The organism is Variovorax sp. GW821-FHT09B05, assembly GCF_059418265.1.
In genome coordinates, this window is record NZ_JBWKPN010000024.1 from 1 (window position 1) to 110,206 (window position 110,206).

The 110,206-nt window shown below is 69.8% G+C and carries 102 protein-coding genes and 2 tRNA genes; 48 read left to right on the plus strand and 56 right to left on the minus strand.

Annotated elements, in window-relative coordinates; all coding sequences use genetic code 11:
* Positions 1-94 precede the first annotated feature (94 nt).
* From AC07RM_RS37745 to AC07RM_RS37790, 10 genes are all read right to left on the minus strand, one after another.
* Positions 95-1,756, minus strand: coding sequence for a Na/Pi cotransporter family protein (locus AC07RM_RS37745; protein ID WP_093355764.1), 1,662 nt, complete (start codon positions 1,754-1,756; stop codon positions 95-97).
* 93 nt (positions 1,757-1,849) lie between these two features.
* Positions 1,850-2,710, minus strand: a complete 861-nt coding sequence (locus tag AC07RM_RS37750) for a phosphodiesterase (RefSeq protein ID WP_495337741.1) — start codon at positions 2,708-2,710, stop codon at positions 1,850-1,852.
* The gene (locus AC07RM_RS37755; RefSeq protein WP_495337742.1) at positions 2,707-3,780 is read right to left on the minus strand and encodes an ABC transporter ATP-binding protein; all 1,074 of its coding nucleotides are present in this window, start codon (positions 3,778-3,780) and stop codon (positions 2,707-2,709) included. The genes AC07RM_RS37750 and AC07RM_RS37755 overlap by 4 nt, the downstream gene beginning before the upstream one ends.
* On the minus strand, positions 3,770-4,570 hold the full coding sequence (locus AC07RM_RS37760) for an ABC transporter permease (RefSeq protein WP_203204726.1): 801 nt from the start codon (positions 4,568-4,570) through the stop codon (positions 3,770-3,772). Before AC07RM_RS37760 ends, AC07RM_RS37755 begins: the two co-directional genes overlap by 11 nt.
* Before the next feature lie 7 nt (positions 4,571-4,577).
* Positions 4,578-5,429 (minus strand): ABC transporter permease, encoded by an 852-nt coding sequence (locus tag AC07RM_RS37765; RefSeq protein ID WP_398500335.1) that lies wholly within the window; start codon positions 5,427-5,429, stop codon positions 4,578-4,580.
* Between the two features lie 15 nt (positions 5,430-5,444).
* Positions 5,445-6,458 carry an ABC transporter substrate-binding protein gene (locus AC07RM_RS37770; RefSeq protein ID WP_398500338.1) on the minus strand — a complete coding sequence of 338 codons (1,014 nt, stop codon included), beginning with the start codon at positions 6,456-6,458 and terminating at the stop codon, positions 5,445-5,447.
* Positions 6,459-6,510: 52 nt separating this feature from the next.
* A complete protein-coding gene (locus AC07RM_RS37775) occupies positions 6,511-7,530 on the minus strand; it encodes a LacI family DNA-binding transcriptional regulator (protein ID WP_208509159.1) in 1,020 nt (339 codons plus the stop codon).
* Positions 7,531-7,684: 154 nt separating this feature from the next.
* Complete coding sequence (gene lspA, locus AC07RM_RS37780) at positions 7,685-8,197, minus strand: signal peptidase II (RefSeq protein ID WP_093355750.1); 513 nt, start codon at positions 8,195-8,197, stop codon at positions 7,685-7,687.
* The gene (gene ileS, locus AC07RM_RS37785; protein WP_495337743.1) at positions 8,197-11,049 is read right to left on the minus strand and encodes an isoleucine--tRNA ligase; all 2,853 of its coding nucleotides are present in this window, start codon (positions 11,047-11,049) and stop codon (positions 8,197-8,199) included. The genes lspA and ileS overlap by 1 nt, the downstream gene beginning before the upstream one ends.
* Positions 11,050-11,171: 122 nt before the next feature.
* On the minus strand, positions 11,172-12,209 hold the full coding sequence (locus AC07RM_RS37790; RefSeq protein WP_203204731.1) for a bifunctional riboflavin kinase/FAD synthetase: 1,038 nt from the start codon (positions 12,207-12,209) through the stop codon (positions 11,172-11,174).
* A gap of 168 nt (positions 12,210-12,377) precedes the next feature.
* On the opposite strand from AC07RM_RS37790, the gene AC07RM_RS37795 reads away from it, so the two are divergent.
* Complete coding sequence (locus AC07RM_RS37795) at positions 12,378-12,938, plus strand: HNH endonuclease (protein WP_057595044.1); 561 nt, start codon at positions 12,378-12,380, stop codon at positions 12,936-12,938.
* A 10-nt stretch (positions 12,939-12,948) separates the two neighbouring features.
* On the opposite strand, the gene AC07RM_RS37800 is transcribed toward AC07RM_RS37795, so the two are convergent.
* The 4 genes from AC07RM_RS37800 to AC07RM_RS37815 all read right to left on the minus strand — a co-directional run bounded on the left by AC07RM_RS37800 (position 12,949) and on the right by AC07RM_RS37815 (position 17,540).
* Positions 12,949-13,734 (minus strand): enoyl-CoA hydratase, encoded by a 786-nt coding sequence (locus AC07RM_RS37800; protein WP_495337744.1) that lies wholly within the window; start codon positions 13,732-13,734, stop codon positions 12,949-12,951.
* A 17-nt stretch (positions 13,735-13,751) separates the two neighbouring features.
* Complete coding sequence (locus AC07RM_RS37805; protein WP_495337745.1) at positions 13,752-15,131, minus strand: alpha/beta fold hydrolase; 1,380 nt, start codon at positions 15,129-15,131, stop codon at positions 13,752-13,754.
* 99 nt (positions 15,132-15,230) lie between these two features.
* Positions 15,231-16,346, minus strand: coding sequence for an acyl-CoA dehydrogenase family protein (locus AC07RM_RS37810; protein WP_208509155.1), 1,116 nt, complete (start codon positions 16,344-16,346; stop codon positions 15,231-15,233).
* 12 nt (positions 16,347-16,358) lie between these two features.
* Positions 16,359-17,540, minus strand: a complete 1,182-nt coding sequence (locus AC07RM_RS37815; RefSeq protein ID WP_208509154.1) for an acyl-CoA dehydrogenase family protein — start codon at positions 17,538-17,540, stop codon at positions 16,359-16,361.
* Positions 17,541-17,726: 186 nt separating this feature from the next.
* Between AC07RM_RS37815 and purN the strand changes: the two genes are divergently transcribed.
* Both purN and AC07RM_RS37825 read left to right on the plus strand, forming a co-directional pair.
* Entirely contained in the window at positions 17,727-18,323 is a 597-nt protein-coding gene (gene purN / locus AC07RM_RS37820) for a phosphoribosylglycinamide formyltransferase (RefSeq protein ID WP_495337746.1), read from the plus strand.
* 37 nt (positions 18,324-18,360) lie between these two features.
* Entirely contained in the window at positions 18,361-18,675 is a 315-nt protein-coding gene (locus AC07RM_RS37825; RefSeq protein WP_093355727.1) for an I78 family peptidase inhibitor, read from the plus strand.
* Between the two features lie 65 nt (positions 18,676-18,740).
* Here the strand turns inward: AC07RM_RS37825 and AC07RM_RS37830 are convergent, their stop codons facing one another.
* The gene (locus tag AC07RM_RS37830; RefSeq protein ID WP_495337747.1) at positions 18,741-18,980 is read right to left on the minus strand and encodes a DUF1653 domain-containing protein; all 240 of its coding nucleotides are present in this window, start codon (positions 18,978-18,980) and stop codon (positions 18,741-18,743) included.
* A 70-nt stretch (positions 18,981-19,050) separates the two neighbouring features.
* Here AC07RM_RS37830 and AC07RM_RS37835 point away from each other — a divergent pair, with 70 nt between their 5' ends.
* The 3 genes from AC07RM_RS37835 to AC07RM_RS37845 all read left to right on the plus strand — a co-directional run bounded on the left by AC07RM_RS37835 (position 19,051) and on the right by AC07RM_RS37845 (position 23,552).
* On the plus strand, positions 19,051-20,904 hold the full coding sequence (locus tag AC07RM_RS37835) for a M48 family metallopeptidase (protein WP_296777101.1): 1,854 nt from the start codon (positions 19,051-19,053) through the stop codon (positions 20,902-20,904).
* Positions 20,905-20,932: 28 nt separating this feature from the next.
* The gene (locus AC07RM_RS37840; protein ID WP_495337748.1) at positions 20,933-22,204 is read left to right on the plus strand and encodes an RsmB/NOP family class I SAM-dependent RNA methyltransferase; all 1,272 of its coding nucleotides are present in this window, start codon (positions 20,933-20,935) and stop codon (positions 22,202-22,204) included.
* A gap of 133 nt (positions 22,205-22,337) precedes the next feature.
* Positions 22,338-23,552 carry a DesA family fatty acid desaturase gene (locus AC07RM_RS37845; RefSeq protein WP_296798752.1) on the plus strand — a complete coding sequence of 405 codons (1,215 nt, stop codon included), beginning with the start codon at positions 22,338-22,340 and terminating at the stop codon, positions 23,550-23,552.
* A gap of 207 nt (positions 23,553-23,759) precedes the next feature.
* On the opposite strand, the gene rpmG is transcribed toward AC07RM_RS37845, so the two are convergent.
* The 3 genes from rpmG to trxB form a co-directional block, all read right to left on the minus strand.
* Positions 23,760-23,933 (minus strand): 50S ribosomal protein L33, encoded by a 174-nt coding sequence (gene rpmG / locus AC07RM_RS37850; RefSeq protein ID WP_007830291.1) that lies wholly within the window; start codon positions 23,931-23,933, stop codon positions 23,760-23,762.
* An 11-nt stretch (positions 23,934-23,944) separates the two neighbouring features.
* Positions 23,945-24,178, minus strand: coding sequence for a 50S ribosomal protein L28 (gene rpmB / locus AC07RM_RS37855; RefSeq protein WP_028251282.1), 234 nt, complete (start codon positions 24,176-24,178; stop codon positions 23,945-23,947).
* Positions 24,179-24,424: 246 nt separating this feature from the next.
* Positions 24,425-25,384, minus strand: a complete 960-nt coding sequence (trxB, locus tag AC07RM_RS37860) for a thioredoxin-disulfide reductase (protein ID WP_057595022.1) — start codon at positions 25,382-25,384, stop codon at positions 24,425-24,427.
* A 188-nt stretch (positions 25,385-25,572) separates the two neighbouring features.
* Here trxB and AC07RM_RS37865 point away from each other — a divergent pair, with 188 nt between their 5' ends.
* The 8 genes from AC07RM_RS37865 to AC07RM_RS37900 all read left to right on the plus strand — a co-directional run bounded on the left by AC07RM_RS37865 (position 25,573) and on the right by AC07RM_RS37900 (position 34,892).
* Positions 25,573-26,247 (plus strand): Crp/Fnr family transcriptional regulator, encoded by a 675-nt coding sequence (locus AC07RM_RS37865; protein WP_057595021.1) that lies wholly within the window; start codon positions 25,573-25,575, stop codon positions 26,245-26,247.
* A gap of 135 nt (positions 26,248-26,382) precedes the next feature.
* Complete coding sequence (locus tag AC07RM_RS37870; protein WP_208508906.1) at positions 26,383-28,812, plus strand: DNA translocase FtsK; 2,430 nt, start codon at positions 26,383-26,385, stop codon at positions 28,810-28,812.
* Positions 28,813-28,967: 155 nt separating this feature from the next.
* Entirely contained in the window at positions 28,968-29,606 is a 639-nt protein-coding gene (gene lolA, locus AC07RM_RS37875; protein ID WP_093355712.1) for an outer membrane lipoprotein periplasmic chaperone LolA, read from the plus strand.
* Positions 29,607-29,633: 27 nt separating this feature from the next.
* Positions 29,634-30,926: a replication-associated recombination protein A gene (locus tag AC07RM_RS37880; RefSeq protein ID WP_093355710.1), complete on the plus strand. Its 1,293-nt coding sequence runs from the start codon at positions 29,634-29,636 to the stop codon at positions 30,924-30,926.
* 241 nt (positions 30,927-31,167) lie between these two features.
* Positions 31,168-32,097 carry a branched-chain amino acid ABC transporter permease gene (locus AC07RM_RS37885; protein ID WP_093355708.1) on the plus strand — a complete coding sequence of 310 codons (930 nt, stop codon included), beginning with the start codon at positions 31,168-31,170 and terminating at the stop codon, positions 32,095-32,097.
* A 14-nt stretch (positions 32,098-32,111) separates the two neighbouring features.
* Positions 32,112-33,320 carry a branched-chain amino acid ABC transporter permease gene (locus tag AC07RM_RS37890; RefSeq protein ID WP_093355706.1) on the plus strand — a complete coding sequence of 403 codons (1,209 nt, stop codon included), beginning with the start codon at positions 32,112-32,114 and terminating at the stop codon, positions 33,318-33,320.
* A 17-nt stretch (positions 33,321-33,337) separates the two neighbouring features.
* On the plus strand, positions 33,338-34,114 hold the full coding sequence (locus AC07RM_RS37895) for an ABC transporter ATP-binding protein (RefSeq protein ID WP_093355770.1): 777 nt from the start codon (positions 33,338-33,340) through the stop codon (positions 34,112-34,114).
* A 1-nt stretch (position 34,115) separates the two neighbouring features.
* Positions 34,116-34,892, plus strand: a complete 777-nt coding sequence (locus AC07RM_RS37900) for an ABC transporter ATP-binding protein (protein ID WP_256223103.1) — start codon at positions 34,116-34,118, stop codon at positions 34,890-34,892.
* A gap of 82 nt (positions 34,893-34,974) precedes the next feature.
* Here AC07RM_RS37900 and AC07RM_RS37905 read toward each other — a convergent pair whose 3' ends face one another.
* Positions 34,975-35,958 (minus strand): Bug family tripartite tricarboxylate transporter substrate binding protein, encoded by a 984-nt coding sequence (locus AC07RM_RS37905; protein WP_398501299.1) that lies wholly within the window; start codon positions 35,956-35,958, stop codon positions 34,975-34,977.
* 73 nt (positions 35,959-36,031) lie between these two features.
* A complete protein-coding gene (locus AC07RM_RS37910) occupies positions 36,032-37,096 on the minus strand; it encodes a CDP-6-deoxy-delta-3,4-glucoseen reductase (RefSeq protein WP_495337749.1) in 1,065 nt (354 codons plus the stop codon).
* A gap of 63 nt (positions 37,097-37,159) precedes the next feature.
* Between AC07RM_RS37910 and AC07RM_RS37915 the strand changes: the two genes are divergently transcribed.
* A complete protein-coding gene (locus AC07RM_RS37915) occupies positions 37,160-38,095 on the plus strand; it encodes an SDR family oxidoreductase (protein ID WP_495337750.1) in 936 nt (311 codons plus the stop codon).
* On the opposite strand, the gene AC07RM_RS37920 is transcribed toward AC07RM_RS37915, so the two are convergent.
* The 4 genes from AC07RM_RS37920 to AC07RM_RS37935 form a co-directional block, all read right to left on the minus strand.
* The gene (locus AC07RM_RS37920) at positions 38,092-40,605 is read right to left on the minus strand and encodes a TonB-dependent siderophore receptor (RefSeq protein WP_495337751.1); all 2,514 of its coding nucleotides are present in this window, start codon (positions 40,603-40,605) and stop codon (positions 38,092-38,094) included. The genes AC07RM_RS37915 and AC07RM_RS37920 overlap by 4 nt on opposite strands.
* A 91-nt stretch (positions 40,606-40,696) precedes the next feature.
* Complete coding sequence (locus tag AC07RM_RS37925; protein WP_495337752.1) at positions 40,697-41,731, minus strand: FecR family protein; 1,035 nt, start codon at positions 41,729-41,731, stop codon at positions 40,697-40,699.
* On the minus strand, positions 41,728-42,258 hold the full coding sequence (locus AC07RM_RS37930) for an RNA polymerase sigma factor (RefSeq protein ID WP_495337753.1): 531 nt from the start codon (positions 42,256-42,258) through the stop codon (positions 41,728-41,730). The genes AC07RM_RS37925 and AC07RM_RS37930 overlap by 4 nt, the downstream gene beginning before the upstream one ends.
* 168 nt (positions 42,259-42,426) lie before the next feature.
* Positions 42,427-42,511: transfer RNA gene (locus AC07RM_RS37935), tRNA-Leu, on the minus strand.
* 129 nt (positions 42,512-42,640) lie between these two features.
* Here AC07RM_RS37935 and cysM point away from each other — a divergent pair.
* The 3 genes from cysM to AC07RM_RS37950 all read left to right on the plus strand — a co-directional run bounded on the left by cysM (position 42,641) and on the right by AC07RM_RS37950 (position 44,436).
* Positions 42,641-43,549 carry a cysteine synthase CysM gene (cysM, locus tag AC07RM_RS37940; RefSeq protein WP_093355690.1) on the plus strand — a complete coding sequence of 303 codons (909 nt, stop codon included), beginning with the start codon at positions 42,641-42,643 and terminating at the stop codon, positions 43,547-43,549.
* 75 nt (positions 43,550-43,624) lie between these two features.
* Positions 43,625-44,206 carry an NUDIX domain-containing protein gene (locus tag AC07RM_RS37945; RefSeq protein WP_495337754.1) on the plus strand — a complete coding sequence of 194 codons (582 nt, stop codon included), beginning with the start codon at positions 43,625-43,627 and terminating at the stop codon, positions 44,204-44,206.
* A gap of 2 nt (positions 44,207-44,208) precedes the next feature.
* Positions 44,209-44,436, plus strand: coding sequence for a sulfurtransferase TusA family protein (locus AC07RM_RS37950; protein ID WP_057592910.1), 228 nt, complete (start codon positions 44,209-44,211; stop codon positions 44,434-44,436).
* A 77-nt stretch (positions 44,437-44,513) separates the two neighbouring features.
* Here the strand turns inward: AC07RM_RS37950 and galU are convergent, their stop codons facing one another.
* Both galU and AC07RM_RS37960 read right to left on the minus strand, forming a co-directional pair.
* Complete coding sequence (gene galU, locus AC07RM_RS37955) at positions 44,514-45,404, minus strand: UTP--glucose-1-phosphate uridylyltransferase GalU (protein WP_093355683.1); 891 nt, start codon at positions 45,402-45,404, stop codon at positions 44,514-44,516.
* A gap of 146 nt (positions 45,405-45,550) precedes the next feature.
* Complete coding sequence (locus tag AC07RM_RS37960; protein WP_495337755.1) at positions 45,551-48,460, minus strand: valine--tRNA ligase; 2,910 nt, start codon at positions 48,458-48,460, stop codon at positions 45,551-45,553.
* Between the two features lie 129 nt (positions 48,461-48,589).
* Here AC07RM_RS37960 and yaaA point away from each other — a divergent pair, with 129 nt between their 5' ends.
* From yaaA to AC07RM_RS38005, 9 genes are all read left to right on the plus strand, one after another.
* Positions 48,590-49,375, plus strand: a complete 786-nt coding sequence (yaaA, locus tag AC07RM_RS37965; RefSeq protein ID WP_495337756.1) for a peroxide stress protein YaaA — start codon at positions 48,590-48,592, stop codon at positions 49,373-49,375.
* A 40-nt stretch (positions 49,376-49,415) separates the two neighbouring features.
* The gene (locus AC07RM_RS37970) at positions 49,416-50,261 is read left to right on the plus strand and encodes a 2OG-Fe(II) oxygenase (RefSeq protein WP_093355676.1); all 846 of its coding nucleotides are present in this window, start codon (positions 49,416-49,418) and stop codon (positions 50,259-50,261) included.
* A gap of 31 nt (positions 50,262-50,292) precedes the next feature.
* Positions 50,293-51,189, plus strand: a complete 897-nt coding sequence (locus tag AC07RM_RS37975; protein ID WP_495337757.1) for an alpha/beta fold hydrolase — start codon at positions 50,293-50,295, stop codon at positions 51,187-51,189.
* Positions 51,186-52,064, plus strand: a complete 879-nt coding sequence (queF, locus tag AC07RM_RS37980) for an NADPH-dependent 7-cyano-7-deazaguanine reductase QueF (protein WP_490876851.1) — start codon at positions 51,186-51,188, stop codon at positions 52,062-52,064. Before AC07RM_RS37975 ends, queF begins: the two co-directional genes overlap by 4 nt.
* Positions 52,065-52,150: 86 nt before the next feature.
* Positions 52,151-52,226: transfer RNA gene (locus tag AC07RM_RS37985), tRNA-Gly, on the plus strand.
* 143 nt (positions 52,227-52,369) lie between these two features.
* Positions 52,370-53,257, plus strand: coding sequence for a LysR family transcriptional regulator (locus AC07RM_RS37990; protein WP_495337758.1), 888 nt, complete (start codon positions 52,370-52,372; stop codon positions 53,255-53,257).
* Positions 53,258-53,358: 101 nt separating this feature from the next.
* Positions 53,359-54,513, plus strand: coding sequence for a mandelate racemase/muconate lactonizing enzyme family protein (locus AC07RM_RS37995; protein ID WP_495337759.1), 1,155 nt, complete (start codon positions 53,359-53,361; stop codon positions 54,511-54,513).
* Positions 54,514-54,516: 3 nt separating this feature from the next.
* Positions 54,517-55,521: a Bug family tripartite tricarboxylate transporter substrate binding protein gene (locus tag AC07RM_RS38000; RefSeq protein WP_495337760.1), complete on the plus strand. Its 1,005-nt coding sequence runs from the start codon at positions 54,517-54,519 to the stop codon at positions 55,519-55,521.
* Positions 55,522-55,820: 299 nt separating this feature from the next.
* Positions 55,821-56,528, plus strand: a complete 708-nt coding sequence (locus AC07RM_RS38005) for an arylmalonate decarboxylase (protein ID WP_495337761.1) — start codon at positions 55,821-55,823, stop codon at positions 56,526-56,528.
* Positions 56,529-56,551: 23 nt separating this feature from the next.
* Here AC07RM_RS38005 and AC07RM_RS38010 read toward each other — a convergent pair whose 3' ends face one another.
* The gene (locus tag AC07RM_RS38010) at positions 56,552-57,712 is read right to left on the minus strand and encodes an acyl-CoA dehydrogenase family protein (protein WP_495337762.1); all 1,161 of its coding nucleotides are present in this window, start codon (positions 57,710-57,712) and stop codon (positions 56,552-56,554) included.
* A gap of 214 nt (positions 57,713-57,926) precedes the next feature.
* Between AC07RM_RS38010 and AC07RM_RS38015 the strand changes: the two genes are divergently transcribed.
* Both AC07RM_RS38015 and AC07RM_RS38020 read left to right on the plus strand, forming a co-directional pair.
* Complete coding sequence (locus AC07RM_RS38015) at positions 57,927-58,106, plus strand: DUF3606 domain-containing protein (RefSeq protein ID WP_057592921.1); 180 nt, start codon at positions 57,927-57,929, stop codon at positions 58,104-58,106.
* A 189-nt stretch (positions 58,107-58,295) separates the two neighbouring features.
* A complete protein-coding gene (locus AC07RM_RS38020) occupies positions 58,296-58,973 on the plus strand; it encodes a hypothetical protein (protein ID WP_208507403.1) in 678 nt (225 codons plus the stop codon).
* Here AC07RM_RS38020 and AC07RM_RS38025 read toward each other — a convergent pair.
* A complete protein-coding gene (locus AC07RM_RS38025) occupies positions 58,919-60,220 on the minus strand; it encodes a DNA topoisomerase IB (protein ID WP_495337763.1) in 1,302 nt (433 codons plus the stop codon). The two genes, AC07RM_RS38020 and AC07RM_RS38025, sit on opposite strands and share 55 nt — an antisense overlap.
* Before the next feature lie 133 nt (positions 60,221-60,353).
* On the opposite strand from AC07RM_RS38025, the gene AC07RM_RS38030 reads away from it, so the two are divergent.
* Positions 60,354-61,406, plus strand: a complete 1,053-nt coding sequence (locus AC07RM_RS38030) for a purine-nucleoside phosphorylase (protein ID WP_495337764.1) — start codon at positions 60,354-60,356, stop codon at positions 61,404-61,406.
* Between the two features lie 15 nt (positions 61,407-61,421).
* Here AC07RM_RS38030 and AC07RM_RS38035 read toward each other — a convergent pair whose 3' ends face one another.
* Positions 61,422-62,108, minus strand: coding sequence for a TIGR02117 family protein (locus AC07RM_RS38035; RefSeq protein WP_495337765.1), 687 nt, complete (start codon positions 62,106-62,108; stop codon positions 61,422-61,424).
* A 4-nt stretch (positions 62,109-62,112) separates the two neighbouring features.
* Positions 62,113-63,303 carry a DNA polymerase IV gene (gene dinB, locus AC07RM_RS38040; protein WP_495337788.1) on the minus strand — a complete coding sequence of 397 codons (1,191 nt, stop codon included), beginning with the start codon at positions 63,301-63,303 and terminating at the stop codon, positions 62,113-62,115.
* Between the two features lie 173 nt (positions 63,304-63,476).
* Here dinB and AC07RM_RS38045 point away from each other — a divergent pair, with 173 nt between their 5' ends.
* Positions 63,477-64,325: an RNase A-like domain-containing protein gene (locus AC07RM_RS38045; RefSeq protein WP_093356128.1), complete on the plus strand. Its 849-nt coding sequence runs from the start codon at positions 63,477-63,479 to the stop codon at positions 64,323-64,325.
* 23 nt (positions 64,326-64,348) lie between these two features.
* Positions 64,349-64,627: a contact-dependent growth inhibition system immunity protein gene (locus tag AC07RM_RS38050; protein WP_093356126.1), complete on the plus strand. Its 279-nt coding sequence runs from the start codon at positions 64,349-64,351 to the stop codon at positions 64,625-64,627.
* 15 nt (positions 64,628-64,642) lie between these two features.
* Here AC07RM_RS38050 and AC07RM_RS38055 read toward each other — a convergent pair whose 3' ends face one another.
* Together AC07RM_RS38055 and AC07RM_RS38060 are read right to left on the minus strand one after the other, a co-directional pair.
* Complete coding sequence (locus AC07RM_RS38055; RefSeq protein ID WP_495337766.1) at positions 64,643-66,154, minus strand: TRAP transporter large permease subunit; 1,512 nt, start codon at positions 66,152-66,154, stop codon at positions 64,643-64,645.
* Positions 66,151-66,645: a C4-dicarboxylate ABC transporter substrate-binding protein gene (locus AC07RM_RS38060; protein WP_093356123.1), complete on the minus strand. Its 495-nt coding sequence runs from the start codon at positions 66,643-66,645 to the stop codon at positions 66,151-66,153. The genes AC07RM_RS38055 and AC07RM_RS38060 overlap by 4 nt, the downstream gene beginning before the upstream one ends.
* 93 nt (positions 66,646-66,738) lie before the next feature.
* On the opposite strand from AC07RM_RS38060, the gene AC07RM_RS38065 reads away from it, so the two are divergent.
* Positions 66,739-67,299, plus strand: a complete 561-nt coding sequence (locus AC07RM_RS38065) for a putative glycolipid-binding domain-containing protein (RefSeq protein WP_296794926.1) — start codon at positions 66,739-66,741, stop codon at positions 67,297-67,299.
* 27 nt (positions 67,300-67,326) lie between these two features.
* Here AC07RM_RS38065 and AC07RM_RS38070 read toward each other — a convergent pair whose 3' ends face one another.
* A complete protein-coding gene (locus AC07RM_RS38070) occupies positions 67,327-68,322 on the minus strand; it encodes a Bug family tripartite tricarboxylate transporter substrate binding protein (RefSeq protein ID WP_296794924.1) in 996 nt (331 codons plus the stop codon).
* Positions 68,319-69,251 (minus strand): LysR substrate-binding domain-containing protein, encoded by a 933-nt coding sequence (locus AC07RM_RS38075; protein WP_431511875.1) that lies wholly within the window; start codon positions 69,249-69,251, stop codon positions 68,319-68,321. Before AC07RM_RS38075 ends, AC07RM_RS38070 begins: the two co-directional genes overlap by 4 nt.
* Positions 69,252-69,427: 176 nt before the next feature.
* On the opposite strand from AC07RM_RS38075, the gene AC07RM_RS38080 reads away from it, so the two are divergent.
* From AC07RM_RS38080 to AC07RM_RS38090, 3 genes are read left to right on the plus strand one after another with little or no spacing between them, the layout of a single operon-like run.
* Positions 69,428-72,121 carry a tannase/feruloyl esterase family alpha/beta hydrolase gene (locus AC07RM_RS38080; RefSeq protein ID WP_495337789.1) on the plus strand — a complete coding sequence of 898 codons (2,694 nt, stop codon included), beginning with the start codon at positions 69,428-69,430 and terminating at the stop codon, positions 72,119-72,121.
* A gap of 2 nt (positions 72,122-72,123) precedes the next feature.
* Positions 72,124-73,494: an alpha/beta hydrolase family protein gene (locus AC07RM_RS38085; RefSeq protein ID WP_495337790.1), complete on the plus strand. Its 1,371-nt coding sequence runs from the start codon at positions 72,124-72,126 to the stop codon at positions 73,492-73,494.
* Positions 73,495-73,535: 41 nt separating this feature from the next.
* A complete protein-coding gene (locus AC07RM_RS38090) occupies positions 73,536-74,528 on the plus strand; it encodes a tripartite tricarboxylate transporter substrate-binding protein (protein WP_495337767.1) in 993 nt (330 codons plus the stop codon).
* A gap of 201 nt (positions 74,529-74,729) precedes the next feature.
* On the opposite strand, the gene AC07RM_RS38095 is transcribed toward AC07RM_RS38090, so the two are convergent.
* From AC07RM_RS38095 to AC07RM_RS38105, 3 genes are all read right to left on the minus strand, one after another.
* A complete protein-coding gene (locus AC07RM_RS38095; RefSeq protein ID WP_495337768.1) occupies positions 74,730-76,061 on the minus strand; it encodes an MFS family transporter in 1,332 nt (443 codons plus the stop codon).
* 158 nt (positions 76,062-76,219) lie between these two features.
* Positions 76,220-77,377: an alpha-hydroxy acid oxidase gene (locus AC07RM_RS38100; RefSeq protein ID WP_208513188.1), complete on the minus strand. Its 1,158-nt coding sequence runs from the start codon at positions 77,375-77,377 to the stop codon at positions 76,220-76,222.
* Between the two features lie 190 nt (positions 77,378-77,567).
* Entirely contained in the window at positions 77,568-78,452 is an 885-nt protein-coding gene (locus AC07RM_RS38105; protein ID WP_296784151.1) for a LysR substrate-binding domain-containing protein, read from the minus strand.
* A 262-nt stretch (positions 78,453-78,714) separates the two neighbouring features.
* Here AC07RM_RS38105 and AC07RM_RS38110 point away from each other — a divergent pair, with 262 nt between their 5' ends.
* Positions 78,715-80,376 carry an L-lactate permease gene (locus AC07RM_RS38110; protein ID WP_495337769.1) on the plus strand — a complete coding sequence of 554 codons (1,662 nt, stop codon included), beginning with the start codon at positions 78,715-78,717 and terminating at the stop codon, positions 80,374-80,376.
* Here AC07RM_RS38110 and AC07RM_RS38115 read toward each other — a convergent pair.
* Positions 80,354-80,962 carry a TetR/AcrR family transcriptional regulator gene (locus AC07RM_RS38115; protein ID WP_495337791.1) on the minus strand — a complete coding sequence of 203 codons (609 nt, stop codon included), beginning with the start codon at positions 80,960-80,962 and terminating at the stop codon, positions 80,354-80,356. The genes AC07RM_RS38110 and AC07RM_RS38115 overlap by 23 nt on opposite strands.
* Before the next feature lie 124 nt (positions 80,963-81,086).
* Here AC07RM_RS38115 and AC07RM_RS38120 point away from each other — a divergent pair, with 124 nt between their 5' ends.
* Complete coding sequence (locus AC07RM_RS38120; protein ID WP_495337770.1) at positions 81,087-81,518, plus strand: nuclear transport factor 2 family protein; 432 nt, start codon at positions 81,087-81,089, stop codon at positions 81,516-81,518.
* Positions 81,519-81,585: 67 nt separating this feature from the next.
* Positions 81,586-82,029, plus strand: coding sequence for a cyanase (cynS, locus tag AC07RM_RS38125; RefSeq protein WP_093348453.1), 444 nt, complete (start codon positions 81,586-81,588; stop codon positions 82,027-82,029).
* A 1-nt stretch (position 82,030) separates the two neighbouring features.
* Here the strand turns inward: cynS and AC07RM_RS38130 are convergent, their stop codons facing one another.
* Positions 82,031-82,813: an SDR family oxidoreductase gene (locus AC07RM_RS38130; protein WP_093348456.1), complete on the minus strand. Its 783-nt coding sequence runs from the start codon at positions 82,811-82,813 to the stop codon at positions 82,031-82,033.
* A gap of 368 nt (positions 82,814-83,181) precedes the next feature.
* On the opposite strand from AC07RM_RS38130, the gene AC07RM_RS38135 reads away from it, so the two are divergent.
* Entirely contained in the window at positions 83,182-83,877 is a 696-nt protein-coding gene (locus tag AC07RM_RS38135; protein WP_093348459.1) for a TetR/AcrR family transcriptional regulator, read from the plus strand.
* On the opposite strand, the gene AC07RM_RS38140 is transcribed toward AC07RM_RS38135, so the two are convergent.
* The 4 genes from AC07RM_RS38140 to AC07RM_RS38155 are packed head-to-tail and all read right to left on the minus strand — an operon-like array spanning position 83,878 to position 89,255.
* Positions 83,878-85,275 carry a coniferyl aldehyde dehydrogenase gene (locus AC07RM_RS38140; RefSeq protein WP_495337771.1) on the minus strand — a complete coding sequence of 466 codons (1,398 nt, stop codon included), beginning with the start codon at positions 85,273-85,275 and terminating at the stop codon, positions 83,878-83,880.
* A 52-nt stretch (positions 85,276-85,327) separates the two neighbouring features.
* Entirely contained in the window at positions 85,328-86,623 is a 1,296-nt protein-coding gene (locus tag AC07RM_RS38145; RefSeq protein WP_495337772.1) for a DSD1 family PLP-dependent enzyme, read from the minus strand.
* Positions 86,620-88,059 (minus strand): D-arabinono-1,4-lactone oxidase, encoded by a 1,440-nt coding sequence (locus AC07RM_RS38150; protein ID WP_495337773.1) that lies wholly within the window; start codon positions 88,057-88,059, stop codon positions 86,620-86,622. The genes AC07RM_RS38145 and AC07RM_RS38150 overlap by 4 nt, the downstream gene beginning before the upstream one ends.
* Positions 88,060-88,073: 14 nt before the next feature.
* Positions 88,074-89,255 carry a porin gene (locus AC07RM_RS38155; RefSeq protein ID WP_495337774.1) on the minus strand — a complete coding sequence of 394 codons (1,182 nt, stop codon included), beginning with the start codon at positions 89,253-89,255 and terminating at the stop codon, positions 88,074-88,076.
* 435 nt (positions 89,256-89,690) lie between these two features.
* Between AC07RM_RS38155 and AC07RM_RS38160 the strand changes: the two genes are divergently transcribed.
* The gene (locus tag AC07RM_RS38160; RefSeq protein WP_495337775.1) at positions 89,691-90,494 is read left to right on the plus strand and encodes a hypothetical protein; all 804 of its coding nucleotides are present in this window, start codon (positions 89,691-89,693) and stop codon (positions 90,492-90,494) included.
* A gap of 9 nt (positions 90,495-90,503) precedes the next feature.
* Here AC07RM_RS38160 and AC07RM_RS38165 read toward each other — a convergent pair whose 3' ends face one another.
* Positions 90,504-91,214, minus strand: coding sequence for a response regulator (locus tag AC07RM_RS38165; protein WP_431511882.1), 711 nt, complete (start codon positions 91,212-91,214; stop codon positions 90,504-90,506).
* A 7-nt stretch (positions 91,215-91,221) separates the two neighbouring features.
* Positions 91,222-92,799 (minus strand): ATP-binding protein, encoded by a 1,578-nt coding sequence (locus AC07RM_RS38170; RefSeq protein ID WP_495337776.1) that lies wholly within the window; start codon positions 92,797-92,799, stop codon positions 91,222-91,224.
* Between the two features lie 179 nt (positions 92,800-92,978).
* Between AC07RM_RS38170 and AC07RM_RS38175 the strand changes: the two genes are divergently transcribed.
* The 3 genes from AC07RM_RS38175 to AC07RM_RS38185 are packed head-to-tail and all read left to right on the plus strand — an operon-like array spanning position 92,979 to position 93,673.
* Positions 92,979-93,131, plus strand: coding sequence for a hypothetical protein (locus AC07RM_RS38175; protein WP_177239448.1), 153 nt, complete (start codon positions 92,979-92,981; stop codon positions 93,129-93,131).
* A complete protein-coding gene (locus AC07RM_RS38180; protein ID WP_495337777.1) occupies positions 93,128-93,343 on the plus strand; it encodes a hypothetical protein in 216 nt (71 codons plus the stop codon). Before AC07RM_RS38175 ends, AC07RM_RS38180 begins: the two co-directional genes overlap by 4 nt.
* Positions 93,344-93,346: 3 nt before the next feature.
* Positions 93,347-93,673, plus strand: a complete 327-nt coding sequence (locus AC07RM_RS38185) for a hypothetical protein (RefSeq protein ID WP_495337778.1) — start codon at positions 93,347-93,349, stop codon at positions 93,671-93,673.
* 3 nt (positions 93,674-93,676) lie between these two features.
* Here AC07RM_RS38185 and AC07RM_RS38190 read toward each other — a convergent pair whose 3' ends face one another.
* The 3 genes from AC07RM_RS38190 to AC07RM_RS38200 form a co-directional block, all read right to left on the minus strand.
* On the minus strand, positions 93,677-94,360 hold the full coding sequence (locus tag AC07RM_RS38190; RefSeq protein WP_093348480.1) for a response regulator: 684 nt from the start codon (positions 94,358-94,360) through the stop codon (positions 93,677-93,679).
* Positions 94,361-94,365: 5 nt separating this feature from the next.
* Positions 94,366-96,765 carry an outer membrane protein assembly factor BamA gene (gene bamA / locus AC07RM_RS38195; RefSeq protein WP_495337779.1) on the minus strand — a complete coding sequence of 800 codons (2,400 nt, stop codon included), beginning with the start codon at positions 96,763-96,765 and terminating at the stop codon, positions 94,366-94,368.
* Between the two features lie 65 nt (positions 96,766-96,830).
* Positions 96,831-97,502, minus strand: a complete 672-nt coding sequence (locus AC07RM_RS38200) for a nuclease-related domain-containing protein (RefSeq protein ID WP_495337780.1) — start codon at positions 97,500-97,502, stop codon at positions 96,831-96,833.
* 178 nt (positions 97,503-97,680) lie between these two features.
* Here AC07RM_RS38200 and AC07RM_RS38205 point away from each other — a divergent pair, with 178 nt between their 5' ends.
* The 3 genes from AC07RM_RS38205 (at position 97,681) to AC07RM_RS38215 (ending at position 99,757) form a co-directional block, all read left to right on the plus strand.
* Positions 97,681-98,838, plus strand: coding sequence for a porin (locus AC07RM_RS38205; RefSeq protein WP_495337781.1), 1,158 nt, complete (start codon positions 97,681-97,683; stop codon positions 98,836-98,838).
* A gap of 83 nt (positions 98,839-98,921) precedes the next feature.
* Complete coding sequence (locus AC07RM_RS38210) at positions 98,922-99,218, plus strand: hypothetical protein (RefSeq protein WP_495337782.1); 297 nt, start codon at positions 98,922-98,924, stop codon at positions 99,216-99,218.
* Between the two features lie 17 nt (positions 99,219-99,235).
* On the plus strand, positions 99,236-99,757 hold the full coding sequence (locus tag AC07RM_RS38215) for an ATP-binding protein (RefSeq protein WP_495337783.1): 522 nt from the start codon (positions 99,236-99,238) through the stop codon (positions 99,755-99,757).
* A 3-nt stretch (positions 99,758-99,760) separates the two neighbouring features.
* Here the strand turns inward: AC07RM_RS38215 and AC07RM_RS38220 are convergent, their stop codons facing one another.
* The 6 genes from AC07RM_RS38220 to pbpC all read right to left on the minus strand — a co-directional run bounded on the left by AC07RM_RS38220 (position 99,761) and on the right by pbpC (position 108,492).
* On the minus strand, positions 99,761-101,755 hold the full coding sequence (locus AC07RM_RS38220) for a putative bifunctional diguanylate cyclase/phosphodiesterase (RefSeq protein WP_495337784.1): 1,995 nt from the start codon (positions 101,753-101,755) through the stop codon (positions 99,761-99,763).
* Positions 101,756-101,882: 127 nt separating this feature from the next.
* Positions 101,883-102,275: a hypothetical protein gene (locus AC07RM_RS38225; RefSeq protein ID WP_093348498.1), complete on the minus strand. Its 393-nt coding sequence runs from the start codon at positions 102,273-102,275 to the stop codon at positions 101,883-101,885.
* Between the two features lie 195 nt (positions 102,276-102,470).
* Entirely contained in the window at positions 102,471-103,772 is a 1,302-nt protein-coding gene (locus tag AC07RM_RS38230; protein ID WP_495337785.1) for a CynX/NimT family MFS transporter, read from the minus strand.
* Positions 103,769-104,485 (minus strand): FadR/GntR family transcriptional regulator, encoded by a 717-nt coding sequence (locus AC07RM_RS38235; RefSeq protein WP_208512496.1) that lies wholly within the window; start codon positions 104,483-104,485, stop codon positions 103,769-103,771. The genes AC07RM_RS38230 and AC07RM_RS38235 overlap by 4 nt, the downstream gene beginning before the upstream one ends.
* A 237-nt stretch (positions 104,486-104,722) precedes the next feature.
* Complete coding sequence (locus AC07RM_RS38240; protein WP_495337786.1) at positions 104,723-106,189, minus strand: TPM domain-containing protein; 1,467 nt, start codon at positions 106,187-106,189, stop codon at positions 104,723-104,725.
* Positions 106,186-108,492 (minus strand): penicillin-binding protein 1C, encoded by a 2,307-nt coding sequence (gene pbpC, locus AC07RM_RS38245; protein WP_495337787.1) that lies wholly within the window; start codon positions 108,490-108,492, stop codon positions 106,186-106,188. The genes AC07RM_RS38240 and pbpC overlap by 4 nt, the downstream gene beginning before the upstream one ends.
* Positions 108,493-108,830: 338 nt before the next feature.
* Here pbpC and AC07RM_RS38250 point away from each other — a divergent pair, with 338 nt between their 5' ends.
* The gene (locus AC07RM_RS38250; RefSeq protein WP_093348507.1) at positions 108,831-109,046 is read left to right on the plus strand and encodes a hypothetical protein; all 216 of its coding nucleotides are present in this window, start codon (positions 108,831-108,833) and stop codon (positions 109,044-109,046) included.
* Positions 109,047-109,059: 13 nt separating this feature from the next.
* On the opposite strand, the gene AC07RM_RS38255 is transcribed toward AC07RM_RS38250, so the two are convergent.
* Both AC07RM_RS38255 and AC07RM_RS38260 read right to left on the minus strand, forming a co-directional pair.
* Entirely contained in the window at positions 109,060-109,686 is a 627-nt protein-coding gene (locus AC07RM_RS38255) for a LysE family translocator (protein ID WP_093348510.1), read from the minus strand.
* Between the two features lie 30 nt (positions 109,687-109,716).
* Positions 109,717-110,118, minus strand: a complete 402-nt coding sequence (locus tag AC07RM_RS38260; protein ID WP_093348512.1) for a GFA family protein — start codon at positions 110,116-110,118, stop codon at positions 109,717-109,719.
* Positions 110,119-110,206 lie beyond the last annotated feature (88 nt).

Below are 110,206 nucleotides of genomic sequence, written 5' to 3' on the forward strand. Positions count from 1 at the left end.
GGGGTCGCCTTTCTTTGCTTACTTTCTTTGGCGAGACAAAGAAAGTAAGTCGCCCGCCGGGGCGAGACCCGGCCTACGGCCTAAAAAAAGACCATCACCCCTCGATCTTCCCCAGACGAGACTCTTTCAACCGAGAAGGCGCCAACGCCCCAGCCGACTCCAAGATCGGATAAGCAATAGAACAGATATGCGAATTGATCCGCTTCAAATCGCTGATCAGATCGATATGCAATGAACTCGTCTCGATGCTCAACGTCGTCCGATCCGACAACCGATCCAGGTGCGTCGTCGCATAAGCCCGCTCCAGATCCCGAAACCGAGCCTTCTCCTCGAGCAGCTTCTGCGCATCCCGAACATTCCCGTTCAGGAACACGCTCATCGACAGCCGCAGATTCGCCACCAGCCGCCCATGCAGCTCGACGATCTCCGCCATCCCCGCTTCCGAGAAGTTGCGCTGCGGCTTGATCTTCTTGTCCTCCACGTCCTGGATCACCCGCTCGATGATGTCCCCGATCTGCTCCATGTTGATCGTGAAGCTGATGATGTCGGTCCAGCGCCGGCTCTCCTCCTCGCCGAGGGCCTCGCGCGAGATGCGCGTCATGTAGTACTTGATCGCCGAATAGAGCTCGTCCACCGTGTCGTCGAGCTGGCGCAGCTCCTGCGCGAGCTTGAGGTCGTTGCGGCGGATCACGTCGAGCACGCCGATCAGCATCGTCTCCACGATGTCGGCCTGGTGCAGCGCCTCGCGCGCGGCATTGGAGATCGCGAGCGTGGGTGTCGACAGCGCCGAGGGATCGAGGTGGTGCGGCCGCAGCGAGGCGGTCGAGGGCGCGGGCTCGGGCAGCATGCGCGTCACCAGGTTCGCGACCATCTGCGTGAGGCCGATGAAGCCGACGCTGATGACGATGTTGAAGGCCAGGTGGAACAGCACCACGCCGTGCGTGGGCGTGGGCAATTGCGGCTGCACGTGGCGAATCCACAGCCCGACGAAGGGCGCGACGATCGCCACGCCCAGGGCCTTGAACAGCAGGTTGCCGATGGTCACCTGCCGCACCGGAATCGCCGACTTGGCGGTGGTCAGCACCGCGAGCAGGCCGCTGCCGAGGTTGGCGCCGAGCACCAGGCCGAGCGCGACGTCCAGCGGCACCACGTTCGAATTGGCCATGGTCGCCACCAGCAGCACCACCGCGAGGCTCGAATAGGCCACGATGGCCAGCACGGCGCCGATGGTGATCTCGAGCAGCACGTCGCTGCTGATCGAGGCCAGCAGGGCGCGCACGGCGGCCGAGGAGAACAGCGGCTCGGTGGCTTCGACCACCAGCTGGAGGGCCAGGAGCATCAGGCCCAGGCCGATGAAGACGCGGCCCACGCGCCCGGCGACCGTGGCCGAGCGGGTGATGAACAGCACCACGCCCACGAAGATGAACATCGGCGAGAGCCAGGACAGGTCGGCCGAGAACAGCACCGAGATCAGTGCCGTGCCGACGTCGGCGCCGCGCATCACGGCCAGCGCCGCGGGCAGCGTGACCAGGCCCTGGCCGACGAAGGAGGAGGTCATCAGCGAGGTGGCGGTGCTCGATTGCACGAGGGCCGTGACGCCGATGCCCGAGAGGGCGGCCGTGAATCGGTTGCGCATGCTCTGCACGAGGATCTTGCGCAGGTTGGCGCCGAACACGCGAAGAACGCCGGTGCGCACGAGGTGCGTGCCCCACACCAGCAGGGCGACGGCCGCCAGCAGGTTCAGAAGATGCTTCATGGGTGTCGGGCTTGATCCTTTCTTTTCGTTCTGATTCGGTTTTGCGTCGACCCCCCATTCTCCACATGTGGCCGGTGCAGGCCAGCCTGGGTCTTAGTCGATCAACGCGCCGTTGTCGTGGAACGGGTACGGCCCCTCGAAACGACCCGAGGCCGCGAGGTGCGTGACCAGCCGGCCCGCCGTTGGCGACCAGGCATGCACGCGAAAGCCCGGGGGCTCGAGCGTCCAGGCCGAGGCCGCGTCGGGCGCGAGGTCCAGGCAGACCTGGTGCGCGGGCGCGGGCGCGGTCGAGGCGAGGGTGCCGCCGAAGCGCACGTCGATGGCGCGGTGCAGGTGGCCGCAGATCACGCGTTCCACATTGGAATGACGCGCGATCAGGGCCTCGAGTTCCGCCGCGCCCTCGAGCAGGCCGATCTCGTCCATGTGGCCGATCAGGGTCTGGAACGGCGGATGGTGCATCGCGACCACCACCGGCTCGCGCCGGCTCTCGCCGAGCCGGGCCTCGAGCCAGGCCAGCCGCTTCTCGCACAGCGCGCCATGGCTGGCGCCGGGCACCACGGTGTCGAGCGCGATCAGCCGCAGCGCGCCGACGCGCAGCGTGTACTGCACGAAGCCGTCGGTGTCGTTGCCGTCGCCGAGGTAGGCGTGGCCGGGGAAGCTGCGGCGCAGCTGGTCGCGGTCGTCGTGGTTGCCGGGCATCAGGTGGAAGGGGATGCCCCGCGCCTCGAGCGGTGCCAGCAGGCGCGCGAGGTGCTCGTACTCGGCGGCGCGGCCGAAGTCGGTGAGGTCGCCGGTGATCACCACCGCATCGGGCGCCTGCCGCAGCGCGAGCACCGACTGCACCGCGCGCTCGAGGTAGGGCGCGGTGTCGATGCGGCCATAGGCCAGCCGGCCCGGCTCGCGGATGTGCAGGTCGGTGAGCTGGACCAGGAAGGTGTCGTGGGTCGTCGTCATGCGCGGGTGTCCTGCGGGCTCATCAATCGGTCGGGGTGAATGCGAAGGGCGACGGCATCGCCGATGCCGTAGGGCGTGTCGCGCGCGGTGTCGGCCAGCAGCATCTGCGGCTGGTCGGCCACGCGCAGCTGCAGTTGCACGCGGTCGCCGAGGAAGGTGCGGCGCTCGACCGTGGCCGTGCCCCAGCCGGGGCGCGCGGGCTGCGCGGGGCCGACCTCGATGTCCTCGGGGCGCACCAGCAGCAGCGCGCGGTCGCGCCAGGCGCCGGGGCAGGGCAGGGCGCTGCCGCCGAGCCGCACGACATCGTCGCGCAGCGCCTCGGGCGTGCGCTGCAACCGGTTCACGCGGCCGAGGAATTCGGCCACGAAGGGATGGGCGGGCGCGCGGTAGAGGTCTTCTCCGCGGCCCACCTGCACGATGCGGCCGGCCTGCATCACGGCGAGCCGGTCGGCGATGGCCAGCGCCTCCTGCTGGTCGTGCGTGACGTGCACGGCGGTGATGTGCAGCCGCCGCAGCAGCTCGGCGAGCTCGTCGCGTAGCGACTCCTTGAGCTTGGCGTCGAGCGCGGCCAGCGGCTCGTCGAGCAGCAGCACGCGCGGGCGCACCGCCACGGCGCGCGCGAGCGCCACGCGCTGGCGCTGGCCGCCCGAGAGCTCGGCCGGGCGCTTGTTCTCGAGGCCGCCCAGGCGCACCAGGTCGACCAGTTCGCCGACGGCGCGCTTCTCCTCGTCCGGCGCCACGCCGCGGATGCGCAGGCCATAGCCGATGTTGGCCGCCACCGTCATCTGCGGGAACAGCGCGTAGCTCTGGAACACCATGCCCACGCCGCGCTGCTCGACCGGGCGCTGCGTCACGTCCTGGCCGCCGAAGGCGATGCGGCTGCCGGCATCGGGCGTTTCCAGGCCCGCGATCAGCCGCAGCAGCGTGGTCTTGCCGCAGCCCGAGGGGCCGAGCAGCGCCAGCACCTCGCCGGCCTCCACCTGGAGGTCGGTGGGCTGCAGGCCGCGCGTGCCGTCGGCATAGGTCTTGGCGCAGTGGGCGATGTCGATGGGGACGCGTTCAAGTTCCATGGCGTTTCTGGATCAGGTGTGCGAGGTACTGGAGGCCCCAGAGCACGGGGAGGATGACGGCGAAGAAGACCAGCGTGTAGGCCGAGCCGATCTCGATGCGCATCGAGGCATAGCTGTCGGCCAGGCCCACGGGCAGGGTGCGCGTGAGCGGGGTGTGCAGCATCCAGGTGAGGTTGAACTCGCCCACCGAGAGCGTGAACACCATCAGGCTGCCGGCCACGATGGCGGGGAACACGGCCGGCACCAGGATGCCCATGAAGCGCTGGCGGAAGCTCGCGCCCAGCGTGCGCGCGGCTTCCTCGAGCGCGAGCAGCTCGTGGCGCTGGAAGGCCGAGCTCACGGTGCGCACCATGAAGGGCAGCGTGAACACGACGTGGCCGACCAGGATGAAGGCGAAGCTCTGACGGAAGGCCGTGAGCTGGCCGTAGGCGAGGATCAGCGCGAGCGCGGTCGCCAGGCCCGGCACCGCGACCGGCAGGGTCAGCAGCTCCTCGAAGACATGGGCCGCGCGCGAGCGGCTGCGCGCCAGCGCATAGGCGCAGGGCACGCCGAGCAGCACGGTGCAGGCGACGCAGGCCGCGGCCAGCGCGAGCGACCAGCCGACGGTGCCGCCGTAGTTCTCCCACACCTCGCCGAGCCAGCGCAGGGTGAGGCCGCTCTTCAGGCCGGTGCTGTAGTTGTTGACCAGGCCGGCCATCACCGACAGCAGCATCGGCGCGATCATGAACAGGCTCACGACCAGCGTGATCGCGAGCAGGAAGGGGGCCTGGGGCCGGGTGTTGGTTCGCATGAAGGCCTCAGCGCGCGACGGGGTTCGCGCCGAAGCGGCGCGCGGCGAACAGCACCAGCCAGGTCACGAGGCCGAGCGCGATCGACAGCGAGGCCGCGAGCGCGAAGTTCGCGTAGTTGGTGAACTCGTTGTAGATGGTGATCGGGATCACCTCGAACTTGCTCGCGAGCGTGAAGGCGGTGCCGAAGGCGCCCATCGAGGTCGCGAACAGGATCGCGCCGCAGGCCAGGGTGGTGGGCGCGAGCTCGGGCATCCACACGTCGCGCGCCACGCGCAGCCGCGAGGCGCCGAGCGAGCGAGCGGCTTCCTCGAGCTGCAGGTTCATGGCCTCGGCCGCGGCCGCGTAGGTGGCGATGGCGCGCGGCAGCGAGAAATACAGGTAGGCCAGGAACAGCCCGAGCAGGCCGTAGGCGAAGGTGATGCGCTCGCCGATCAGCGCGTCGCTCAGGCTGGCCACCACGCCCTGGCGGCCGCCGAGCAGGATCACGAAGAAGCCGATGATCACGCCCGGGAAGGACAGCGGCAAGGTGAGCAGCGACAGCAGCACGCGCCGGCCCCAGAAGGCATGGCGCGCGAGGTAGATGCCCACGGCCGCGCCGAGCACCAGCGTGGCCAGCGTGACCGCCGCCGACAGCAGCACGGTGTTGGCCATGCTCTGCAGGTAGCGCGCGTCGGTCAGCACGGCGAAGTAGGTGGCCCAGCCCTTGTCGGCGGGCAGCGCGAGCAGCCGCACCACCGGCAGCAGCCAGAAGGCCGCGAAGAAGGCGGCCGCGGGCAGGGCGCAGGCCAGCAGCCGCCAGCGCGGGGTCCAGGCGCCGGAGGCGCCGTCCGAAGGCATCGTGGCGGTGGCCTGCGTCATCTCATGCGGTGCGGCTCAGCGCACTTCCTTCAGGTACTCGTCGGAGAAGGCGCGCTGCGCTGCGGCCATGCGGCCGTAGTCCACGCTCTTGGCGCGCGCGTAGTCGCTCGCGGGCAGGAACTGGGCCTCGATCTCCTTGGGCATCGCGCCGGCGCGCACCGGGCGCAGGTAGGCCTTGGCCCAGATCGCCTGGCCCTCGTCGGACAGCGTGAAGTCCAGCACCTTCTTCGCGTCGGCCGCGTGCGGCGCCTTGGCCACCAGGCTCATCACGTAGGGCACGGCCAGCGTGCCTTCGCTCGGGATCACGAAGGCGACGTTGGCCTTGTCCTTGTACTTCGCGCGGTAGGCGTTGAAGTCGTAGTCGAGCAGGATCGCGATCTCGCCCGAGAGCACGCGCGCGTACGAGGTCTGCTTGGGCACGATCGGCTCGTTCTTCTGCAGCGCCTTGAAGTAGTCGATGGCCGGCTTGAAGTTGTCGAGCGTGCCGCCGCGCGCCTCGTTGACCGCGACCGCGCCGACGTAGCCGACGAAGGCCGAGGCCGGGTCGAGGTAGCCGATCAGGCCCTTGTACTCGGGCTTGAGCAGGTCGGCCCACGACTTGGGGACCGGCTTGCCCTTGAGCGCGTCGACGTTGACCATGAAGCCCAGCGTGCCCGAGTGGATGGTGAACCAGTTGCCCGCGGGGTCCTTGAGGCCGTCGGGGATGTCCTTCCAGGCGGCCGGCTTGTAGGGCTCGACCAGGCCGTCCTTGGCGGCCTGCACCGCGAAGGTCACGCCGAGGTAGGTGACGTCGGCCACCGGGCTGGCCTTCTCGGCCGCCATCTGCGCGAGCGACTGGCCCGAGTTCTTGTTGTCGGGTGGCACGGTGATGCCGGTCCTGGCCTTGATGGCCTTCAGCTGGGTGCCCCAGTCGGCCCATTCGGTCGGGCAGTTGTAGCAGATGGCGGTCTGCGCGAAGGCGGCGCTGCCGCCGACGAGCGCGGCGGCGAGCAGGCCGAGGCGCGCGATGTGGCGCAAGGAAGAGGACATGGGAGAAGCTCCTGTGGCGGGGTGGGTTGAAGCAGTCGGGAGAAAAGGGGCGTCAGGCGATGTCGCCCGGGTCGCCGTCGGGCGCGGCGGCGCACGATTCGCCGTCGCGGAACACGTGGGGCAACAGCAGGCTGGCATCGGCGTCGAGCGCGCCGCCGCCGGCCATGGCCTGGATCAGCAGCTCGACGCCATGGCGGCCGATGTCGCTGTTGGGCTGCGCGATGGTGCTGAGCGCGGGCGTGAGGTCCTCGCCGAGCGCGATGCCGTCGAAGCCGATCACGCTGAGGTCGGCGGGCACGGCCAGGCCGCTGCGGTGCGCGGCGCGGATGCTGCGGATGGCCAGCAGGTCGTTCGAGCAGACCAGCGCGCTGGGCCGGTGGCGCAGCTGCAGCAACCGCGCGAGCCGGTCGACCGCGCTCTCGACGAAGGGCACCTCGACCAGCGGCTGCGGCTTGAGGCCCGCATCGGCCATGCCCTTCTGGTAGCCACGGTAGCGCTGCTGGGCGCGGTCGGAGGCCGCCAGCGTGCCGCTGACCATCGCGATGCGCCGGTGGCCCAGCAGCACCAGCCGCGCCACCGCATCGGCGACGGCGGCCTCGTTGTCGACCGTGACGCAGGGATGCGCGGGATGGCGGTTGTAGGCCAGCACGTAGGGCACGCGCTGGGCGCGCAGCCGCTCGAGCGCCTTCGAGGTCGAGGGGTTGGAGACCACGAGGATCAGGCCGTCGACATTGCCGGCCAGGAGCATGTGGACCGCGCGCTCCTCCTCGTCGAGCTTGTAGCCGGTGGTGACCGGGATGATCGCGTAGCCGCCGGCCACGGCCGCCTGCGCGATGCCCTGCAGGCATTCGGCGAAGGTGGGGTTGAGCAGCGTGGGCAGCACCACGCCGAGCACGCGGCTGCGCTGGGTGCGCAGGGTGCGGGCGCTGGCATTCGGCAGGTAGTTGAGCTCGCGCGCCGCGCGCTCGACCAGGTCGCGCGTGGCGCCGCTGACCTTGTCGGGGAAATTGAAGACGCGCGAGACGGTGGCGACGGACACGCCGGCCTTGGCCGCGACTGCTTGGATGCTCATCGGTGGGTGCTATGTAATCGATTACATTGGACCGCGGCAGTATGACCCCGCCATGACAGCGCGGGATCGATGAAAACCCGTGCGCCCGAATGCGCGAAGGGCGCGCCGGGAATCCCGGCGCGCCCTTCGAGCGAGCAAAAAAGACGGTGGGCCGCTACTTGCCGCGCCGCACCCTTCGGATCTCGTCGAGGATCAGGCAGATCGCGCCGAGCGTGATCGCGCTGTCGGCCGCGTTGAAGGCCGGGAAGTACCAGCCGCCCGCGTGGAAGCTCAGGAAGTCCACCACGTAGCCGTGCATCATCCGGTCGACCACGTTGCCGATGGCGCCGCCCAGGATGCAGGCCATGGAGAACGAGAACAGCTTCTGGCCCGCGTGCGACTTCAGCATCCAGACGATGAACACGGCCGCCGCCACGCCGATGCCCGTGAACAGCCAGCGCTGCCAGCCCGAATGGTCGGCCAGGAACGAGAAGGCCGCGCCCGTGTTGTGCGCGCGCACGACGTTGAAGAAGCTGGTGACGTAGGTGGCGTCGCCGAGCTTGTAGTAGCCGAGGATCAGCGTCTTGGTGAACTGGTCGATGATCACGATGATCAGTGCCAGCGCGAGCCAGGGCCAGATGCCGGCGCCGCGCGAGCGCGAGGCCGAGACGGTGCGGGTGGCGGCCATCAGGCGAAGCTCCTCGATTCGCCGGCGCCGAACAGGTTGCTGGTGCAGCGACCGCAGATCGTCGGATGGGCCGGATCGTGGCCCACGTCCTCGCGGTAATGCCAGCAACGCTCGCATTTCTGCGCCGTGCTCGGCACGACCGCCGTGGCCAGCGCCTCGCCCGCGGCCAGCTCGATCGCCGAGGCGATGAAGACGAACTTCAGGTCCTCGCCGAGCGAACCCAGCAGCGCGAAGTCCTCGGCCGGTGCCGTCACGCGCAGGTTGGCCTGCAGCGAGGAGCCGACCTTGCCGTCGGCGCGCACCGTCTCGATCTCCTTGTTCACCGCGTCGCGGATCTCGCGGATGCGGCTCCACTTGGCGAGCAGCGCTTCGTCGGGCGCATCGAAGCGGCTGTAGGTCTGGGTGAAGATCGAGTCGCCGGCCTGGCCGGTGCCGACGAACTTCCAGGCTTCCTCGGCCGTGAAGCTCAGGAACGGCGCCATCCAGCGCAGCATCGCCTGCGCGATGTGCCACAGCGCGGTCTGCGCGCTGCGGCGCGCGCGCGAGCCGGGTGCGGTCGTGTAGAGGCGGTCTTTGAGGATGTCGAGGTAGAAGCCGCCGAGGTCTTCCGAGCAGTAGATCTGCAGCTTGGCGACCACCGGGTGGAACTCGTACACCTTGTAGTGCGCGAGGATCTCGTCCTGGAACTGCGCGGCGCGCGCGAGCGCGTAGCGGTCGATCTCGAACAGCTCCGAAAGCGGCAGCGCGTCCTTCGCGACGTCGAAGTCGCTGGTGTTGGCCAGCAGGAAACGCAGCGTGTTGCGGATGCGGCGGTAGGCGTCGACCACGCGCGCGAGGATCTTGTCGTCGCCCGCGATGTCGCCCGAGTAGTCGCTCGCGGCCACCCACAGGCGGATGATCTCCGAGCCCAGCTTGTTGCTGATCTCCTGCGGATCGATGCCGTTCTTGAGCGACTTGCTCATCTTGATGCCCTTGGCATCGACGGTGAAGCCGTGCGTGAGCAGGCCCTTGTAGGGCGCGCGGTCTTCGAGCGCGCAGGCCAGCAGCAGCGACGAATGGAACCAGCCGCGATGCTGGTCGTGGCCTTCGAGGTAGAGGTCGGCCTCGGGGCCGGTCTCGTGGTGCACCGTGGGGTGCGTGCCGCGCAGCACGTGATAGAAGGTCGAGCCCGAGTCGAACCACACCTCGAGGATGTCGGTGCTCTTGGTGTAGTTCGGCGCGTCCTCGGCGCCGAGGATCTCTTCGACCGTCACGCGGCTCCAGGCCTCGATGCCGCCCTTCTCGACGATGTCGGCGGCCTGGTCGAGGATCTCCATCGTGCGCGGATGCAGCTCGCCCGAATCCTTGTGCAGGAAGAAGGGGATCGGCACGCCCCAGCTGCGCTGGCGGCTGATGCACCAGTCGGGCCGGCCGGCGATCATGTCGTGCAGGCGGGCCTTGCCGTTCTCCGGATAGAAGCTGGTCTCTTCGATGGCGTCGAGCGCGGTCTGGCGCAGCGTCTTGGGCGCCTTGTCCTTGGTGAACACGCCCTCGCCCTCGTCCATGCGGATGAACCACTGGGCCGCGGCCCGGTAGATCACCGGCGTCTTGTGGCGCCAGCAATGCGGGTAGCTGTGGCTGATGGTCTCGGTGGTCAGCAGGCGGTTGGCGTCGCGCAGCGCGGCGATGATCACCGGCACGGCCTTCCAGATGTTCTGGCCGCCGAACAGGGGGAAGTCGGGCGCGTAGCTGCCGTTGCCCTGCACCGGGTTCAGGATGTCGTCGTAGGCCACGCCATGGGCGACGCAGGAGTTGAAGTCGTCCAGGCCGTAGGCGGGCGAGGAGTGGACCAGGCCGGTGCCGTCGGTGGCGGTGGCGTAGTCGGCCAGGTAGATCGGCGACAGGCGGCGGTAGCCGGCGTCGACGTCGTACAGCGGATGCTCGAACTCGAGCCCGCCGAGCGCCTCGCCCTTGACGGTGGCGATCACCTTGCCGTCGAGCGCATAGCGCGTCATGCACATCTCGACCAGCGAGGCGGCCAGGATCAGCAGGCCGCGCTCGGTGTCCACCAGCGCGTACTCGAGCTCGGGGTTGAGGTTGATTGCCTGGTTGGCCGGGATGGTCCAGGCGGTGGTGGTCCAGATGACGGCGAAGACATCGCCCAGCGCATCGGGCCGGCCGAAGGCGGCGAGCACCTTCTCGCGCTCGTGCGCCTTGAAGGCCACGTCGATGGTCTGGCTCTTCTTGTCGGCGTATTCGATCTCGAACTCGGCGAGCGAGGAACCGCAGTCGAAGCACCAGTAGACCGGCTTCAGGCCGCGGTAGACGAAGCCGCGCTCGATCACGCGCTTGAACGCGCGCAACTCGCCGGCCTCGTTGGCGAAGTCCATGGTCTTGTAGGGATGGTCCCATTCGCCGAGCACGCCCAGGCGCTGGAAGTCGGCCATCTGCTGGGCGATCTGCTCGGTGGCGTAGGCGCGGCTCTTGGCCTGCATCTCGTCGCGGCTCAGGTTGCGGCCGTACTGCTTCTCGATGGCGTTCTCGATCGGCAGGCCGTGGCAGTCCCAGCCCGGCACGTAGAGCGCGTCGTAGCCTTCGAGCTGGCGCGCCTTGGTGATCATGTCCTTGAGGATCTTGTTCACCGCGTGGCCCATGTGGATCTGGCCGTTGGCGTAGGGCGGGCCGTCGTGCAGGATGAACTTGGGCGCGCCGCGGCGGGCCAGGCGCAGGCGGTGGTAGGTGCCGTGCTCGGCGTCGTTCCATTCCTTGACCCAGCCCGGTTCGCGCTTGGGCAGGTCGCCGCGCATCGGGAAGGGGGTGTCGGGCAGGTTCAGCGTGGAACGGTAATCGGTGGGGGCGGCAGCGTCAGACATGTTGGGGGTGCGAAACAGTGGGCTTCGACAGGCTCAGCCCGAACGGCACAAAGGGCGTCGGTGCGGAAGAAAAGCCGTTCGCCCTGAGCTTGTCGAAGGGCGGCAGCACGGAGCGTGCAGGGCTAAATTCGATCGCGCGTGGTCTGGCGGTGGGTTTCTGCGTGGGTGGATGCAAAGAAGGCACGCGCGTCGCGTCCATCCTTCGCGATGCCCGCGGTGAGGGCTTCGAGGCTGGTGTAGCGCAATTCGTCGTGCAATTTGTGCAGCAGTTCCACGCGCACGATTTTACCGTAGGCCCCTTCGGCGCCCAGGTGAGAGGGCCACTCGAGGCAGTGGGTCTCGAGCAGGACCCGGCCGGCATTGACGTCGTTCGGGTCGAGCGAGGGCCGCACGCCGAGGTTGGCGACGCCGGGCAGCGGCCGCTCGGACAGGCCATGCACCAGCACCACGAAGATGCCGCTGGCCGCCGGTTTCCAGTGCTTGAAGCGCAGGTTGAGGGTGCGGAAGCCGTCGTCCTGCCCCGGTGCCGAGGCGCCGAGCGCGCGGCCCAGCTTGCGCCCGTGCACCACGTGGCCCGAGATGGCGTAGGGCCGGCCCAGCAGGGTCTGGGCGTCGGCCATGCGGCCTTCGGCCAGCGCCTCGCGCACGGCCGAGCTCGACACGCGCAGGCCGTGCACCTCGTAGCTGTTCATGCGCGCGACATCGAAACCGCGGGCATCGCCGGCCGCGTCGAGCATCGCGTAGTCGCCCGCGCGCCTGGCGCCGAAGCGGAAGTCGTCGCCCACCAGCACGTAGCGCGCGCCCAGGCCGTCGACCAGCACGTTCTGGATGAATTCCTCGGGCGACTGCGAGGCGAGCCGGGCATCGAAGGGCAGCACGACGGTCTGCGCGACGCCGCAGGCGGCCAGCTCGCCGAGCTTGTCGCGCAGCGTGCCGATGCGCGCCGGGGCCAGCTCGGGCTTCTTCGCGAGCGCGGCGAAATAGTCGCGCGGATGGGGCTCGAAGGTCAGCACGCAGCTCGGCAGGCCGCGCTGCCGCGCCTCGGTCTGCAGGAGCGCCAGCATGGCCTGGTGGCCGCGGTGGACGCCGTCGAAATTGCCGATGGTCAAGGCGCAGGCCGGAGCCACGCCCGGGTGCCGGAAGCCGCGGAAAACCTGCATGGGTGAATATCTTTTTGATAGCGCCTGTCGCCCGCCGAATGGGCTCATCAGGCCGTTTTGTCACAAAGCCGGTATATTGTGACGCAGTGCGCCGATCCGCGAGGTCGCCGACGCGCTCCGTGTCCCGGGTCTCTCCGTGTTTCTTTCGTTCTGTCGAGGAGGCGTGTGGTGAAGGTCTTGAAGCTGTCGGCCCAAGGGCTGCCCCAGTCGTGGATTTCGCTCGAACAGGCGGTGATCCACTATGCAGCGGACGAAGTCCGCTGGGAGGCTGGCGGCCAGGTGGCCCTGTTCCGCGGCGGCCACAACGCGATGACGGGCGAGCAGTCGCAGATTGCCGTCAACAGCATCATCGGCACCAAGGGCGTGCCGCGCATCAACCCCTTCACCCAGCGTCCGGGCCTCACCAACAGCAAGCTGTTCGCGCGCGACCGCAACGTCTGCGCCTACTGCGGCGGCCACTTCCACGAGGACGAGCTGACCCGCGAGCACATCATTCCGTTCGCGCAGCGCGGCATCGACACCTGGATGAACGTGGTCACGGCCTGCAAGCCCTGCAACCACCGCAAGAGCAGCCGCACCCCCGAGCAGGCCAACATGCCGCTCTTGTACGCGCCCTACGTGCCCAGCCTCTGGGAGGACTTCATCCTGCGCAACCGCCGCATCCTGGCGGACCAGATGGAATTCCTGATGGCGCACCTGCCGCAGAGCTCGCGGCTGCACGACAGCTAGCTGGCCGGGTTCAGGCTTTCCAGGCCGGCGGGCGCTTCTCGATGAAGGCCTGCACGCCTTCGAGCGCACTCGCATCCATCATGTTGCAGGCCATGGTCTGGCTGGCGTCCGCCAGTGCCGGCGCGATGCCCGTTTCGAGCTGCCGGTAGAACAGCGCCTTGCCGAGCGCCAGCGCGGTGCGCGGCTTGGCGACGATGCTGGCCAGCAGCGCCTCGAGCGCGGCATCGAGCTCGGCCGGCGGCGCCACGCGGTTGACCAGGCCCTTCTCGCGCGCCTCCTCGGCGCCGATGAATTCGCCGGTGACGAGCATCTCGAAGGCCTCCTTGCGGCCCAGGTTGCGCGACAGCGTGACGCTCGGCGTGGCGCAGAACAGCCCGACGTTGACGCCGCTGACCGCGAAGCGCGCCTCGCTCGAGGCCACGGCGAGGTCACACACCGCCACCAGCTGGCAGCCCGCGGCGGTCGCGATGCCGTGCACGCGCGCGATGACGGGCACCGGCAGCCGCTGCAGCGACAGCATCATCTCGCCGCAGCGCGCGAACAGGCGCTGGTAGTAGTCGAGCGCGGGCGCGGCGCGCATTTCCTTCAGGTCGTGGCCGGCGCAGAAGGCCTTGCCGGCGCCCGCGATCACGACGGCACGCGCCGTGTCGTCGGCCGCGATGCCGGCGATGGCCGTTTCGAGGGCGCCCAGCATGCCCTCGGACAGCGCATTGAACGCGCCCGGGCGGTTGAGCGTGAGCGTGACCACGCCGCGGGCGTCGCGGGCCTCGAGCACGAAGGGGGAGCTGTCGTTCATCGCATGCCGCCTTTTCTTCAGTAGGTCAGTTCCAGCACCGTGACATGGCCCTTGACCGCGGGCCAGGTGAGCCCCGTGAGGCGCTCGCCATTGAACTCGCCCGTGACCGCGCGCTGCGGCTCGGAACCCGTCTCGCGCAAGCGCGAGCTCGACACGCCTGCCCCCTTGGGCGGCACGCCAGCGGGCGGGCTCTTGCCGTCGAAGCGCATGGTGTCGCGCTGCGCGTCGAAATAGCCGCGCGGCCGCGTGAAGACGGCGACCGCGTTGGCGCTGCCGTCGGCCGGCACGATCGGGTCGAGCCGCAGGTTCACGAGGCTGCTGCCGCGCGGGAACGGGCTGCGGTAGACGTGGGTGATGCTGGCCTGGGTATCGAGCACGAATTCGTAGGCCGCATCGGGGCGCGCGCTGAAGGGGCCCCAGCGGCCATCGGTGCCGATGGTCTTGCGGTGCACGGGCTCGCCGAGCCGCCGGCCGGTGGCCGGATCGACCGCGTACACCAGCACCTGCGCGCCGGCCAGCGACTGGTTCTCCGCGCCGATCGCGCGGCCGTCGAGCACCACGTTGGCCTCGCGCGCGATCTCCGGGTTGCGCGGCGCCTCGCCGGTGAGGAACTGCCAGGTCGCCGCGAACGCAGCGGGCGAGAACGAGGTCTCGCGGTGGTCCACGCGCGGCAGCACGGTGTTGGTCGCGCCCTTGAGCGCCGGGCCGTCGAAGCCGATGTTCGTCGGCTTGCCGGGCGACCCGACCCACAGGCCGTCCGGTTGGGCGTACTTGTCGTTGTTGTCCGAGCGCAGCGTCAGCCACTTCACGCCGGGCGTCACCTCGTCGCCGTTCGGGCCCTTGGGCGCGTTGAGCTGCCGCATGAAGGGCGACAGCCCCGAGAACTCGTTGTTCTCGCGCAGGCCCGGCACGGCCCAGATGCCGTGCGCCGGGTTGCCGCCGAGCACCACGTGGCTGGTGACGGCCGCGCCGCCGCCGTTCTGGACGTAGTTGCGGATGGTGTTGCCGCCGCGCGAGTTGCCGATCAGCACGACCTTGGGCGCGCCGGTGGTGCGCAGCACCTGCTCGACCCGTTCCTTGAGGAAGGCGGCCGATTCCGCCGTGGAACTGCGCCCGGCCTGGGCCACGCCGTCGTCGTCGCGCGCCAGCGGCAGGGGCTGGTCGAAGGCGAACAGCCGCTCGCGCGGCCAGCCGTTCGACTCGAAGCGCCAGAGCGTGGTCTGCCACAGCGCGGCCGAGTCGCCGTTGCCGTGCACGAAGACGATGGGCGGGCGGTCGGCGAGCGAGGGCATGGCGGTCGGCGCATTGGCGCAGGCGGTCAACAGGAGGGCGGGGGACGCGAGCAGCCCGGCGAGGACCGGCGGCGCGCCGAGGAGGAGGGTGCGGCGGGATGGCATGGTCGGTCTTCGTGGTTGCGTTGCGGCGGCCGTTCCGAATGAAAAAACGCCCGCCGGCGCGAAGGCGGGCGGGCGTTGGATGCTAAGAGAAAAGCACCGTCAGGCGAAGACGCCGGCCGTGTCCTGCATGCGCGCCGACACCTCGCCCAGGTGGTGGAAGCTGTCGCCGAAGCTCATCTCGAGCTGCGTGAGCTTGCGGAAGTAGTGGCTGCCGATGTATTCGTCGGTCACGCCGATGCCGCCGTGCAGCTGCACCGAGTTCTGGCCCACGAAGCGCATCGACACGCCGAGCTGGTACTTGGCGCGCGCCAGCGCCTGGCGCCGCTCGGCCGCGGGGGCGTTGAGCTTGAGCGTGGCGTAGTAGCTCATCGAGCGCGCGAGTTCGAGCTGCATCTTCATGTCGGCGACGCGGTGGCGCAGCGCCTGGAAGCTCGAGATGACCACGCCGAACTGCTTGCGCTGGTTCATGTAGTCGACCGTCACGTCCACCGTCTTGTCGAGCACGCCCACCGCTTCGGCGCAGGTGGCGGCGATGCCGACGTCGACCGCGTACTCGAGGGCCGCGAGGCCGTCGGCCGTGACCAGCGTGGCGTCGGCCTTGTCGAACACCACCTCGGCGGCGCGGCTGCCGTCCTGCGTGCCGTAGCCGCGCGCTTCCACGCCGCTGGCGCTGCGCTCGACCAGGAACAGGGCGATCTTGCCGTCGGCCTGGGCGGGCACGAGGTAGGCATCGGCCTGGTCGCCGATGGCCACCAGGCTCTTGGCGCCGGTCAGGCTCCAGCCCTCGCCGGCCTTCACGGCCTTGGCTTCGCAGACGTCGAGGCGATAGCGCGCCTTGCGTTCCTGGTAGGCCAGCACCACGATGGCTTCGCCGCCCGCGATGCGCGGCAGCCAGGCCTTCTTGAGCGCGTCGCCCGCGTAGCCGCCGAGCACGGCGCCGGCGATCAGCGTCTGCGCGAAGGGCTCGAGCACGATGCCGCGGCCCAGCTCTTCCATCACGACCATGCCGGCCACCGGGCCCATGCCCAGGCCGCCATCGTCCTCGGAAATGTAGAGGCCGCCGAGGCCGAGCTCGGCCAGTTCGTCCCAGGCCTCGCGCGAGAAACCGCCCTTGGCCTCGATGCCGCGGCGGCGCTCGAAGTCATAGCCCTTGTCGACCCATTTGCGGACGGCGTCGCGCAGTTGTTCCTGGTCGTCGGTGAAATTGAAATCCATGTCTTTGTCTCCTCAGCCCAGCACCGTCTGCGCGACGATGTTGCGTTGCACTTCGTTCGAGCCGCCGTAGATGGTGGTCTTGCGCATGTTGAAGAAGGTCGACGACAGCGGCGCGAGCGCCGGGTTGCCGCCCGGGAAGTTGCCCTGCCAGCCGGCGGCCATGGCTTCGCGGATCAGCGGCAGCGCATACGGGCCGCCCGCGAGCATCATCAGTTCGCTGTAGCGCTGCTGGATCTCGCTGCCGCGGATCTTGAGCAGGCCGGCCACGTCGAGCGAGTTCTTGCCCGAGGTGGCGGCCGACAGCACGCGCAGCACCATCATCTCGAGCGCGACGATGTCGACCTCGAGCTTGGCGATCTCGTCGCGGAAGCGCGCGTCGTCGTACACGCCCTCGGTCTTCGCGATGCGCTTGAGGCGCTCGAGCTCGCGCTTGGCGCGGTTGACGTCGGCGATGTTGGTGCGCTCGTGCGAGAGCAGGTGCTTGGCGTAGGTCCAGCCCTTGTTCTCCTCGCCGATCAGGTTCTCGGCCGGCACTTCGACGTTGTCGAAGAACACTTCGTTGACTTCATGGCCGCCGTCGAGCAGCTTGATCGGGCGCACGGTGACGCCGGGCGACTTCATGTCGAGCAGCAGGAAGCTGATGCCGGTCTGTGGCTTGCCCTCGCTGCTGGTGCGCACGAGGTTGAACATCCAGTCGCCGTACTGGCCGAGCGTGGTCCAGGTCTTCTGGCCGTTGACGATGTACTTGTCGCCCTGGCGTTCGGCCTTGGTCTTGAGCGAGGCGAGGTCGGAGCCCGAGCCCGGTTCGCTGTAGCCCTGGCTCCACCAGACCTCGCCGCTGGCGATGCCGGGCAGGAAGCGCTTCTGCTGCTCGGGGTTGCCGAAGGCCATGATGACCGGGGCCACCATCACCGGGCCGAAGGGCACGATGCGCGGCGCGCCGGCCAGCGCGGTTTCTTCCTCGAACAGGTGGCGCTGCACGGCGGTCCAGCCGGGACCGCCGAATTCCTTGGGCCAGCCGTAGCCCAGCCAGCCCTTCTTGCCGAGGATCTTGGCCCAGGTCTGCATATCGTCGCGCGTGAGTTCCAGCGCGTTGTGGACCTTGGTGGAGATTTCCTTGGGAAGGTTTTCTTTGACCCATGCGCGAATCTCTTCGCGGAACTGCTGTTCTTCGGGCGTGAAGCTCAAATCCATGCGTGCCTCGCTGTGTTGATCGTCGGTGCACCGCAGACGCGGCGTGTCTCCGGAGCCACGAGTTTTAGCACGGTCGTGCTGCAAATCGCTGTCCGCGCGGCGACAAGTCTGGGTGCGCGGACCTCGCGCTGCAAGGGGGAGGGCGGGAAAAGGGCGCTTTCACGGGCACGGATAATCCCGCCTCCCATGAAGAACATCGTGATCCTGATCTCCGGCGGCGGCTCCAACATGGAGGCCATCGTGCGCGCCGCGGCGCGCGACCGCTGGGCCGAGCGTTTCGGCGCCCGCGTCGCCGCCGTCGTCAGCAACAAGGCGGAGGCGGGCGGCCTGGCGCTGGCCCGGGCGCAGGGCATCGCGACCGCGGTGGTGCCGCACAAGGATTTCGCGAGCCGCGAAGTTTTCGACCAGGCGCTTGCCGTGGCGGTCGACGCGCATGCGCCGGCACTGGTGGTGCTCGCGGGCTTCATGCGCATCCTGACGCCCGGCTTCGTCGAGCGCTATGCCGGGCGGCTGGTGAACATCCATCCCTCGCTGCTGCCGGCCTTCCCGGGCCTGCACACCCACCAGCGCGCGATCGACGCGGGCTGCAAGGTGGCGGGCGTCACGGTGCACCAGGTCACGACCGAGCTCGACCATGGTCCGATCCTGGCGCAGGCCGTGGTGCCGGTGCTGCCCGACGACACGGCGGCGACGCTCGCCGGCCGGGTGCTCGCCCAGGAGCACCAGTTGTATCCACGCGCCATTGCCCAGTGGCTGATGGATACATCAGGACACAATCCTTAAAGAACTTGTTTATATTCGCGGGTTTTCGGGAGTCGCAGTGAAAACGCAATCGCTACTGTCCACGATCGCCGGTGCCGCCCTGATGGCAGGCTGCGCCGCTCCGGCCCCGCCGCCGCCCGCCGCACCGGCGCCGCCGCCCGCCCCGGTGTTCCAGTGCGGTGCCGACGGTGCCCGCTTCGCCGTGGGTCAGCAGCTCACGCCTCAACTAGAAGCCGCCGCCAGGGTGCGCGCGGGCGCCGGCACGGTGCGCGTGCTCAAGCCCGGCGATGCCGCGACCACCGAGCTCGATGGCGGGCGCCTGAATCTCGACGTCGATGCGCGCAACCGGGTGACGGACGTCCGCTGCGGCTGAGCGGTTCGGCCCGATTTCCCGAACGGACGGCGAACCGGCGACGCAGGATGAGCGCCGATGCCCGTTCAGCCTTCGATCCGCGCGAAGCGCGGTTGCCGCCGGCCGTCGATGTCCACGGTTTCCTCGAACATCGCGGCCGGGCGCACCCACAGGCCGCGGGCGCCGTAGAGCGCGCGGTAGAGCGTCATCGGTTCCAGGGTCTCGCTGTGGCGCACGGTGTCCAGCACCTCGTATTCCCCGCCCTTGTAGTGGCGGTAGCGGCCCGGCGGGGTCTGGATCAGGGGCGGCAGGTCGTCGTCGGTCACGGGGTCGTTTCTTTCTTTGTCAGGAGTCGGGGCCGCCGGCAGGCATGCCGGGGCAGGCGGAAGTACCGGAATGGATCGCGCTGATTTTGTCCATCTCGTCCGGCTGAGCGAGCATGCCAGTGCGGAGGACAGCGCGCGCTACCGCCGCGGCGTGGCGGCGTTCGCGGCGCTGGGCTATCTCTGGGTGCTGGCCTGCCTCGGGCTGGCGATGGGGCTGATCGTCTGGGTCGCCGTGTCGTTGGGCGACGGGCGCTTCAGCGTCTCGCGCGGCTGGCTGCTGCTGTTCGGCCTGGGCCTGCTGTGGGCCACGGTGCGCGCGCTGTGGGTGCGCTTCGACGAGCCGGACGGCCTGGAGCTCTCGCGCGAGGACGCGCCCCAGCTGTTCGAGGCGCTCGACCGCATCCGCAGCAAGATCAAGGGACCGCCGGTCCATCGCGTCTACCTCGACGACGATTTCAACGCCAGCATCCGCCAGGTGCCGCGCTTCGGGCTCTTCGGCGGCGCGGTCAATTCGCTGAGCATCGGGCTGCCGCTGCTGATGATGCTCGACCGGCGGCGGCTGCTGTCGGTGCTCGCGCACGAGTACGGCCACCTGCGCGGCAACCATGGCAAGCTCAGCGCCTGGATCTACCGCACGCGGCTGTCGTGGCTCAAGCTCGACGCCAACCTGCAGCGCAACGAAGGCGTGATGGCGATCGTCTCGCAGGCCTTCTTCCGCTGGTACTTCCCGCGCTTCGCGGCCAAGACCTTCGCGCTCGCGCGGCAGGACGAGTACGAGGCCGACCGCATCTCGGGCCGGCTGCTCGGCACTTCGGTGGCGGCCGCGGCGCTGACCGAGATCTCGATCAAGGCCAACTGGTACGCCAACGAGTTCTGGCCCTGGCACTGGGCCCGGGCCGAGCGCGAGCCGCTGCCGCCGGGGCCCTTCGCGGGGCTGCGCGAGTGCGCTGCGACGCCCCCGGGGCCCGAGTTCGCGCGCCAGGCGCTGCGCGAGGCGATGCGCCGCGTCAGTGACCTGGAAGACACCCATCCGGTGCTGCGCGACCGGCTCGAGGCACTGCGCCAGAAGGCGACGGTGCCGGCCTGGTCGAAGCGGCCGGCGCTCGAGATGCTGGTCGACGGCCCGCGCTGGATCGCGCACTTCGACGCCCAGTGGCGCCAGGCCCATGCCGCCGACTGGAAGCAGCATCACGCGCACCGCTCGCGCATCCGCGAGCGCATCGCGGTGCTGGCGGCGCGCGGCGAGCGCAACACGCCCGACGAGTGGGTCGAATGGGCCGATGCCGAACGCCGCCTCGACACCTCGGCGCCGGTGCGCGAGCGCTACGAGCGCGCGCTGCGGATCGCGCCCGAGCACCCGGGTGCCTTGCGCGGCCTGGCGCAGATGATCCCGTCGACCGAGCGCGAGACCCGGCTCGCGGTGCTGGAGCGCTTGCACGAGGCGGGCGCCGCGAGCCGCTGGTGGGCCGCCCGCAATGCGGTGGCGGTGCTCGAGAACCCCGATGCCGGTCCGCACGACGAGGCGGGCCTCAAGCACTGGCGCGGCCGCCTGAAGGAGGCCGAGGAGGCCGAAGCGCGCGCCTGGGAGGAACTGACCGAGACGCCGAGCTTCAGCCAGATCGGCCGGCACGACCTCAACGAGCACGAGCTCGACGAGTTGCGGGCCGACCTCGTGCGCAACCTGCCGGTGTCGCGCGCCTGGCTGGTGCGCAAGAACCTGCGCGAGTTTCCGTGGCGGCGCGCCTTCGTCGTCTTCGTCGAACTGCCGGGCCTGGACGACGAGGAGCGCTGGCAGCTGTGCCGCCAGCTCGAGCAGACCCTGAGCCTGCCCGGCGTGGCGCTGGTGCTGTGGGCCGGGCATTCGCCGACGCTGGAGGACATCGAGCGGCAGGCTTTCGGGGCGGTCTGGACGCGCGGAGCCTGAGGCGGGCGGCGGCTGAGACAATCGGGGCATGCACCCCAAAGCCCTGTTGGAGGCCACCGCCGATCTGGTCGGCCTGGTCCTGAAATTCGATCACCCCGCCGACCAGGTGGTTTCGCGCTTCTTTCGCGACCACCGCGAGTTCGGTCCGCGCGAGCGCGCCACCCTGGCCGAGACGGTCTACACCGTGCTGCGCAAGAAGCTGCTGTTCGATCACCTCTCGCCCTCGGGCAGCGGCCCGAAGGAACGCCGGATGGCGATCCTGGGCTTCCACGGCCCGCGCGACTTCCTCAAGAGCGCGCTCAACGACACCGAGAAGCGCTGGCTCGACAACTGCGACGCGGTCAGCGAGGCCGACCTGCTCGAGCGCCATCGCCACAACCTGCCCGAATGGCTGGTGGCGCCACTCAAGAGCCAGCTCGGCGACGGCTTCTGGCCGCTGGTCCAGAGCCTGCAGCAGCCGGCGCCGCTCGACCTGCGCGTCAATTCCCTGCATGACAAGCGGGCCGACGTGAAGGCGGAGCTTGCCAAAGCTGCTATCAAATCGGAAGCAACGCCGTATTCGCCCTGGGGCCTGCGCCTCGAAGGCAAGCCCGCGCTGACCAAGCTCGACGCCTTCGTGCGTGGCGCCATCGAAGTGCAGGACGAGGGCTCGCAGCTGCTGGCGCTGCTGCTGGACGCCAAGCGCGGCGAGATGGTGGTCGATTTCTGCGCGGGCGCCGGCGGCAAGACGCTGGCGATCGGCGCGGGCATGCGCAACACCGGGCGGCTGTACGCCTTCGACACCTCGGCGCACCGCCTCGACGCGCTCAAGCCCCGGCTGGCGCGCAGCAAGCTCTCGAACGTGCATCCGGCCGCCATCGCGCACGAGCGCGACGACCGGGTGAAGCGGCTGGCGGGCAAGATCGACCGGGTGCTGGTCGATGCGCCCTGCTCGGGGCTCGGGACGCTGCGGCGCAATCCGGACCTGAAATGGCGCCAATCGGCCAAGTCGGTGGAAGAACTGACCGCGAAGCAGGCGGCGATCCTGCAGAGCGCGGCCCGGCTCGTGAAGTCGGGCGGGCGGCTGGTCTACGCCACCTGCAGCGTGCTGCCCGAGGAGAACGAGGCCATCGCGGAGGCTTTCGGCGCCGCGAATCCCGATTTCGTGCCCGTGGACGCGGCGGAACTGCTGCAGGGCCTCAAGGTGGAGCAGGGCGACAGCCTGGTCGCGGGCGGCGCCGACGGACGGCGCTACCTGCGCCTGTGGCCCCATCTGCATGCCACCGACGGTTTCTTTGCTGCCGTGTGGAACCGCAAATAGGTATGGGGCTCCAAAGTTAGGGTAAATCTGCGCAAACCATGGGGTGAAAGGTGAGTGATTCCTGACCCCCGGCCCTAAAATTGCGAGTTACCTAGAAGCCGCACCTTCGTGCGGTTATGGAGTACCTGACTCAATGTTGCTTCCTGACTCCGCCATCCTGAGCGCGGCCATCGACTGGCTCGGAAACGGCCTGTGGGATCTCACCTGGTGGCAGATCGTGCTGTACACGCTCGTCACCACGCACATCACGATCGCCGCCGTGACGATCTTCCTGCACCGGACGCAAACGCACCGGGCGATGGACCTCGGTCCGATCCCGTCGCATTTCTTCCGCTTCTGGCTCTGGCTCGGCACCGGCATGGTGACGAAGGAGTGGGTCGCGATCCACCGCAAGCACCACGCCAAGTGCGAGAGCGAGGAAGATCCGCACAGCCCGCAGGTCAAGGGCATCGAGGAAGTGCTCTGGCGCGGCGCCGAGCTCTACCGTGCGGAGTCGAAGAACAAGGAAACGATGGAGCGCTACGGTCACGGCACGCCCGACGACTGGATCGAGCGCAACCTGTATTCGCGCTACAGCTGGCAGGGCGTGGGCCTGATGCTGGTGATCAACCTGGCGCTGTTCGGCACGCTCGGCATGGCCGTGTGGGCGGTCCAGATGCTGTGGATCCCGATCACCGCCGCCGGCATCATCAACGGCATCGGCCACTACTGGGGCTACCGCAACTTCGAGGCGCCTGACGCCAGCCGCAACATCATGCCCTGGGGCCTGATCATCGGCGGCGAAGAGCTGCACAACAACCACCACACCTACCCGACCTCGGCCAAGTTCTCGGTCAAGAAGTACGAGTTCGACATTGGCTGGATCTACATCCAGATGATGCAGAAGATCGGCTGGGCCAAGGTCAAGAAGGTGCCGCCGAAGATGCAGATGGGCGACATCCAGCCCGTGGCCAACGAGAAGACGCTCGAGGCCGTCATCGCCAACCGCTATGAAGTGATGGCTGGCTATGCGCGCGAAATGCGCCGTGCCACGCAAGAGGAAATCGCCGCGCTCAAGAGCAAGGGTGCCGACCTCTCGGTGCTGAAGGCCGCCAAGCGCTGGATGCACCGCGACGACGACAAGGTGCCCGCATCGGCCCGCTCGCACGTGGTGCAGGCCCGTGCCGCTCACCCGGTGCTCGACAAGATGGCGACCATGCGCGAAGAGTTGCGCCAGCTGTGGCTCAACACCTCGCATTCGCGCGAGCAACTGGCGGCCGATCTGGCGGCCTGGTGCCATCGCGCGGAAGCCAGCGGCATCGCAGGCCTGCGCGAGTTCTCGACGCGGCTGCGCTCGGCGCGCGCCTGATTCGATCCCTGCTGGGGCTTTGGCCCCTGTCAAAAAGCCGGCCCGATGGCCGGCTTTTTTGTGCCCGACGTTTCCCTGGAGAAGGAATGTGGAGGGCGCGTCAGATGGCTGGCTCGTCCCGGTAATTCGCTCCGCTGTCGAAATTCAGGGCAAATAAAAAAGCCCGCGGCTTGCGCTGCGGGCTTTTTAGAAAGAATTCAGACTGAATTACTTCAGCTTGATTTCCTTGTATTCGACGTGCTTGCGTGCCTTCGGGTCGAACTTCATGATCGACATCTTTTCAGGCATCGTCTTCTTGTTCTTGCTGGTCGTGTAGAAGTGGCCGGTACCCGCGGTGGATTCCAGCTTGATCTTTTCGCGTCCGCCTTTGCTCGTTGCCATGATTCAGCTCCTTAAGCTTGGCCGCGTGCGCGCAGGTCTGCGAGCACGGCGTCGATGCCGTTCTTGTCGATCAGGCGCAGGGCAGCGCTCGAAACCCGCAGGCGAACCCAGCGGTTTTCCGTTTCGACCCAGAAACGACGGTATTGCAGGTTCGGCAGGAACCGGCGCTTGGTTTTGTTGTTGGCGTGGGAAACGTTGTTTCCCACCATCGGGCCCTTGCCCGTGACTTCACATACGCGTGCCATGAGGACACTCTTTCTTGAACAGCTGGCACCGGCTCGACAGCAGTGGCCGAGGGTGTTTTGCAGCTTGACCTCGCCAGAAACGGGTGGCGGTACCCCGGATTGCCGCTGAGCCCACCCTTCATGGAAAGGAGGCGCGATTTCGGCAAAGCCTCGGATTATAGCCCTTTTGGCGGCCCGGCAGCAAAGCCGGGGGGGGGGCATGAAAAAGGCGGGCGCCAGGCCCGCCTCGTCGAGGAGCCTGGCGGCTCAGAGCGTGCCGTCCTGCTCCAGGAAGCGCTGCGCATCGAGCGCGGCCATGCAGCCCGTGCCGGCGCTGGTGATGGCCTGGCGATAGATGTGGTCCTGCACGTCGCCGGCGGCGAACACGCCCGGCACGCTGGTCATGGTGGCAAAGCCCTGCAGGCCCGAGCGCGTGACGATGTAGCCGTCCTTCATGTCGACCTGGCCCTGGAAGATGTCCGTGTTCGGGTGATGGCCGATCGCGATGAAGCAGCCCTTGAGGTCGATCTGCTCGGTCGCACCGGTCTGCGTGTTCTTGATGCGGATACCGGTCACGCCGGAATCGTCGCCCAGGACTTCATCGAGCGTATTGTGTACTTTCAGTTCGATTTTGCCTTCGGCTTCTTTTTCGTGAAGCTTGTCGATCAGGATTGGTTCCGCGCGGAATTTGTCGCGGCGATGCACCAGCGTTACTTTTTTCGCGATATTCGAAAGATAAAGCGCTTCTTCGACCGCGGTATTGCCGCCGCCGATCACGCAGACTTCCTGCTCACGATAGAAGAATCCATCGCAGGTGGCGCAACCCGAAACACCGCGGCCCATGAACTTCTGCTCGGATTCGAGGCCCAGGTACTTGGCCGACGCGCCGGTGGCGATCACAAGCGCATCGCAGGTGTAGGTGCCGCTGTCGCCGGTGAGCGTGAAGGGGCGCTTGCTCAGGTCGACCTTGTTGATGTGGTCGAACACGATCTGGGTCTTGAAGCGCTCGGCGTGCTCCAGAAAACGCTGCATGAGGTCGGGACCCTGCACGCCATGCACATCGGCCGGCCAATTGTCGACCTCGGTGGTCGTCATCAATTGCCCGCCTTGTGCCATGCCGGTAATCAGCAAAGGCTGAAGATTTGCACGCGCCGCATAAACGGCAGCCGTATAACCGGCGGGACCTGAGCCCAGAATTAAAACCTTGGCATGTTGGGAAGCGGACATGGTGCGTAAAAACCTAGGAATTGCGCTGATTCAGCGTGTACATTTTGAGGGTGGTAGCGATACATGGGGAGTATCGCCGCTCGGATCAACCACCGAGTGCACGGTGTTTTCAATGCGCGCGATTGTAGTAATCCATCGGCGCGCCGATGGCCCGACCGCAGGAGCGCGCGGTACCAGGGATTGAATGAATGTCGATGCTGTCCAACCTTGAATTGCTCCGGCGCGTTCCGCTGTTCGCGTCGCTGACTCCTTCGCAGTCCGCAAGCATTGCGGATGCGATCATCAAGAAGCGTTTCAAGCGCGCGGAGGTCGTGGTCGAGCAGGGCAAGAAGTCCGATGCGCTCTACATCATCCTGACGGGGCGGGCGCGCGTGACCAGCGCGGACAGCCGCGGCCGCGAGGTCATCCTGGCCACGCTGCATCCCGGCGACTATCTGGGCGAGATGAGCCTGATCGACGACGAGCCGCACTCGGCCACCGTGCGCACCGAGATCCAGTGCGACGTGCTGATGCTGGGCCGCGAAGCCTTCGCGCGCTGCCTGCCCGAGAACTCCTCGATGGCCTACAACATCATGCGCGGCCTGGTGCAGCGCCTGCGCCATGCCGACCGCAAGATCGAGTCGCTCGCGCTGATGGACGTCTACGGCCGCGTCGCGCGTTCGCTGCTCGAGTTCGCGGTCGACGATGGCGCCGGCAACCTCAAGGTGCGCGAGAAGATCTCGCGCCAGGACCTCGCGAAGATGGTCGGCGCCTCGCGCGAGATGGTGAGCCGCGTGATGAAGGACCTCGAGGAGCGCGGTTTCGTGCAGACCCTCGAGGACGGCTCGATGATCGTCAAGGAGCGCCTGCTGTCGCTGGCCTGAGCCGGCACGGGGCGTGAAAGAAGGTGTGAGCGAAACTGCCGCGGCCCGTGGACGCGGCAGAATAGCCGCGGCCCTTTTCGTTGTAGTGTTCGTGCCGCCAGACCCGCATGCTGCCGGTCTGGCCGCCAGTATTTCATGACCTATTCGCTCAATACGCTTCACTCTTCCACGGCCGGCGAAGGTGCGCCCGTGCGTGTGCGGGCCATGCGCTTCGCCCACGAGATCACCCTGATCGCCGGTTTCGCGGCGCTGTTGTTCTGGCTGCTCGCCATGCTGAGCTTCACGCCCTCCGATGCGGCCTGGTCGACCTCGGGCACTGGCGGCGAGATCAAGAACTGGGGCGGCCGCATCGGCGCCTGGGTGGCCGATGGCAGCTACTTCCTGGCCGGCTATTCGGTCTGGTGGTGCCTGGCGGCCGGGCTGCGCGCCTGGCTGTCCTCGCTCGCGAGCTGGATGCGCGGCGGCGAGACCGGTCCGCAGGGCGATCCGGCGCCGCGCGGCCGCTTCAACCGCAGCCGCCTGGCCTTCTGGTTCGGGCTCGTGCTGCTGCTGTGCGCGAGCACCATGCTCGAGTGGTCGCGCCTGTACCGGCTCGAATCGCACCTGCCCGGCTCGGGCGGCGGCGCCATCGGCCTGCTGGTCGGTCCCGCGAGCGTGCGCTGGATGGGCTTCACCGGTTCCGCGCTGGTGGCCATCGCCGGTGGCGTGATCGGTTCCGCGCTGGTGTTCCGTTTCTCCTGGAGCCAGATCGCCGAGCGCATCGGCGCGCGCGTGTATTCGCTGTTCGAATCGCGGCGCGAGAAGCGCGAGGTCGCCGCCGACATCGCGCTGGGCAAGAAGGCCGTGCGCGAGCGCCGCGCCGAGGTCGACGACGAACCCGCCTACGTGCCGCGCGGCGCCATCGAACCTTCGATCGACGGCGACCAACCCACCACCGCGCCCGACATGGACGACCTGCGCATCGAGCCGCGCGCCAAGCGCCGCCCCGCGTCGCCGCCGGTGCAGATCGAGCCCGCGATGACCGAGGTGCCCAAGAGCGACCGCGTCGCCAAGGAGCGCCAGAAGCCGCTGTTCAAGGAGTTGCCCGACAACAAGCTGCCGCAGGTCGACCTGCTCGATGCCGCCCAGAGCCGCCAGGAAACCGTCTCGGCCGACACGCTCGAGATGACCTCGCGCATGATCGAGAAGAAGCTCAAGGACTTCGGCGTCGAGGTGCGCGTCGTGCTCGCCTCGCCCGGCCCGGTCATCACGCGCTACGAGATCGAGCCCGCGACCGGCGTCAAGGGCTCGCAGATCGTCAACCTCGCGAAGGACCTCGCGCGCTCGCTCTCGCTGGTGTCGATCCGCGTGGTCGAGACCATCCCGGGCAAGAACTACATGGCACTCGAACTGCCGAACGCCAAGCGCCAGTCGATCAAGCTCAGCGAGATCCTTGGCTCGCAGGTCTACAACGAGGGCAAGTCGATGCTCACGATGGGCCTGGGCAAGGACATCATCGGCAATCCCGTGGTGGCCGACCTCGCGAAGATGCCGCACGTGCTGGTGGCCGGTACCACCGGTTCGGGCAAGTCGGTGGGCATCAACGCGATGATCCTGAGCCTGCTCTACAAGGCCGAGGCGCGCGACGTGCGCCTGCTCATGATCGACCCGAAGATGCTGGAAATGTCGGTCTACGAAGGCATTCCGCACCTGCTCGCGCCGGTGGTCACCGACATGCGCCAGGCCGCGCACGGCCTCAACTGGTGCGTGGCCGAGATGGAGCGCCGCTACAAGCTCATGAGCAAGCTCGGCGTGCGCAACCTCGCGGGCTACAACACCAAGATCGACGAGGCCAAGGCGCGCGAGGAGTTCATCTACAACCCCTTCAGCCTGACGCCCGACGACCCCGAGCCGCTGCGCCGCGAGCCGCACATCGTGGTCGTGATCGACGAGCTGGCCGACCTGATGATGGTGGTCGGCAAGAAGATCGAGGAGCTGATCGCCCGCCTCGCGCAGAAGGCGCGCGCGGCCGGCATCCACCTGATCCTGGCCACGCAGCGGCCCAGCGTCGACGTGATCACCGGCCTCATCAAGGCCAACATCCCGACCCGCATCGCGTTCCAGGTCTCGAGCAAGATCGACAGCCGCACCATCCTCGACCAGATGGGCGCCGAGGCGCTGCTCGGCATGGGCGACATGCTCTACATGCCCAGCGGCACCGGCCTGCCGATCCGCGTGCACGGCGCCTTCGTGAGCGACGAGGAAGTGCATCGCGTGGTGGCCTATCTCAAGAGCCAGGGCGAGCCCGACTACATCGAGGGCGTGCTCGAAGGCGGCACGGTCGATGGCGACGGTGATGGCGACCTGCTAGGCGGTGGCGATGCCGAGAAGGACCCGATGTACGACCAGGCGGTCGAGGTGGTGCTCAAGAACCGCAAGGCCAGCATCTCGCTGGTGCAGCGCCACCTGAAGATCGGCTACAACCGCGCGGCGCGGCTGGTCGAGGACATGGAGAAGGCCGGCCTCGTGAGCGCCATGAGCGGCAGCGGCCAGCGCGAGATCCTCGTGCCCGCGCGCGCTGAATAGGCGCTCCCACGCGATCCCGCGTCCATTCCGTTACGTGTTGAGATACGGCTTGCACAAGCTCGCTGCCCATTGCAAATCTTCATCAAGCCCTACAAGGGCGGCCATGGCCGCCGGGGTAAGGTCGATGCGGTGTTCAGCTTCGAAGGTTTGAAAAAATGAAGACTCGTCCCTGGCTGCTCGCCGGCCTTCTCCTCGCCTGTGGTGCCCATGCATGGGCCGGCGGCATGGAAAGCCTCGAGGCTTTCGTCAAGTCCGCCAAGTCCGGCCGCGCCGATTTCACCCAGACCGTGACCGCGCCGCCGCGCGACGGCCAGGCCGGCCGCGTGAAGACCTCGAGCGGCACCTTCGAATTCCAGCGGCCCGGCCGCTTCAAGTTCGACTACAAGAAGCCCTTCGCGCAGAGCATCGTGGCCGACGGCAAGACGCTGTGGCTCTACGACGCCGACCTCAACCAGGTCACGCAACGCGCGCAGGCGCAGGCCCTGGGCTCGACGCCCGCGGCCCTGATCGCCGCCGCGCCCGACCTGCGCGCGCTGCAGGCCGATTTCGCGCTCGAGGCAGGACCGGAGCGCGACGGCCTGCAATGGGTCAAGGCCACGCCGAAGAACAAGGACGGCCAGTTGCAGAACGTGCAGGTCGGCTTCCAGGGCGACGCGCTCGCGGCGCTCGAGATCCTCGACAGCTTCGGCCAGCGCTCGGTGCTCAAGTTCAGCAAGGTCGAGGTCAACCCCGCGCTGCCCGCCGCCACCTTCGACTTCAAGGTGCCCACCGGCGCGGACGTCGTCAAGCAGTAATCCACCCCTCACTCGCTCATCCCGCTCTTGGCCGTCAGCTCGCATCAACCCCTGGCCGAGCGCCTGCGTCCGCGCACGCTCGGTGAAGTCATCGGCCAGCAGCACCTGCTCGGGCCCGGCATGGCGCTGCGCATCGCCTTCGAGTCGGGCCAGCCGCATTCGTGCATCCTCTGGGGCCCGCCCGGCACCGGCAAGACCACCATCGCGCGCCTAATGGCCGATGCCTTCGATGCGCAGTTCCTGAGCATCAGCGCGGTGCTCGGTGGCGTGAAGGACATCCGCGAGGCGGTCGAGCGCGCGACCGCGGCGCGCGACGGGCTCGAGCAGCGGCGCACCATCGTCTTCGTCGACGAAGTGCATCGCTTCAACAAGAGCCAGCAGGACGCCTTCCTGCCGCACGTCGAGTCGGGCCTCTTCACCTTCATCGGCGCCACCACCGAGAACCCGTCGTTCGAGGTCAACTCGGCGCTGCTCTCGCGGGCCGCGGTCTACGTGCTGCAGTCGCTCGGCGAGGCCGACCTCAAGCAGATCGTCGCCAAGGCGCAGGCCATCAATGCATTGCCCGCCATCGAGGACGCAGCGCTCGATCGCCTGATCGCCTATGCCGACGGCGATGCGCGGCGGCTGCTCAACACGCTCGAGACGCTGGCCGTCGCGGCACGCGCCGAGAAGCTCGAGGCCATCGGCGACGAATGGCTGATGCGCGTGCTCGGCGAGCGCATGCGGCGCTACGACAAGGGCGGCGAGCAGTTCTACGACACCATCAGCGCGCTGCACAAATCCGTGCGCGGCAGCGACCCCGATGCCGCGCTCTACTGGTTCGTGCGCATGCTCGACGGCGGCGCCGACCCGCGCTACATGGCGCGCCGGCTGGTGCGCATGGCGAGCGAGGACATCGGCCTGGCCGACCCGCGCGCGCTGCGGCTCGCGCTCGACGCGGCCGAGGTCTACGAGCGCCTGGGCACGCCCGAGGGCGAACTCGCGCTGGCCCAGTGCGTGGTCTACCTCGCGATGGCGCCCAAGTCGAACGCGGTCTACACGGCCTACAACGCGGTGCGCGCGCTGGTCAAGAAGGACAGCACGCGGCCCGTGCCCATGCATCTGCGCAATGCCCCGACCAAGCTCATGAAGGAGCTCGACTACGGCAAGGGCTACCGCTACGCGCACGACGAGGAGGGCGGTTTCGCGGCCGGCGAGCAGTACCTGCCCGACGGCCTGCAGGGCCAGGTCTTCTACGAACCGGTCGATCGCGGACTCGAGATCCGCATCGGCGAGAAGCTGCGCGAACTGCGGCGCCGAAACGCTGAACAGGGCGACTGATACGCCCTTGCGGCATGCACGCAAGACGTGCATGGATACAAGCGCAAAGTGCATGACGTCAGCGGGTAAACCCCCGTCGATGCGCACCAAATAGGCGCTGGCCCGTGACTACAATCCCGCCCACTAAATCGGCGGCCACCACATGCTGGCTGGTTTTTTGCTTGTCAAGCCAAGGCGCCAAACCGGTGCCACGGTGGGTGAATGGCACCCCGCAACGGTGCAACACAGAGGAATCTTCTTTATGGACATTTTGCTGCAGCAGATCATCAACGGTCTGGTTCTCGGCAGCATGTATGCCTTGATAGCCTTGGGCTACACCATGGTGTACGGCATCATCAATCTGATCAATTTCGCGCACGGTGAAGTGCTCATGGTGGGGGCGCTCACGAGCTGGTCCATCATCGGGCTCATGCAGTCGTCGATGCCCGGCACGCCGGGCTGGCTGATATTGATCATCGCGCTGGTCATCGCGTGCGTCGTCGCCGCCACGCTGAACTTCGTGATCGAGAAGGTCGCCTACCGGCCGCTGCGCAACTCGCCCAAGCTCGCACCACTGATCACCGCCATCGGCATGTCGATCCTGCTGCAGACGCTGGCGATGATCATCTGGAAGCCCACCAACAAGGCCTACCCGACCCTGCTGCCTTCGGACCCCATCCACATCGCCGGCGCCGTCATCTCGCCGACGCAGGTGATGATCCTCGGCGTCACCGCGGTCTCGCTGGCCATCCTCATGTGGCTGGTCAATTACACGAAGCTCGGCCGCGCGATGCGCGCCACCGCCGAGAACCCGCGCGTGGCCGCGCTGATGGGCATCCGCCCCGACATGGTCATCTCGGCCACCTTCATCATCGGTGCCGTGCTCGCGGCCATCGCGGGCGTGATGTACGCCTCCAACTACGGCATCGCGCAACACGCGATGGGCTTCCTGCCCGGCCTCAAGGCCTTCACCGCGGCCGTGTTCGGCGGCATCGGCAACCTCGCGGGCGCGGTCGTCGGCGGCATCCTGCTGGGGCTCATCGAGGCCATCGGCTCGGGCTACATCGGCACCCTCACCGGTGGCGTGCTCGGCAGCAACTACAGCGACATCTTCGCGTTCATCGTGCTGATCGTGATGCTCACGCTGCGCCCTGCCGGCCTGCTCGGCGAACGCGTGGCCGATCGCGCCTGAAGGAGCTTGCCATCATGAAGAACAGCAAGAACCTCGCGCTCTACCTGGTCGGCGTCATCGCCGTGCTCGCGCTGCCGCTGCTGCTGCAAAGCCAGGGCAATGCCTGGGTGCGCATCGCCGACATCGCACTGCTCTACGTGCTGCTCGCACTGGGCCTGAACATCGTGGTCGGCTACGCCGGCCTGCTCGACCTGGGCTACGTCGCCTTCTTTGCGGTCGGTGCCTACCTCTACGCCCTCATGGGCTCGGGCCACCTGTCCGAGACCTTCGAGTGGTTCAAGGCCACCTTCCCGAACGGCCTGCACACCTCGCTGCTGATCGTGATACCGCTGGCCTTCGTGTTCGCGGCGCTGCTCGGCGTGCTGCTGGGCGCGCCCACGCTGAAGCTGCGCGGCGACTACCTCGCGATCGTCACGCTGGGCTTCGGCGAAATCATCCGCGTGTTCCTGAACAACCTCGACCAGCCGATCAACATCACGAACGGTCCCAAGGGCATCACCTCGATCGACTCGATCAAGTTCTGGGGCCTCGACCTGGGCAAGGCCTGGAAGTTCGACGGCTTCACCATCTCCTCGGTCACGCTGTACTACTACCTGTTCCTCGCGCTGGTGGTGGTCACCATCGTGATCTCGCACCGCCTGCAGGTCTCGCGCATCGGCCGCGCCTGGATGGCGATCCGCGAGGACGAGATCGCCGCCAAGGCCATGGGCATCAACACCCGCAACATGAAGCTGCTGGCCTTCGGCATGGGCGCGAGCTTCGGCGGCGTGTCGGGTTCCATGTTCGCGGCCTTCCAGGGCTTCGTCTCGCCCGAGTCGTTCAGCCTCATGGAGTCGGTGATGATCGTCGCCATGGTCGTGCTCGGCGGCATCGGCCACCTGCCCGGCGTGATCCTGGGTGCCGTGCTGCTGGCGGCCCTGCCCGAGGTGCTGCGCTACGTCGCCGGCCCGCTGCAGGCGCTGACCGATGGTCGCCTCGACGCCTCCATCCTGCGCCAGCTGTTCATCGCGCTGGCCATGATCGTCATCATGCTGGTGCGTCCGCGCGGCCTGTGGCCCTCGCCCGAGCATGGCAAGACGCTTCAGCGCAAGGGCGGCGTGCCGGTCGATCCGGCCCACGCCACCGTGGCGCCGGGCTCGCTGCAGACCCACGCACCGGGCGTCGACACCCCGGCCGACGAGCTGCCCGGTGCGGCCTCGCGTCCCATGTCGATCAATCCGTGAGCGAGGAGACGCATCCCATGAGCAAGGCAGACACCATCCTCGACGTTCGCGGCATCTCCAAGCGCTTCGGCGGCCTGCAGGCCCTGTCCGACGTCGGCATCACCATTCAGCGCGGCCAGGTCTATGGCCTGATCGGCCCCAACGGCGCCGGCAAGACCACTTTCTTCAACGTCATCACCGGGCTCTACACGCCCGACAGCGGCAGCTTCGAGCTCGCCGGCAAGCCCTACCAGCCCACGGCCGTGCACGAGGTGGCCAAGGCCGGCATCGCGCGCACCTTCCAGAACATCCGCCTGTTCGCCGAGATGACGGCGCTCGAGAACGTGATGGTCGGTCGCCACATCCGCACCCGTTCCGGCGTGGTCGGCGCGATGCTGCGCACCGGTTCCTTCAAGGCCGAGGAGAAGGCCATCGCCCAGCGCGCGCAGGAACTGCTCGACTACGTGGGCATCGGCAAGTTCGCCGACTACAAGGCGCGCACGCTGAGCTACGGCGACCAGCGCCGCCTCGAGATCGCGCGCGCCCTGGCCACCGACCCGCAGCTCATCGCGCTCGACGAGCCCGCGGCCGGCATGAACATGACCGAGAAGGTCCAGCTGCGCGAGCTGATCGACCGCATCCGCCGCGACGACCGCACGATCCTGATCATCGAGCACGATGTGAAGCTGATCATGGGCCTGTGCGATCGCGTCACGGTGCTCGACTACGGCAAGCAGATCGCCGAAGGCACGCCGGCGGACGTACAGAAGAACGAAAAGGTGATCGAGGCTTACCTCGGCACCGGAGGACATTGAGATGAGCGCAGCAGTGCAAACCCAAGAGGAAGTCGCGGCGGGCGCTTCGCAACGCAAGGCCGTCGGCAACGTGTTGCTCAAGGTCAGCGGCCTGAAGGTGGGCTACGGCGGCATCCAGGCCGTCAAGGGCGTGGACTTCGAGGTGCGCGAAGGCGAGCTGGTCTCGCTGATCGGCTCCAACGGCGCCGGCAAGACCACCACCATGAAGGCGATCACCGGCACGCTGCCCGCGGGTGCGGGCGACATCGAGTTCCTGGGTCGCAGCATCAAGGGCCGCGGCGCCTGGGACCTGGTGGGCGAAGGCCTGGTGATGGTGCCCGAGGGCCGCGGCGTGTTCACGCGCATGACGATCACCGAGAACCTGCAGATCGGCGCCTACATCCGCAAGGACAAGGCCGGCATCGCGAGCGACATGGAGCGCGTGTTCGTGACCTTCCCGCGGCTGCGCGAGCGCAAGGACCAGCTGGCCGGCACGATGTCGGGCGGCGAGCAGCAGATGCTGGCGATGGGCCGCGCGCTGATGGCACGCCCCAAGGTGCTGCTGCTCGACGAACCCACCATGGGCCTGTCGCCGATCATGTGCGACAAGATCTTCGAGGTGGTGCAGGCCGTGGCCGCGCAGGGCGTGACCATCCTGCTGGTCGAGCAGAACGCCAACCGCGCGCTGCAGCTGGCCGACCGCGGCTACGTGATGGAGTCGGGCCTGATCACCATGTCGGGCGATGCCAAGGGGTTGCTCAGCGATCCGAAGGTGCGCGCGGCGTACCTGGGCGAGTAGGCGGCACGGCGGCCTTTCGAGGCCACGCAAAAAAGGGCGGCGGTGCGAGGCACTGGCCGCCCTTTGTCTTGTTGGTGCGAGCTCAGTCGACCTTCGCGCCCGTGGCCTTCACCACCTGCTCGTACTTGCCGAGCTCGCTCTTCATGAAGGCGCCGAACTGCGCGGGCGTGCTGGCCACCGGCTCGGCCAGCAGCAGCGCGAAGCGCGACTTGGTCTCCGGCGCGTTCAGCGCGTCGACGAAGGCGTGGTTGAGCTTGGCGACCACCTCGGGCGGCGTATGGGCCGGCGCGACCAGGCCCCACCAGGTGTCGATCGAGAAGTCCTTGAGCGTGTCCGACACCGGCGGCACCTCGGGCAGGGCGCTGCTGCGCTGCAGGGTGGTCACGGCGATCGCCTTGAGCTTGCCCGAGCGGATGTTGGGCGCGGCGGTGGCGAGGTTGTCGAAGTTGAAGTCGACCTGGCCCGACACCAGCGCCAGCTGCGCCGGGTTGCCGCCGTTGTAGGGGATGTGCACCGCGAAGATGCCGGCCGCCTTCTTGAACATCTCGCCGGCCAGGTGGCCGGCGCTGCCGTTGCCGCCGCTGCCGTAGTTGAGCTTGCCGGGGTTGGCCTTGGCGTAGGCGATCAGGTCCTTGAGCGTGGCGATCTTCAGGCGCTGCGCGGTCTCGGCGTTCATCACCAGCACGTTGGGCACGCGGACCATCTGCGTGATCGGCGCGAAGTCGGTCGCCGCGTTGAAGGGCATCTTGCTGTAGAGCCAGGGGTTCACCGCGTTGGTGGCGGTGGCCGCGATGCCGATGGTCAGGCCGTCGGGCGCGGCCTTGGCGACGATGTCGGCACCGATGTTGCCGCCCGCGCCGGGTTTGTTGTCGATGATCACCGGGCCGCCGAGCGTGTCGCGCACGCGTTCGGCCAGCGCGCGCGCCGTCACGTCGATGGGGCCACCGGCCGCGTAGGGCACGACGAGGCGGATCGGGCGCTGCTGCTGGGCCAGGGCAGGGGCGCCGGTGGCCAGGGCGAGCGTGGAGAGGGCGAGGGTGGCGAGGAAGGTCTTGCGGGTTGTCATGCCCCGGATTGTCGGCGCGCCGCGCGGTGCTTGCAGCGTGGCTATCCCTAGCCGGCGCGCCGGGCCACCGGCTTCAGGGCAGTGCCTTGTCGGCCTCGGTGGTGAATGCGTCGGCGAAGAACTCTTCCTCGGGCAGGCTCGCGAGCGCCACGTAGTCGCGCTTGGCCGAATCGACCACGATCGGCGCGCCACAGGCATAGACCTGGTGGCCCGAGAGGTCGGCGAAGTCCTCCAGCACCGCGGCATGGACGAAGCCGGTGCGACCGGTCCAGTTGTCCTCCGGCGTGGCGTTGGAGATCACGGGCACGTAGCGCAGGTTCGGCATCTGCGCGAGCTGCTCGCGCACCCAGTCGTCCATGTAGAGGTCCTCGGGCCGGCGGCCGCCCCAGTAGAGCGTGGCGGGGCGGTCGATGGCCTTGAACTTCATGTGCTCGAGCAGCGCCTTGATCGGCGCGAAGCCCGTGCCCGAGGCCAGCAGGATCATCGGCTTGTCGGAATCCTCGCGCAGGAAGAAGCTGCCGTAGGGGCCCTCGATGCGCAGGATCTCCTTTTCCTTCATGGTGAGGAACACGTGGTCGGTGAACTTGCCGCCCGGCAGGTGGCGCAGGTGCAGTTCGATGCCCGTGCCGGGCTCGCCCAGCGTGTGCGGCGCATTGGCCATCGAGTAGCTGCGGCGCGCGCCGTCGCGCAGGATGAATTCCACGTACTGCCCCGCGTAGAACTGCAGCGGCTCCCCGGCCGGCAGTTGCAGGCGCACCTGCATCACGTCGTGCGACTTGCGCGCGAGCGCGAGCACCCGCACCGGCATCTTGCGGATCGGGTGGGCGCCGGCCTCGGTCACCTGGCGCGATTCGAGCACCACATCGCTGCGCGCGCGGGCGCAGCAGGTCAGCACGAAGCCCGCGAGCTGTTCCTCCGCGCTCAGGGCCTTGCTCTGGTGCGGGCCGAGCTCGACCTCGCCTGAGAGCTTGCGGCACTTGCACGAGCCGCAGGCGCCGTCCTTGCAGCCATAGGGCAGGCCGATGCCCTGGCGGATGCCGGCAGCGAGGATGGTTTCGTCGCCTTGCGCCGCGAAATGGCGGCCGCTGGGTTCGACGGTGATGGAAAAGCCCGCCTCATGCGGCGCTGCAACAGTCATCGGTATTCTTCGGCTTGGATCAGCCCGTTACATGGGGCTGAAAAAGAAAAGGGAACCCGAATTTTGCCTTCAATCCATAGCCCCTCCGGCGCGCTGCCGGCGCGCTTCCGCCGGACGCGTCTCCTGATCGTCGGCTGCGGCGACGTCGGCCAGCGCGTGGCGCGCGATCTGCGCGGGCGCGTGTCGCTGGTGGCGCTCACCTCCTCGGCCGAGCGCGTGGGCGCTTTGCGCGCCGCGGGCATCCGGCCGCTGATCGGCAATCTCGACGATCCCAAGACCCTGCGCCGCCTCTCGGCCCTGGGCACGCGCGTGCTGCACCTGGCGCCGCCGCCGCGCGACAGCGGCTCGGCCTGGTGGCGCGACCAGCGCACCGCCGCGCTGGTGCGTGCGCTGCGGCTGCGCGGCCTGCCCGATGCGCTGGTCTACGGCTCGACCAGCGGCGTCTATGGCGATTGCGGCGGCGCGCGCGTGAACGAGACCCGCACCGTGCGCCCCGACACGCCGCGCAGCCACCGGCGCGTCGATGCCGAGCGCGCCGTGCGCTGGTTCGGCCGCAGCACGGGCGTGCGCGCCAGCATCCTGCGCATCCCGGGCATCTACGCACCCGACCGCGAGGGCGGCACGCCGCGCCAGCGGCTGCAGCGCGGTACGCCGGTGCTGCGGCGCGAGGACGATGTCTACACCAGCCACATCCACGCCGACGACCTCGCGCGGGCCTGCATCGCGGCGCTGTTCCGCGGCCGACCGCAGCGCATCGTGCATGCCTCGGACGACACCGAGCTGCGCATGGGCGACTACATCGACCTCGCGGCCGACCTCTACGGCATGCCGCGCCCGCCGCGGGTGGCGCGCGAGGAGGCCGAGCGCCAGCTGCCGTTGCAACTGCTGAGCTTCATGGGCGAATCGCGCCGGCTCGACAACACGCGGCTCAAGCGCGAGCTGCGCGTGCGGCTCGCGCATCCGACGGTGCACACGGGGCTGCGCGAGAACGCCGGCTAGAACTTGTACTGCAGCTTCAGCCACGCATTGCGCGGCGTGCCCTCGGTGTAGCCGTTGTAGCCGCCGAGTCCCGCGTAGTAGCGCTTGCCGCCGAGGTTCTCGATGTTGAGGCTCGCACTCAGCTGCCGGCTGAACTCGTAGCGCGCCATCAGGCCGATCAGCGTCACGCTGCCCTGGGTGGCGCGGCCGAGGCCGTAGTTCTCGTCGAAGTAGATGCCGTTTTGGTAGCTCAGGCTGCCGCCCAAGGTGAGCCGGCTCCAGTCGCCGGGCAGGCGGTAACTGGTCGAGATGCGCAGCATGCGGCGCGGCAGGGAGGTGTTGAGCAGCGCGCCCTCGGCATCGCGCTTGGCGTTGTAGGTGTAGCCGCCCATGAGCTGCCAGCCCTTCGCGAGCTCGCCCGACACCGTGGCCTCGAAGCCCCGGGTGCGCGCGCCTTTCACGGCGCGCGTCGGAATCGTGCCGTCCGCCAGCGGCGGTGCGCCGGGGATCTCCACCGCCAGGTTGTCTTCCTCGGTGCGGAACACCGCGAAGCTGGTGTTGAGCCGGCCGTCGAGGTGCTCGCCCTTCAGGCCCAGCTCGATGTTGTGGCCGCGCTTCGGATCGAGCACGTTGTTGTTCGTGTCCTTGGACGTGTTGGGCTGGAAGATGTCGGTGTAGCTCGCATAGGCCGAGAACTCCCGGCTCAGGTCGTAGACCACGCCCACGTAAGGCGTGAACACGCCGTTCTCGCGCTGCGGCGGCGCGTCGGTGGTGCTCGGGATGCCATCGGCCCAGTTGGTCGAGTAGCCCCGGTTGCGGTACCAGGTGACCCGGCCACCCACGACCACGGCCAGCGCGTCGGTCGGCCGCAGCCGCACCGAACCGTAGAGTGCACGCTGCTGCGTCTGCTCGCCGAAGCGGAAATTCGGATAAACGAACGCTGCCTGCGGCGCGGCCGCGATGCCGTAGAGTGCGACCGGCACCTGGTCGGAGCCGTCGAGGGTCGAACTGCTGCCGAACACCGAGTAGCTGTAGCGGTTCACGTTGAGGCCAACGCTGGCCTGGTGCGTGCGGCCGAACAGCTCGAAGGGCCCGGTGGCATAGAGGTCGAACGACTTGTTGCGGCCCTCGGCCGGGTTGTAGCCGCGGTCGAGCACGCCTTCCTGGGTCAGCGGATCGAAGGCCGAGGGATAGAGCCAGAGGTCGCCGCCCGCGCGCTCGCGCTGGTTCTTCACGCTGGCCGCCTCGGCCTTCACGCGCCAGCCGTTGTCCAGCCGGTGCTCGAGGTTCAGGAACACGCGGTCGGTGGTCATGTTCCAGTAGCTCCAGGGCGCGCTGGAGTTGAAGGACACGGGCAGCCGCGTGCGCGAGCCGTCGGCATAGTAAAGCGGCGACTGCCCGAAGTTGGCCCCCGTGATCGCGTTCTTCTGGTGCTCGTAGCCCAGCGCCACCGTGGTGCGCGGCGCGAGGTCGGCCTCGACCACGCCGTAGAACAGGTCCTGCCGACGCTTCTTATAGTCGGTGAAGGTGTCGCCGTCGGTGCGCGAGGCCACCACGCGACCGCGCAGCGTGCCCGCCTCGTTGAGCTTGCCGCCGATGTCGGCCTCGGCCCCGTAGCGGTTCCACGAACCGAAGCCGCCCTGCACGTAGCCCGACAGCTCGGTGGTGGGCCGCTTGCGCACCAGGTTGATCGAGCCGCCCGGCGTGCCGACGCCGTTGAGCAGGCCGGCCGCGCCGCGCACAACCTCCACGCGGTCGTACATGGCGGTGCCGACCATGCTCGGCTCGCCGGCCACGCTGGTGAAGGCCAGCGTCGGGATGCCGTCGATCATCTGGCTCAGTTCGAAGCCGCGCGAGGTGAAGCTCACGCGCTCGTCGAGCCGGTCGGCGACGATGCCGGGCGTCTGGCGCAGCACGTCGTCGAGCGAGACCAGGTTCTGGTCCTCGATCTGCTGGCGCGTGACCACGCTGACCGATTGCGGCGTCTGGCGCAGCGTCAGGTCCATGCGCGTGCCGGCGCCGGTGATCCGGGCGGTGTAGGAGCCTGTGCCCTCGGTGGTGGCGCCGGCATCGGTCGGCGCGGTCACGGTGACGGGTGCGAGTTCGCGGGCGCCGGCGTCCTGCGCCGGCCGCTGCACGACGAAGCCGCCTTCGGAGCGGCGCGCGACCAGCCCACTGCCGGCCAGCACCCGCGTCAGCGCCTGTTCGACGCTGAGGGCTCCGCTGAGCGCGGGCGCGCTGCGGCCGGCCACCAGGGCCGGGCTGAACAGCACCTGCATGCGGGCCTGCTGGCCGATCTGCGTCAGGGCCTGGCCCAGCGTGCCGGCCTCGACCCGGAACGCGACCACGGGCGTGGCCTGGGCCTGCGCATGGACGGCGGCTGGGCCGGCGAACAGGGCCGCCAGCACGAGGGCCAGCGCCCCCTGGCGTGCGTATGGCGGCAACGAACCGAACGGCGGGCCGGGGCGGCGCGCCGAAGTGGCGCCCCCCATGGCGCGGGTGGCGCGGGTGGCAGTGCCACGGACTGTCATGCTTTCTCCTCCAGGTAAGACAAGGTGCTTACCTGTCTAGACGTGCGAGTCGCGCGCACCCGAATGTCGGGTCGGAAAAAAATTCAGGTGCTCAGGAGCGGCGTGCGGCGCCGATCGACACTGCGCCGTCCGGCTGCCAGTGCAGCTGCACGCCGGGGAGCAGGTCGGGCAGCGCGCGCAGGAAGGCGTCGGGGCGGCGCAGGTCGATGGTCCCGGACACCTGCAGGGTGCCAACCGCGCCGTCGAGCGTCACGGCACCCGTGCGGTAGCGCGCCAGCTTCTCGAGCACGCGCGCCAGCGGCTCGGCCTCGACGATCAGGATGCCGTCGCGCCAGCTGCCGACCGCGTCGGCGGCTCCCTGGACGACCACCGGCTCGGCCGCCGCGCCGGCCGCGAGGTCGATGCTCGCCGTGTCGCCGGCACCCAGTTCCCGTTCGACGCCAGGCCGCGCGGTGTCGGGCGTCAGGGCCACGCGCCCGTGCTTCACGCCCACCTGCAGCAGCGTGGGCAGCGCCAGCACGTTGAATTCGGTGCCGATGTCGCGGATGCGCGCCGTGCCCGAGACCACGGCGAAGGGGCGGCGGTCCTCGCCGATCTCGAAGAAGGCCTCGCCGCGCTCCAGCCGCACTTCGCGCCGGGCCAGGGTGTAGCGCACGGCCAGTCGGGTGCCGACATTGGCGCGGATGCGGGTGCCGTCGGCCAGCACGAGCTGCCTTACCTCGCGCGGGCCGTTGGCGAGGGCCTGCGACTCGACGGGAATGTGCTGGTAGCCGGCCCAGCCGGCCAGTGCGAGGACGGCGCAGGCGGCGAACGCGGCGGCACCCCAGTGCCAGACCGGGCGTGTCGTCGTGGAGCTCGCGCGGACCGGCGTGCGGACGAGGGCGGAGCTCGGTACCGGCTGGCGCGCGGCGGCCGGCAACTGCGCCATGTCGCGCCACACAGCCTGCAGCTGCGCGTACTCGCGCGCATGGTCGGGCGAGGCCGCGAGCCAGGCCTCGAACGCCGCCTGCTCGCGCGCCGGCAGCGCGTGGTGCTGCTGGCGGAAGAACCAGTCGAGCGCCTGGGCTTCCACGGCGGTGGGCGGCGCATCGTCATCCGGCGCTTGGGGGCGGGGCGGGCTGTTCATGCGTCGCGCGGCGGCGTGGGCTCGCCCTGCACCTGCCGCTTGCAATGCAGCAGCGCGAGCTGGAGATGGCGTTCGACCATGCGCACGGAGATGTTCATGCGGCGCGCGATCTCTTCATGCGGCAGCTCTTCGAAGCGGTAGAGCAGGAAGGCCTCGCGCTGCTTCTCTGGCAGGCCGTCGATGGCCCGCTGCAGCAGCGCCAGGCGCTGGCGCGCCTCGGCGCGTTCCTCGGGCTGCCAGGAGGAGGGCGCGGCCGGCTCGTCCGCGGGCCCGGCGTCGTCGTCCGGGCGAAGCGGAGCGGGGTCGGCACGTTCGGAGAACACCGCGTTGCGCACCTTCTCCGCGCGCCAGTGGTCGCGCAGGACGTTCTGCGCCACCTTGCGCAGGAAGGCGCGGGGCTGTTCGACGGGATGCTGGAGCGCCAACACGCGGGCATAGCTTTCCTGCAGTGCATCGGCGGCCACCTCGCGGTCGTTGACCGTGCGGAGGCAGAAGTTCAGCAGTTCTCTGTAATAGCGCGCGGGCACATCGATTCCAGCCAGGGAAATTGCAGGAATCCTTCTCGAATCGAGATGTGGCGGCGGCTAGATCTGAAGCGCGAGGCGGACGGATTGGGGCCGGATTATAGAAACGCACCGCGAGTGCGCGGTGGTTCGGCTGCGGATGCGCAAGCCGGCAAAGGTCGCTGCCGTGTGTGGTGCCCGGGGCCGGAATCGAACCGGCACGCCTTGCGGCGGGGGATTTTGAGTCCCCTGCGTCTACCAATTTCACCACCCGGGCACGGCAGGAAGGAAGCCCAAAATTATGGCACAGTGGAATGATGAACCGTCCAAAAGCTCCTTCTTTCGCATATCCGCTACCCTCCGGGGCGGAATCCAGCGCCTCCCGCGCGGCAGACCGGACGCAGTCATGACCCACAAGTACCCCACCATCGAAGACGCCATCGGCCGCACGCCGCTGGTCGCGCTGCAGCGCATCAACGCCGAGGAGAACGCCCGGCGCAACAACGTGATCCTCGGCAAGCTCGAGGGCAACAACCCCGCCGGCTCGGTCAAGGACCGCCCGGCGCTCTCGATGATCAAGCGCGCCGAGGAGCGCGGCGAGATCAAGCCCGGCGACACGCTGATCGAGGCCACCTCGGGCAACACCGGCATCGCGCTCGCGATGGCTGCGGCCATCAAGGGCTACCACATGGTCCTGATCATGCCGGAGGACCTCTCGATCGAACGCGCCCAGACCATGAAGGCCTTCGGCGCCGAGCTCGTGCTCACGCCCAAGAGCGGCGGCATGGAATACGCGCGCGACCTCGCCGAGCAGATGGTGGCGCAGGGCAAGGGCCGCGTGCTCGACCAGTTCGCCAACCCCGACAACCCGCGCATCCACTACGAGACCACGGGCCCCGAGATCTGGGCCGACACGCAGGGCAAGGTCACGCACTTCGTGAGTGCCATGGGCACCACCGGCACCATCACCGGCGTGTCGCGCTTCCTCAAGGAGAAGAACCCCGCGATCCGCATCGTGGGCGCGCAGCCGGCCGAAGGCTCGCGCATCCCCGGCATCCGCAAGTGGCCGGCCGAATACCTGCCGAAGATCTTCGACCCGAGCCGCGTCGACCAGGAGATCAACGTGAGCCAGGACGATGCCGAGGAGATGTGCCGGCGCCTCGCGCGCGAAGAGGGCATCTTCGGCGGCATCTCGGCCGCCGGCGCGCTGTGGGCGGCGCTGCAGGTCGCCAACACGGTCGAGAACGCCACGATCGTGTTCGTGGTCTGCGACCGCGGCGACCGCTACCTGTCGACCGGCGTCTTCCCCGCCTGATGCCAGCACCGCGGTGCGCCACGCGGCGCGCCGGCGGTTCCCCGGAACGAGACAAGAAAGAACAAGAGCTACCCCATGCCCCATCCCAAGTTCTGCCAGGTCTGCGCCACGCCGCTCGAATGGATCGCGCTGATGGAAGACGGCGGTCCCAAGGAGCGCCTGCGCTGCCCCAACTGCGGCCATACGCACTGGAACAACCCGACGCCGGTGCTCGCGGCCATCGTCGAGTACCGCGGCCAGGTGCTGCTGGCGCGCAATGCGGCCTGGCCCGGCAAGATGTTCGCGCTGATCACCGGCTTCATGGAGGCCGCCGAGACGCCCGAGGAAGGCATCGCGCGCGAGGTCAAGGAAGAGACCAACCTCGACGTGAGCGCCACCAAGATCGTCGGCGCCTACGACTTCCAGCGCATGAACCAGGTCATCATCGCCTACCACGTGGTGGCCGACGGCGAGGTCAAGCTCTCGCCCGAACTGGTCGACTACCGCCTCTACGACCTGCCCGACCTCAAGTGCTGGCCCGCCGGCACCGGCTATGCGCTGGCCGACTGGCTGCGCACGCGCGGCCACGAGCCGGTGTTCTTCATCGCGGCCGAGAACGAGGAGCGCCGCCGCGGCCTGAACCTGCCGCCCGAGCCGCCCGTCGGCAAGGGAGCCTGAGCATGGACGTCGACCGCGAAATCGACACCCGCGGGCTCAACTGCCCGCTGCCCATCCTCAAGGCCAAAAAGTCGCTCAACGACATGGCCAGCGGCCAGCTGCTGCGCGTGGTCTCGACCGACCCCGGCTCGGTGCGCGACTTCCAGGCCTTCGCGCGCCAGACCGGCAATGCGCTGATGGAGCAGCAGACCGTGGGCACCGACTTCATCCATGTGCTGAAGCGGCGCTGAGACCGCCGCGACACGGCATCGAAAAGCAAAAAGGCCGGGAATCGCTTCCCGGCCTTTTTGCTTTGGAGTGACCCCGTTCAGAGCTTCAGGCTCTTGAGGTAGTCGCGGAATTGGGCGCCCACCTCGGGATGCGCGAGCGCGAGTTCGACGCTGGCCTGCAGGAAGCCTTCCTTGCTGCCGCAGTCGTAGCGCACGCCCTTGTAGGAATAGGCGTAGACCGATTCCTTCTTCATCAGCGCGGCGATGCCGTCGGTGAGCTGGATCTCGCCGCCCGCGCCCTTGGGCTGCTCGCGGATCTCGGCGAACACGCCGGGCGTGAGGATGTAGCGGCCGGCCACGCCCAGGCGCGAGGGGGCGTCCTCGGGCTTCGGCTTCTCGACCATGCGGTTGACCTTCACCAGGCCGTCCTCGACGGCGTCGCCGGCCACGATGCCGTAGCGCTTCACGTGCTCGAGCGGCACTTCCTGCACCGCCAGCAGCGAGCCGCCGAGGCGCGCGAAGGCCGCGGTCATCTGGGCCAGCACAGGTTCGCCGCCCGTGGGACCGACCATCAGGTCGTCGGCCAGCAGCACGGCGAAGGGCTCGTTGCCCACCAGGTGCTCGGCACACAGCACCGCGTGGCCCAGGCCCAGCATGCGCGGCTGGCGCACGTAGGAGCAGGTCATATCGTCGGGCATCACCGAGCGCGCGATGTTCAGCAGCGCATCCTTGCCGCTGGCCTCGAGCTGGCTCTCGAGCTCGTAGGCGGTGTCGTAGTGGTCCTCGATCGCGCGCTTGTTGCGGCCGGTCACGAAGATCATGTCGCGGATGCCCGCGGCATAGGCTTCCTCGACGGCGTACTGGATCAGGGGCTTGTCGACCACCGGCAGCATTTCCTTGGGCTGGGCCTTGGTGGCCGGCAGGAAACGGGTGCCGAAGCCTGCAACGGGAAATACGGCCTTGCGGATGCGCGTCGGGGAGGTGGACATGGGCAATTCGGTGTCGGTTCGTTCAGGAAGAAGGAAGGAGTGAGGGCCGCGGGGGCCGTCCGGAACTGCGGCGGCGGAACCGGTCCGCCGCCTGGCCGATTCTGCATCGGCCACCCATCCTACCGGCCTGCGGACAAGCCCGTATGTCAGCCGAGGCGCACAAGCTGGTCGCGCAGGCGTTCCAGCGTGGCCGTGAAGTCGGCCAGGCGCTTGCGCTCCTGCTCGATCACGGCCGGCGGCGCCTTGGCCACGAAGGCCTCGTTGCCGAGCTTGCCATTGACCTTGGCGATCTCGCCCTCGATGCGGGCGATCTCCTTGCCGATGCGCACGCGCTCGGCCGCCTTGTCGATCTCCATGTGCAGGCACAGGCGGGCATTGCCGACCACGACCACCGGCGCGGCCTCGGCGGCCGCGGCCCAGGCGGCCTCGTCGTCGAACACTTTCACTTCCTTGAGCTTGGCGAGCGCCTGCAGCACCGGCGCGGCCTCGCGCAGGAAGGCCGCGCCCTCGGCGTCGTCGGCCACGGCATAGAGCGGCAGCCGCAGGGCGGGCGAGACGTTCATCTCGCCGCGCAGGGTGCGGCAGCCGTCCACCAGCGCCTTGAGCCGCGCCACGTGGGCCTCGGCCGCCTCGTCGATGCGCTCGGGCTGGCTCTGCGGATAGGCCGCCACCATCACCGATTCGCCCGTGCGGCCGGCCACCGGCGCGACCTTCTGCCACAGCTCTTCCGTGATGAACGGGATCACCGGATGCGCGAGGCGCAGCAGCGTTTCGAGCGTGCGGATCAGCGTGCGGCGGGTGGCGCGCTTCTGCGCGTCGTCGCCGGTCTGGATCTGCACCTTGGCGATCTCGAGGTACCAGTCGCAGAACTCGTCCCAGGCGAACTGGTAGATCGCGTTGGCGACGTTGTCGAGCCGGTACTCCTCGAAGCCCTTGGCGACCTCGGCCTCGACGCGCTGCAGCTGCGAGACGATCCAGTAGTCGGCGCGGCTGAACTTCAGGTAGCCGTGCGCGGGACCGCCGACCTTGCACTCCTCCTTCGTGTGCTCCTTGAGGCCGCAGTCCTGGCCCTCGCAGTTCATCAGCACGAAGCGGGTGGCGTTCCACAGCTTGTTGCAGAAGTTGCGGTAGCCCTCGCAGCGCTTGCTGTCGAAGTTGATGCTGCGGCCCAGCGAGGCCAGCGAGGCGAAGGTGAAGCGCAGCGCGTCGGCGCCGAAGGCCGGGATGCCCTCGGGGAATTCCTTCTGCGTGTTCTTGCGCACCGCGGGCGCGGTCTCGGGCTTGCGCAGGCCCTGGGTGCGCTTGTCGAGCAGCTCGGGCAGCTCGATGCCGTCGATCAGGTCGACCGGATCGAGCACGTTGCCCTCGGACTTGCTCATCTTCTTGCCCTGCGCGTCGCGCACCAGGCCGTGGATGTAGACGTCCTTGAAGGGCACGCGGCCCGTGAAGTGCTTGGTCATCATGATCATCCGGGCGACCCAGAAGAAGATGATGTCGTAGCCCGTGACCAGCACGCTCGAGGGCAGGTAGAGGTTGTAGTCGCTCGTGGGCTCGGTGCCCTGGTTGGGCCAGCCCAGCGTCGAGAAGGGGAACAGGGCCGCGGAGAACCAGGTGTCGAGCACGTCCTCCTCGCGGCGCAGCGTCTTGCCGGGCGCCTGCGCCTGGGCTTCCTCCTCGCTGCGCGCGACGTAGACATTGCCTTCGTCGTCGTACCAGGCCGGGATCTGGTGGCCCCACCAGAGCTGGCGCGAGATGGTCCAGTCCTGGATGTTCTCCATCCAGTGGTTGTAGGTGTTGATCCAGTTCTCGGGCACGAAGCGCACCTCGCCCGAGCGCACCACGTCGATCGCCTTCTGCGCGATCGACTGGCCGTCGGCGCCGGGCTTGGTCATGGCCACATACCACTGGTCGGTCAGCATCGGCTCGACGATGGCGCCGGTGCGCGCGCAGCGCGGCACCATCAGCTTGTGCTTCTTGGTCTCGACCAAGAGGCCCAGCGCGTCGAGGTCGGCCACCACGGCCTTGCGCGCCACGAAGCGGTCGAGGCCGCGGTACTTCTCGGGCGCGTTGTCGTTGACGGTCGCGTCGAGCGTGAGGATGCCGATGGTCTCGAGCTGGTGGCGCTGGCCCACTGCATAGTCGTTGTAGTCGTGCGCGGGCGTGACCTTCACCACGCCGGTGCCGAAGGCCTTGTCGACGTAGTCGTCGGCGATCACCGGGATCAGCCGGTCGACCAGCGGCAGGCGCACCTGCTTGCCGATCAGCGCCTTGTAGCGTTCGTCTTCCGGATGGACCATCACGGCCGTGTCGCCGAGCATGGTCTCGGGCCGGGTGGTGGCCACCGTGAGCGTGCCCGAGCCGTCTGCCAGCGGGTAGGCGATGTGCCAGAGCCAGCCGTCCTCTTCCTCGCTCTCGACCTCGAGGTCGCTCACGGCGGTCTTGAGCGTCGGGTCCCAGTTCACCAGGCGCTTGCCGCGGTAGATCAGGCCCTCTTCATAGAGCTTGACGAAGGTGTCCATCACCACGGGCGAGAGCTTCTCGTCCATGGTGAAGTATTCGCGGCTCCAGTCGACGGTGTCGCCCATGCGGCGCATCTGCTGGGTGATGGTGTTGCCGCTGCGTTCCTTCCACTCCCAGACCTTGGCGATGAAGTTCTTGCGCGCCTCCTGCGGCGTCGGGCCCATCTCGTGGCGGCTGATGTTCTGCGACTGCAACTGGCGCTCGACCACGATCTGGGTCGCGATGCCCGCGTGGTCGGTGCCCGGCAGCCACAGCGTGTTGTCGCCCTTCATGCGGTGGTAGCGCGTGAGGCTGTCCATGATCGTCTGGTTGAACGCATGGCCCATGTGCAGCGTGCCCGTCACGTTGGGCGGCGGCAGCTGGATCGAGAACGCGCCGGCGTCGGCCTTCGGCTTCCCGGTGCCGCGCCAGCCCGCGTGCGCGTAGCCGCGCTTTTCCCATTCGGGACCCCAGTGCGCCTCGAGGGCCGCGGGTTCGAACGATTTGGAAAGGCTCTCGAGGCCGGGTTGGGCGGTGGGTGTGGTGGGTTCGCTCATGGGGGCTTGGGGCAATGCGGCCATGGCGCCGGTACGCAGGTCGTACGGGCCGCGGGCCGCGCGGGGCAGGGAAGGCCGACGATTTTACCGGCGCGGCGAGGGGCGGTCGTGCCAACAGATAATTCCGCGATGCTGTTCCTGCTCTCTCCCGCCAAGTCGCTCGACTACGACACCCCGGTCCCCGCCGAAGTCCCCGCCACCCAACCCCATTTCGAGAGCCCGAAGGGCCCCTCGGTCGAACTGATCAAGCTGCTGCGCGAGAAGTCGCCGCAGCAGATCTCCGAGCTGATGCGCCTGTCGGACAAGCTCTCGGCCCTCAACGTGGCGCGCTATGCCGCCTGGCGTCCCAAGAGCACCGAGCTCAACGCCCGCCAGGCCGCCTTCGCCTTCGACGGCGACGTCTACGGCGGCCTCGACGCACGCTCGCTCACGCCCGCGCAACTGGACTGGGCGCAGGACCACGTCTGCATCCTCAGCGGCCTGTACGGCGTGCTGCGCCCGCTCGACCGGCTGCAGCCCTACCGGCTCGAGATGGGCACCGCGCTGGCCAACCGGCACGGCAAGGACCTCTATGCCTTCTGGGGCGCGCGCATCGCCGAGCACCTCAACGAGCGGCTGGCGGCCGACCTCACGCCGGTGGTGATCAACGCCGCCTCGCAGGAGTACTTCCGCGCCGTCGACACCAAGGCACTCAAGGCGCGTGTGGTCGAATGCGTGTTCGAGGAGTGGAAGGGCGACCGCTACAAGGTCATCAGCTTCTTCGCCAAGCGCGCGCGCGGCCTGCTGGCGCGCTGGGCCGTGCTGCACCGCGTGGCCACGCCCAAGGCGCTGGAAAAATTCGATCTCGAGGGTTATGGTTTCGACGCCCAGGTGTCCACGGCCGAACGGCTGGTCTTCAGGAGAAAACTCGTATGAATGATGTGAGGGAAGCAGGCGAGGCAACCGGAGCGCGCGCATGACGCAGGCCGTGAGTCCCGAACTGCGCGACTGGCTGGTGAGCCAGCTCGCGGCCGGCCATTCGGTGCCCGCGCTGCGCGCCTCGATGCGCGCGGCCGGCTGGCACGATGCCGCCACCGACATCGCGCTGGCCCAGCTCGAGGCCGGCTTTCCCGAGTCCAAGGCGGCGTCGGCGCTGCCGCCGCGCACCTCGATGCCGGGCCCCGACCTCGAGGGTTCGCCGCTGTACATCGACGTGGGCGACCGCCGCGTGCAGGTGCTGCAGACGATGAAGCATCCGCGCGTGATCGTGTTCGGCAACCTGCTGTCGGCCGAGGAGTGCGAGGCGCTGATCGCGGCCGCGCGCGTGCGGCTCGCGCGCTCGCTCACGGTCGAGACCAAGACCGGCGGCGAGGTGCTCAACGTCGACCGCACCAGCGAAGGCATGTTCTTCGAGCGCGGCGAGAACGAGACCGTGCGGCAACTCGAGCAGCGCCTGGCGCTGCTGCTGCGCTGGCCGCTCGAGTTCGGCGAGGGGCTGCAGATCCTGCGCTACGCGCCCGGCGCGCAGTACCGGCCGCACTACGACTACTTCGACCCCGGCGAGCCTGGCACGCCCACCATCCTCAAGCGCGGCGGCCAGCGCGTCGCCACGCTGGTGATGTACCTGCAGGAGCCCGAGAAGGGCGGCGCCACCACCTTCCCCGACGTCGGCCTCGAGGTCGCGCCGGTGCGCGGCACCGGCGTGTTCTTCAGCTACGACCATCCCGATCCCGCCACCCGCACGCTGCACGGCGGCGCGCCCGTGGTCGCGGGCGAGAAGTGGGTCGCCACCAAGTGGCTGCGCGAGCGCGAGTTCCGCTAGCCCGCAACGCTGGAAAGCTACGAAAGCCACGATGAAGGTCCAGGCCAACGGATTGCAGATCGAAGTCGACGACACCGGTGGCGAGGGCCGCCCGGTGATCCTGCTGATCATGGGCCTGGGCATGCAGCTCGTGGCCTGGCCGCGCGATTTCGTGCAGCTGCTGGTCGACGCCGGCTTTCGCGTGCTGCGCCACGACAACCGCGACATCGGCCTGAGCGAAGGCTTCGACCACAAGGGCGTGGGCAACATCGTCTGGGAAAGCATCCGGCTGCGCCTGGGCCTGCCGGTGCGCTCGGCCTACACGCTGCAGGACATGGCGGCCGATTCGCTCGGCGTGCTCGACGCGCTGGGCATCGCGCAGGCGCATGTGGTCGGCGCCTCGATGGGCGGCATGATCGCGCAGCGCATGGCGGCCACCGCGCCCTCTCGCGTGCAGAGCCTCGTGAGCATCATGAGCTCGAGCGGCGCGCGCGGCCTGCCCGGTCCGCGCCGCGAGGTGGCCGCGATGCTGCTGCGGCGCCCGCTGGGCCGCGGCGAGGACGAGCTGATCGCGCACAGCATCCGCCTGCTGCGCCTGATCCAGAGTCCGGCCTATCCGCAGACCGACGAGGCGCTGGCCGAGCGCCTGCGCTTTTCCATGCGCCGCGCCTACCATCCGGCCGGCATGTTCCGCCAGATGCTCGCCATCGGCGCCGACACCGAACGCCCCGAGCTGCTGGGCCGCATCCAGTGCCCGACCCTGGTGCTGCACGGCGAGCCCGACGCACTGGTGCCGATCGCCTGCGGCCAGGACACGGCGCGCCGCATCCCCGGCGCGCAGTTCGTGCCCATTCCCGGCATGGGCCACGACCTCCCGCCCGAGGTCTGCGCCATCCTTGCCAGACACATCGTCCCGTTCCTGAACGCGACGCCATCCCGTCATCCATGAGCCACGACGCCTCCCACACCCCCAACCCCAACACGCCCGAGCAGTCCCAGCTCGGCCGCGCCTCGGCCTACGCCGACCGCTACGACCCCACGCTGCTGTTCCCGATCGCACGCGCCACCCAGCGCGAGGCCATGGGCATCGCGGCCGGCGCCTTGCCCTTCTTCGGCGCCGACCTCTGGACCGCCTTCGAACTGAGCTGGCTCAACCCGCGCGGCAAGCCGCAGCTCGCGATCGCGCACTTCACCGTGCCCTGCGAGACGCCCAACATCATCGAGAGCAAGAGCTTCAAGCTCTACCTCAACAGCTTCAACAACACCGCCTTCGCCGACGCCGAGGCCGTGCGCGAACGCCTGCGCACCGACCTGGCCGAGGCGCTGTGGCGCGGCAGCGACCGCGCGGCGGGCATCGGCGTGAAGCTGGTCGCGCCCGAGCTGTTCGACCGTGAGCCGGTGCACGAGCTCGACGGCCTGGACCTGGACCGGCTCGACATCGAATGCACGCACTACCAGCCCGCGCCCGAACTGCTCTCGAGCGACGCCACGCAGGTGCCGGTGACCGAGACGCTGACCAGCCGGCTGCTCAAGAGCAACTGCCTGGTCACGGGCCAGCCCGACTGGGGCAGCGTGCAGGTCCGCTACAGCGGCCCGCCGATCGACCAGGCCGGGCTGCTCGCCTACATCGTGAGCTTTCGCAACCACAACGAATTCCACGAGCCCTGCGTGGAGCGCATGTTCACCGACATCTGGAAGCACTGCCACCCGACCAAGCTCACGGTGTACGCGCGCTACACCCGGCGCGGCGGGCTCGACATCAATCCGTTTCGCACCAGCTGGCCGCAGGCGCTGCCGGCCAACGTGCGTACGGCGCGCCAGTAGTCGAACCGGTGTCGCCGAAGTTTTTTGAAGATTTTTTTGGCCCGGATTCGAAAATGGCGTTTTTGGGGCATATAATCTGAGGCTTCGCGGGAATAGCTCAGTTGGTAGAGCGCAACCTTGCCAAGGTTGAGGTCGAGAGTTCGAGACTCTTTTCCCGCTCCAAATTTTTTGCTTCTTCGAGGGTCCGCAAGACCCGCCGCAGAACGCAAGCGAAGACGAAAGAAAAGGCCGCTGTCCCCAGCGGCCTTTTTCTTTTTCCGCGGCCGCTCGCGAGGGGCGCCCGGCCCGTGTGGCATCCTGCCCGCATGACCCCCGACACCCGTTCGCTGCGCCTGTTCGTGGCGGTGGCCGACCACGGCAGCATCAGCGAGGGCGCCAAGCGCTGCCACATTGCACTCGCGGCCGCGAGCAAGCGCATCTCCGACCTCGAGGCACGCGCGCGGCTGCCGCTGTTCGTGCGCCATGCGCGCGGCGTCACGCTCACGTCGGCCGGCCATGGGCTGCTGCTGCATGCGCGCGCCGTGCTCTCGGCCATGGACCGGCTCGGCGCCGAGCTCGACGACTTCCAGAACGGCGTGGCGGGCGTGGTGAGCATCACGGCCAATGCCTCGACCATCGCGCAGTTCCTGCCGGCGCAGATCGGCTCCTTCCTGCGGCTGCATCCGGTGCTCAAGATCGACCTGCAGGAGCGCGCGAGCACGGAAGTGGTGAAGGCGGTGCAGGCCGGCCTGGCCGACATCGGCGTGATCGAGGGCAACACGCCAGCCGATCCGCTCGAATGCCTGCCCTACCGCAGCGACGAGCTGGCCGTGGTGGTGGCGCGCGACCATCCGCTGGGCCGGCGCAAGCGCATCGGCGTGCACGAGGTGCTGCGCCACGAGCACATCGTGGTGCGCGAAGGCACGGCGCTGCACCGCGTGCTGCTGAGCGCCGCGCTCGAGGCGCAGGTGCCGCTCAAGGTGCGCATGCAGGTCGGCAGCTTCGACATGGTGTGCCGCATGGTGGAGCAGGGCGCGGGCATCGGCGTGCTGCCCTATGCGGCCATCCTGCCGCAGCTGCAGATCCTCAGGCTGCGCTGCCTCAAGCTCGACGCGCCCTGGGCCGTGCGCCGCCACCTGCTGTGCGTGCGCCGGCAGCAGGACCTGACGGTGGCCGCGCGCTCGGTGCTGGAACACCTGAGCCAGCCCGACTGAAGCACGAGGCTTCGCGCCGCGCGAAGCCTCGCTCCCGCCAAAAACGAATTGTTCTCCACCGGGGCGCGCGCAAAGATGCGCGCACAACGAAGGAGACAATTTTGAAGATCGTTCGCGTCAGCGCCACGCCGCTGAACATTCCCGTCGCCATCGACGTGCTGGGGCTCGACAAGAAGACCTCGCTCTCGCTGTGCCTGACCGAGATCGAGACCGACACCGGCCTCGTCGGCCACGGCATGACCGCCATCACCGAGGAGGAGATCATCGCCGCCGCGGTGCGCGAGGTGGCCGGCCCGGCGCTGATCGGCGAGGACCCGATGGCCACCGAGCGCCTGTGGGACAAGCTCTACTGGCTGCTGTCGCCGCGCGGCCAGACCGGCTACGCGAGCCATGCCATCGCCGCGCTCGACATCGCGCTGTGGGACCTGAAGGCGAGGGCGCTGGGCCAGCCGCTGTGGCGCCTGCTCGGCGGTGCGCGCGCCAGGGTGCCGGTGTATGCGACCTTCGGCTTCGGCTTCTTCGAGCGCGACCAGCTCGCGGCCGCCGCCAAGCTCTGGGTGGAACAGGGCTTTCGCAGGCTGAAGATGACCGTCGGCGGCCATGCGCTCGCGCGCCGTGACGAGCCGCGGCCGATCGACGAGGTGATCGCCGAGGACGTGCGCCGCGTCGCCGCGGTGCGCGAGGCGGTCGGCCCCGAGGTGAAGCTCTATGTCGACGCCAACTGCGGCCTCGACCTGTTCCATGCGAGCGAGCTCGCGCGCCGCATCGAACCCTACGGCATCAGCTTCTTCGAGGAGCCGCTGACGCAGAACGACGTGCGCCAGATGGCCCAGCTGCGCGCGCGCACGAGCATCCCGCTGGCCTGCGGGCAGAACGAGGGCCTGGCCTTCCGCTTCCGCGACCTGCTGGTGAACCAGGCGACCGACGTGCTGCAGCCCAACGTGACGATCTCGGGCGGCTACTCGCAGTGCCTGAAGATCGCGGGCATGGCGCAGGCCTTCAACGTGCCGATCGACAACGGCGGCGCCTGGCCCTTCCACAACATGCACCTGCATGCGGGCGTGTCGAACGGCGGGCTGGTCGAGTACCACTACGTGGCGGTGAAGATGCTGCAGCAGATCTTCGATGGCCTGCCCGTCCCCGAGCAGGGCTGGCTCACGCTGCCCGAGACGCCGGGCCTGGGTTTCGCGCCCAATGCCGAGCGCGTGCGCGAACTCGCGAAGCTGCCGACCTCGCGCGGCAAGGGCAAGGCCTGAACGATGAGAACAACACCCACGATCCTTCGCCGGCGCCGGCAGGCCTTGCGCGCGGCAACGGCCCTCGGCCTCGCGGGCCTGCTCGCGGCACCGATGGCCTGGGCCCAGAAGTACCCCGACAAGCCGATCCGCCTCATCGTCGGCTATTCGGCCGGCGGTGGCGTCGATGCCGTGGCGCGCCTGTTGAGCGCGCGCCTGCCCGCGGTGCTGGGCCAGCAGGTGCTGGTGGAGAACCGCACCGGCGCCACCGGTCTCATCGCGGCCGACTTCGTCGCCAAGGCGCCGCCCGATGGCTACACGCTGATGATGGGCGACAGCGCCTTGCTGATCGCCAAGCTGCTGCAGCCGAAGATCGCGATCGATCCGCTCACCAGCTTCAAGCCGGTGGCCGGTGCCTTCGTCTCGCCGCTGATGATCGTCACGGGCAACGACTTCCCCGCGAAGACACCGGCGGAATTCGTTGCCCAGCTCAAGGCGAACCCGGGCCGTTTCTCCTTCGCGACCTCGGGCGTGGGCACGGTGCAGCACCTGGGCTTCGAGATGCTCAAGCAGTCCACCGGCAGCTTCGTGGTGCATGTGCCGTACCGCGGCGCCGCGCAGATCGTGCCCGACGTGATCGGCGGCCAGGTGCCGATCGGCGTGGTCAGCGCGACGGCCGCGATGGCGCAGTCCAAGGCCGGCAAGCTGCGCGCGGTGGCGTTGATGAACAGCGCGAAGCTCGAAGGGGCCGAGAGCATTGCCCCACTGGCCGATGCGCTGCCGGGGTTCGATGTGGCGCCGCGCATCTTCGTGCTCGCACCTGCTGGAACGCCCAACGAGATCGTCGATCGGTTCTCAGCCGCCGTGAAGACGGTGCTCGATGCGCCTGATGCTGGAACTGCCGCGGCGGCGCAGGGGACCTTGCGGGCCTATGCAACGCCGGCGCAGCTTGGCAAGGACATGGCCGAGGAGACGGTGCGGTGGAAACGCATCATCACGGAGCAGCGGATCGTGGCGGATGGGGGGTGATTTTTTTGGGCGTTTGTTGTCCGGGGCGGGCTCACGCCGATGGGGTACTCCCCTCCGCGAATGTCCCCCGCCTTCGGCTCCTCCTTTATTTCGCTGCGGGGAGTACCCCATCGACGTGAGCCTGGACGCAACGGTTGTTGTGCCGCCGGCATCACCGCAGCGCCTCCCGTGCACAGGGTGTCGGGTGCTTCCCGCAGCGAAATAAAGGAGGAGGCCGAAGGCCGGGGGACATTCGCGGAGGGAAGTACCCGATGCCCTGTGCACGCGCCCCAGACCCCAAACTGAATGAAACAGAAGAGATGAACCAACAACACCTGGGCCTCATAGTCCCCCCGAAAGCAGGCGAAGTCCCCATCGACGGCCCGCTTCTCTACGGCACCCGCATCCGCTTCAGTGCACGCGGCCTGGGTCTCGGAGAAATCTCGACGCGCGGCTACACCGAAGTCATCGACTCGGTGATCGACAAGGCGCTGGAACTCAAGGAGGAGGGCGTCGGCGCCATCTCCCTCATGGGCACCTCGCTGAGCTTCTTTCGCGGCGCCGCCTTCAACCGGCAGCTCGAAGTCGAGATGTCACGCGCCACGGAGCTGCCGTGCACCACCATGAGCAACGCCATCGTCGAAGGACTGCGCGGCCTCGGCGTGAAGCGCGTCGCCGTGGCCACCGCCTACATCGACGAGGTCAACGTGCAGCTGCGGCGCTACCTCGAACAGAGCGACTTCGAGCCGCTGGCCATCGAAGGCCTGTCGATCTCCGATGTGCAGCAGGTCGGCCAGGTCGGCACGCAGGTGCTGGTGGACCTGGGCCGTCGGGTGTTCGAGGCACGGCCGGGGGCGGACGGCATCCTCATCTCCTGCGGCGGACTCGTCACGCTCGACGCCGTGCGCGAACTCGAGTCGATGCTGCGGGTGCCCGTGGTCTCGAGTTCGCCCGCGGGCTTTCGCGACCTGGTGCGCAAGGCCGGGCTCGATGCGCGCTCGCCCGGCAATGGCCGGCTGTTCGATTGAGAAGACGGCGGCGGACTTGTCGTTCAGAACGAACGCGGCAGGCCGAGCATGTGCTCGGCCACATAGCTGAGGATCAGGTTGGTCGAGATCGGCGCCACCTGGTAGAGCCGCGTCTCGCGGAACTTGCGCTCGATGTCGTATTCGCAGGCGAAGCCGAAGCCGCCGTGGAACTGCAGGCAGGCGTTCGCTGCTTCCCAGCTCGCCTTGGCCGCCAGGTACTTCGCCATGTTGGCCTGCGCGCCACAGGGCTCGCGTGCGTCGAACAGGCGGCAGGCCTCGTAGCGCATCAGGTTCGCGGCCTCGACCTCGATGAAGGCCTCGGCGATCGGGAACTGCACGCCCTGGTTCTGGCCGATCGGGCGGCCGAACACCACGCGCTCCTTGGCATAGGCCGTCACCTTGTCGATGAACCAGTAGCCGTCGCCGATGCATTCGGCCGCGATCAGCGTGCGCTCGGCATTGAGCCCGTCGAGGATGTACTTGAAGCCCTGGCCTTCCTCGCCGATCAGGTTCTCGGCCGGGATCTCGAGGTTCTCGAAGAACAGCTCGTTGGTCTCGTGGTTCACCATGTTGAGGATCGGCCGCACCGTCATGCCCTGGCCGATGGCCTCGCGCAGGTCGACGATGAAGATCGACATGCCCTCGGATTTCTTCTTCACCTCGGCCAGCGGCGTGGTGCGCGCCAGCAGGATCATCAGGTCGGAATGCTGGATGCGCGAGATCCACACCTTCTGGCCGTTGACGACGTAGCGGTCGCCCTTCTTCACCGCCGTCGTCTTGATCTTCGTGGTGTCGGTGCCCGTGGTGGGCTCGGTCACGCCCATCGACTGCAGCCGCAGTTCGCCGCTCGCGATCTTCGGCAGGTACCGCTGCTTCTGTACCTCGCTGCCATGGCGCAGCAGCGTGCCCATGTTGTACATCTGGCCATGGCAGGCGCCCGAGTTGCCGCCGCAGCGGTTGATCTCTTCCATGATCACCGAGGCCTCGGTCAGGCCCAGGCCCGAGCCGCCGTACGCCTGCGGGATCAGCGCGGCCATCCAGCCGGCCTGGGTGAGCGCGTCCACGAACTCGGCGGGATAGCCGCGCGCCTCGTCGATCTTGCGGAAGTATTCGTCGGGAAACTGCGCGCAGAGGTCGCGCACGGCGTCGCGGATGTCGGGAAAGCGGGTGTCGTTGCTGTGCATCGCCTGAATCTATCCGCGCGCGCGGCGCGCGTCTCTCGGATTTCGGAAGCCTCCCTTCGGCCAAGGCGGATGCCCGGTCGCGGCCGTCCATTGCGCGCGACTCGCCGCGCTTCGGACATGTCCTGCAACGGGACGCGCTGCGGTCTTTCCGGCGCCTTCATCGAACGGACGCAATCTGCTGCCCATTCCCTGAACCATCCTGGAGGACAGCACCATGGCAGACGACCTGAGCAAGCGCGGACAGCCCGACCGCTCGCGCATCAACGTGAACGAGGCGCACGAAATGCGCTACTGGACCCAGACCCTGGGCGTGACCGAGGCGCAACTGCGCTCGGCGGTCGCGGCCGCCGGCGTCGAGGTCAAGGACGTGCGGACCTACCTCGGCAAGCCCTGAGCGCCGGTGAACGGGAACCTGCGTAGGCAGGTTCCTACACCCGGGCGGCGAGGCGCGGCCGATACTCTGTCGCTTGCCTCGCACCGGGACATTTCCCTTGAACCTCCCCCCCTTCCTCGCTTCCTTCCCTGGCCCGACGCTCGGGCTTCGCCTCTTGCAAGCCGCCCTCGCGGCCGGAGCCGTGGCGCGATGAAGAGCTCTCCCGGAGCCCGCAGCTGGATCGCCGCCGGCGTGCGCCACGAATTGCTGACCCGCGCCTTGCCCGCGCTGCGCCACGACATGGCGGCGCCGGTGTCGGTGATCCGCATGGCGCTGCTGATGCTCAAGCGCCAGCTCGGCGCCGAGACCATCGACCGCGCCGTCAGCGAGGAGCGCATGGGCCTGGTCGACGGCCAGGTGTCCGAACTGGTCGAGGGCATCCGCTCGCTGCGCGACTGGGAACTGGCCACCACCGACGACGGCATCACGCGCGCCGCGCTGGTGGCGCGCTGCGTCGCGCTGATGCGCGCCGCCTTCGACCTGCATGGCGTGTCGCTCGAGGTGGACGATGCGCTCGCCGCCGGCGAGGACGAGAAGCGCTGGCCCGCGGCGGCCGCGCTGCGCTACTTGTTCCTCGGCGCGCTCGGCTACCTGCACGACGGCGCGCCCGAGGCCGGCGCGATCCGGATCGAGGCCGATGGCCCCGAAGGCCTGCGCTTCGCGGCACTGCCGCGCGAGGCCAGCGCCGTCAATCCCGTGCTCGATGCGCACCGCGCGCCGCGCGCGCTGGCCATCGACGCGGTCGCGCTGCAGAGCCTGGCCGAGGACCTCGGCTACCGCATCGCGCTCGAGCGCGACAGCGTGCGCTTCTCGCTCGGCGCGGGCTGAGCACGCGGCCGCGCCGGCGCGGCCTTGCGCACCGGCAGCGGTGCGTGCTTCGCTTCCTTCGAGGCCGTCGAACCCGATGCGGGCTTGGCGCTCTTGCGCTGCCGCGTCGCGGCCTGGGCTTCGCGCCGATGCGCCTGCAGAAAACCCAATAGCCGCCGCTCCGCCGCGTGCAGCCCGCGCGACGGCCGCGCGCTGCGGCGCCCCGCGATGCGTTCGAGCAGGGCCGACGCCGCATCGGCCTCGGTGCTCGCGAGCGCACTGCCCAGCGACAGCACCGCGGGATGCACATAGGCCTTCTTGCAGACCGCGGGCGTGTTGCCGAGCTGGCGCGCCACGGTCGCGAGGATGTCCTTCGCGGTGTAGCGGCTGCCGTCCGAGGCGACCCGGCCCGGCTCGCAGGCCAGCCGCGTGAGCTCCAAGGCCTGCACCGTGCCGTGCCAGGTGCGGAAGTCCTTCGCGGTGAAGCGCTCGCCGTCCAGGCCCTTCTGGCCCTCGACCACCTCGCCGAGGTAGTCGTTGACGTCGGTCGACGAGACGCTGTGCGGCTCGCCGTCCTCGCCCACGTACTGGAACAGCGCCTGCCCCGGCAGTTGCTGGCAGCCGCGCACGATCTTCGCCACGCGCGGGTCCTCGAGCGTGGCCTCGTGCATCACGCCGCTCTTGCCGCGAAAGCGCAGCCGCAGCGCCGCGCCCTTCACCGCCGCATGCCGGTTGCGCAGCGTGGTGAGGCCGTAGGAACCGTTGCTGCTCGCGTACTCCTCGTTGCCCACGCGCATCAGCGTGGTGTCGAGCAGCCGCACCAGCGCGGCCAGCACCTGGGGCCGGGCCGGCGCGCCCGTAACCTTGCCGGCCTGCAGGTCGCGCTGCACCCGCGCGCGGATGCGCGGCAGCGCGCGCGCGAAGGCCTCGAGCCGGTCGAACTTGGTCTCGTCTTTCAGAGCGCGCCAGTCGGCGTGGTAGCGGTACTGCTTGCGGCCGCGCGCATCGAGGCCGGTGGCCTGCAGGTGGCCGTTGGGCAGCGGGCAGATCCACACCTCGTCGTAGGCCGGCGGAATCGCCAGCATGCGGATGCGCGAGAGCTCGTCCACGTCGCGCACCCACTGGCCGCGCGCGTCGCGGTAGCGGAAGTTCGCGCCGTGCCGCAGGCGCCGGATGCCCGGCATGTCGGGGTTCACGTAGACCAGCCCGTTCGCGATCGGCGTGGGCTTGGACGGAGGCCGTCGCGCGGAGGATGCAGTGTCCGGCATGGTGGTTGCGTGGTGTAGACAGGCCCGTTGTGCCAGCGCCGACAATGCGCGGCTGTAGGACGCCGCGAGCGCCGCCGGTGCGATGGCCGCGCTTGCGTGTCCTGCCTTCATCCTCGAACCCACGGAGTCCCCCATGCCGTCTTCCTCCTCCCTGTGCTTCGCCCGCCTCTCGGCGCTGGCCGCCGCCGCGCTGCTGGCCGGTGCCGCCAGTGCCGCCACCATGCCGCCCGCGCCCGGCGCCGAGGCCCGCGCCGAACTGCCCGTGAAGGTGAAGGTGTTCGTCGCCGCCATGTTCGAGATCGGCCAGAACAGCGGCGACCGCGCGGGCGAGTTCCAGCACTGGTACGAGCGCTACTGGAAGGGCGCGAAGCCGATGGCCGTGCCCGGCGCGCTGCAGCCCGTCTACTGCAATGCCGACGGCGTCTGTGGCGCGGTGCTCGGCATGGGCAAGGTCAACTCCTCGGCCTCGATGCAGGCGATCCTCTTGAACCCGCAGTTCGATTTCTCGCAGGCCTACTACGTGATCTCGGGCGTGGCCGGCACGCCGCCCTCGCGCGGCACCATCGGCGAGGTGAGCTGGGCCACCTGGCTGGTCGACTACGACCTCGGCCACCGCTGGGCACCCGAGGAGAACAAGCCCGGCGAGCCCACCTTCATGCCGCGCAAGGGCTACGAGTCGTACCGCCGCTTCAAGCTCAACCCCGACCTCGTCGGCTGGGCCATGAAGCTCACGGCCGACACGCCGCTCAAGGATTCCGAATCGGCGCGCAACTACCGGCTGCGCTACCCCGATGCCGCGGCGCGGCGCGCGCCCTTCGTGGGCACCGGCACCCACATGACCGGCGACACCTTCTTCCACGGCCCCGGCATGTCGAACCAGGCGCAGTACATCGCGAAGCTCTACGGTGCCGACGACTACGTGATCACCGAGATGGAGGCCGCCGCGATCACGCTCGTGATCCAGCGCACCCACGGCACCGACCGCGTGATGAGCCTGCGCGGCGCGGTCAACTTCGACCAGGGCAATCCCAACGAGACCACCTTGCAGCATCTCGACCCCGCGCCCGGCGAAACGGCCGGCGGCTTCGCCGAAACGGTGGAGAACATCGCGCTGGTGGGCACGCGCGTGGTCGACCACATCGTGGCGAACTGGGGGCAGTGGCAGGGCGGCGTGCCGCGGCCTTGAGGCACGGGGCCGCGCTCAGGGCGCCGGCTGCAGATGCCAGGTCACGGTGAAGTCGAACGGCGTCCAGCGGCTGACCTTCACGCCCGCGCGGCGCAGGCCGCGGCCGGTCCAGGTGTTGCAGGTCTCGAACAGGTGGTAGGCGCCGTTGGCCTCGTAGAAGGCGTCCTGCGCGTTGTAGTGCGCGCCCGCGATGGCCGTCGCCTGGCCCGCGGGCAGGGTGCTGCGCACATGCTCGATCAGGCGAAGGTACTGCGGCATCGACAGCGGCAGCCGGAACGCGCCGGCGCCGAACTGGTCGCGCCGCAGATAACTCACGTGCAGCAGTGCGCGGTTGCGGCCCGACAGCGCGCCCAGCGCGCGCGCGGCCGTGAGGTCGGCCCAGGTCGGCGTGTGCAGGTAGAACTCGCGGTCGCCCCAGCCCAGCGCCACGTACTCGGCACCGGGCGGCACGGCCGGGAAGTCCGCGAGCGGGAACAACTTCTGCCAATCGATCAGCGCCGAGCGCACCGGGAACACGTAGTCGGTGTGCACGCCGTTGCTCAGCACCCAGGCCTCGACATAGGGCGCGGCCGGCGCGGTGGTCTTCGCATGACTGGGCCAGAACACCAGCGCGGAGGCGGTTCCCACGTAGAGCCCGATCAGCACCACGAGGCCGAGCAGCAGCAGCGAGAAGCGGCGCAGCCAGCGTGCGATGAAGGCCATGGCGTCAGAACAGCGAGGCGGTGGCCGACTCGGGCGCGGCGGCCGGGCGCTGCGCACCGCCGGCCGGTGCCAGCGCCTCGGGGCTGCCCGCGCGCGCCAGCGCGCCCACGCGCACGCCCAGGAGGCGCAGCGGGCGTTCGAGCGGCACGCGCTTCAGGCACAGGCCGCCCGTGCGGCGGATGGTCTTCGCGTCGTCGGTGAAACGGTCGATGGTCTGGTCGCGCGTGGCGATCTTGAAGTCGTCGTAGCGCAGCTTGATGCCGATGGTCTTGCCCACATAGCCCTTGCGCTGCAGGTCCTCGGCGAGCTTCTCGCACAGCCGCGTGAAGATCTCGCCGAGCTCCGCGCGGTCGCGCACCGCATGCAGGTCGCGCTCGAAAGTGGTCTCGCGGCTCATCGAGACCGGCTCGCTCTCGGTCACTACCGGGCGATCGTCGCGGCCCCACGCCACCTCGTGCATCCAGGCGCCGGTGGACTTGCCGAAGTTGTCGATCAGCCAGCCGCGCTCGCAGGCCGCGAGCTGGCCGATGGTCTCGATGCCCAGGCGCTTGAGCTTCTCGTCGGCCTTGGGCCCGATGCCGTTGACCTTGCGGCAGGGCAGCGGCCAGATGCGCGTCTTCACGTCGTCCTCGTAGACCACCGAGATGCCGTTGGGCTTGTTGAATTCGCTCGCCATCTTGGCGATCAGCTTGTTGGGCGCCACGCCGATCGAGCAGGTCAGGCCGGTGGCCTGGAAGATCGACTTCTGGATCAGCCGCGCCAGCGTGCGCCCGCCCTCGCGCTGGCCGCCGGGCACCTCGGTGAAGTCGATGTAGACCTCGTCCACGCCGCGGTCCTCCATCAGCGGCGCGATGTCGGTGATGATCGACTTGAAGCCGCGCGAGTACTTGCGGATCTCCTCGAAGTCCACGGGCAGCAGGATCGCGTCGGGGCACAGCTTGGCGGCCTTCATGAGCCCCATGGCCGAGCCCACGCCGAACTTGCGCGCCGGGTAGGTGGCGGTGGTGATCACGCCGCGGCCCACGTAGTCCTTGAGCCGTGCGAAGGCATCGACCGGAATGTCGGCCAGCGTGCCGCCGGGCGGCAGGTGGCGGATCGCTTCGTCGACGCTGCGCCGGCCGCCGCCGATCACCACCGGCAGGCCCTTGAGCTGCGGATAGCGCAGCAGCTCGACCGACGCGTAGAAGGCGTCCATGTCGAGGTGGGCGATGCGGCGGATCGGGGGCGTGGCGGCGGGCTTGGAACTCACGGTAACGATTGTCTCGCGCTGCGCCGATGTTCGCCCGGGCCGGCGCAGCGTGCAAGAATGCATCGGAATCTCAAGCCCTCACGAGGGGCCATGAACACGTTCTAGGAAAGGAATGCGCCATGGGTGACGACGAGGAAGGCGGCCTCTCGGTCGCGCTGACGCCGGTGCAGCTGGCGGCGGTGCTCGGTGGCGAGGACGTGCCCGAGTCGGCGAGCCTCAGCAACCGGCTCTGGGGCACCGCGGCGCTGGTCGGCGGCGTCATCGAGCTGGTCGGCGCGGGCGTGCTGTGCGTCGCGCCCGAACCCACCATGGCGAGCAAGGTCGGCTGCGTGGTGCTCGGTGCCCACGGCAGCGACGTCACCGCCACCGCCGCGCGCCAGATCTGGACCGGCCGCTCGCAGCGCACCGCCACCTCCATGACGGCCGATGCCGCCGCGCAGGCCATGGGCGCCTCGCCCGAGACCGGCGCGCAGGTGGGGCTCGCGGTCGACGTCGCGGTGCCGCTGTTCGTGGCCGGCGGCCTCGCCGCGTCGCGCGTCATCGCGGTGCGCGCGAGCCGCTTCAAGCTCGAGCCCGTGCGCCTCATCGAGCACGAAGGCGTGGCCGGCTCCAAGGCCGGCGGCCACACCATCCGCGAACACGTCGGCAAGTCGGCGCAGGACCTGTTCGACCGCTTCGCGAAGAAGCCCAGCCTGCAGAAGTCGTCGTCGTTCTTCGACCTCGCCACGGCCGAGTCGGCCATCAGCCAGACGGTGCGCGCCAATGCGCGCGCGATCCGCGCCTGGTCGCGCTCGGCGCAGGTGGGCTCCAAGCCGATGGCCTTCGAGCACGACATCGGCACCGTGGTCGGCATCGGCGTGCAGCGCGGCAGCACGGCCGTGAGCCAGCTCACCAAGGTGCGCGTGACGCTCAACATGAAGGCCTACAACGGCAAGCCCTTCTACATCCTCACCGCCCATCCGTTCTGACAGCCAGCACAAAAAATCCCACGATGCGATTCGAACTGATCGACCACTTGACCAAGGTCTATTTCGGCCAGGATGCCGACATCCTCTTCGGCGAGACCGGCGCCGAGATCATGGCCTCGTACCGCGAATCGAGCACCCCGGCCGAACTGGCCGCGCTGCGTGCCGAGATCGCCGACTACCGGGGTTCGCACGACGACGTCGAGGCTGCGTTCGCGCGCGACTTCGAGCGCGACTACCTGCCCGAGGATTTCGGCCGCACGGCGGCGGAGTTCTTCGACCGCGTGCTGGCGGCGGTGCAGTAGCACCCGCGGCTTCGTTCAGGGCGATTCGGTGGCGGGCGCACCGTCGGCCGGATCGGGCGGCGGGGCCATCTCGCGCATCAGGCGGTCGACCGTGTCGGCGTCCATCGGTGCCTGCGCGGCCGCCGCCTCGGGCGCATCGCGCAGCCAGCGCGTGCTGTCGGGCCAGGCCATCGTCGCGGCCATCACCAGCGCGAGCAGCACGAGGTAAGGGGCCAGCGCGAGCGCCACCGCGCGCAGCGGCGGGCGCGGCACGGTCTGCCCGCGCGCGAGCACCAGCGCATAGCCGAAGGGCGGCAGCAGGAAGCCGGCCTGCAGCACCAGCAGCGCGAGCGTCGCGATCCAGGCCGCGTCGGGGAGTTGCGCGAGCACGGGCGGCATCACGATCGGCACCACGAGGAAGATCAGCTCGAAGGCATCGAGCACGAAGGCGCAGGCCAGCAGGATGGCGAGCACGGCGCCCAGGCCGATCATTGGATGGCCCTGCAGCGCCAGCATCAGCCGCATGACCAGCGCATCGGTGCCGAAGCCGCGCAGCAGCAGCGAGAAGGTGGTGGCCGCGACCAGCAGCGCATAGAGCGCGCCGGTCAGCGCCATCGCGTCGTCGAGCACCTGGCGCAGCAGCCCCGCGCGCAGCAGCTGGCCCGAGACCAGGCCCCAGCCCAGCAGCAGCATGCAGGCGGTGGCGGCGCCTTCGACCGGCCGCACGCGGCCGAGCGCGATCAGCACCAGCAGCGTGCCGATCACGGGCGGCACGATCGAAAGGGTCCAGCGCTGCGCGCGCGTGAGCGGCTCGCGCGCGGCCGGTGTGGCCGACAGCACGGGCCGCTCGCGCCGCGCGCTCCAGGCGGCGATCGCGAGCCAGCCCGCGAGCAGGGCCGCGGCCGGCAGCAGCGCGGCCTGCAGAATGTCCTGCGTGTTGACGATGCGTTCGGCCGCGGCGCCCGGCAGGCCCAGGCTGCGCGCCATGTTCACGCCCTCGGTATGGGCGCGCAGCATCGCGTCGGCGAGCAGCAGCAGGACCAGCGAGGGCGGCACGATCACGCCGAGCGTGCCGGTCACCGCCACCAGCGCCGTGCGGCGCGAGGCCGGCAGGCCTTCGCGCGCCCAGCCCTCGCCCGCGGTGCGCGCCAGCGTGAGCAGGCTCGCGCCGACCGAGCCGTTCATCGGCGCCAGCAACAGGCCGAGCACCATGCCCGCGATTTCGGCGGCCGCGCGCGGCGCGATGCGCGCGAGCAGGCGGCGCAGGCCCTCGTACAGGTGCTGCGCGAGCGCGAGCCGGTTGAGCAGCGCACCCACCAGCGCATAGAGCGCGAGCGCCTGCAGCAGGTCGTGCTCGAGCAGGCCGACGATGCGCCATGGCAGGTTCTGCAGCAGCGCCATGTCGAAGGCGCCGAGCGCCAGGCCCGCCACCGCGCCGAGCGTGGACACGCCGAGCAGCACCGCGTAGGTCGGCCAGCCCGTGCTCATCATCAGCGCGAGGGCCACCGCGAGCAGCGCCAGGCCGAGCCAGCCGGTGGCGGCGCTCATCGCGTGCGCCGCCACGGCCAGGCCTGCCAGAGCTCGAGCGCCGCCTGCAGCGCGAGCAGCACGGCGAGCAGCAGCAGCGCGATCTTGACCATGAAGTAGCCCGCATTGAAGGTGTCGGGAAAGCGCTCGAGCGCGGCCACCGAGCCCAGCACCGGCCGTGCCGACACGGCCACCAGGAACAGCGCCCACGGCAGCACGCACAGCGCGGCACCGGCGCGGCGCCAGCGCGCGGGACTGCCCGCGGCGAGGTCGGGCCGCGCCACCAGGTGCGCGCCGCGGCGGCCCGCATGCCGCAGCGCCACCGCCACGTAGAGCGCGAACAGCCACTGCGCGAGGTCGTTGGCCTGCGTCGGCCCGAAGCCGGCCCCGGCGAGACCGCGCAGCGGCCACTGCAAGAACAGCAGCAGCGCGATCGCGAGCGCCAGCGGCATTGCCAGTCGGTCGAGGCGGTCGAGCAGGCGGGTGGCGAGGCAGGCGTCGGGCGGCGTCATGGCGAGCGACGCTAGTTCCCGAACCTGACCAGCACCTGCGGCGTGGCGGGGCAATGCTTGCGCCGCCCCACGGCCCGCGCCATCATCCGCCCCATGCAAACCGTCGCTTCCATCCTCTGGCGCAGGCTCGACGTCCCGGGCCACGATGCCTGCCGTCTCGAACGCAATGCCAGCGCCTGGCAGCTCGACGGCGCCTCGGCCTTCCGCGCCGAGGACGGCCGGGTGGCGCAGCTGCACTACCGCGTGCGCTGCGACCTGCACTGGCATGCGCAGTGGGGCACGGTGCGCGGCTGGCTCGGCGACAGCACGGTCGACCTCTCGATCACGCGCGACGCGCAGGGCCGCTGGAAGCTCAACGACGAACCGGTGCCCGATCTCTCGCACTGCGTCGACCTCGACCTGGGCTTCACGCCCGCGACCAACCTGCTGCAGCTGCGTCGCCTCAATCTCTCGAAGGGCGAGGGCGCCGATGCGCCCGCGGCCTGGATCGACCTCGATGGCGGCAGCCTCGGCGAGTTGATGCAGCGCTACGAGCGCAGCGGTGACAACGCGTACCGCTACGTGGCGAAGCGCTTCGATTACGAGGCGGTGCTGGGCGTCACGGCCGATGGCTTCGTGCACGACTATCCGGGGCTCTGGGTCGCCGAAACCTGAGCACTGTCCCGGCCGCGCGATGCGGCCTCAATCGAACTGCGACCGATCCCCCGCCACCAGCGCCCGGTTGCGCCGCCGATCGAGCGCGATCTCGCGCGCGAAATCCTCGCTGCTGCCGCCGGCCGGCAGGTTGTAGGCCTCGCGCAGCCGAAGCCGCAGCGTCTCGCCGCGCAGCAGGCGCTGGATCTCGGCGTTGAGCCGCTGCACCACGGGCTGCGGCGTGCGCGCCGGCGCGAACAGGCCGAACAGCGAATCGCGGTTGGCGCGCTCGTAGCCGAGCTCGGCGAGCGTGGGCACCTCGGGCAGGGCCTCGATGCGGCGCGGCGCGCCGACCGCGAGGGCCTGGAAGCGGCCGCTCTCGATGTACTGCAGCTGCTGCGCCGCGACGTTGGTCGACAGCACCTCGAACTGGCCGCTCAGCGCGTCGTTGAGCTGCGGGCCGCCGCCCTGGTAGGGGATGTGGGTGATGTCGGTGCGGCTCTGCACGCGCACCTGCGCGAGCACCAGGTGGCCGATGGTGGCCACGCCCGAGCTGGCCCAGCGCACCGCGCCGGGCTGGGCGCGCGCCTGCGCGATCAGGTCGCCGAAGCCGCGGCCGCTGAAGGCCTGGGTGCCGACCACCAGCACCGGCGTGCGCATCAGGCTGGCCACCGGCACGAAGGCGCGCAGCGGGTCGTAGGCCACGCGCGCGAGCAGCGGATGCAAGGTGAGCGGGCTGATGGCCGAGAAGGCCAGCGTGTGGCCGTCGGGCACGGCGCGCGCGAGCGCGTCCATGCCCACGCTGCCGCCGGCGCCGGGCCGGTTCTCGATCAGCACCGGCACGCCGAGCGACTGCGCCAGCGGCTCGGCCAGCACGCGCGCCATGCCGTCGCTGACGCCGCCCGGCGGGTAGACCACGATCAGCCGCACCGGCCGACTGGGCCAGGCCGGCGCGGTGCTGGCGCGCGACACGCCCAGCGTGGCGAGTCCGACGAAGGACGCGCCCGCGCCCAGCAGCACGCGGCGATGCAGCGCCCGCGTCATGGCCGGCCCTTCGCGTCGCCGGCCGCGAGGCCGCGCAGCAGAGCGGCGAAACGGCGCGCGGGCAGGTTGTCCTCGTCGGCGCGCGACACCAGCGTGAGCGGCGCGTCGAGCGCGCCGCCGTCGGCCAGCGGCGCATAGGCGATCGCGTGCGCATGCACGCCGGTCATCGAGGCCGGCACCACCGACAGCCCGACGCCCGCGGCCACGAGGTTGAGGTTGGTCATCATGCGTTCGACCTCGGCCACCACGCGCGGCCGCAGGCCCTTGGCATGGCACAGCGCGAGCAGCTCGGCATAGAGGCCGGGCGCGCCGGGGCGCCGCACCAGGATCAGGTCTTCCTCGCAGAGTTTTGCCAGCGGCAGCGGGCGGGAAGCCGTGCGCTGGCTGCGCGCGGTGGCGAAGCGGTGGTCGCTGGGCATCGCCACCAGCACCGGCTCGCGCAGCAGGGTCTCGAACGCCAGGCCCGCGGGGCGGTCGACCGGCACTCGCAGCAGGCCGCAATGCACGCGGCCCGCGGCCAGCGCCTCGGTGATCTCGGCGGCGTTGTTCTCGCTGAGCTGCAGCTCGACGTCGGGGTACTCGCGCCGGAACGCGCGCAGCGCCTCGGGCACGAAGCGGTGCGCGGCGGCCGAACTGGTGAAACCCACGGCCAGGCTGCCGGCCTGGCCGCTGGCCACGCGCGCCATGCGCTGCCGCATCGCGTCCATGTCCTGCAGCATGCGCAGCGCCTCGGCCTGGAACTGGCGGCCGGCGTCGGTCAGCGTCACGCCGCGCGGATGGCGCTTGAACAGCAGCACGCCGAGTTCGCGCTCCAGCGCCTTGATGGTCAGGCTCAGCGGCGGTTGCTGGATGCCCAGGCGCTCGGCGGCGCGCGTCATGTGGCCGGTCTCGGCGACGGCCACGAAGTAGCGCAACGGTCTTATCTCCATACTTTTTTCATATTGAAAGTGCCTTGTTATTTTATTTGACCCTAGGTCAGGCTGCTTCTATCGTCCGGCCGCCTATTCAATGAGCGGCCCCACGAGGCCGTGTTCCGGAGACAAAGACCATGCGCCCACCGCGCCCCTTGCCGACATCCGTGCCGACCCGACTCGGCCTTCCCTCCATGCTGCGCGCCGGTGCCACCGCACTGGGCCTCTCGCTGATCCTGGCCGCCTGCGGTGGGGGTGGAGGAGGGGGCGGCGGCTTTCCGTTCCTGCCCGTCAACCCGCCCGCGAATGGCGGCGACGGCGGCAACCCGCCCGTCGACCCGCCGCCGGCCCAGACCGCGAAGGCCTGCGCCGAGCTCGCCGGCATGACCCTGGCCGCCGCGCAGATCAGCCTGCCCACGCAGGGCGCCACCGTGACCAGCGCCACCGCGGTGGCCGCGGGCGATGCCGGCAACAACTACGGCGACTACTGCCGCGTGCGCGGCACCATCCAGCCGGTGGACCCGAACTCGCAGCTGATCAACTTCGCGCTGAACCTGCCCGAGAAGTGGAACCAGAAGACCATCCACTTCGGCGGCGGTGGTTTCGACGGCGTGCTGATCGACGGCACCGAGGTGATCCGCTTCGGCCCGCGCGAAAAGCCCGCGCCGCTCGCGCTCGGCTACGCCACCTACGGCGACGACTCGGGCCACCAGGCCAGCAGCATCACCGACGGCCGCTTCGCCGCCAACGACGAGCAGCTCGCCAACTACGGCGGCCAGTCGCTCAAGAAGACGCGCGACGTCGCGCAGGCGCTGGTGCTCGCGCGCTACGGCAGCAAGCCGAAGAAGGCCTACTTCCTCGGCACCTCGACCGGCGGGCGCGATGCGCTGAGCTACATCCAGCGCTGGCCGCTCGACTACGACGGCGTGATCGCCAACGAGCCCGCGCTCAATTACACGGGCACGCGGCTGTCGAACGTGGCCGTGGGCCGCGCGCTCTACAACAACGGCGGTGCGGGCTGGATGAACGTGGCCAAGACGCTGCTGGTGCAGCGGACCGTGCTGCAGGCCTGCGACAAGCTCGACGGCGCGGCCGACGGCATCGTGAGCAACGTCGAGAGCTGCCGCCAGCTCAACACGCAGATCCTCGCCTCGTTGCGCTGCACCGGCGGCACCGACACCGGCGACGGCTGCCTGTCCGACGCGCAGCTCGATACCGTGCGCACCATCGAGTCGCCGCTCGAGTTCACGAGCTACGCGCTGGGCAACGGCGTGAAGCGCGCGGGCGGCTACAACCTGCTCGAAGGCGCGCTGGTGGCGGGCCCGTACACCACGCGCGACCTCGGCACGCGCAAGGTGCCGGCCAACCCGGCGACCTCGGCCGACGCCAACATGTACGTCACCGGCGACCAGTGGGTGAAGTACTTCGTGACGCGCATCGAGGGCTTCGACACGCTGACCTTCGATCCGCTGAACCCCGGCGCCTACGCGGCGCGCGTGACCGAGGTGTCGAACCTCACCGACGCCACCAACCCGGACCTCGCGCCCTTCTTCGCGCACGGCGGCAAGCTGATCATGCTGCACGGCCTGGCCGACGAGGTGATCAGTCCGAACTCGACCATCGACTACTACAAGCAGCTGATCGCCACCGTGGGCCAAGCCTCGGTCGACCAGAACGTGCGCTTCTACACCGTGCCCGGCATGGGCCACGGCACCGGCGTGTTCATCCCCAACTGGGATTCGCTCGCGGCGCTCGAGGGCTGGGTCGAGGGCGGCCTCGCGCCCGCCACCGGCGTGGCGGTGGACGCGGTGGCCGGTACCTACGGCCGCACCCGCCCGCTGTGCCAGTTCCCGGCCTGGCCCAAGTACCGCGGCAGCGGCAGCCTCGATGCGGCCGTCAACTACAGCTGCGTGACCGAGGTCGGCGATCCGCTGGCCTGCCCGAACCTGCCCGCGGCCGTCGCCACCTACAAGGGCGGCGACAGCTTCGGCGAAGAGCTGCGCGTGCAGATCGACCCGGCCACCATGGCCTACACCGTCACCGTCGATGCCAGCCTGCAGCGCACCGCCGGCACCACGCGCAGCGGCACGCTGGTGTCGCAGGGCCAGTGCAGCTACACCAGCGGCGAGAGCGGCGCGGTGTTCGCGTTCGCGCCGGGCGGCGTGCTGCTGGGCGGCGTGAACGCGCCGAGCGGCGGCGGCTTCGCACCGCTGCTCGCGTTCCAGAACACCTTCGAGAACTCGGCCTCGCCCGCGGTGTTCAACCCGGTCGCGAACATCTTCAACACGGTCGGCGTGCAGCAGGGCAGCGGCAGCGCCGTGCCCTATGCCGGCGCGGTGCGGCTGCGCAACGCGGGCACCTTCCAATACTGCCGCAGCGCGGCGGGCAATGCCGGCAGCTTCATGGTCTACGACGCCAACTGCACCGAGACCGAGAAGGGCTACATCACCTGGAACGGCACGCGCAATGCCTTCGACCTGCGCACCACCGCGCCGACCGGCGGCGCCACCACCACCGGCGGCACGCTCACCGGCTCGATGGTGATCGGCCTGGTGAACGGCGCCGCGGTGCCGATGCACCTGGTGCGCGAGTCGGCCACCAGCTTCGGCCTGCGCCTGCACGCGACGCAGCTGAGCCTGACCGCGGGCGCGGCCGACGGCAGCTACGTGATGGCCAGCGTGAAGGGCGAGAACGCCGCGGCCACCGTGACCGGCACCGGCTTCAACCTCGCGGGCACGACCGCGACGCTGAGCTACGACAAGCCGGTGCCGGGCGTGGTGGAATCCAGCCTCGGTGCGCCGGACCACTTCCTCTTCAACAGCGGCGTGCTCGGCTTCGTGTCCGGCGCGGGCACGAGCGCGGCGCTGCAACTCGGAGTACGCCATTGACGATGCATCTTGAGCGGCGGGCGCGTCCCGCCTTCGCGGCGGCGCTGGCCGCGGCCACCGCCTGGTTCGCCACGCTGCCGGCGCAGGCCGCGCGCGTCGAAGGACCGCGCGCCGCCACCTGCCCGGCCCCGGTCCCCGAGGGCGCCCGCTGCTACACCGGCGCCGACGGCACCGGCGCGCTCTACTGGATCGCGATCCCCAAGGACTGGAACCGCGGCGTGCTCGTGATGCACGCGCACGGCGGCCCTGAAACCGGCCCCCCCAAGCTCGAGCGCAGCGAGGAGGACCTCAAGCGCTGGGCCGTGACCGTGAAGGCCGGCTATGCCTGGGCCGGCTCCACCTACCGGCGCGGCGGCTATGGCGTGACCATGGCGGCCGAAGACACCGAGCGCCTGCGCCAGCTCTTCGTGCGCCATTTCGGCGAGCCGCGCCGCACCCTGCTGCACGGCCAGAGCTATGGCGCGGGCGTGGCGGCGAAGGCGGCCGAGCTCTATGCGCCGGCCGGCGGTGCCAAGGGCCCCTACGACGGCCTGCTGCTGACCAGCGGCGTGCTCGGCGGCGGCAACAGCGCCTACGACTTCCGGCTCGACCTGCGCGTGGTCTACCAGTACGTCTGCCGCAACCATCCCAAGCCCGACGAGCCGCAGTACCCGCTGTGGCAGGGCCTGCCGCTCGATGCGAAGCTCACGCGCAAGGAACTGGCCGACCGCGTGCGCGACTGCACCGGCGTGGGCCTGCCCGCGGCGCAGCGCACGCCCGAGCAGGCCGCGCGGCTCAAGACCATTCTCACGGCCGTGAAGATCCCCGAGCGCTCGCTGGTCGGCCACCTGAACTGGGCCACCTGGCTGTTCCAGGACCTGACGCAGCTGCGGCTGCAGGGCCGCAATCCCTTCGGCAATGTCGGCGTGAGCTACGCCGCGGCGCCGGCCGAGGCGGCCGCGCTCAATGCCGGCGTGCTGCGCTACGCGGCCGATCCGCAGGCCAAGGGCGCGCTCGCGGCCGACAGCCAGCCCACGGGCCGCACCGCGCTGCCCACCGTGGGGCTGCATGCCATCGACGACCCGACCGCCTTCGTCGAGCTCGAGAACGCCTACCGCCGCATCCGCGACGCGGCCGGCACCGGCGAGCTGCTGGTGCAGAGCTTCAGCGACGAGCGCGAGCACAGCTACCTCAGCGATTCGGAATACCCGGCGCTGTTCGCGGCGCTGCTCGACTGGATCGACAAGGGCGAGAAGCCCACGCCCGCCGGCCTCGCGCAGCGCTGCGCCGCGCTGATGCCGCGCTACGACACCGACGGCAAGAACGGCTGCCACATCCAGCCGGCCTGGCAGCCGCCGCCGCTCGAGCAGCGCGTGCCGGCGCGCGCGCCCTGACCCTCTTTTCGCATTCGACCTTTTCAATACCCGGAGACTCCATGACCCAGCGTTCCGCTTTCGCCTTCGCCCTCGCCACGGTGGCCGCCGCCTGCGCCTTCACCGTGCAGGCGCAGGACTTCCCGGCGGGCAAGCCCGTCACCATCGTCGTGCCCTTCGCGGCCGGCGGCCCCACCGACCGCGTCGCGCGCGACCTCGCCGAGGCGCTGCGCAAGCCGCTCGGCGGCGCGAGCGTGATCATCGACAACGTGCCCGGCGCCGGCAGCTCGATCGGCGCGGCCAAGGTGGCGCGCGCGGCACCCGACGGCTACACGCTGCTGCTCAACCACATCGCCATGGCCACCGTGCCGACGCTGGTGCGCAACGTGCCGTTCAAGGTCGAGACCGATTTCGAATACCTGGGCATCGTCAACGACGTGCCGATGACCCTGATCGCCAAGCCCAGCCTGCCGGCCAACAACTACGCCGAGCTGTCCTCGTGGGTGACGGCCAACAAGGGCAAGATCAACATCGGCAATGCCGGCGTGGGTTCGGCCTCGCACCTGTGCGGCCTGCTCTACCAGAGCGCCACCAAGACCGAGATGACGCCCGTGCCCTACAAGGGCACCGCGCCGGCCATCACCGACCTGATCGGCGGCCAGATCGACCTGCTGTGCGACCAGACCACCAACACCTCGCCGCAGATCGAGGGCAAGAAGGTCAAGGCCTATGCCGTGACCTCGCCCAAGCGCCTGACCACGCCGCTGCTGAAGGACCTGCCGACCCTGCAGGAGGCCGGCCTCAAGGACTTCCAGGTCACGATCTGGCACGGCCTCTACGCGCCCAAGGGCACGCCGGCGGCCATCCAGAAGAAGCTCAACGAGGCGCTGAAGGCCGCCCTGAAGGACGCCGACTTCATCAAGCGCGAGGAAGCGCTGGGCGCCGTGGTCGCGACCGACGGGCGCATCGAGCCCGAGGGCCACAAGAAGTTCGTGGCGGCCGAGATCGCGAAGTGGAGCCCGATCATCAAGGCCGCGGGCGTGTACGCGGACTGAGCAGCGCGGGGTGCAGTCGGTGCGTCAGAGGTGCTGCGAGATCAGCACCGCGGCGCCCGCGAGCGAGATCGCGCCGCCGACGAGTTTTCTGAGGTTCCTGAGCGTCATGGTGGTTCTCCTGGCTGAGGCTCCATGGTGCCGCGCTTCACCCCGGCGCGGGTTTGGAAATCCTCATGCCGGGGATAGCCACGGCCATTCAGGTCAATGGTCGTGGTGCAGATAGCTGGCCTGCCGCGGCAGCCGCAGGCTCACGAGGAAGGCGATCACCATCATCGCGCTCACGTACCAGAAGAAGGCCGACTCGTGGCCCAGCGACTTCAGGCCCAGCGCCACGTACTCGGCCGAGCCGCCGAAGATCGCGTTGGCCACCGCGTAGGCCAGGCCCACGCCGAGCGCGCGCACCTCGGGCGGGAACATCTCGGCCTTCACGATGCCGCTGATCGAGGTGTAGAAGCTCACGATGGCCAGCGCCACGATGATCAGCACGAAGGCCAGCACCGGGCTGGTGGTGTGCTGCAGCGCGGTGAGGATCGGCACGGTGGCGATCGCGCCCAGGCCGCCGAACAGCAGCATGTTGTTGCGCCGGCCGATGCGGTCCGACAGCGCGCCGAACAGCGGCTGCATGCACATGTAGGCGAACAGGGCGCCGGTCATCACGTAGCTCGCGGTCTTGATCGGCAGGTGCACCGTGTTCACCAGGTACTTCTGCATGTAGGTGGTGAAGGTGTAGAAGATCAGCGAGCCGCCGGCCGTGTAGCCCAGCACGGTGAGGAAGGCCGGCGTGTGGTGCCTGAACAGGCCGCCGATGCTGCCGGCCTCCTTGTTCTTCTTGGCTTCGTCGCTCTGGGTCTCGTGCAGCGTGCGGCGCAGCAGCAGCGCGACCACCGCGGCGATGGCGCCGATCACGAACGGGATGCGCCAGCCCCAGGCCTTGAGCTCGGCCTCGCTGAGCAGCTGCTCGAGCACCACGATCACCAGCACCGCGAGCAGCTGGCCGCCGATCAGCGTGACGTACTGGAACGAGGAGAAGAAGCCGCGCTGGCCGCGCAGCGCGACCTCGCTCATGTAGGTGGCGGTGGTGCCGTATTCGCCGCCCACCGACAGGCCCTGGAACAGCCGGCACATCAGCAGCAGGAACGGCGCCCAGGCACCGATGGCCGCGTAGGTCGGCAGGCAGGCGATGACCAGCGAGCCGCCGCACATCATCGTGACCGAGATCAGCATCGAGGTCTTGCGCCCGAGCCGGTCGGCGATGCGGCCGAACAGCCAGCCGCCGATCGGCCGCATCAGGAAGCCGGCCGCGAACACGCCCGCGGTGTTGAGCAGCTGCGCGGTGGGATCGGACTTGGGGAAGAAGGCCGGCGCGAAGTAGAGCGCCGAGAACGCGTAGACGTAGAAGTCGAACCACTCGACCAGGTTGCCCGAGGAGGCCGCCATGATCGCGAACACGCGGTGGCGTTTTTCTTCCGCGGTGTAGTGGGGCGGGGATGCGGAAGCCGCCGGGCTTCCGGCGAGGGGCGTGGTCGCGCTCATGGTGCCTGTGGGCCACCGAACGGACCGGCGGCCGTGTTGTTGTTGCCGGACCATTCTGCGCCGCACGATGACCGGGTCGTGTCAGCCGGTGCCGCATCGGCCTATCGCCGATGGGGCCTTGCGCGCGGCCCGCCCCGGCACGGACCCGTGGCAGCCGGCTAGAACGTGCCCGGCAGCAGGATGCCCGAATCCACCGTGTTGATGTCGGTATGGCCGCAGAAGGCCATGGTCACGTCGAGTTCCTTGTGGATGATCTGCAGCGCGCGCGTCACGCCGGCCTGGCCGTAGGCGCCGAGGCCGTAGAGGAAGCTGCGGCCGATCATCGTGCCGCGGGCGCCGAGGGCGCGTGCCTTGAGCACGTCCTGTCCGCTGCGGATGCCGCCGTCCATCCAGACCTCGATGTCGCGGCCCACGGCATCGGCGATGGCCGGCAGCGCGCTGATCGAGGAGGGCGCGCCGTCGAGCTGGCGCCCGCCGTGGTTCGACACGATCAGCGCGTCGGCGCCGCTGTTCGCGGCCAGCCGCGCGTCTTCCGCGTCGAGGATGCCCTTGAGGATCAGCTTGCCGCCCCAGCGCTTCTTGATCCACTCGATGTCGCCCCAGTTCAGCGCCGGGTCGAACTGCTCGGCGGTCCACGAGGACAGCGAGGACAGGTCCTTCACGCCCTTGGCATGGCCCGCGATGTTGCGGAAGGTGCGGCGCTTGGTGCCCAGCATGCCGAGGCACCAGTGCGGCTTGGTCGCGAGGTTCAGCAGGTTCTTGATCGTGGGCTTGGGCGGCGTGGTCAGGCCGTTCTTGATGTCCTTGTGGCGCTGGCCGAGGATCTGCAGGTCGAGCGTGAGCTGCAGCGCCGACACGTTGGCCGCGCGCGCGCGGTCGATCAGGCGCTCGATGAAGTCGCGGTCCTTCATCACGTAGAGCTGGAACCAGAACGGATGGCGGTCGGTGTTCTCGGCGATGTCCTCGAGCGAGCAGATGCTCATGGTCGAGAGCGTGAACGGGATGCCGAAGGCCTTGGCCGCGAGCGCGCCCAGGATCTCGCCGTCGGCGTGCTGCATGCCCGTGAGGCCCGTGGGCGCGATCGCCACCGGCATCGCCACGTCCTGCCCGATCATGGTGGTGCGGGTGGAGCGGCCCTCCATGTTGACCGCCACGCGCTGGCGCAGCTTGATCTTCTGGAAGTCGCTCTCGTTGGCGCGGTAGGTGCCCTCGGTCCATGCGCCGGAGTCGGCGTAGTCGTAGAACATCTTCGGCACGCGCCGCTTGGCGACCACCCGCAGGTCTTCGATGCAGGTGATCTTGGAAAGGTCGGGCACGGGGAGTCTCCTGTGGAACGGGTTGTTGTCGTGGGCGGGCCTGGGGGCCGGGCCGCCGCCATTATTGGGCAGCAGCCCCTCCCGCAGCGCAACGCGCGGCGCCGTGAGTGTGGCCGCGGCGCGGCCCGGCGGGGCTGAAAAACGCTGCGCGGCGATCTGAAAAAAATTCAGGCGGCCGCTTCACGCCTCGTCAGCCCTCGAGCGACTGCCGGGCCCAGGCCACGAAGGCCGCGCATTCGGGGCGCTCGAGCGCCCCCGGCCGCCAGCACAGGAAGTAGTGGTTGGGCGAGGGCACGCTGACCGGCGACAGCCGCACCAGCCGGCCGCCGTCGATCCAGGCGCGGCCCAGGTGCAGCCGCATCAGCGCCACGCCCAGGCCCTCGGCGGCCGCCTCGAGCAGCAGGCCCAGGTCGGTGAACTGGGCGCCACTGGCGGGCTCGGGCAGGCCGATGCCATGGGCCGCGAACCAGATGCGCCAGTTCTCGAGCGGGGTGCGCAGCAGCTGGGCGCGCTCCACCTCGGCCCGGGTGGCGAAACCCTCGAACGGGCCGTGGCGCTTCAGGTAGGCCGGGCTGCACACGGGCGTGAGCGCATCGGCCGGGAACTGCAGGAACTCGCGCTGGCGGAACGGCCCGGCGCCGAAACGCAACTCGATGTCGGCCTCGTCGAGCGCGTTCTCGCGCATCGGCGCCGTCACCTGCATCACCAGCTCGACCTCGGGATGGGCCTCGCAGAAGCGCGCGAGCTGCGGCATCAGGATCTGGCGCGAGAACGTGGGCGTGACGGCCACGCGCAGCCGGCGCGTGTGGGGCGCGGCCTCGCGGCCCGGCACCTGCTCGAGCGCGAAGATGGCCTCGCGCACCCGCGCCAGGTAGACGATGCCGTCGGCGCTGAGGCTGAAGTCGCTGCCCGCGAAGAAGCGCAGGCCGAGCTGCGACTCGAGCTGGCGGATGCGGTGGCTCACGGCGCTGGGCGTCACGCTGAGCTCCTCGGCCGCCAGGTTCACGCTGCGCAGGCGCGCGACGGCCTCGAAGGCGAGCAGGCCCTGGGTGGACGGGAGGCGCGTGGAAGCCATGAAGGTGTGGAGGGCAGTGCGTGGAAGAAGGTTGTACCCGAGGGCGCGGGGCGGCCCACGGTTGTCCGCAGGTGCTGCGCCGCGGGGCCCGCGGGCGTACGATGGTATCGAAGCGCCGCGGGCCCGACCGCCCCGGCGCTTCGTTTCGCCGCGCCGCAATGCAGTGCAGAGGGGACAGGTGGAAAGGAACAGGGGGTCTGAGCGATCGCAGTGTGTTGCAGCGCATCCGTCACATCGAATACAACAGTACGGAGACAGACACATGGTTTGGCAACAGGTTTACAACCCGTTCGGGAACATGGTGGTATCGACGGCGCTCGCCGCGATACCGGTGGTGGTGATGCTGGTGTGCCTCGGCCTCCTGCACGTCAAGGCCCACTTCGCGGCCGGGCTCGGCCTCCTCAGCGCGCTGGCGATCGCGGTCTTCGCCTTCGGCATGCCGGCCGACATGGCGGGCAAGGCCGCCTTCCTCGGCGGCATCACCGGGCTGCTGCCGATCGGCTGGATCGTGCTCAACATCATCTTCCTGCAGCAGCTCACGCAGCAGAACGGCAGCTTCCAGGTGCTGCAGGATTCCATCGCCGGCATCACCGAGGACCGGCGGCTGCAGCTGCTTTTGATCGCCTTCGCCTTCGGCGCCTTCTTCGAGGGCGCGGCCGGCTTCGGCACGCCGGTGGCGGTCACGGCCGCCATCCTGATCGGGCTGGGCTTCTCGCCGCTCGCGGCCTCGGGGCTCTCGCTGATCGCCAACACCGCGCCGGTGGCCTTCGGCGCGCTCGGCACGCCGGTGCTCACGCTGGCCAAGGTGCACGGCTACGACCTGATGGCCGTCACCGCGATGATCGGCCGGCAGCTGCCCTTCTTCTCGGTGCTGGTGCCGTTCTGGCTGATCTGGGCCTTCGCGGGCCGCAAGGGCATGTGGGAGGTCTGGCCGGCGATCCTGGTCACCGGCGTCTCGTTCGCGATCCCGCAGTACCTGGTGTCAAACTTCATCGGCCCCGAGCTGGTGGACATCATCGCGGCCATCGTCTCGATGATCTGCCTGGTGCTGTTCCTGCGCGTGTGGAAGCCCGCCAAGGCGTGGACCTCGGTCTCGCTCAAGGGCCACGAGGCCGACGGCGGCGAGGCCGCGCCGGTGGGCGCGCCCGCCAAGCACCCCACCGCCGCGGTGGTGCGGGCCTGGACCCCGTGGCTGATCCTCACGGTGTTCGTGTTCATCTGGGGCCTGCCCTCGGTCAAGACCTGGCTCAACGGCATCTTCGCGCCCAACTTCCCGATCGAGGGACTGCACAACATGATCGAGAAGGTGGCACCGGTGGTGCCCAAGCCGACCAAGGAAGGCGCGGTCTACCAGCTGCTGCTGCTCTCGGCCACCGGCACGGGCATCCTGGTGTCGGCCCTCGTGGGCGGGCTGGTCATGAAGTACAACCCGGTCCAGCTCGTGGCCGCCTATGGCCGCACGCTGTGGCTGGTGAAGTTCTCGCTGCTCACCATCGTGCTGATGCTCGCGCTGGGCACGCTCACGCGCTACTCGGGGCTCGACACCACGCTGGGCCTGGCTTTCGCCAACACCGGCGTGTTCTATCCCTTCTTCGGCACCCTGATGGGCTGGCTGGGGGTGGCGCTCACGGGGTCCGACACGGCCTCGAACGTGCTGTTCGGCGGCATGCAGAAGGTGGCGGCCGACCAGCTCGGGCTGAGCCCGAACCTCATGGGCGCGGCCAACAGCTCGGGCGGCGTGATGGGCAAGATGATCGATGCGCAGTCGATCGTGGTGGCCTCGACCGCCACGCGCTGGTTCAACCACGAGGGCGAGATCCTGCGCTACGTGTTCTTCCACTCGATCGCGCTGGCCTGCCTGGTCGGCATCCTCGTGACCCTGCAGGCCTATGTGTGGCCGTTCACCGCGATGGTGGTGAAGTAGGCGCCGCGGCGTCGGCCAGCGCGCGCAGCAGCCGGCGCAGGTCCTCGACCGCCTCGCGCACCAGCTCGGCGCCGCCCATCTGCGCCTTGACGATCGCGCCGTCGATCCCGATGGCCGCGGCCTGCGCGAGCGCCATGCGCTGCGGCAGCGTGGTGGGCAGCAGATCGGCGATCACCTCGACCATCTCGCGCTTGTGATCGCGCGCGCGCTCGGCCGCGCCCTCGACGCTGCCGCCGACCTCGGCCACGGCGTTGATGAAGGCACAGCCGCGGAACACCGGGTCGGTGAACCATTCGGCCATCACGTCGGCCAGCAGCAGCAGGGCCTGCGCGTCGCCGCCGCGCTCGTGCGCGCCGCGCCGGCCCAGCGCATCGACGAACCAGGCCATCCAGCGCGCATGCCGGTGGTCGAGGAAGGCGCGCACCAGGTCGTCCTTCGAGGGGAAGTGGCGGTAGAAGGTGACCTTGGTCACGGCCGAGGCCGCGATCACGCGGTCGATGCCGGTGGCGCGGATGCCGTCGGCATAGAAGAGGTCGTGCGCCGTGAGCAGGATGCGCTCGCGCGCGGGCAGGGCGGAAAGGTCCAGGTCCATGGCGCGATTGTAGGCACTCCCGCCGCCATGTAGACAGGTCTGTCTACATGTGGCACATTGCGGCCGGGCTACACCGCCTTTTCCCTTCCAACGTTCCCCTCTTCACCGAAAGACCGCCATGGAATCCGAATCCCGCCCGCCGCTGCCCCCGTTCACGCTCGAGACCGCGCTCAAGAAGGTCCAGGCCGCCGAAGACGCCTGGAACACGCGCGACCCGGTGCGCGTGAGCCTGGCCTACACGCCCGACACCGAATGGCGCAACCGCGCCGACTTCGTCAATGGCCGCGAGCAGGTGGTGCAGTTCCTGCAGCGCAAGTGGGTGCGCGAGCTCGACTACCGCCTGAAGAAGACGCTCTGGGCCTTCATGGACAACCGCATCGCGGTGCGCTTCGAGTACGAATGGCACGACGACTCGGGCCACTGGTTCCGCAGCCACGGCAACGAGAACTGGGAGTTCGCGCCCAACGGCCTGATGCAGCGGCGCTACGCGAGCATCAACGACCAGCCCATCGCGGAGTCGGAGCGCAAGTTCCGCTGGGAACGCGGCTGATGGCGCCGGGCCGGGCGGCGGCACGCCTGTTGCTTGCCCGTGTCCGGCACTCAAGGAGCACCTGAACATGAACCGCAACGACGTCACCGAGAAGATCATCGCCACCAAGGTGGCCAAGGGCCTGCAGTGGGCCGATGTCGCGAAGAAGCTCGGCCTCTCGAAGGAATGGACCACCGCCGCCTGCCTCGGCCAGATGACGCTCGACGAGAAGCAGGCCAAGATCGTCGGGCGCATCTTCGGCCTCAGCGCCGAGGAGCAGAAGTGGCTGCAGGTGGTGCCGTACAAGGGCTCGCTGCCCTCGGCGGTGCCGACCGATCCGCTGATCTACCGCTGGTACGAGATCGTCAGCGTCTACGGCACCACCATCAAGGAGCTGATCCACGAGGAGTTCGGCGACGGCATCATGAGCGCCATCGACTTCAGCATGGACATCCAGCGCCAGCCCGATCCCAAGGGCGACCGCGTGAACGTGGTGCTCTCGGGCAAGTTCCTGCCCTACAAGACTTATTGAATCAGAAGGCGTAGTCGGCCGGCTCCTCGGGCGCGCTGTCCGAGCGGCCGCCCGGCGAGCGCAGCAGCGCGGGCACGGGGTGCGCCGCGTAGTAGCCGCCCTCGATCGCGCCGACGATCGAACGCGCCACCGCGTCGGCCGGTGCCAGCAGGCGCCGGCGCGTCGACATGCGCTCGCCGGCCAGGCCCGCGGCGATGCGCTCGAGGCGCGGGTCGCCCGGCGGTGCCAGCTCGGGATGGAGCACGCTCACGCGCACGCGGCCCGCATGCTCCTGGCGCAGGCCCTCGGAGATCGCGTCCACCGCGTACTGCGTGCCGTGGTAGACGGCCGACTCCGCCGTCACGCCCGTGACGGACACCGGCGCGAGGTTCACGATGTGGCCCCAGCCCTGCTCCTGCATCGTCGGCAGCACGGCCGCGATGCCGAGCAGCACGCCGCGCAGGTTGACGTCGATCATGAGCTCCCACTCCTCGATCTTGCGCATCCACAGCGGCGAGCGCGGCATCACGCCCGCGGCGTTGACCAGCGCGTCGATGCGGTCGTGGCGCTCGAGCGCGAGTTCGGCGAAGGCCTCCATCTCGGGGCGCAGCGTGACGTCGAGCCGCTGGAAGCTCGCCGAGCCGCCGATGGCCCGGATCTCGGCCGCGAGCGCCGCGAGCCGGTCGGTGCGGCGCGCACCGAGCACCACGTGGGCACCGCGCCGCGCGAGCAGCCGCGCGGTCGCTTCGCCGATGCCACTGCTCGCGCCGGTGATGAGAACGACTTTGTCCTGGATTGCGGTCATGGAAAACTCCTCGTGCTGAAGGGGATGCACAGGCGCCATGGGGGCTCCCGGCATGGTGAGAAGTTTCGCGCCCGGCGCGCTCCAGGCGGTATCCGGATCGAACGCGGTTCTTGCCTTTTTCTCCGAAACAAGGGGGCCGGCGCCGACAGCGCCGAGGCGCGCGCGAACTTTCTTCTCGCAGAGCCCATCTTCGGTGCATGGCCGTTCCGGGGCTGGCCGTTTCCGGCCCTGTGTCCGCCGGTTCTTGCCCGATCCTTCGCCGCGGCGGTGGCCCCGGCGGGCCGCAGGGCATCGCGCGGGGCCGCGGGCGCTGACTATAAGATGCCCGCATTCCGAACCGCCCGCACCCGACCCGCACCGCATCTCCCATGGTCAAGAACAACCTCCAGGAGCGCAAGCAGCGCGAACTCGAGCAGCGCCGCAAGGACATCCTGAAGGTGGTGCGCAAGCTGATCATCCGCGACGGCGCGCGCGAGGTGACGATGCGCAAGGTGGCCGAGGAATCGGGCTTCTCGAACACGGTGGTCTACACGCTGTTCGGAGACAAGGCCAGCATGATCACCAACGCGATCGACGAGGACATCATCCGCATGCACAAGCTGGTGCAGGCGGCGATCGCGAGCGGCGAGGGCGCTTTGGCGCGCGTGCGGCTGGCCTGCCGGGCCTACGTGGAGAACGGCCTGCGCCATCCCGACCAGTACTTCCTGGTGTTCATGGAGCGCCGGCCCGCGGCGCCGGTCGAGACCTCGACGCTGGTGTTCGGCGATCCCGAGCGCGACCCCTATGCGCTGGTGCGCGGCCTCGCGGCGGAACTGGTGCGCGAGGGCTTCGTGGCGGCCGACGACACCCAGTTGCACGTGATCACGCAGCTGCTGTGGGAAGGCATCCACGGCATGACCTCGCTGCGCGTGTCGGGCGGCGACGATCCCTGGATCGAGCGCATCGACGCGATGGCGCACCTCGAGCTGCTGGTCGACGTGCTGCTGCTGGGCATCGTGCACCGCTTCGCGGGGCCGAAGGCGAAGGCGGCGCTGGCGCAGCTCGCGCCCGCCGCCAAGGGCTGATCAGCGCGCCAGCAGCTTCAGCATCCGCTCGAAGGTCTTGCCGTAGGGCGGCTTGAACAGGCCGAGCCCGTTGAGGCCCGACTGGTGGAACACCGGCTTCATCTTCGAGAAGGTCTGGAAGCCGAACTCGCCGTGGTAGGCGCCCATGCCGCTCGCGCCGACGCCGCCGAACGGGAGGTCGTCCTGCGCGATGTGCAACAGCGTGTCGTTGACGGTCACGCCGCCGGCCACGGTCTGGGCCAGCACGCGGTCGATGTCGGCGCGCTGCTTCTCGAACAGGTAGAGCGCGAGCGGCCGCGGCCGGGCGTTGACGTAGCCGATGGCCTCCTCGAGCGTGTCGTAGGGCACGAGCGGCAGCACGGGGCCGAAGATCTCCTCCTGCATCACGCGCATGCCGTCGCCCACGCCCGTGAGCAGCACCGGCGGCAGCCGCCGCGACGCGGCATCGGGCGGTGCATCGCCGAGCCGCTCCACCGCGGCGCCTTGGGCCTGGGCTTCCGTCACCAGCGCCTCGAGTCGCGCGAAATGGCGCGGGCTCACGATGCTGGTGTAGTCGGCATTGCGCCCCAGGTCGGGGTAGAGCGCGGCGAACACGCGCCGCGCGGCCTCGACGAAGCGCGCCTGCTGCTCGCGCGGCACCAGCACGTAGTCGGGCGCGATGCAGGTCTGGCCGGCATTGAGCGTCTTGCCCACGAGGATGCGTTCCACCGCCTTGTCGAAGGCGGCGCCGCGGCCCACGATGGCCGGCGACTTGCCGCCGAGCTCGAGCGTGACCGGCGTCAGGTGCTCGCTCGCGGCGCGCATCACGTGGCGGCCGACCTCGGTCGAGCCGGTGAACAGCAAGTGGTCGAAGGGCAGGCTCGCGAATTCGCGCGCCACCTCGGCGTCGCCGTTGACCACCGCGATCTCGTCGGCCGCGAAGGCCGCGCCCACCAGCCGCGCGAACAGCTCGGCGAAGCGCGGCGTGTACTCCGACTGCTTGAGCATCGCGCGGTTGCCCGCGGCCAGCGCCGCCGTGAGCGGCCCGGCCGCGAGGTACAGCGGGTAGTTCCAGGGCACGACGATGCCGACCACGCCGAGCGGCTGCGGCATCAGCCGCGAGGACGCGGGCTTGAACCACAGCCCGGTGCTGCGGCGGCGCACGCGCATCCAGCGCTTGCCGTGGCGCAGCGCATGGTCGATGCCCTCGAGCGTGGGGAAGACCTCGGCCAGCTCGGTCTCCTGGCGCGGCCGGTTCGAGAAGTCGGCGCTGATCGCGGCCGCGATCGCGGCGCGGTGCTCGCGCACCAGCGCGCGCAGCCGGCGCAGGCGGTCGGCGCGCACGCTCCAGGGCGGGGCCTGGTCGCGCAGGCTGGCGGCGCGCTGGGCGTCGAAGAGGGGGCGCAGCTCTGGGGTCATGGAGGCCTCGGCGTGTCGGGGAATGGTCGGCGGCAAGTATGCCGGCCGGGCGTCAGCCGGTCTGGTGATAGACCGGCCAGGCGTCCTGGATCTTGCCGCCGCGCACGGTGATCAGGTCGCCGAACTGCAGCAGCACGCCCTCGGCGATCGCGGGCCGCAGGAAGACCTGGTCGTCGACCCGCAGGCCCACCGAGGGCGAGGCGTTGACGTTCTCCTGGTTCGCGCTGTGGCCCAGGATGCCGTTGAACTGCAGCCCGCGCGGCGAGGCGTAGTCGGCCAGCCACCAGCCGCCGTAGATGTAGAAGGTCTGGCGCTGGTTCACGTCCCACCACGAGAAGATCCTCGACTTCGCATCGAGCGCCGGTATCTGCACCGGCCCGGTGGCCTTGAGCACCGGCGTGGCGATGAAGGCCGCGGGCTCGTGCTCGGCCAGGGTCTCGATGTCGTAGTGCGTGGGCTTGAGCAGCGCGGTGCCCACGCTGATCTCGGTGCTGAGCTTCTCGGCACCGTGCAGCGTGTAGCTCGGGCTGCCGCCGGCGTTGAGCGTGAGCCGCTCGTTCCACAGCGCGGGCCGGTGCGTGCGCGCGAAGTCGGCGAAGCCCTGGTAGATCGCCATCGCGCGCGCCAGCAGCTCCTCGGGCGTGCCGAGCACCTTGGGCACGCCGAAGCCCACGTGCGCGTCGTAGCCCATGAAGCCCGCGAACTCCAGCGCCGCCGGGTTGGCATCGATCATCTCGAGCATGCGCGCGAGCGTCGCGTTGTCGGCCACGCCGCCGCGGTGCAGGCCGACGTCGATCTCGATGTTGACGCGCAGCCGCGTGCCCAGGCCGCCGGCCAGCGCGAGGTACTGCTGCAGCCGCTCGGGCGTGTCGACCAGCCACTGCAGCTGGCGCGCGGCATCGAACGGGCCCTTGAGCTGGCGGTAGAACAGCGCCGCCGATTGCACCGGCAGCGGCTTGCCCAGCAGCAGGTCGAAGTCGGGAAACACGGCCGCGTCGACGTTGAGGAAAGGCTGGTGGAAGGACATCAGCCGGCGGCTGCCCGAGCGCTTGGCCACGTAGGCGATCAGCGACTGGCAGGGCAGCGACTTCTCGACGATGCGGTAGTGCTTGCCCGCGCGCTGCAGGCCGCCGGCCACGCGTTCGATGTTGGCGTCGAGCCGGTCGAGGTCGATCACCATGCAGGGCCGCATCGGCCCGTTGCGGCGCAGCTCGTCGTTGAGCGCGCGGAAGTAGGGTTCGTGCGGCGCGCCCGCGTCGCCGGGGCGCAGCGCGAAGGCGGCGGCCGCGCCCAGCCCGACGGTGCCGAGCGTGCCCAGCAACAGCTTTCTTCTCCGGCGTCCACTCATGATGCGATCCCGAACAGTTGCCGCAGGTAGGGGTTGAGCAGGCGGCCCTGCGGATCGAGCCGCGCGCGCAGCGCGAGGAAATCGTTCCAGCGCGGATAGAGCGCGGCGAGCTCTGTGGGGCCGCGGTCGTGCAGTTTGCCCCAGTGCGGCCGGCCCTGGTACTTGCGGAAGATCGGGCCGATCTGCGAGAGCAGGTAGTCGTGCGGTTCGCCCACTGCCGCATGCACGGCGATCGAGCAGCTGTCGCGGCCATGGAAGGGGCTGAGCCAGGCATCGTCGGCCGGCACGAAGCGGAACTCGAGCGGAAAGAACACGTCGTTGCGCCGCTCGAGCGCCGCGATCACCTCGCGCAGGCAGGCGATGCCCTGGGCCTGCGGCACGTGGTACTCGGTCTCGTTGAAGCGCGTGGGCCGCTGGGTCGAGAGCAGCCGCCACGAGCGGTTCTTCGCCTCCTCGGTCTGGTCGCCATCGATCAGCGCGGCGGCGACGCGGCGGCGCAGCGCCGGGAACCAGCCGAGCCAGTCGCGCAGCCGGCGCAGGTCGCGCAGCATGTCCTCGTCGGCCGAGGGCGGTTGCATGGTGTCGCTGCCTTCGTAGAGGTCGTTCGCGATGCCCGCGGCATAGCCGGTGAAGGGCAGCACGTAGAACTCGAAGTTGCGATGCCGGCGCGCGAGCGCCGGTGCCTCGTCGAGCATGGCCGCGAGCGGGCGCAGGAACACGCGGCGGTGCAGGTTGAAGGCCGGCACGGTGCGCACCGTGGCCTCGCTGATCACGCCGAGGCAGCCGAGCGAGACGCGTGCCGCCGCGAACAGCTCGGGCTCGCGCGTGGCGCTGCATTCGATCGCTTCGGCGTTGGCGGTCACGAGGCGCAGCGCGGTCACTTCGGCATGCATCGCGGGCAGCGCGAGGCCGGTGCCGTGGGTGCCGGTGCTGATCGCGCCGGCGAAGGACTGCACGTCGATGTCGGGCAGGTTGCGCAGCGCGAGGCCGCGCGCGTCGAGCTCCTGCGACAGCACGGCGAGGCGCATGCCGGCCTGCAGGGTGGCGGTCTGCGCGGCGTCATCGGTGCCGACGAAGGCCGACATGGCGTCGAGCGAGAGCAGCGTGGCGTCGGTGGGCACCAGCGCGGTGAACGAATGGCCCGCGCCGACGCAGCGCAGGCCGGTGCCGTCCGAAGCGCGCAGCATGGCGCGCAGCTCGGCCTCGTCGGCCGGCGTGGCGAGCAGGCGCGGCTGGCAGTGTTGCAGGCCGGACCAGTTGCGCCAGGGCAGCGCGGCGGTGGCCGCGGCAGGCGTGGCGGGTGAAGCAGGCATGGGCGCGGGCGCATCGGCCGCGCGCGCGCCGAGGCCGCTGGCGAGCAGCGCGCCGGCACCGGCCTGCAGCACGGTGCGGCGGCGCGGTCCGCGCGCGTCGATGGAGGAATGGCGGGGAGGCATCGCGTCGACGGTTCCTAGAAGCTGTGGCGCACGCCGAAGGTGACGCCGGTCTGCGTGCGATCGACCGTGGGACTCTGCGCATTGAGGCCCACGAGCTGCGCGCCCACCAGTCCGCCGCGGTAGATCGAGCGGTCGACCTCGGCGTAGAGCATGGTGCGCTTCGACAGCAGGTAGCCGGCCACCACCTGGTACTGGCTGGCCGAGCCGTCGAAGTCGCTGGTGTGGCCGCGTTGCCGCGTGAACCAGGCGTTGAAGGCCAGCGTGAGCCAGGGCGTGGCCTTCCAGGTGAGGCCGCCCAACGCCATGCGCCGCTTGGCGAAGCCGCCTGGAAAATTGGCATCGAGCACCTGGACCGGCGAGATGATGCCGAGCCCGGCAAGATCGACCGGCGTGAACGGTCCGTTGGCGAAGGAGGTGAAGGCGTTGTCGCGCCGGTTGCCGATGTAGCCGGCCTGCAGCGTGAGGTTCTCGCCGATCAGGAACTGGGCACCGGCGGTGGCGATGTCGAAGCGCGCATGCGAGGCATCGTCGGTGCTGCGCATGAAGGCGGCCGCGAGTTTCACCGGGCCCTTCTCGGGGATGTAGGCCAGGCCCGCGCCGACCTGGCTGCCGCGGCGCGCCGAGCCCTCGCCTTCGCCGATCGCGTACTGCGCGAGCAGCACCACGTCGCCGAGCTGCGCGCCGTAGTGGACCATGTTGTTGGTCTTGCTCGCGGCCAGCAGGGTGTGCTCGGGCTTGAAGGCGTTGAAGTAGTCGCCCCAGAGGTTCGAACCGTAGGCGAGCGACGCGGCTTCCATCGCCACGTTGTACTGGCGCCCGAAGGTCAGCTGGCCCCAGCGGTCCGACTGCAATCCGACCGAGGCGATCTGGAAGTGCTGCGGATCGCCCTCGGGCACGCGTTCGCCGTTGCGGATGTCGAAGTGGCTCTCGACCTGGAACAGCGCCTGCAATCCCCCACCGAGGTCCTCGCTGCCCTGGAGGCCCCAGAAGCTCTCGGAGAGCCCGCCGCCGCGGCTCATGCGCAGCCGCGAACGGCTTCGATAGGGAACGCCCTCGGCGGTGTACTCGGCGCCATGGCTCTCGTAGCGCAGGCTGGCGTCGACGGTGCCGTACAGGGTGACGCTGCTCTGTGCCTGGGCCGCGGTTCCCGCGAGCACCAGCAATGCCGCCGATGCGATCGCGATCTGCTGTCTCATGTTGTGTCTCCTCCTGCCGGGTGGCTTGGAGCCCGGGCGTTGGCCGTGGGCTGGAAGTGCGCCGTCTTTGCGGCGCGGGCGGATGATAGAACGATGTTCTTTAATAAATCAACGTTTCTTTTCGTGGACGTTGTTTTTGATCGGGAGTGGAGGTCGTAGCGGGCTCACGCCGATGGGGTACTCCCCTCCGCGAATGTCCCCCGCCTTCGGCTCCTCCTTGATTTCGCTGCGGGGAGTACCCCATCGGCGTGAGCCTGGACACGACGGTCGTTGTACCGCCCGCACCACCGCAGCGCCCACGTGCACAGGGCAGTGGGTGCTTCCCGCAGCGAAATCAAGGAGGAGGCCGAAGGCCGGGGGACATTCGCGGAGGGAAGTACCCGCTGTCCTGTGCACGCGCCCCGAACCTCAGCAAGCCCCCCTAAGATCCCCACCATGCCCTCCACCCGAACCTGGCCAGTCGCCATCGCAGCCCTCTCGTTCCTCGCAGCAGCAACAGCGGCAACAGCAGCGAGGGCCGCCCCCACAGCCCAGGTCTTCGACCGCGTCGCCAAACCCGAAGCGGTCGATGCCCAATGGCGCCCCACGTTGTGTGCGCTGCTCTCGAAGTCCTGCAGCGCCGAGGAGCTCGGCCTCTACCGGCCGCGTGGCAGTGCCGAGGGCGAGTACGTGGTGCTGTCGGTGAAACCGCTCGCGATGGCGCGCGTGCAAAGAAATGCGGACGGAAGCTGGCGCCTGCAGCGGCTGCATGACTTCTCGGCCTACCAGGGCACGCCCTCGAAGCTAGGCGGTGGTCGCGAGCCGCAGCGCTCGCTCGCGCCGGCGCTCTATCCGCTGGCCGACGGCCGCTGGGCGGTCGCGGTGCAGAGCGCCTTCAGCGACATGTACTCGGGCGGCGGCGCCAGCTTCGTCGTTGCCGACTTCGTGCCGCTGGAAGGGGACCCGGCCACGGCCAAGCCGGCCTATGAAGACATCCCTTTCTGGTGCTCGCAGATGATCCGCGCCTGCTTCTCCGAGAAGGAATACAAGACCTCGCCGCACTGCCACGACGAGACCTCGGGCAGCCTGCGCATCGCCTATGCCGATGCCGCGCGGCCCGGCGCCGCCCATGGCTGGAGCTTCAGCTGGACCGAGAGCGAATGGCCCGCGCACAAGCCGCGCAGCGCGCGACGCAGCGGCACCACGCGCTTCACCGCGGCCGACACCTCGGCCGTGCCGTTCTGTGGCGGTCCGCAGTAGCGGGGCGGCTCAGTCCGCGGGCGGCGGTGCTTCCCACGCGAAGCCCACGCCGTACACCGAGCGGATCCAGTCGTGCCCAGGCGTCACCGCGCCGAGCTTGCGGCGCAGGTTCTTCACGTGGCTGTCGATCGCGCGCTCGGTCACGTCCACCGTGTCGTCGTAGGCCAGCTCGAGCAGCCGCGCGCGCGAGAAGATGCGCCCCGGGTGGCGCGACAGCACCTGCAGCAGCCCGAACTCGCGGCGCGTGAGGTTCAACGGCGTGCCCTCGAGCGAGGCGCGCCAGTGCACGTCGTCGAGCACCAGTCCGGGCGCCGCCTCGTTCGTGGCGCGGCCCGGCGTTCCTTGTTCGGACACGCCCGGCGCCGCGCGGCGCAGCACCGCGCGCACGCGCGCCACCAGCTCGCGCGGCGAGAAGGGCTTGCAGACGTAGTCGTCGGCGCCGAGCTCCAGGCCCAGCAGCCGGTCGACCTCCTCGATGCGCGCCGTCAGCATGATGATCGGATGGGCCGTGTGCTCGCGCGCGCGCCGCAGCACCTCGATGCCGTCGAGCCGCGGCAGCATGATGTCGAGCAAGGTCAGGTCGGGCGGCGAGGCCACGATGCTCTCGAGCGCGCTCTGGCCATCGGCGAAGTGCGCGGTTTCGTAGCCTGCGTGGCGCAGGTAGTCCTGCACCACCGAGGCGATGTCGGCTTCGTCCTCGACGATCACGATGCGGGTCATGGAGAGGTCAAGGTGAGTTGGCCAGCGGCAGGGTGAGGGTGACGCGCAGCCCGCCCATCGGCGAGGGCGAGGCATCGATGGTGCCGCCATGCGCCTCGATGGTGGCGCGGCAGATCGAGAGGCCCAGGCCCGAGCCGCCGTGCTCGCGGCTGCGCGAGGTTTCGCCGCGGAACAGGCGGTCGAACAGGCGCGGCAGTTCGCTCTCGGGCACGCCCGGCGCGCTGTCGTCGAACAGCAGCGTGAGGCTGTGGCCGGTCCACGGCCCTTCCACCGTGACGTCGATGCGCAGCACGCCGCCGGGATCGGTGTAGGCCAGCGTGTTCTCGAGCAGGTTCATGAAGACCTGGTGCAGCCGGTGCGCGTCGCCCTCGATCGCCGGCTGCTTGCGCGCCGCGATCAGGTCGATGGCGCGGCGGTCGACCGCGATGCCGCGCTGCGCGAAGCGGTCGCGCGTGTGGTCCAGCGCCTCCTTGAGCAGCGACAGCGGATAGACCGTCGTGGTCGGCAGGTCGCTCTGCGGCGCGCGCATGCTGCTGCGCAGGTCGTCCACCAGCTGGCCGAGCCGGATCACCTGGCGGTGCAGCCGCAGCGCCGTGCGTTCGTCGAAGGTGCGCACGCCGTCCTGCAGCGCCTCGATCTCGGCGCGCATCGCGGCCAGCGGCGTGCGCAGCTCGTGCGCGGCATCGGCCAGCCAGGCGCGGCGCGAGGCCTCCACCGTGTCCAGGCGCTGCGCCATGTCGTTGAAGGTCTTGCCCAGCAGCGCGAGTTCGTCCGAGCCCTGCACCACCACGCGCGTCGACAGCCGGCCGCGCGCCACGTCCTGCGCCGCCTGCGTCAGGTCGTCGACCGGCTTGAACCAGCGCCGCGCCAGCAGGTACGAGAGCGCGAGCGCGAACATCAGGCCCGCGAGGCCGGTGAGCACGATCACGCCCGACTGCCGTGCCAGGAAGGCGCGGTCGGCCTCGCTCTCCAGGCCCTGCAGCGGCGCCAGCGCGAGGTAGCCGATGACCGCCCGGCCGCGCCGTATCGGCAGGCGTGCCGCGTTCTCGGGATCGATGGTCGCGCCCACCACGCGCGCGCCCTGCGCGTCGAGCACCGCGAGCCGCTGGTAGATCGAGTCGGCCATCGCGCGCGGGTCGGCGAAGAAGAAGGGCGGCGGCATGGCCGGCATCGCGCGCCGCGGCAGCAGCTCGAGCTGGCCCGGCGGCATCGGCGGTGGGCCGTTGTCGGCGGCGCCCTCGGGCGGGTCGACGCGCAGCGTGCGGTACTCGTACCAGGGCGGCAGCCGGCGGTCGTCGGGCGCGCTGGCGTTGTCGAGCACCGTCGCCACGCGGCCCATCTGCAGCCGGTGCCAGGCCTCGTCGTTGTCGCGCAGGCTCTTCCAGTCGCCGTTGAGCACGTAGTGCTTGAGCACCAGCTGCGAGAGCCAGTCCATGCGGCGGATCTCGATTTCGGCCACGTAGGCGCCGAGGCCGCGCTGCAGCGCGAGGATCGAGAGCCCCGCGAAGCTCAGCAGCAGCACGATCAGCAGCGCGGCGAGCGCCAGGAAGATCTTGCGGGAGAGGGTCAGGCGCAGACGCGGCATGGTCTCGGGAGGTGAGGGCCGCATTCTGCGACAGGCGATGCGGGTGGCGCGGGCATGGCAGGCGGTGCGGCGGACGGAGGCGTCATCGGCAAGCCGCCGATCATGACCGCCAAATGTGGAGGAATCTGGGAGGGCCGATCTCCCATTTTTCTCCCGAATCGGCACGCACGATGGCGGCCATGACACCGTGCATCGACCTCCTGTGGCCCGCGCTCCTCGCGCTGTTCGGGCTGTTCGCTCCCGCCTGGATCTTCGCGATCCACTGGGCCGAGGGCCGCGCCACGCGGCCTGGTGTGGTCGGCGGCACGGCCGTCGGCGAGGAGTCGGCATGACCCCCGCGGAGCGTTCACCGTCGCTGGACCGGCGCGCGCTGCTGGCCATGCTCGGCGCGATCGGCCTGTCGGCCTCGGCGGGTTTCGCCGCCTCGGCCTGGCCCGCGCGTGCCCTCGGGCATGGCCCCGTGAAAGCGGTGCATGGCCCCCGGGCGCCCGAGGCCATGGCGCTGCCCGAGGAAGTCCCGCCGCCATCGCGCACCGGAGGCTGAGCCATGCAGGGCACGACGATGCTTCCCGCGGCGCCCGCCGAGCGCCGCACCCGGCGCATGCAGCGGCTGGCGGGCGCGCTGGCCTTCTGCGGCCTCGCGGCCGGCACGGTGGTCGCGGTGCGCGACGAATGCCCGCCCGAGCCCGGCGGGCGCGGCACGGCGCGCCGCATGCCGGTCTCCACGCTCGCGCCGATCATGGACGTCGAGCGCATCGCGCTGCCGCAGCAGGCCCGGCCCCGGCCCGGCCAGCCCGTCGACATCTACAGCCCCACCGCGCCGAAGCCGGGCACGCGCCGCGGCGCGGGGGCCTGCCGCTACCAGGCGCGCTGAAACTCAGGCCGGCCGCTCCGCGAAGCTGAAGCCCACGCCGTAGATCGAGCGGATCCAGTCGTGCGCGGGCGCGGCGGCCGAGAGCTTGCGGCGCAGGTTCTTGATGTGGCCGTCGACCGCGCGCTCGTTGACCTCGAGCGCCTCGGGGAACGCGGCCTCGAGCAAGGTCGAGCGGCTGAACACCCGGCCCGGGTCGCCCGAGAGCGCGCGCAGCAGCAGCAGTTCGCGCCGCGTCAGCGCCAGCGGCCGGCCCTCGAGCCGCGCGCCGCCGTCGGCCTCGGCGAAGGCCACGGCCGCCGAGGGCCGTGCCGCGTGCCGGCGTTGCGCGTGGCGGCGCAGCACCGTGTTCACGCGCGCCACCACCTCGCGCGGCGAGAAGGGCTTGCAGACGTAGTCGTCGGCCCCGAGGTCGAGCCCGCGCAGCCGGTCGGCCTCGCGCGTGCGCGCCGTCAGCATGATGATCGGATGGTCGCTCAGCGAGCGCACCGCCTCCAGCACCCGCAGGCCGTCGATGCGCGGCAGCGCCACCTCGAGCAGCGTGAGCGCGGGCGGCGCATGCAGGATGCGCTCGAGCGCGGCCGCGCCGTCGGCGATCTGCTCGACCTCGTGGCCGGCGTCGTGCAGCAGGCCGTGCAGCACGGCGGCGCTGCTGTGCCGGGCGTCTTCCACCAGCAGGATGCGGGCCATGGCGTTCAGAACGAGGTGCCGATCTGGAACTGCAGCCGCTGCGTGCGGTCGGCCGCGATGCCGTTGGCCGTGTCCTCCTTCTGGTAGAGCAGCGGCACCGCGTAGGCCAGCCGCAGCGGCCCGAGCGGCGAGATCCAGCTGATGCCCAGGCCGGCCGAGGCGCGCAGCTTGTTCTGCGCCTTCCATTGCGCATCGCTCATGCTGGCCGTGCGGTTCGCGAAGACGTTGCCCGCGTCGAGGAAGGTGTACAGCCGCAGCGAACGGTCGTTGCCCGCGCCCGGGAACGGCGTGCTGAACTCGAGGTTGAAGATCGCCTTGCGCGTGCCGCCCAGCGAGCCGCCCGACACGGCATCGACCGGTCCCAGCGAGTTCTGCTCGAAGCCGCGGATCGAGCCCAGCCCGCCCGCGTAGAAGTTCTTGAAGATCGGAAAGGCCGCGTCGCCGAGCGCGCGCGCATAGCCGAGCTCGCCGTTGAGCGCCAGCGTGTACTGTTTCGACAGCGGGAAGTACTGCTGGTACTGGTAGTTGCTCTTCAGGTAGCGCAGCGCGCCGCCCACGCCCACCTCGAGGTTCGCGCTCTGCAGCCGGCCCTGGGTCGGGATCAGCGCGCTGTCGCGGTCGTCGCGCGACCAGCCCAGCGTGGCCGGAAATGCCACCATGCTGCGGTTGGCGCAGCTCACGCTCGGTGCCGTGCCGGTGCACTGGAAGTAGTCGAGGTAGGCCTGCGGCGTGCCGGTGTAGACATAGGAGCCGTCGACCAGCGTGTAGGTGCCGTTGCTGCCGGGCGTGAACGCATAGCGTTCGACGCCGATGCCCAGGTAGATGCGGTCGAGCTCGCCCACCGGGATGCCGAAGCGCACCGAGCCGCCGTCGCTCGCGAGCTTGTAGTTGCCGTCGGCCTCGTAGTAGGGGCGCGTGGTGGTGTGGAACAGGTTGACGGTGCGCGAGATCCCGTCCTTGGTGAAGTAGGGATCGGTGGCGGTCAGCGAGATCGTGCGGTTGTACGAGCTGGTGTTGACCTGCAGGCCCAGGTAGTTGCCGCTGCCGAACACGTTCTCCTGCGTGATGCCGAAGCTCAGCGAGATCTTGTCGGTCGACGAATAGCCGGCGCCGAGCTGCAGCGAGCCGGTGGGCTTCTCGGCCACCGTCATCGCGATGTCGACCTGGTCGGGCGAGCCGGGGATCTCCTGCGTCTCGACGTTCACCTCGGTGAAGAAGCCCAGCCGGTCCACGCGGTCGCGCGACAGCTTGATCTTGTTGCCGTCGTACCAGGCGCCTTCGTACTGGCGGAACTCGCGGCGGATCACCTCGTCGCGCGTGCGCGCGTTGCCACCGATGTGGATGCGCCGCACATAGGCGCGGCGCGAGGGCTCGGCCTTCAGCACCATCGTCACGCGGTTGGTGGCGCGGTCGATCTCGGGCTCGGCCTGCACGCGCGCGAAGGCATAGCCGAAGGTGCCGAAGTAGTCGGTGAAGGCCCTGGTGGTCGCCGTGACCTGCTCGCCGTTGTAGGGCTGGCCGGGCTTGATGGTGACCAGCGTCTTGAATTCGTCGTCGCGGCCCAGGTAGTCGCCCGCGAGTTTCACGCCCGCCACCGTGAACTTCTCGCCCTCGCTGATGTTGACCGTGACCGTGAGGTCCTCGCGGTCGGGCGAGATCGCGACCTGGGTCGAGTCGACGCGGAACTCGAGGTAGCCGCGCGTGACGTAGTAGCTCTTCAGCGTCTCGAGGTCGGCGTTGAGCTTGCTGCGCGAGTACTGGTTCGACTTGGTGTACCAGCTGAGCCAGCCTCCGCTGTCCTGGTCGAACAGGTCGAGCAGCGTGCTCTCGCTGAAGGCCCGGCTGCCCACGACGTGCACCGCGCGGATGCGCGCGGGCTCGCCCTCGGTCACGCCGAAGCTCAGGTTCACGCGGTTGCGTTCGCTCGGCGTGGCGGTGGTGACCACCTGCGCGTTGTAGAGGCCGCGGCCCAGGTACTGGCGCTTGAGTTCCTGCTCGGCGCGGTCGGCCAGCGCCTTGTCGTAGGGCCGGCCCTCGGCAAGTCCCACCTCGCGCAGCGCCTTCTGCAGCGCGGCCTTGTCGAATTCCTTGGTGCCGACGAAGTCGACGTCGGCGATGGTCGGGCGTTCCTCGACGATCACCACCAGCACGCGGCCGGTGACGTCGATGCGCACGTCCTTGAACAGGCCCAGCGCGAACAGCGCGCGGATGGCCTCGCTGCCGCGTTCGTCGCTGTAGGTGTCGCCGGCGCGCAGGCCGAGGGTCGCGTAGACGGTGCCCGCCTCCACGCGCTGCAGGCCCTCGAGGCGGATGTCCTGCACGGCGAAGGGCTCGGCGGCCCGGGTGGAGGGTGCGATCAGCGCGGCGAGCAGCGCCAGGCCCGCGAGGGACTTCGGAGAGTTCATCGGCGCATGGTTTCGTCCAATGTCGGAGAAATTTGGGACGCCGCGCCGAGTTCACTTTCTCTCCTTTATTGCAGCCCGATGGCGTTGGCGGTCGGCCAGGCCGGGGCCGCCAGCGGGGCCCGCGCGCCGGGCTCGCCGCAGGCGCGGCAGTTGCGCAGGTGGTCCTCGAGGCTCAGTTCGCCCTGCACCTCGAGCAGCCGCTGCACCGTGCGTTCGACCGCCTGCGCATCGAGCAGCGGATAGCTGCGCGCGGTGCGGCCGTTGTTGCGCACCAGCCGCGCGATGTAGGGCAGGTCCTGCTGCGTGATGACGGCCGCGGGCATCACGCCCTCGAGCGCCACGCCCTCGCAGGGCAGCAGCACGAAGTACTGCAGCCGCAGGTCGTCGGGCAGCAGGCTGCGCAGCTGCGTGGTCTTGCGCCCGCCCTGCCAGGCCGGGTCCTTCACCTCGCGCGCGCGGTTGCAGCCCTGCAGCCGCAGGAACCAGCGCGGCGGTGCCTGGTCCGATTTCTTGCGGTAGACGAAGGCGTTGCGCCAGGCCTTGATCTCGAACAGGTAGACGCCGGTCTCGCAGACCACCACCGCGTCGATGCGCGCGGTGCGCACCGCGCAGCCCTCGGGCATCGGGATGATCAGGTTGCGAAGAATGCGCAGGTGGTCGAACGCCGGGCTGAATGCGTTGGCGAGCTGTTGCACGCCGAGCGAGGCGGCGAGGGTGCTTTGCAATGCGATGGTCATGGTGGCTCCTTCTGGGCGCGAGCATTGCTCGGCTTTTGGGAGACTTTTGGTAAGAGCGGGCGGCGCGCCGATGCGCGCAAAAACAACATTCGCCCCCATGCACCAGATTCCTCCAAATTTGGACGAGAGCATCCGTTCCGGCCGCTCGATGAAGAGCGCCGAAACCGGAGAAACCTGAATGAAGAAATCCCTCACGGCCCTGGCCGCGCTGACCGTCACCGGCCTGGCCTGCGCCCAATCGTCCGTCACCCTGTTCGGCGTCATCGACGCCGGCGTGAGCTACCAGTCGGCCACCTCGCGCAACGCGATCACCGGCATCACCAGCAAGCAGAGCCAATGGAGCCTGGCCAACTCGGGCTACAACTCCAGCCGCATCGGCTTCAGGGGCACCGAGGACCTGGGCGGCGGGCTGGCCGCGAGCTTCTGGCTCGAGGCGCCGATCACCAACGACGACGGCGCGACCGGCATCGCCAACTTCAACCGGCGCTCCACCGTCAGCCTGTCGGGCGGCTTCGGCGAAGTGCGGCTGGGCCGCGACTACACGGCCACCTTCTGGAACGACACCGTGTTCGATCCCTTCGGCACCAACGGCTCGGGCACCAACGTCATCAGCACGGTGAGCGCCAGCACGGGCGTCGGCAACAGCAACTACACGCGCGCCAGCAACATGGTCGCGTACTTCCTGCCGCCCAACCTCGGCGGCTTCTACGGCCAGGTGCAGTACAGCCTGAACGAGAACGTGCGCACCAGCGCCACCGACCTCACGACCGCCACCAGCAGCAGCGCGGGCCGCTACGTCGGCGGGCGCTTCGGCTATGCCAACGGGCCGCTCGACATCGCGCTGGCCGCGGGCCAGAACGTGGCGGTCGACACCACCACGCTCACGCGCAAGGTGCAGACCGTCAACCTCGGCGCCTCGTACGACTTCGGCCCGGTCAAGCTGTTCGGCGAGATCTCGAACGTGCAGAACAAGTTCGACACCGGCCTGGCCAACACGCACGACAGCTACAAGGGCTACCTGATCGGCGCCACCGTGCCGGTGGGCCCGGGCCTGATCCGCGCCTCGTACTCGACGGTGCGCTACAACGAGGGCGCCGCCGGCATCTTCGGCGAGGACCCGCGCGTCAACAAGCTCGCGCTGGGCTACGTGCACAACCTGTCGAAGCGCACCGCGCTCTACGCCACCATCGCGCGCGTGAGCAACCGCAACGACGCGGCCTACACCGGCAGCCTCACGGCCGCCAGCACCACCGGCTACGGCACCACGGGCGTGGGCTACACCGGCCTGCCCAAGTCCTCGACCGGCTACGACTTCGGCATCCGCCACGCGTTCTGACGCCGGCATGCGCCCGCGCGCACTGCATGGCGCGTGGGTGCGTGCGCCGCGCGCGGCCGCAGAAGAAAAGAGGAGAAGCTTTCATGACATTCCACATCCGCTGCCTGGTCGGCGCGCTGGCCGCGGCCAGCCTCGGCGGCTGCATCGTGCTGCCGCCACCCATGGCCTACGGCCCGCCACCGCCGCCGATGACCCCGCGGCTGTCGATGCCCGGGCCGCTGACCGCGCGCCTGATGCCGCTGCCGGCCTGGGACATGTGCGAGGGCGAGCCCGAGGGCGCGCGGCCCGTGCCGCCGGGTCCGCGCGGCGACGCGCTCGCGGGCCGATGCGAGCGCACGCCCTCGGGCGCGCTCGAGTACCGACCCGGCGCGCCGCGCTGAGACCGGCGCGCGCATCCATGCAGACCGGCAACCTCGGCCTCGTCATCGCCAGCGTCATCGGGCTCGGCTTCGCGGGCGTCTTCGGCCTGATGGGCTCGCTGCTGGTCGCGAACCTGCGCGACGGGGCGCGGGCGCGCGAGGCCGCGGCGCGTGCACGCGACGAAGCGTTGCAGCGGCTTGGCCGCAGCGCGGTGCACGACCTGCGCGCGCTGCTCGGCGCGGCGCTGCCGCGCGCCGCTATCGAGCTGCCGCCGCAGGCCGTGCCGGTGCTGGCGGTGGAGAGCGAATTGCGCGAGCTGCTCGCGCAGATCGCCGCGCAGGCGCTGCCGGCCGCGCTGCGCGATGGGCTGCGCGTGCATGCGCGCATCGAGGGCGCGCAGGCGGTGGTGCACTGGCGCGCCGTCGGCGTCGCGCCGATGCGTGCCTGCGAACGCATCGCGGCCGGCCTCGGCGGGCGGCTCTATGCGGCCTCGCATGCGGGCGGCCCGCTGGGGCTTACCTTGCGGCTGCCGCTGCATGGCGGCCCAGTGTCGGGCTGAAGTTCAGCCGGGCAGGCGCTGCGCCCAGGGCAGCACCTTGTCGAGCGGCATCGGCCGCGCCAGGTGATAGCCCTGCATCAGCGGGCAGCCGAGCGCGTTGAGCGCCTCGAGCTCCTCGCCGGTCTCCACGCCCTCGGCCACCACGTCGATGCGCAGCGAATGGCCCAGGCGGATCACCGACTCGACCAGCACGCGGTTGCCCGGCGAGGCGGCCAGGCCGAGGATGAAGCTGCGGTCGATCTTGACCTGGCGCACATACTTGCTGCGCAGCGAGGCCAGCGAGGAATAGCCGACGCCGAAGTCGTCGACCACGATCGCCACGCCCGCGTCGGCCAGCGCATGCAGCCGCGCGCTGGCGGCGAAGGTGTCGAGCGCGATCTCCTCGGTGATCTCGATCTGGATGCGGTGCGGCGCGATGCCGTGGCGCGCGATCTCGCCGAGCACGATGCGGTCGAGCGCGAGCTGCGACATCTCGCGCGGCGAGACGTTCATCGCCACCGGCACGGCCTCGAAGCGCGGGTCGGCCGCGGCCAGTTCCTGCAGCCCGACGCAGACCTCGGCCAGGATGTGGCGCAGCAGCGATTCGGCCAGGCCGGTGCTCGCGGCCGCGCGGATCACGTCCTCGGGCGGGATCCAGCCGTGGCGCGGATGCTGCCAGCGCAGCAGCGCCTCGAGGCTGTGCAGCCGGCGGCCGCCGTCGGCCAGGATCGGCTGGTACCAGACGCCGATGGCGCGCGAGGCCACCGCGCCGGGCAGGTCGCGCTCGACGTCGCGCCGCGTCACCAGGCGCTCGCGCAGCGCTTCGTCGAAGCGGCGGCAGCGGCTGCGGCCCGCGCGCTTGGCCTCGTGCAGCGCCTCGTCGGCCGAGCTCAGCATGTCGGCGATGGACACGCCGCGTTCGACGCAGATGCCCACGCTCGCGCTCAGCTTGCCGCCGTACTGCGCGGTGGCCGAGGCGATCGATTCGATCAGCGCCTGCCCCACCTGGTCGGGCGAGGGGCCGCCGTCTTCCGCGATGAACAGGGCGGCGAACTCGTCGCCGCCCCAGCGCCCCAGGATGGCGTCGCGCCCGGCCAGCTCGCGCTGCAGCCACTGCGCCACGTCCTGCAGCACGCGGTCGCCCATCTTGTGGCCGAAGGCGTCGTTGACGGCCTTGAAGCCGTCGATGCCGAGGATCAGCAGGCCGTGCTCGCGCTCCTTGCCGCCGGCATCGATGCGCAGGCTCGAGGCCTGTGTGAAACCCTCGCGGTTGAGCAGGCCGGTGAGCGCGTCGTGCGCGACGCGGAAGGCGAGCTGGCGCGTCGATTCGAGCGACAGCGTGTGCGACTGGCGCAGGCGCGCGGCCATCGACACGGCCTCGTTCTTGAGCCGGCTGCCCTCGCGGAAGCCGCGCGCGCTCTGCAGCGCCGCGCGCACCAGCGCCGCGAGGTAGACCAGCACCATCGCGGCCAGCGCGAGGTGGTCGAAGCCGCCGGCCCAGACCAGGCAGCCGAACACCGAGAGGAGCGCGGGCGTGATGAAGCTGATCGGCACCGGCGCGTAGGCGATGCCGTAGGTGACCGAGCCGGCGCAGATGCCGCAGACCACGGTCAGGTAGAACAGGGTCTGCGGCGAGGTGTAGCCCTCGCACAGGATCGGGATCAGCGCCCAGACCGAGCCCGACAGCAGCGCGAACAGCCAGGCCAGGCGCAGCTCGTGGTCGACCGCGGGATCGCTGCCGTTGGCGCCGGGCGAGGCCACGAAGGGCCGGCGGCAGACGAAGATGCGCGTGATGTTGACGGCCAGCGAGAGCGTCAGCCAGGCCAGGCCGAGCGCGGTCAGGTCCGAGTGGTGGGCCAGCAGCGCCACCGTGAGGCTCAGCACCAGGTTGACCGGGATCGCGGCGAGCACGCTGCGGCGCACCGCCAGCATCTGCTCGGTGCGCACCATGCGCGACAGCGCGGGGCTGTCGGGCGAGCCAGCGGCTTCTTCTTCCTGCGGGGCGGAGGAGGCGTTCATGAAATGGATCGGCGACGCATCATGCACCGGTCCGCCGCATTGCGCAGCGCGGCACGGCCGCCGTGGGCGGCCTGCGCGGTTCCCCTCGGGGTCACCGCGCGCGGGAGGGTTGCCGCAACGGCACCCTTCAGCGCACCGTCGACATCACGGTCGCGCGGCAGCGCGGCTGGTCGCGCGGCGCGAGCAGGACGCAGTTGTCGAGCGCGCGCTGCTGCATGTCGCTGAGCTTCGGCGGTTCGCGGTAGACCGGCGGGGGCGGCGGCGCGGCATAGCGCTGGCGGCGCTCGTACTCCCAGCGGTCGCGGTCGTCGCGGCTGCGTTCCCAGCGTTCGCGTTCCCAGCGATCGCGGTCGCGCTGGCGATCGAAGCGCAGCCGGTCCATGCAGGAGTGGAAATCCATGCCCGAACGGCCGCTCGCACAGTAGCGGCGGTCGGCTTCATAGACGTCCATGTCGCGCTGGGCCAGCGCGGGGGCGGTCTGGATCAGGCCCAGCAAGGCCAGGGCGGCAAGTTTCTTCATGGTGCGCTCGTCGAAGAGAAGCCGTGAGGCGGGTGGATCGGGGCGGTGCCTGCTCGGGGCCGCAGTCTGACCGTTGGCATGGCACGAAGTTTCTCATGCTCCGGACCCCTCGCTCTTCGGACGCGCGAGCTTCTTGTTGTAGGCGCGCGCGGACTGCGCGCCGCGTCGCGCCTGCGCCACGCCCGGCCAGGACTTCTAGCGCGGAACGGTCACCGCGTTGACGTGCAGGGTGCGGCCTGCGCCCATGCCCGCGATCAACATCGCGACGCCAACCGCGACGAACAGCCACGAGGCGGCGCTAAAGCTGCCGGTCCAGCCGTGCAGCAGCCCGGCCAGCAGCGGACCGAAGGCCGCGATGACGTAGCCCACGCCCTGCGCCATGCCCGACAGGTGCGCGGCCACGTGCGAATCGGGCGAGCGCAGCACGATCATGGTGAGCGCCAGCGCGAAGGTGCCGCCCTGCGCGATGCCCAGCAGCACGGCCCAGACCCATACGCCGCCGAGCGGCGCGAACAGCTGGGCCAGCATGGCGGCCACGGTGAGCAGCGCGAGCGCCACGGCCAGGCCGATCTGGTTGCGCAGCCTGACCGCGAGGGCGGGGATCACGAGGCAGGTCACGACCTGCGTGATGACCGAGACCGAGACCACGTAGCCCGCGGTGTCGCTGGCCAGTCCGCGTTCGCGCAGGATCGGCGCCAGCCAGCCCATGACGATGTAGGCCAGCGCGGACTGCAGCCCCATGAAGCAGGTGACCTGCCAGGCCAGCTTGTCGCGCCACAGGCCGCGCACGGTGAAGCCGGCTTCGCTGGCGATCGGCTTCAGCGGCAGCGCCTGCGGCGCCCACAGCAGCGTGACCAGCGCGGCCGGCAGCGCCCAGACCGCGAGCGCCGCGGTCCAGCCGCCGCCCAGCGCATGTTCGATCGGCACCGTGAGGCCGGCCGCGCTCGCGGCGCCGCCGCACACGGCCATGGTGTAGAGGCCCATCATCAGCGCCGCCTGCCCGGCGAAGTCGCGCTTGACCAGGCCCGACAGCAGCACGTTGGCGACCGCGATGCCGCTGCCGGCGATCGCCGAGGCGACGAACAGCAGCGGCACGTGGCCGGTGCCGCGCAGCAGCGTGCCGACCAGGATCAGCGCCATGCAGCCCAGCAGCGTGCGCTCGGTGCCGAAGCGCCGGCCGAGGCCGGGCGCGAGCGGCGCGAACAGGCCCAGGCACAGCACGGGCAGGGTGGTCAGCAGGCTGGCGGCGGTGGCCGACAGGCCGGTGGAACGGATGATCTCGGGCAGCACCACCGAGAGGCTGGAGAACACCGGCCGCAGGTTGAAGGCGATCAGCACCACGCTGGCGCCCAGCAGGATGCGGCGGCCGCGGCTCGGCGCCGGAGTGGGCGGCGGCGCGGGCTGGCTGTCGACCTCGGCGTCGATCAGCAGCTGGCCGGCATCGGCATCGGCGGGCGCGTTGCGGCGGGTGGCCGTGGGGAGGGTGGTGGCGGTCATGGGCGGGACGGCGCGCGTGGGCCGCCGGTGGGGGTGTCGGTGCCGGCGGCGAGCGTCGCGATCATGGGCGTCATGAAGGCGCGCACGGCGGCGTCGGCGCGCTCGGGGTCGCGGCTGGCGATGGCCTCGACGATCGCGCGGTGGGCCGCGTCGTCGGGCTCGGGCAGCAGCGTGCCCATGGTGCTGGCGATCGTGTCCTTGATGTAGCCGCCGATGAAGCGCACGGTTTCGGCGAGCGCGAGGTTGCCCGCGATGTCGACGATGGCCAGGTGGAAGGCGAGGTCGCGCTCGATGAAGGCCGCGCCGCCGTCGCCGGGCGCGGGCGTGCCGCGGCCATCGAGCAGGGCGTGGAGCTGGCGCAGGTCCTTGGGCGTGTGGCGCAGCGCGGCCAGCCGCGCGGCCTGCACCTCGAGCGCGCAGCGCACCTCGAACTGATCGAGCAGGCTGGCCAGGCGCAGCTTCTGCAGGCTGGCGCCGGGATCGAAGCCCGAGCGCACGTAGGTGCCCGAGCCCTGGCGCACCTCGAGCAGGCCGCGCGAGACCAGCGTCTTGACGGCCTCGCGCACGGTGCCGCGGCTCACGCCGAGCAATTGGGCGAGCTGCGGCTCGATGGGAATGCGCGCGCCGACGGGCCAGCGGCCGGCGGAGATTTCGGCGCGGATGCCGTTGGCGGCGGCTTCGACCAGGGAAGTGCGGGGGGCTTGGGCGAGCATGAGGTGCTAATTCATTGAATCATCGGATGAATTGTGTCGGGGCTTCGGTAGGCCTGCTGGTGGGAGGGGCTTGGCTGAGGCGGGGGCGTTCGGGGGCGTGCGCAGGACACCGGGTACTCCCCTCCGCGAATGTCCCCCGGCCTGCGGCCTCCTCCTTGATTTCGCTGCGGGGAGTACCCGGTGCCCTGCGCACGTGGGCACGATGTCGGAAGCCGATGCGCGCGGCGTGGTGTGTTGCTACCAGCTTCCCGAGGCGCCGCCGCCGCTGCTCGAGCCGCCGGAATCCGACGAGGACGACGACGAGGAATCCGACGACGAGGAGGAACTGCTGCTCCATCCGCTGTCGCCGTAATCGCGGTCGCCCCCGCCACCCCCGCCGCCATCGGCCGGGAAGAAGGCCACGAGCAGCGCCACCACCGTGACGGCCGCGAGCACGATCCAGAACAGCTGCGGATCGAGCTCGTCGTGCGCCATCCCGACGAACAGGCCCACCAGCACGCACACCACGATCCAGCGCGTGACGAAGCTGCGCACGCCCTTGCGCCAGGCCTTGCGCATGCCGGTCACGATCAGCAGGCCGACCAGCACGGCCGCGCCCAGCGCCAGCATGCCGAGCAGGGACCAGCCCACGCGCTCCCAGCCCAGCTGCTGGCCCGCGATCACCACGCCCGCGATCAGCAGCGCGATGCCGGCGACGACGAAGCGCATCGTGCGCCACAGGCCGCAGCCGTAGCCGAGGCCGAAGCCCATCGGCACCGGCATCATCGCGAGCGCGATCGCGAACATCGGCTCGCCGAGCGTGGCGGCCGCGGCGACCGGCGCGACCGCGAGCGCGCCGAAGGTCCAGGGCCAGCGCCGCAGGGTCTTGCCGGGCGCGGCCGCGGCAAGGGCCGAGGCGCTTTCCAGCTCGGCCGCGACGCTGGCCTGCGCGCGGCGTGCGCGCTTCGACGAGCGGCGCGCGCTGCTGCGGGCCTGCCGTGCGCGCCGCCGGGCGAGCCAGTCGGCGTCGGTGCGCAGCTCGGCCGCGCTCTTCTTCTGCCGGCTCTGCCAGAGCCCGACCAGCGCCGACCAGCCGATCACGGCGAAGAAGGCCCAGCCCTCGGGCGTGACATGCGATCCGCGCGGCTCGGGCGCCGTCGATTCGACGGGCTCGCCCGGATCGATCAGCGGCAGCTCCTGGGCCATGGCCATCGGCTCGCCGCGGATCAGCTGCGCGATGCCGTCGACCGCGGCACCCAGGCCGCCGTCGAAATCGCCGGCGCGAAAGCGCGGCGTCATCTCCTGGTCGATGATGCGCGCGGCCTGGATGTCGGTGATGCGGCCCTCGAGGCCGCGGCCGACCTCGATGCGCATGCGCCGGTCGCGGATCGCCACCAGCAGCAGCACGCCGTCGTCCTCGTCCTTGCGCCCGAGCTTCCATTGCGCGAACACGCGCGTGGCGTACTGCTCGATGCTGTCCTCGCCGGTGGTCGGCACGATCAGCACCGCGAGCTGGGCCTGGGTCTCGCGCTCGAGGTCGGCGATGCGCTCGCGCAGCGCCTCGGCCTGCGCGGCGTCGAGCGTCTTGTTCTGGTCGATCACGCGCGACTTCATCGCCGGCACGGGCACGGGCTTGGCCTGCGCGCCGAACACCGCGGCGAACAGCAGCACGAGGCACAGCCAGAGGTGCAGGCCGGGTCGGAAGTTCAGGGTCGTCGCCCTCATCGCTGGGCGCTCTTCGTCACGACGCCCGCGCCGCGCACCTCGAGCCGGCGCTGGTCCACCACCTTGCCGCCGGCATCGACCAGCTCGATCAGGTGGCGGCCCGGCCAGGGCAGCCACTGCGCGCTGTTGCCGCGCGCGAAGTGCTTGCCGTCGATGCGCCACTGCACGCCGCGGCCTTCCGATTCGAAGCGCACGCGCTGGCGCAGCGGCGGGATGTCGGGGTCGAGCGCGATGATCGTGCCGTCGGCCGGTGCCGTGATGCGCGCGACGCTGGCCGAGCCCGCGGCGCCGGGGTCGTTGGCGAGCGCGAACAGCGGCTGCTCGGTGCCCTGCACGAACCATTCGTCGCGCGCGGCCTCGAGCGCGTTGCCGTCGGGACCGGGGCCGAAGTCGATGTGCGTGCGCACCAGGCCCGGCGGCGGCGTGGGCGCGCGGCTCGGCTCGCGCGCGTGCAGGAAGCGCATGACCTCGGCCCAGACCGGCGCCGCGCCGCTGGTGCCGCTCACGTCCCACATCGATGCGCCGCTCGCGTTGCCGACCCACACGCCGACCGTGTAGCGCTGCGACCAGCCCACGGCCCAGTTGTCGCGCATGTCCTTGCTGGTGCCGGTCTTCACCGCGCTCCAGAAGCGGGTCGAGAGGATGCTGTCGAGGCCGAAGGTGCGGGTGCGCGCGTTGGGGTCGGACAGGATGTCGCCGACGATGAAGGCGGCGCGCGGGTCGAGCACCGGGGCCGGGGCGGCCTTTGCGGTGACGGCGGCGGCGGTGGTGGTCTTCTTCGACTTGTCCGGCGCGGCCGGCGCCAGCAAGGTGGTCGTGCCGTAGCGCCCGCCGTTGGCCAGCATGCGGTAGGCATTGGTCAGCGACAGCAGCGTGACCTCGGCGCTGCCGAGCGCGAGGCTGTAGCCGTAGTAGTCGCCGCTCTCGCGCAGCGGCAGGCCCGCCGCGCGCAGCCCGCGCGCGAAGGATTCGGGCGACACCATCACCAGCGTGCGCACGGCCGGCACGTTGAGCGAGGCCGCGAGCGCGGTGCGCGCCGACACCGGGCCCTTGAAGCGCCGATCGTAGTTCTGCGGGATGTAGAGGCCGCTCGCGGTGTTGATCTGCGCCGACGAGTCCTCGATCAGCGAAGCGGCGGTGAGCCGCTGCTCGGCGATCGCCTGGCCGTAGAGCAGCGGCTTGAGCGTCGAGCCCGGCTGGCGCATCGCGGTCACGCCGTCGACCTCGGCCGCCTGGCTCAGCGGCCCCGAGGAACCGACCCAGGCCAGCACCTCGCCGGTGGCGTTGTCGAGCACCACCAGCGCGCCGTCCTCCACGTGCCGGCCGCGCAGCTCGCGCAGGTGGCGCTGCAGGGTGCCGAGCGCGAAGCGCTGCAGCGGCGCGCGCAGCGTGGTGCGCACGCTGCCGTCGCCGGCGTCCTTCGCGGTCGTCTTGGCCTCGCCCGGCTGCGTGTCTTGCTGCCCGGGCTCGCGGCCCTCGCGCGCCTGGCGCAGCGCGCGCCGCGCGGCATGCGGCGCGATGCCCTCGCTGGCATCGAAGGCGCGCCGTTGCACCGCGGCGCTGGTGAACATGTCGAGCGCCTCGCAGTCGGCCTTGCGCTGCGGCTCCATGGCGCGCAGCACCTCGCAGGCGCGCTGCGCCACCAGGGCCGGCCGCGCATTGGGCGCGCGCACCAGCGCGGCGGCCACCGCGGCCTCGCGCGCGTCGAGGCCGCTCGGCGCCTTGCCGAACAGGGTGCGCGAGAGCGCGTCGATGCCCACGATCTCGCCGCGGAACGGCACGCTGTTGAGGTAGGCCTCGAGGATCTGGTCCTTGCGCCACTGGCGTTCGAGCTGCGCCGCGGCCACGGTCTGGCCGAGCTTCTGCGTCAGGCTGCGGCCACCGCCGCCACGCCGCAGGTCTTCGTCGAGCAGGCCCGAGAGCTGCATCGTGATGGTCGAGGCGCCGCGCGTGCGCGTGTTCCAGAGATTGCCCCAGGCCGCGGCCGAGACCGCGCGCCAGTCGACGCCGCTGTGCTCGTAGAAGCGCCGGTCCTCGCTGAGCACCATCGCCGTGCGCAGCGCCGGCGAGATGTCGGCCAGCGCGGTCCACTGGCCGCGTCGCACGCTGGCGTCGGTGCGCACGCGCTGCAGCAGTTCGCCGTTGCGGTCGAGCACCGCGGTGTCGGACGAGCGGAAGTCGCGCTTCACCTCCTCGAAGCCGGGCACGGCCCATGCGGCCTGCGTCGTCAGCATCAGCGCGGCGAGCGCCAGCATGAGGCGCGGGAACGCGGGAGGAGGAAACAAGGCGGTGGGCGTCGGCATCAGGGCAGGGGTGCGCGCGGGGAATGCGCCGGGCTGGGAAGCGGCCGCCATTCTCGGCCATGCGCGTCGGGCTGCCGTCCTGCCGAAAGATGTAGACGGAAGTTCGAACCGGTGCCGCGCGGCATGCGCCTACTCGCGGACGCGGGACGCACCGCCACGCGGGGGCCGGGCGCGTCGCTCACAGTCGGCAGCAGCTGCCACATCCGGTCACACAACTTCACCGCGGCGCAGCCATCGCGACACCGGGGCCCGACCTGCATGGCCTTCAATGCGCTACCGCTGCGGTGCCCAGAGGCCAGCCGCCGCGGTGTTCCACAACCATTCCAAGGAGAACCCTCATGAAGAACAACAGACTCGCCACCCTGGCCGTCGTGCTGTCGGCCTCGGCCGTGCTGGCCGGCTGCGTGGTCGCCCCCGGCTACGACCGCCCGCCGCCGCCGCGCCATGGCGACCGTGACCGCGATGGCGTGCCGAACCGCTACGACCGCGATCGCGACGGCGATGGCGTGCCCAATCGCTACGACAGCCGTCCGGGCGATCCGCGCCGCAACTGATGGAGGGGCCGGCTCAGGCCGGCCGGCGCGCCATCAGCGCCCACAGGCCCGCCGCGCTCAGTAGCGCACCGCCACCGAGGTTGAAGCGGCGCTGCGCGCGCGGCGACGACAGCAGGCGCCGTGCCGAGCCCGCGAACACCGCGTAGAGCGTGGCGTTGAGCGTGGCCATCGCGACGAAGGTCAGCGCCAGCACCCACATCTGCGGCGCGACCTCTGCCTTCTGGCTGATGAACTGCGGCAGGAAGGCCACGAAGAACACGATGCCCTTGGGGTTGAGCGCCGTCACCAGGTAGGTGTTGGCGAACAGCCGCCAGCGCGAGGCGGGCGCTTCCGGCGTCGCGATCTCGGCGCTCGACACGCCCGCGCGCAGCAGCTTGATGCCCAGGTACAGCAGGTACAGCCCGCCCACCCACTTCACCGCGTTGAACCAGAAGGCCGAGGCCGCGAGCAGCGTGCCCAGGCCCAGCAGCGACACCACCAGCGCGGTCGAGTCGCCGAGCGCCACCGCGGCCACCAGCGGCACGTTGGCGCGGCGGCCATGCGACATCGAGTAGCTGATCACGGTGAGGATGGTCGGGCCGGGAATGATCAGCAGCACGGCCGAGGCGGCCACGAAAGCGAGCCAGAGTTCGAAGGGCATGAGGGTGTCTCCTGGGGTTGTGTTTGTCTGTCAGGGATCGATCGCCGTGCGCGCCACGTGCCAGGTGCCGCGGTGGCCATCGACGTAGCGCAGCGGCGAGTTGACCAGGTCGTCGAGGTCGACGTCGTCGAGGCAGGTCACGTTCACGCCATAGGCATGGGCGCCGGTCTCGGGCGAATGGCCCACGCCGAAGGAGCGCACGCCGCAGAGCTTGCAGACGATGTAGTGGCTGTTGCGGCTGTCGAGCATCTGGTCGCTGAGTTCGGATTCGCCCTCGAGCAGGCGAAAGGCCTCGGGTTCGACGATGGCCGGCCAGAAGCGCGTGCGGGTGCAGATCGCGCAGTTGCAGCGCAGCGTGCCCAGGCTCAGGTCGATGTCGGCTTCGAAGCGCACGGCGCCACAGTGGCAGCCTCCGATATAGGTCTTTCTCATTCGGTCGATGTCCGCGTCTTCTTGAATGTGTTTCGGCTTGCAAGGCACGATACCAAAGGCCTTTTGGCCCTGCGCCGCGGCAGGCGCA

What these genes read in the sequence shown, in the direction of transcription:
- AC07RM_RS37745 (WP_093355764.1), bottom strand. Translation starts at nt 1,756, where the DNA reads ATGAAGCATCTTCTGAACCTGCTGGCGGCCGTCGCCCTGCTGGTGTGG.
- AC07RM_RS37750 (WP_495337741.1), bottom strand. Translation starts at nt 2,710, where the DNA reads ATGACGACGACCCACGACACCTTCCTGGTCCAGCTCACCGACCTGCAC.
- AC07RM_RS37755 (WP_495337742.1), bottom strand. Translation starts at nt 3,780, where the DNA reads ATGGAACTTGAACGCGTCCCCATCGACATCGCCCACTGCGCCAAGACC.
- AC07RM_RS37760 (WP_203204726.1), bottom strand. Translation starts at nt 4,570, where the DNA reads ATGCGAACCAACACCCGGCCCCAGGCCCCCTTCCTGCTCGCGATCACG.
- AC07RM_RS37765 (WP_398500335.1), bottom strand. Translation starts at nt 5,429, where the DNA reads ATGACGCAGGCCACCGCCACGATGCCTTCGGACGGCGCCTCCGGCGCC.
- AC07RM_RS37770 (WP_398500338.1), bottom strand. Translation starts at nt 6,458, where the DNA reads ATGTCCTCTTCCTTGCGCCACATCGCGCGCCTCGGCCTGCTCGCCGCC.
- AC07RM_RS37775 (WP_208509159.1), bottom strand. Translation starts at nt 7,530, where the DNA reads ATGAGCATCCAAGCAGTCGCGGCCAAGGCCGGCGTGTCCGTCGCCACC.
- lspA (WP_093355750.1), bottom strand. Translation starts at nt 8,197, where the DNA reads ATGGCCGCCACCCGCACCGTCTCGGCCTCGCGCTCGCGCGGCGCCGGC.
- ileS (WP_495337743.1), bottom strand. Translation starts at nt 11,049, where the DNA reads ATGTCTGACGCTGCCGCCCCCACCGATTACCGTTCCACGCTGAACCTG.
- AC07RM_RS37790 (WP_203204731.1), bottom strand. Translation starts at nt 12,209, where the DNA reads ATGCAGGTTTTCCGCGGCTTCCGGCACCCGGGCGTGGCTCCGGCCTGC.
- AC07RM_RS37800 (WP_495337744.1), bottom strand. Translation starts at nt 13,734, where the DNA reads ATGAACGACAGCTCCCCCTTCGTGCTCGAGGCCCGCGACGCCCGCGGC.
- AC07RM_RS37805 (WP_495337745.1), bottom strand. Translation starts at nt 15,131, where the DNA reads ATGCCATCCCGCCGCACCCTCCTCCTCGGCGCGCCGCCGGTCCTCGCC.
- AC07RM_RS37810 (WP_208509155.1), bottom strand. Translation starts at nt 16,346, where the DNA reads ATGGATTTCAATTTCACCGACGACCAGGAACAACTGCGCGACGCCGTC.
- AC07RM_RS37815 (WP_208509154.1), bottom strand. Translation starts at nt 17,540, where the DNA reads ATGGATTTGAGCTTCACGCCCGAAGAACAGCAGTTCCGCGAAGAGATT.
- purN (WP_495337746.1), top strand. Translation starts at nt 17,727, where the DNA reads ATGAAGAACATCGTGATCCTGATCTCCGGCGGCGGCTCCAACATGGAG.
- AC07RM_RS37835 (WP_296777101.1), top strand. Translation starts at nt 19,051, where the DNA reads ATGGATCGCGCTGATTTTGTCCATCTCGTCCGGCTGAGCGAGCATGCC.
- AC07RM_RS37840 (WP_495337748.1), top strand. Translation starts at nt 20,933, where the DNA reads ATGCACCCCAAAGCCCTGTTGGAGGCCACCGCCGATCTGGTCGGCCTG.
- AC07RM_RS37845 (WP_296798752.1), top strand. Translation starts at nt 22,338, where the DNA reads ATGTTGCTTCCTGACTCCGCCATCCTGAGCGCGGCCATCGACTGGCTC.
- rpmG (WP_007830291.1), bottom strand. Translation starts at nt 23,933, where the DNA reads ATGGCAACGAGCAAAGGCGGACGCGAAAAGATCAAGCTGGAATCCACC.
- rpmB (WP_028251282.1), bottom strand. Translation starts at nt 24,178, where the DNA reads ATGGCACGCGTATGTGAAGTCACGGGCAAGGGCCCGATGGTGGGAAAC.
- trxB (WP_057595022.1), bottom strand. Translation starts at nt 25,384, where the DNA reads ATGTCCGCTTCCCAACATGCCAAGGTTTTAATTCTGGGCTCAGGTCCC.
- AC07RM_RS37865 (WP_057595021.1), top strand. Translation starts at nt 25,573, where the DNA reads ATGTCGATGCTGTCCAACCTTGAATTGCTCCGGCGCGTTCCGCTGTTC.
- AC07RM_RS37870 (WP_208508906.1), top strand. Translation starts at nt 26,383, where the DNA reads ATGACCTATTCGCTCAATACGCTTCACTCTTCCACGGCCGGCGAAGGT.
- lolA (WP_093355712.1), top strand. Translation starts at nt 28,968, where the DNA reads ATGAAGACTCGTCCCTGGCTGCTCGCCGGCCTTCTCCTCGCCTGTGGT.
- AC07RM_RS37885 (WP_093355708.1), top strand. Translation starts at nt 31,168, where the DNA reads ATGGACATTTTGCTGCAGCAGATCATCAACGGTCTGGTTCTCGGCAGC.
- AC07RM_RS37890 (WP_093355706.1), top strand. Translation starts at nt 32,112, where the DNA reads ATGAAGAACAGCAAGAACCTCGCGCTCTACCTGGTCGGCGTCATCGCC.
- AC07RM_RS37895 (WP_093355770.1), top strand. Translation starts at nt 33,338, where the DNA reads ATGAGCAAGGCAGACACCATCCTCGACGTTCGCGGCATCTCCAAGCGC.
- AC07RM_RS37900 (WP_256223103.1), top strand. Translation starts at nt 34,116, where the DNA reads ATGAGCGCAGCAGTGCAAACCCAAGAGGAAGTCGCGGCGGGCGCTTCG.
- AC07RM_RS37905 (WP_398501299.1), bottom strand. Translation starts at nt 35,958, where the DNA reads ATGACAACCCGCAAGACCTTCCTCGCCACCCTCGCCCTCTCCACGCTC.
- AC07RM_RS37910 (WP_495337749.1), bottom strand. Translation starts at nt 37,096, where the DNA reads ATGACTGTTGCAGCGCCGCATGAGGCGGGCTTTTCCATCACCGTCGAA.
- AC07RM_RS37920 (WP_495337751.1), bottom strand. Translation starts at nt 40,605, where the DNA reads ATGACAGTCCGTGGCACTGCCACCCGCGCCACCCGCGCCATGGGGGGC.
- AC07RM_RS37925 (WP_495337752.1), bottom strand. Translation starts at nt 41,731, where the DNA reads ATGAACAGCCCGCCCCGCCCCCAAGCGCCGGATGACGATGCGCCGCCC.
- cysM (WP_093355690.1), top strand. Translation starts at nt 42,641, where the DNA reads ATGACCCACAAGTACCCCACCATCGAAGACGCCATCGGCCGCACGCCG.
- AC07RM_RS37945 (WP_495337754.1), top strand. Translation starts at nt 43,625, where the DNA reads ATGCCCCATCCCAAGTTCTGCCAGGTCTGCGCCACGCCGCTCGAATGG.
- AC07RM_RS37950 (WP_057592910.1), top strand. Translation starts at nt 44,209, where the DNA reads ATGGACGTCGACCGCGAAATCGACACCCGCGGGCTCAACTGCCCGCTG.
- galU (WP_093355683.1), bottom strand. Translation starts at nt 45,404, where the DNA reads ATGTCCACCTCCCCGACGCGCATCCGCAAGGCCGTATTTCCCGTTGCA.
- AC07RM_RS37960 (WP_495337755.1), bottom strand. Translation starts at nt 48,460, where the DNA reads ATGAGCGAACCCACCACACCCACCGCCCAACCCGGCCTCGAGAGCCTT.
- yaaA (WP_495337756.1), top strand. Translation starts at nt 48,590, where the DNA reads ATGCTGTTCCTGCTCTCTCCCGCCAAGTCGCTCGACTACGACACCCCG.
- AC07RM_RS37970 (WP_093355676.1), top strand. Translation starts at nt 49,416, where the DNA reads ATGACGCAGGCCGTGAGTCCCGAACTGCGCGACTGGCTGGTGAGCCAG.
- AC07RM_RS37975 (WP_495337757.1), top strand. Translation starts at nt 50,293, where the DNA reads ATGAAGGTCCAGGCCAACGGATTGCAGATCGAAGTCGACGACACCGGT.
- queF (WP_490876851.1), top strand. Translation starts at nt 51,186, where the DNA reads ATGAGCCACGACGCCTCCCACACCCCCAACCCCAACACGCCCGAGCAG.
- AC07RM_RS37990 (WP_495337758.1), top strand. Translation starts at nt 52,370, where the DNA reads ATGACCCCCGACACCCGTTCGCTGCGCCTGTTCGTGGCGGTGGCCGAC.
- AC07RM_RS38000 (WP_495337760.1), top strand. Translation starts at nt 54,517, where the DNA reads ATGAGAACAACACCCACGATCCTTCGCCGGCGCCGGCAGGCCTTGCGC.
- AC07RM_RS38005 (WP_495337761.1), top strand. Translation starts at nt 55,821, where the DNA reads ATGAACCAACAACACCTGGGCCTCATAGTCCCCCCGAAAGCAGGCGAA.
- AC07RM_RS38010 (WP_495337762.1), bottom strand. Translation starts at nt 57,712, where the DNA reads ATGCACAGCAACGACACCCGCTTTCCCGACATCCGCGACGCCGTGCGC.
- AC07RM_RS38015 (WP_057592921.1), top strand. Translation starts at nt 57,927, where the DNA reads ATGGCAGACGACCTGAGCAAGCGCGGACAGCCCGACCGCTCGCGCATC.
- AC07RM_RS38020 (WP_208507403.1), top strand. Translation starts at nt 58,296, where the DNA reads ATGAAGAGCTCTCCCGGAGCCCGCAGCTGGATCGCCGCCGGCGTGCGC.
- AC07RM_RS38025 (WP_495337763.1), bottom strand. Translation starts at nt 60,220, where the DNA reads ATGCCGGACACTGCATCCTCCGCGCGACGGCCTCCGTCCAAGCCCACG.
- AC07RM_RS38030 (WP_495337764.1), top strand. Translation starts at nt 60,354, where the DNA reads ATGCCGTCTTCCTCCTCCCTGTGCTTCGCCCGCCTCTCGGCGCTGGCC.
- AC07RM_RS38035 (WP_495337765.1), bottom strand. Translation starts at nt 62,108, where the DNA reads ATGGCCTTCATCGCACGCTGGCTGCGCCGCTTCTCGCTGCTGCTGCTC.
- dinB (WP_495337788.1), bottom strand. Translation starts at nt 63,303, where the DNA reads ATGGACGCCTTCTACGCGTCGGTCGAGCTGCTGCGCTATCCGCAGCTC.
- AC07RM_RS38045 (WP_093356128.1), top strand. Translation starts at nt 63,477, where the DNA reads ATGGGTGACGACGAGGAAGGCGGCCTCTCGGTCGCGCTGACGCCGGTG.
- AC07RM_RS38050 (WP_093356126.1), top strand. Translation starts at nt 64,349, where the DNA reads ATGCGATTCGAACTGATCGACCACTTGACCAAGGTCTATTTCGGCCAG.
- AC07RM_RS38055 (WP_495337766.1), bottom strand. Translation starts at nt 66,154, where the DNA reads ATGAGCGCCGCCACCGGCTGGCTCGGCCTGGCGCTGCTCGCGGTGGCC.
- AC07RM_RS38060 (WP_093356123.1), bottom strand. Translation starts at nt 66,645, where the DNA reads ATGACGCCGCCCGACGCCTGCCTCGCCACCCGCCTGCTCGACCGCCTC.
- AC07RM_RS38065 (WP_296794926.1), top strand. Translation starts at nt 66,739, where the DNA reads ATGCAAACCGTCGCTTCCATCCTCTGGCGCAGGCTCGACGTCCCGGGC.
- AC07RM_RS38070 (WP_296794924.1), bottom strand. Translation starts at nt 68,322, where the DNA reads ATGACGCGGGCGCTGCATCGCCGCGTGCTGCTGGGCGCGGGCGCGTCC.
- AC07RM_RS38075 (WP_431511875.1), bottom strand. Translation starts at nt 69,251, where the DNA reads ATGGAGATAAGACCGTTGCGCTACTTCGTGGCCGTCGCCGAGACCGGC.
- AC07RM_RS38080 (WP_495337789.1), top strand. Translation starts at nt 69,428, where the DNA reads ATGCTGCGCGCCGGTGCCACCGCACTGGGCCTCTCGCTGATCCTGGCC.
- AC07RM_RS38085 (WP_495337790.1), top strand. Translation starts at nt 72,124, where the DNA reads ATGCATCTTGAGCGGCGGGCGCGTCCCGCCTTCGCGGCGGCGCTGGCC.
- AC07RM_RS38090 (WP_495337767.1), top strand. Translation starts at nt 73,536, where the DNA reads ATGACCCAGCGTTCCGCTTTCGCCTTCGCCCTCGCCACGGTGGCCGCC.
- AC07RM_RS38095 (WP_495337768.1), bottom strand. Translation starts at nt 76,061, where the DNA reads ATGAGCGCGACCACGCCCCTCGCCGGAAGCCCGGCGGCTTCCGCATCC.
- AC07RM_RS38105 (WP_296784151.1), bottom strand. Translation starts at nt 78,452, where the DNA reads ATGGCTTCCACGCGCCTCCCGTCCACCCAGGGCCTGCTCGCCTTCGAG.
- AC07RM_RS38110 (WP_495337769.1), top strand. Translation starts at nt 78,715, where the DNA reads ATGGTTTGGCAACAGGTTTACAACCCGTTCGGGAACATGGTGGTATCG.
- AC07RM_RS38120 (WP_495337770.1), top strand. Translation starts at nt 81,087, where the DNA reads ATGGAATCCGAATCCCGCCCGCCGCTGCCCCCGTTCACGCTCGAGACC.
- cynS (WP_093348453.1), top strand. Translation starts at nt 81,586, where the DNA reads ATGAACCGCAACGACGTCACCGAGAAGATCATCGCCACCAAGGTGGCC.
- AC07RM_RS38130 (WP_093348456.1), bottom strand. Translation starts at nt 82,813, where the DNA reads ATGACCGCAATCCAGGACAAAGTCGTTCTCATCACCGGCGCGAGCAGT.
- AC07RM_RS38135 (WP_093348459.1), top strand. Translation starts at nt 83,182, where the DNA reads ATGGTCAAGAACAACCTCCAGGAGCGCAAGCAGCGCGAACTCGAGCAG.
- AC07RM_RS38140 (WP_495337771.1), bottom strand. Translation starts at nt 85,275, where the DNA reads ATGACCCCAGAGCTGCGCCCCCTCTTCGACGCCCAGCGCGCCGCCAGC.
- AC07RM_RS38145 (WP_495337772.1), bottom strand. Translation starts at nt 86,623, where the DNA reads ATGAGTGGACGCCGGAGAAGAAAGCTGTTGCTGGGCACGCTCGGCACC.
- AC07RM_RS38150 (WP_495337773.1), bottom strand. Translation starts at nt 88,059, where the DNA reads ATGCCTCCCCGCCATTCCTCCATCGACGCGCGCGGACCGCGCCGCCGC.
- AC07RM_RS38155 (WP_495337774.1), bottom strand. Translation starts at nt 89,255, where the DNA reads ATGAGACAGCAGATCGCGATCGCATCGGCGGCATTGCTGGTGCTCGCG.
- AC07RM_RS38160 (WP_495337775.1), top strand. Translation starts at nt 89,691, where the DNA reads ATGCCCTCCACCCGAACCTGGCCAGTCGCCATCGCAGCCCTCTCGTTC.
- AC07RM_RS38165 (WP_431511882.1), bottom strand. Translation starts at nt 91,214, where the DNA reads ATGACCCGCATCGTGATCGTCGAGGACGAAGCCGACATCGCCTCGGTG.
- AC07RM_RS38170 (WP_495337776.1), bottom strand. Translation starts at nt 92,799, where the DNA reads ATGCCGCGTCTGCGCCTGACCCTCTCCCGCAAGATCTTCCTGGCGCTC.
- AC07RM_RS38175 (WP_177239448.1), top strand. Translation starts at nt 92,979, where the DNA reads ATGACACCGTGCATCGACCTCCTGTGGCCCGCGCTCCTCGCGCTGTTC.
- AC07RM_RS38180 (WP_495337777.1), top strand. Translation starts at nt 93,128, where the DNA reads ATGACCCCCGCGGAGCGTTCACCGTCGCTGGACCGGCGCGCGCTGCTG.
- AC07RM_RS38185 (WP_495337778.1), top strand. Translation starts at nt 93,347, where the DNA reads ATGCAGGGCACGACGATGCTTCCCGCGGCGCCCGCCGAGCGCCGCACC.
- AC07RM_RS38190 (WP_093348480.1), bottom strand. Translation starts at nt 94,360, where the DNA reads ATGGCCCGCATCCTGCTGGTGGAAGACGCCCGGCACAGCAGCGCCGCC.
- bamA (WP_495337779.1), bottom strand. Translation starts at nt 96,765, where the DNA reads ATGAACTCTCCGAAGTCCCTCGCGGGCCTGGCGCTGCTCGCCGCGCTG.
- AC07RM_RS38200 (WP_495337780.1), bottom strand. Translation starts at nt 97,502, where the DNA reads ATGACCATCGCATTGCAAAGCACCCTCGCCGCCTCGCTCGGCGTGCAA.
- AC07RM_RS38205 (WP_495337781.1), top strand. Translation starts at nt 97,681, where the DNA reads ATGAAGAAATCCCTCACGGCCCTGGCCGCGCTGACCGTCACCGGCCTG.
- AC07RM_RS38210 (WP_495337782.1), top strand. Translation starts at nt 98,922, where the DNA reads ATGACATTCCACATCCGCTGCCTGGTCGGCGCGCTGGCCGCGGCCAGC.
- AC07RM_RS38215 (WP_495337783.1), top strand. Translation starts at nt 99,236, where the DNA reads ATGCAGACCGGCAACCTCGGCCTCGTCATCGCCAGCGTCATCGGGCTC.
- AC07RM_RS38220 (WP_495337784.1), bottom strand. Translation starts at nt 101,755, where the DNA reads ATGAACGCCTCCTCCGCCCCGCAGGAAGAAGAAGCCGCTGGCTCGCCC.
- AC07RM_RS38225 (WP_093348498.1), bottom strand. Translation starts at nt 102,275, where the DNA reads ATGAAGAAACTTGCCGCCCTGGCCTTGCTGGGCCTGATCCAGACCGCC.
- AC07RM_RS38230 (WP_495337785.1), bottom strand. Translation starts at nt 103,772, where the DNA reads ATGACCGCCACCACCCTCCCCACGGCCACCCGCCGCAACGCGCCCGCC.
- AC07RM_RS38235 (WP_208512496.1), bottom strand. Translation starts at nt 104,485, where the DNA reads ATGCTCGCCCAAGCCCCCCGCACTTCCCTGGTCGAAGCCGCCGCCAAC.
- AC07RM_RS38240 (WP_495337786.1), bottom strand. Translation starts at nt 106,189, where the DNA reads ATGAGGGCGACGACCCTGAACTTCCGACCCGGCCTGCACCTCTGGCTG.
- pbpC (WP_495337787.1), bottom strand. Translation starts at nt 108,492, where the DNA reads ATGCCGACGCCCACCGCCTTGTTTCCTCCTCCCGCGTTCCCGCGCCTC.
- AC07RM_RS38250 (WP_093348507.1), top strand. Translation starts at nt 108,831, where the DNA reads ATGAAGAACAACAGACTCGCCACCCTGGCCGTCGTGCTGTCGGCCTCG.
- AC07RM_RS38255 (WP_093348510.1), bottom strand. Translation starts at nt 109,686, where the DNA reads ATGCCCTTCGAACTCTGGCTCGCTTTCGTGGCCGCCTCGGCCGTGCTG.
- AC07RM_RS38260 (WP_093348512.1), bottom strand. Translation starts at nt 110,118, where the DNA reads ATGAGAAAGACCTATATCGGAGGCTGCCACTGTGGCGCCGTGCGCTTC.